Source organism: Halorhodospira sp. 9628, assembly GCF_022228075.1.
GTDB lineage: Bacteria > Pseudomonadota > Gammaproteobacteria > Nitrococcales > Halorhodospiraceae > Halorhodospira > Halorhodospira halophila_A.
Genome location: NZ_JAJNRF010000006.1, coordinates 1 through 113,272 on the forward strand (window position 1 = coordinate 1; position 113,272 = coordinate 113,272).

At 69.3% G+C, this 113,272-nt stretch carries 109 protein-coding genes, 2 tRNA genes and 1 pseudogene (1 of these 112 cut by a window edge); 42 read left to right on the forward strand and 70 right to left on the reverse strand.

Translation table 11 applies throughout. From position 1 onward, the window contains the following. Window positions 1-72: 72 nt before the first annotated feature. The 4 genes from LRG10_RS07475 to LRG10_RS07490 all read right to left on the reverse strand — a co-directional run bounded on the left by LRG10_RS07475 (window position 73) and on the right by LRG10_RS07490 (window position 3,077). Complete coding sequence (locus LRG10_RS07475) at window positions 73-807, reverse strand: cytochrome c1 (RefSeq protein ID WP_201172604.1); 735 nt, start codon at window positions 805-807, stop codon at window positions 73-75. 1 nt (window position 808) lies between these two features. Continuing rightward, window positions 809-2,041: a cytochrome bc complex cytochrome b subunit gene (locus LRG10_RS07480; protein WP_238635061.1), complete on the reverse strand. Its 1,233-nt coding sequence runs from the start codon at window positions 2,039-2,041 to the stop codon at window positions 809-811. After that, window positions 2,041-2,229, reverse strand: coding sequence for a hypothetical protein (locus LRG10_RS07485; protein ID WP_201172609.1), 189 nt, complete (start codon window positions 2,227-2,229; stop codon window positions 2,041-2,043). Before LRG10_RS07485 ends, LRG10_RS07480 begins: the two co-directional genes overlap by 1 nt. 89 nt (window positions 2,230-2,318) lie before the next feature. Further along, window positions 2,319-3,077, reverse strand: a complete 759-nt coding sequence (locus LRG10_RS07490) for a Nif3-like dinuclear metal center hexameric protein (protein ID WP_201172616.1) — start codon at window positions 3,075-3,077, stop codon at window positions 2,319-2,321. Between the two features lie 29 nt (window positions 3,078-3,106). On the opposite strand from LRG10_RS07490, the gene LRG10_RS07495 reads away from it, so the two are divergent. After that, window positions 3,107-4,363 carry a trypsin-like peptidase domain-containing protein gene (locus tag LRG10_RS07495; RefSeq protein ID WP_238635062.1) on the forward strand — a complete coding sequence of 419 codons (1,257 nt, stop codon included), beginning with the start codon at window positions 3,107-3,109 and terminating at the stop codon, window positions 4,361-4,363. 45 nt (window positions 4,364-4,408) lie between these two features. Here LRG10_RS07495 and hisC read toward each other — a convergent pair whose 3' ends face one another. From hisC to LRG10_RS07545, 10 genes are all read right to left on the reverse strand, one after another. Next, window positions 4,409-5,506 (reverse strand): histidinol-phosphate transaminase, encoded by a 1,098-nt coding sequence (gene hisC / locus LRG10_RS07500; RefSeq protein ID WP_238633537.1) that lies wholly within the window; start codon window positions 5,504-5,506, stop codon window positions 4,409-4,411. After that, window positions 5,499-6,818: a histidinol dehydrogenase gene (hisD, locus tag LRG10_RS07505; protein WP_238635063.1), complete on the reverse strand. Its 1,320-nt coding sequence runs from the start codon at window positions 6,816-6,818 to the stop codon at window positions 5,499-5,501. Before hisD ends, hisC begins: the two co-directional genes overlap by 8 nt. Window positions 6,819-6,838: 20 nt before the next feature. Continuing rightward, complete coding sequence (gene hisG, locus LRG10_RS07510) at window positions 6,839-7,483, reverse strand: ATP phosphoribosyltransferase (protein ID WP_201172634.1); 645 nt, start codon at window positions 7,481-7,483, stop codon at window positions 6,839-6,841. Window positions 7,484-7,505: 22 nt separating this feature from the next. Continuing rightward, entirely contained in the window at window positions 7,506-8,762 is a 1,257-nt protein-coding gene (gene murA / locus LRG10_RS07515; RefSeq protein ID WP_201172646.1) for a UDP-N-acetylglucosamine 1-carboxyvinyltransferase, read from the reverse strand. Between the two features lie 4 nt (window positions 8,763-8,766). Beyond that, window positions 8,767-9,018 (reverse strand): BolA family protein, encoded by a 252-nt coding sequence (locus LRG10_RS07520; RefSeq protein ID WP_201172648.1) that lies wholly within the window; start codon window positions 9,016-9,018, stop codon window positions 8,767-8,769. Window positions 9,019-9,080: 62 nt separating this feature from the next. Continuing rightward, entirely contained in the window at window positions 9,081-9,395 is a 315-nt protein-coding gene (locus LRG10_RS07525; protein WP_201172651.1) for a lipid asymmetry maintenance protein MlaB, read from the reverse strand. Continuing rightward, entirely contained in the window at window positions 9,392-10,018 is a 627-nt protein-coding gene (locus LRG10_RS07530) for a phospholipid-binding protein MlaC (protein ID WP_201172654.1), read from the reverse strand. Before LRG10_RS07530 ends, LRG10_RS07525 begins: the two co-directional genes overlap by 4 nt. A 29-nt stretch (window positions 10,019-10,047) precedes the next feature. Further along, window positions 10,048-10,503 (reverse strand): outer membrane lipid asymmetry maintenance protein MlaD, encoded by a 456-nt coding sequence (gene mlaD / locus LRG10_RS07535; RefSeq protein WP_201172657.1) that lies wholly within the window; start codon window positions 10,501-10,503, stop codon window positions 10,048-10,050. A 12-nt stretch (window positions 10,504-10,515) separates the two neighbouring features. Further along, window positions 10,516-11,292 (reverse strand): lipid asymmetry maintenance ABC transporter permease subunit MlaE, encoded by a 777-nt coding sequence (mlaE, locus tag LRG10_RS07540; RefSeq protein WP_201172660.1) that lies wholly within the window; start codon window positions 11,290-11,292, stop codon window positions 10,516-10,518. Next, entirely contained in the window at window positions 11,289-12,113 is an 825-nt protein-coding gene (locus LRG10_RS07545; RefSeq protein WP_201172663.1) for an ABC transporter ATP-binding protein, read from the reverse strand. Before LRG10_RS07545 ends, mlaE begins: the two co-directional genes overlap by 4 nt. A 112-nt stretch (window positions 12,114-12,225) precedes the next feature. Between LRG10_RS07545 and LRG10_RS07550 the strand changes: the two genes are divergently transcribed. The 12 genes from LRG10_RS07550 to LRG10_RS07605 are packed head-to-tail and all read left to right on the forward strand — an operon-like array spanning window position 12,226 to window position 20,045. Further along, window positions 12,226-13,245 (forward strand): KpsF/GutQ family sugar-phosphate isomerase, encoded by a 1,020-nt coding sequence (locus LRG10_RS07550; RefSeq protein ID WP_238633531.1) that lies wholly within the window; start codon window positions 12,226-12,228, stop codon window positions 13,243-13,245. Beyond that, window positions 13,242-13,805: an HAD family hydrolase gene (locus tag LRG10_RS07555; RefSeq protein ID WP_238633530.1), complete on the forward strand. Its 564-nt coding sequence runs from the start codon at window positions 13,242-13,244 to the stop codon at window positions 13,803-13,805. Before LRG10_RS07550 ends, LRG10_RS07555 begins: the two co-directional genes overlap by 4 nt. Before the next feature lie 3 nt (window positions 13,806-13,808). After that, window positions 13,809-14,372: an LPS export ABC transporter periplasmic protein LptC gene (gene lptC / locus LRG10_RS07560; RefSeq protein ID WP_201172666.1), complete on the forward strand. Its 564-nt coding sequence runs from the start codon at window positions 13,809-13,811 to the stop codon at window positions 14,370-14,372. Further along, window positions 14,359-14,886: a lipopolysaccharide transport periplasmic protein LptA gene (gene lptA, locus LRG10_RS07565; protein ID WP_201172681.1), complete on the forward strand. Its 528-nt coding sequence runs from the start codon at window positions 14,359-14,361 to the stop codon at window positions 14,884-14,886. Before lptC ends, lptA begins: the two co-directional genes overlap by 14 nt. Window positions 14,887-14,890: 4 nt before the next feature. After that, the gene (gene lptB, locus LRG10_RS07570) at window positions 14,891-15,616 is read left to right on the forward strand and encodes an LPS export ABC transporter ATP-binding protein (RefSeq protein ID WP_201172693.1); all 726 of its coding nucleotides are present in this window, start codon (window positions 14,891-14,893) and stop codon (window positions 15,614-15,616) included. A gap of 40 nt (window positions 15,617-15,656) precedes the next feature. Then, window positions 15,657-17,111, forward strand: coding sequence for an RNA polymerase factor sigma-54 (locus LRG10_RS07575; protein ID WP_201172695.1), 1,455 nt, complete (start codon window positions 15,657-15,659; stop codon window positions 17,109-17,111). Window positions 17,112-17,153: 42 nt separating this feature from the next. Beyond that, window positions 17,154-17,480 carry a ribosome hibernation-promoting factor, HPF/YfiA family gene (hpf, locus tag LRG10_RS07580; RefSeq protein WP_201172697.1) on the forward strand — a complete coding sequence of 109 codons (327 nt, stop codon included), beginning with the start codon at window positions 17,154-17,156 and terminating at the stop codon, window positions 17,478-17,480. Between the two features lie 43 nt (window positions 17,481-17,523). Continuing rightward, window positions 17,524-17,994 (forward strand): PTS sugar transporter subunit IIA, encoded by a 471-nt coding sequence (locus tag LRG10_RS07585; protein ID WP_201172700.1) that lies wholly within the window; start codon window positions 17,524-17,526, stop codon window positions 17,992-17,994. Continuing rightward, on the forward strand, window positions 17,967-18,512 hold the full coding sequence (locus tag LRG10_RS07590) for an HPr kinase/phosphorylase (RefSeq protein WP_238635064.1): 546 nt from the start codon (window positions 17,967-17,969) through the stop codon (window positions 18,510-18,512). Before LRG10_RS07585 ends, LRG10_RS07590 begins: the two co-directional genes overlap by 28 nt. Continuing rightward, window positions 18,509-19,372, forward strand: a complete 864-nt coding sequence (gene rapZ / locus LRG10_RS07595) for an RNase adapter RapZ (protein ID WP_201172705.1) — start codon at window positions 18,509-18,511, stop codon at window positions 19,370-19,372. Before LRG10_RS07590 ends, rapZ begins: the two co-directional genes overlap by 4 nt. Continuing rightward, window positions 19,369-19,773 (forward strand): PTS sugar transporter subunit IIA, encoded by a 405-nt coding sequence (locus tag LRG10_RS07600; protein WP_238633526.1) that lies wholly within the window; start codon window positions 19,369-19,371, stop codon window positions 19,771-19,773. The genes rapZ and LRG10_RS07600 overlap by 4 nt, the downstream gene beginning before the upstream one ends. Then, complete coding sequence (locus LRG10_RS07605; protein WP_201172710.1) at window positions 19,770-20,045, forward strand: HPr family phosphocarrier protein; 276 nt, start codon at window positions 19,770-19,772, stop codon at window positions 20,043-20,045. Before LRG10_RS07600 ends, LRG10_RS07605 begins: the two co-directional genes overlap by 4 nt. Window positions 20,046-20,066: 21 nt before the next feature. Here the strand turns inward: LRG10_RS07605 and pmbA are convergent, their stop codons facing one another. Genes pmbA through leuS form a run of 13 tightly spaced genes read right to left on the reverse strand, consistent with a single transcriptional unit; the run spans window position 20,067 to window position 36,094 of the window. After that, window positions 20,067-21,410, reverse strand: a complete 1,344-nt coding sequence (pmbA, locus tag LRG10_RS07610; RefSeq protein ID WP_201172712.1) for a metalloprotease PmbA — start codon at window positions 21,408-21,410, stop codon at window positions 20,067-20,069. A gap of 52 nt (window positions 21,411-21,462) precedes the next feature. Then, window positions 21,463-22,935: a metalloprotease TldD gene (gene tldD, locus LRG10_RS07615; protein ID WP_238635065.1), complete on the reverse strand. Its 1,473-nt coding sequence runs from the start codon at window positions 22,933-22,935 to the stop codon at window positions 21,463-21,465. Between the two features lie 8 nt (window positions 22,936-22,943). Next, complete coding sequence (locus LRG10_RS07620) at window positions 22,944-23,804, reverse strand: carbon-nitrogen hydrolase family protein (protein WP_201172726.1); 861 nt, start codon at window positions 23,802-23,804, stop codon at window positions 22,944-22,946. After that, a complete protein-coding gene (locus LRG10_RS07625) occupies window positions 23,788-27,201 on the reverse strand; it encodes a YhdP family protein (RefSeq protein WP_238635066.1) in 3,414 nt (1,137 codons plus the stop codon). Before LRG10_RS07625 ends, LRG10_RS07620 begins: the two co-directional genes overlap by 17 nt. A 21-nt stretch (window positions 27,202-27,222) precedes the next feature. Next, entirely contained in the window at window positions 27,223-28,671 is a 1,449-nt protein-coding gene (gene rng, locus LRG10_RS07630) for a ribonuclease G (RefSeq protein ID WP_201172738.1), read from the reverse strand. Between the two features lie 7 nt (window positions 28,672-28,678). Beyond that, window positions 28,679-29,260, reverse strand: a complete 582-nt coding sequence (locus LRG10_RS07635) for a nucleoside triphosphate pyrophosphatase (protein WP_201172741.1) — start codon at window positions 29,258-29,260, stop codon at window positions 28,679-28,681. Window positions 29,261-29,285: 25 nt separating this feature from the next. Further along, on the reverse strand, window positions 29,286-29,750 hold the full coding sequence (gene rlmH, locus LRG10_RS07640) for a 23S rRNA (pseudouridine(1915)-N(3))-methyltransferase RlmH (protein WP_201172744.1): 465 nt from the start codon (window positions 29,748-29,750) through the stop codon (window positions 29,286-29,288). Then, window positions 29,726-30,079, reverse strand: a complete 354-nt coding sequence (gene rsfS / locus LRG10_RS07645; protein ID WP_201172753.1) for a ribosome silencing factor — start codon at window positions 30,077-30,079, stop codon at window positions 29,726-29,728. The genes rlmH and rsfS overlap by 25 nt, the downstream gene beginning before the upstream one ends. A gap of 9 nt (window positions 30,080-30,088) precedes the next feature. Continuing rightward, window positions 30,089-30,745 carry a nicotinate-nucleotide adenylyltransferase gene (gene nadD / locus LRG10_RS07650; protein ID WP_201172755.1) on the reverse strand — a complete coding sequence of 219 codons (657 nt, stop codon included), beginning with the start codon at window positions 30,743-30,745 and terminating at the stop codon, window positions 30,089-30,091. Window positions 30,746-30,764: 19 nt separating this feature from the next. Next, window positions 30,765-32,039, reverse strand: coding sequence for a glutamate-5-semialdehyde dehydrogenase (locus tag LRG10_RS07655; protein ID WP_238635067.1), 1,275 nt, complete (start codon window positions 32,037-32,039; stop codon window positions 30,765-30,767). A gap of 49 nt (window positions 32,040-32,088) precedes the next feature. Then, window positions 32,089-33,093, reverse strand: a complete 1,005-nt coding sequence (gene holA / locus LRG10_RS07660) for a DNA polymerase III subunit delta (RefSeq protein ID WP_201172759.1) — start codon at window positions 33,091-33,093, stop codon at window positions 32,089-32,091. Further along, window positions 33,093-33,614: an LPS assembly lipoprotein LptE gene (gene lptE / locus LRG10_RS07665; protein WP_238635068.1), complete on the reverse strand. Its 522-nt coding sequence runs from the start codon at window positions 33,612-33,614 to the stop codon at window positions 33,093-33,095. The genes holA and lptE overlap by 1 nt, the downstream gene beginning before the upstream one ends. A gap of 26 nt (window positions 33,615-33,640) precedes the next feature. Then, window positions 33,641-36,094, reverse strand: a complete 2,454-nt coding sequence (gene leuS, locus LRG10_RS07670; RefSeq protein WP_201172772.1) for a leucine--tRNA ligase — start codon at window positions 36,092-36,094, stop codon at window positions 33,641-33,643. Window positions 36,095-36,288: 194 nt separating this feature from the next. On the opposite strand from leuS, the gene LRG10_RS07675 reads away from it, so the two are divergent. Then, window positions 36,289-36,828: a zinc ribbon-containing protein gene (locus tag LRG10_RS07675; RefSeq protein WP_201172774.1), complete on the forward strand. Its 540-nt coding sequence runs from the start codon at window positions 36,289-36,291 to the stop codon at window positions 36,826-36,828. A 110-nt stretch (window positions 36,829-36,938) separates the two neighbouring features. On the opposite strand, the gene LRG10_RS07680 is transcribed toward LRG10_RS07675, so the two are convergent. Next, a tRNA-Gly gene (locus LRG10_RS07680) sits at window positions 36,939-37,013 on the reverse strand. Between the two features lie 214 nt (window positions 37,014-37,227). Between LRG10_RS07680 and LRG10_RS07685 the strand changes: the two genes are divergently transcribed. Next, window positions 37,228-39,264 carry an ATP-binding protein gene (locus LRG10_RS07685; protein ID WP_238635069.1) on the forward strand — a complete coding sequence of 679 codons (2,037 nt, stop codon included), beginning with the start codon at window positions 37,228-37,230 and terminating at the stop codon, window positions 39,262-39,264. 222 nt (window positions 39,265-39,486) lie between these two features. Continuing rightward, window positions 39,487-41,157, forward strand: a complete 1,671-nt coding sequence (ettA, locus tag LRG10_RS07690; RefSeq protein ID WP_238635070.1) for an energy-dependent translational throttle protein EttA — start codon at window positions 39,487-39,489, stop codon at window positions 41,155-41,157. Window positions 41,158-41,266: 109 nt separating this feature from the next. Here the strand turns inward: ettA and LRG10_RS07695 are convergent, their stop codons facing one another. Next, window positions 41,267-42,535, reverse strand: a complete 1,269-nt coding sequence (locus tag LRG10_RS07695) for an aminotransferase class I/II-fold pyridoxal phosphate-dependent enzyme (RefSeq protein ID WP_238633515.1) — start codon at window positions 42,533-42,535, stop codon at window positions 41,267-41,269. Window positions 42,536-42,900: 365 nt separating this feature from the next. Here LRG10_RS07695 and metH point away from each other — a divergent pair, with 365 nt between their 5' ends. Next, window positions 42,901-46,587, forward strand: coding sequence for a methionine synthase (gene metH / locus LRG10_RS07700; RefSeq protein ID WP_238635071.1), 3,687 nt, complete (start codon window positions 42,901-42,903; stop codon window positions 46,585-46,587). Window positions 46,588-46,740: 153 nt separating this feature from the next. On the opposite strand, the gene LRG10_RS07705 is transcribed toward metH, so the two are convergent. From LRG10_RS07705 to LRG10_RS07835, 27 genes and pseudogenes are all read right to left on the reverse strand, one after another. Beyond that, window positions 46,741-47,343 carry a superoxide dismutase gene (locus tag LRG10_RS07705; RefSeq protein WP_201172804.1) on the reverse strand — a complete coding sequence of 201 codons (603 nt, stop codon included), beginning with the start codon at window positions 47,341-47,343 and terminating at the stop codon, window positions 46,741-46,743. 213 nt (window positions 47,344-47,556) lie between these two features. After that, on the reverse strand, window positions 47,557-48,240 hold the full coding sequence (locus LRG10_RS07710; RefSeq protein ID WP_201172806.1) for a TVP38/TMEM64 family protein: 684 nt from the start codon (window positions 48,238-48,240) through the stop codon (window positions 47,557-47,559). A gap of 14 nt (window positions 48,241-48,254) precedes the next feature. Further along, window positions 48,255-49,988 (reverse strand): fused response regulator/phosphatase, encoded by a 1,734-nt coding sequence (locus tag LRG10_RS07715; protein WP_238635072.1) that lies wholly within the window; start codon window positions 49,986-49,988, stop codon window positions 48,255-48,257. Between the two features lie 41 nt (window positions 49,989-50,029). Then, a complete protein-coding gene (locus LRG10_RS07720; protein WP_201172810.1) occupies window positions 50,030-50,335 on the reverse strand; it encodes an STAS domain-containing protein in 306 nt (101 codons plus the stop codon). Window positions 50,336-50,387: 52 nt separating this feature from the next. Next, window positions 50,388-51,632, reverse strand: a complete 1,245-nt coding sequence (locus tag LRG10_RS07725; RefSeq protein WP_201172813.1) for a methyl-accepting chemotaxis protein — start codon at window positions 51,630-51,632, stop codon at window positions 50,388-50,390. Between the two features lie 2 nt (window positions 51,633-51,634). Then, window positions 51,635-52,681 (reverse strand): chemotaxis response regulator protein-glutamate methylesterase, encoded by a 1,047-nt coding sequence (locus LRG10_RS07730; RefSeq protein WP_201242334.1) that lies wholly within the window; start codon window positions 52,679-52,681, stop codon window positions 51,635-51,637. Between the two features lie 12 nt (window positions 52,682-52,693). Then, a complete protein-coding gene (gene cheD / locus LRG10_RS07735; RefSeq protein WP_201172818.1) occupies window positions 52,694-53,377 on the reverse strand; it encodes a chemoreceptor glutamine deamidase CheD in 684 nt (227 codons plus the stop codon). Then, window positions 53,346-54,164 carry a CheR family methyltransferase gene (locus LRG10_RS07740; RefSeq protein WP_201172820.1) on the reverse strand — a complete coding sequence of 273 codons (819 nt, stop codon included), beginning with the start codon at window positions 54,162-54,164 and terminating at the stop codon, window positions 53,346-53,348. The genes cheD and LRG10_RS07740 overlap by 32 nt, the downstream gene beginning before the upstream one ends. Before the next feature lie 297 nt (window positions 54,165-54,461). Next, window positions 54,462-55,436, reverse strand: a pseudogene (locus LRG10_RS13095) (methyl-accepting chemotaxis protein); the annotation flags it as partial. 778 nt (window positions 55,437-56,214) lie between these two features. Further along, a complete protein-coding gene (locus LRG10_RS07750) occupies window positions 56,215-56,997 on the reverse strand; it encodes a ParA family protein (protein WP_238635073.1) in 783 nt (260 codons plus the stop codon). Further along, on the reverse strand, window positions 56,994-58,406 hold the full coding sequence (locus LRG10_RS07755; RefSeq protein WP_238635074.1) for a methyl-accepting chemotaxis protein: 1,413 nt from the start codon (window positions 58,404-58,406) through the stop codon (window positions 56,994-56,996). Before LRG10_RS07755 ends, LRG10_RS07750 begins: the two co-directional genes overlap by 4 nt. Beyond that, complete coding sequence (locus tag LRG10_RS07760) at window positions 58,393-58,932, reverse strand: chemotaxis protein CheW (RefSeq protein ID WP_201172849.1); 540 nt, start codon at window positions 58,930-58,932, stop codon at window positions 58,393-58,395. The genes LRG10_RS07755 and LRG10_RS07760 overlap by 14 nt, the downstream gene beginning before the upstream one ends. A gap of 129 nt (window positions 58,933-59,061) precedes the next feature. Next, window positions 59,062-61,188 (reverse strand): chemotaxis protein CheA, encoded by a 2,127-nt coding sequence (locus tag LRG10_RS07765; RefSeq protein ID WP_238635075.1) that lies wholly within the window; start codon window positions 61,186-61,188, stop codon window positions 59,062-59,064. A gap of 37 nt (window positions 61,189-61,225) precedes the next feature. Next, window positions 61,226-61,588, reverse strand: a complete 363-nt coding sequence (locus tag LRG10_RS07770; protein ID WP_201172831.1) for a response regulator — start codon at window positions 61,586-61,588, stop codon at window positions 61,226-61,228. A 26-nt stretch (window positions 61,589-61,614) separates the two neighbouring features. Further along, window positions 61,615-61,908 carry an STAS domain-containing protein gene (locus tag LRG10_RS07775; RefSeq protein ID WP_201172833.1) on the reverse strand — a complete coding sequence of 98 codons (294 nt, stop codon included), beginning with the start codon at window positions 61,906-61,908 and terminating at the stop codon, window positions 61,615-61,617. A 117-nt stretch (window positions 61,909-62,025) separates the two neighbouring features. After that, window positions 62,026-62,379, reverse strand: a complete 354-nt coding sequence (locus LRG10_RS07780; protein WP_201172835.1) for an Hpt domain-containing protein — start codon at window positions 62,377-62,379, stop codon at window positions 62,026-62,028. Window positions 62,380-62,396: 17 nt separating this feature from the next. After that, complete coding sequence (locus LRG10_RS07785) at window positions 62,397-62,966, reverse strand: isochorismatase family protein (protein ID WP_201172837.1); 570 nt, start codon at window positions 62,964-62,966, stop codon at window positions 62,397-62,399. After that, on the reverse strand, window positions 62,963-63,574 hold the full coding sequence (locus LRG10_RS07790; protein ID WP_255772141.1) for a Slp family lipoprotein: 612 nt from the start codon (window positions 63,572-63,574) through the stop codon (window positions 62,963-62,965). The genes LRG10_RS07785 and LRG10_RS07790 overlap by 4 nt, the downstream gene beginning before the upstream one ends. Next, window positions 63,504-64,076 (reverse strand): Slp family lipoprotein, encoded by a 573-nt coding sequence (locus LRG10_RS07795; protein ID WP_238635077.1) that lies wholly within the window; start codon window positions 64,074-64,076, stop codon window positions 63,504-63,506. Before LRG10_RS07795 ends, LRG10_RS07790 begins: the two co-directional genes overlap by 71 nt. A 51-nt stretch (window positions 64,077-64,127) precedes the next feature. Further along, entirely contained in the window at window positions 64,128-65,048 is a 921-nt protein-coding gene (locus tag LRG10_RS07800) for a metal ABC transporter permease (RefSeq protein WP_238635078.1), read from the reverse strand. Then, on the reverse strand, window positions 65,048-65,866 hold the full coding sequence (locus LRG10_RS07805) for a metal ABC transporter ATP-binding protein (RefSeq protein WP_201242327.1): 819 nt from the start codon (window positions 65,864-65,866) through the stop codon (window positions 65,048-65,050). The genes LRG10_RS07800 and LRG10_RS07805 overlap by 1 nt, the downstream gene beginning before the upstream one ends. 11 nt (window positions 65,867-65,877) lie before the next feature. Beyond that, window positions 65,878-66,840: a metal ABC transporter solute-binding protein, Zn/Mn family gene (locus LRG10_RS07810; RefSeq protein WP_201172869.1), complete on the reverse strand. Its 963-nt coding sequence runs from the start codon at window positions 66,838-66,840 to the stop codon at window positions 65,878-65,880. Between the two features lie 217 nt (window positions 66,841-67,057). Beyond that, window positions 67,058-68,653: a glucose-6-phosphate isomerase gene (gene pgi / locus LRG10_RS07815; protein ID WP_238635079.1), complete on the reverse strand. Its 1,596-nt coding sequence runs from the start codon at window positions 68,651-68,653 to the stop codon at window positions 67,058-67,060. Window positions 68,654-68,735: 82 nt separating this feature from the next. Next, window positions 68,736-70,079 carry a UDP-glucose/GDP-mannose dehydrogenase family protein gene (locus LRG10_RS07820; RefSeq protein WP_201172875.1) on the reverse strand — a complete coding sequence of 448 codons (1,344 nt, stop codon included), beginning with the start codon at window positions 70,077-70,079 and terminating at the stop codon, window positions 68,736-68,738. Between the two features lie 30 nt (window positions 70,080-70,109). Next, a complete protein-coding gene (locus LRG10_RS07825; RefSeq protein ID WP_201242323.1) occupies window positions 70,110-71,120 on the reverse strand; it encodes an NAD-dependent epimerase in 1,011 nt (336 codons plus the stop codon). 86 nt (window positions 71,121-71,206) lie between these two features. Further along, on the reverse strand, window positions 71,207-71,827 hold the full coding sequence (locus tag LRG10_RS07830; RefSeq protein WP_201172999.1) for a class I SAM-dependent methyltransferase: 621 nt from the start codon (window positions 71,825-71,827) through the stop codon (window positions 71,207-71,209). An 89-nt stretch (window positions 71,828-71,916) separates the two neighbouring features. After that, entirely contained in the window at window positions 71,917-72,369 is a 453-nt protein-coding gene (locus LRG10_RS07835; RefSeq protein WP_238635080.1) for a hypothetical protein, read from the reverse strand. Between the two features lie 185 nt (window positions 72,370-72,554). Here LRG10_RS07835 and LRG10_RS07840 point away from each other — a divergent pair, with 185 nt between their 5' ends. Further along, window positions 72,555-73,079 (forward strand): hypothetical protein, encoded by a 525-nt coding sequence (locus tag LRG10_RS07840; protein ID WP_238635081.1) that lies wholly within the window; start codon window positions 72,555-72,557, stop codon window positions 73,077-73,079. A gap of 169 nt (window positions 73,080-73,248) precedes the next feature. Here the strand turns inward: LRG10_RS07840 and ssb are convergent, their stop codons facing one another. After that, the gene (ssb, locus tag LRG10_RS07845; protein WP_201172894.1) at window positions 73,249-73,731 is read right to left on the reverse strand and encodes a single-stranded DNA-binding protein; all 483 of its coding nucleotides are present in this window, start codon (window positions 73,729-73,731) and stop codon (window positions 73,249-73,251) included. Between the two features lie 230 nt (window positions 73,732-73,961). Here ssb and uvrA point away from each other — a divergent pair, with 230 nt between their 5' ends. After that, window positions 73,962-76,784: an excinuclease ABC subunit UvrA gene (uvrA, locus tag LRG10_RS07850; RefSeq protein ID WP_201172904.1), complete on the forward strand. Its 2,823-nt coding sequence runs from the start codon at window positions 73,962-73,964 to the stop codon at window positions 76,782-76,784. 10 nt (window positions 76,785-76,794) lie between these two features. On the opposite strand, the gene LRG10_RS07855 is transcribed toward uvrA, so the two are convergent. Genes LRG10_RS07855 through LRG10_RS07865 form a run of 3 tightly spaced genes read right to left on the reverse strand, consistent with a single transcriptional unit; the run spans window position 76,795 to window position 80,176 of the window. After that, entirely contained in the window at window positions 76,795-79,068 is a 2,274-nt protein-coding gene (locus tag LRG10_RS07855; protein ID WP_238635082.1) for a cation-translocating P-type ATPase, read from the reverse strand. 30 nt (window positions 79,069-79,098) lie between these two features. After that, window positions 79,099-79,311: a heavy-metal-associated domain-containing protein gene (locus LRG10_RS07860; RefSeq protein WP_011814972.1), complete on the reverse strand. Its 213-nt coding sequence runs from the start codon at window positions 79,309-79,311 to the stop codon at window positions 79,099-79,101. Beyond that, window positions 79,286-80,176, reverse strand: a complete 891-nt coding sequence (locus LRG10_RS07865; RefSeq protein WP_238633495.1) for an ion transporter — start codon at window positions 80,174-80,176, stop codon at window positions 79,286-79,288. Before LRG10_RS07865 ends, LRG10_RS07860 begins: the two co-directional genes overlap by 26 nt. Before the next feature lie 95 nt (window positions 80,177-80,271). Here LRG10_RS07865 and LRG10_RS07870 point away from each other — a divergent pair, with 95 nt between their 5' ends. Then, a complete protein-coding gene (locus LRG10_RS07870; RefSeq protein ID WP_201172908.1) occupies window positions 80,272-80,742 on the forward strand; it encodes an Hsp20/alpha crystallin family protein in 471 nt (156 codons plus the stop codon). Window positions 80,743-80,867: 125 nt separating this feature from the next. After that, the gene (locus tag LRG10_RS07875; protein WP_201242319.1) at window positions 80,868-81,233 is read left to right on the forward strand and encodes a hypothetical protein; all 366 of its coding nucleotides are present in this window, start codon (window positions 80,868-80,870) and stop codon (window positions 81,231-81,233) included. A 22-nt stretch (window positions 81,234-81,255) separates the two neighbouring features. Here the strand turns inward: LRG10_RS07875 and LRG10_RS07880 are convergent, their stop codons facing one another. Further along, the gene (locus tag LRG10_RS07880) at window positions 81,256-81,702 is read right to left on the reverse strand and encodes a universal stress protein (RefSeq protein WP_201172912.1); all 447 of its coding nucleotides are present in this window, start codon (window positions 81,700-81,702) and stop codon (window positions 81,256-81,258) included. Between the two features lie 95 nt (window positions 81,703-81,797). Between LRG10_RS07880 and LRG10_RS07885 the strand changes: the two genes are divergently transcribed. From LRG10_RS07885 to LRG10_RS07895, 3 genes are read left to right on the forward strand one after another with little or no spacing between them, the layout of a single operon-like run. Next, window positions 81,798-83,573 (forward strand): carbon starvation protein A, encoded by a 1,776-nt coding sequence (locus LRG10_RS07885; RefSeq protein ID WP_238635083.1) that lies wholly within the window; start codon window positions 81,798-81,800, stop codon window positions 83,571-83,573. Further along, the gene (locus tag LRG10_RS07890; RefSeq protein WP_201172916.1) at window positions 83,570-83,848 is read left to right on the forward strand and encodes a cory-CC-star protein; all 279 of its coding nucleotides are present in this window, start codon (window positions 83,570-83,572) and stop codon (window positions 83,846-83,848) included. Before LRG10_RS07885 ends, LRG10_RS07890 begins: the two co-directional genes overlap by 4 nt. A 25-nt stretch (window positions 83,849-83,873) precedes the next feature. Beyond that, a complete protein-coding gene (locus LRG10_RS07895) occupies window positions 83,874-84,812 on the forward strand; it encodes an ArsA family ATPase (RefSeq protein ID WP_238633491.1) in 939 nt (312 codons plus the stop codon). Between the two features lie 239 nt (window positions 84,813-85,051). Here LRG10_RS07895 and LRG10_RS07900 read toward each other — a convergent pair whose 3' ends face one another. The 5 genes from LRG10_RS07900 to dapA all read right to left on the reverse strand — a co-directional run bounded on the left by LRG10_RS07900 (window position 85,052) and on the right by dapA (window position 92,452). After that, window positions 85,052-86,041, reverse strand: coding sequence for a quinone oxidoreductase (locus LRG10_RS07900; RefSeq protein WP_238635084.1), 990 nt, complete (start codon window positions 86,039-86,041; stop codon window positions 85,052-85,054). 32 nt (window positions 86,042-86,073) lie between these two features. Further along, window positions 86,074-86,967: a UTP--glucose-1-phosphate uridylyltransferase GalU gene (gene galU, locus LRG10_RS07905; RefSeq protein ID WP_201172918.1), complete on the reverse strand. Its 894-nt coding sequence runs from the start codon at window positions 86,965-86,967 to the stop codon at window positions 86,074-86,076. Window positions 86,968-87,066: 99 nt separating this feature from the next. Continuing rightward, window positions 87,067-90,966 (reverse strand): phosphoribosylformylglycinamidine synthase, encoded by a 3,900-nt coding sequence (gene purL / locus LRG10_RS07910; RefSeq protein ID WP_238635085.1) that lies wholly within the window; start codon window positions 90,964-90,966, stop codon window positions 87,067-87,069. Window positions 90,967-90,968: 2 nt separating this feature from the next. Further along, complete coding sequence (gene bamC / locus LRG10_RS07915; RefSeq protein ID WP_201172920.1) at window positions 90,969-91,544, reverse strand: outer membrane protein assembly factor BamC; 576 nt, start codon at window positions 91,542-91,544, stop codon at window positions 90,969-90,971. Between the two features lie 20 nt (window positions 91,545-91,564). Further along, complete coding sequence (gene dapA / locus LRG10_RS07920) at window positions 91,565-92,452, reverse strand: 4-hydroxy-tetrahydrodipicolinate synthase (RefSeq protein WP_201172922.1); 888 nt, start codon at window positions 92,450-92,452, stop codon at window positions 91,565-91,567. 160 nt (window positions 92,453-92,612) lie between these two features. Between dapA and LRG10_RS07925 the strand changes: the two genes are divergently transcribed. Further along, window positions 92,613-93,140, forward strand: a complete 528-nt coding sequence (locus LRG10_RS07925; protein ID WP_201172925.1) for a glycine cleavage system protein R — start codon at window positions 92,613-92,615, stop codon at window positions 93,138-93,140. Window positions 93,141-93,185: 45 nt separating this feature from the next. Further along, window positions 93,186-94,520, forward strand: a complete 1,335-nt coding sequence (locus tag LRG10_RS07930) for a PhoH family protein (protein WP_201172927.1) — start codon at window positions 93,186-93,188, stop codon at window positions 94,518-94,520. Between the two features lie 30 nt (window positions 94,521-94,550). On the opposite strand, the gene LRG10_RS07935 is transcribed toward LRG10_RS07930, so the two are convergent. Next, complete coding sequence (locus LRG10_RS07935; RefSeq protein ID WP_201172930.1) at window positions 94,551-95,648, reverse strand: AI-2E family transporter; 1,098 nt, start codon at window positions 95,646-95,648, stop codon at window positions 94,551-94,553. Between the two features lie 103 nt (window positions 95,649-95,751). Between LRG10_RS07935 and LRG10_RS07940 the strand changes: the two genes are divergently transcribed. The 3 genes from LRG10_RS07940 to LRG10_RS07950 are packed head-to-tail and all read left to right on the forward strand — an operon-like array spanning window position 95,752 to window position 99,090. After that, window positions 95,752-97,212, forward strand: coding sequence for a M48 family metalloprotease (locus LRG10_RS07940; protein WP_201172936.1), 1,461 nt, complete (start codon window positions 95,752-95,754; stop codon window positions 97,210-97,212). A gap of 52 nt (window positions 97,213-97,264) precedes the next feature. Further along, window positions 97,265-98,050: a poly(R)-hydroxyalkanoic acid synthase subunit PhaE gene (locus tag LRG10_RS07945; RefSeq protein WP_238635086.1), complete on the forward strand. Its 786-nt coding sequence runs from the start codon at window positions 97,265-97,267 to the stop codon at window positions 98,048-98,050. Beyond that, window positions 98,050-99,090 carry an alpha/beta fold hydrolase gene (locus LRG10_RS07950; protein ID WP_238634036.1) on the forward strand — a complete coding sequence of 347 codons (1,041 nt, stop codon included), beginning with the start codon at window positions 98,050-98,052 and terminating at the stop codon, window positions 99,088-99,090. The genes LRG10_RS07945 and LRG10_RS07950 overlap by 1 nt, the downstream gene beginning before the upstream one ends. Before the next feature lie 367 nt (window positions 99,091-99,457). Here the strand turns inward: LRG10_RS07950 and phbB are convergent, their stop codons facing one another. Both phbB and phaR read right to left on the reverse strand, forming a co-directional pair. Further along, the gene (phbB, locus tag LRG10_RS07955) at window positions 99,458-100,204 is read right to left on the reverse strand and encodes an acetoacetyl-CoA reductase (RefSeq protein ID WP_201172951.1); all 747 of its coding nucleotides are present in this window, start codon (window positions 100,202-100,204) and stop codon (window positions 99,458-99,460) included. A 263-nt stretch (window positions 100,205-100,467) separates the two neighbouring features. Then, window positions 100,468-100,998, reverse strand: coding sequence for a polyhydroxyalkanoate synthesis repressor PhaR (gene phaR, locus LRG10_RS07960; protein ID WP_201172965.1), 531 nt, complete (start codon window positions 100,996-100,998; stop codon window positions 100,468-100,470). A gap of 142 nt (window positions 100,999-101,140) precedes the next feature. On the opposite strand from phaR, the gene LRG10_RS07965 reads away from it, so the two are divergent. Then, window positions 101,141-101,986, forward strand: a complete 846-nt coding sequence (locus LRG10_RS07965; RefSeq protein ID WP_201172968.1) for an HDOD domain-containing protein — start codon at window positions 101,141-101,143, stop codon at window positions 101,984-101,986. Here the strand turns inward: LRG10_RS07965 and pabB are convergent. Beyond that, window positions 101,970-103,298 (reverse strand): aminodeoxychorismate synthase component I, encoded by a 1,329-nt coding sequence (gene pabB / locus LRG10_RS07970; protein ID WP_238635087.1) that lies wholly within the window; start codon window positions 103,296-103,298, stop codon window positions 101,970-101,972. The genes LRG10_RS07965 and pabB overlap by 17 nt on opposite strands. Before the next feature lie 134 nt (window positions 103,299-103,432). Here pabB and LRG10_RS07975 point away from each other — a divergent pair, with 134 nt between their 5' ends. From LRG10_RS07975 to LRG10_RS08030, 12 genes are all read left to right on the forward strand, one after another. Continuing rightward, window positions 103,433-105,166 (forward strand): AMP-binding protein, encoded by a 1,734-nt coding sequence (locus tag LRG10_RS07975; protein WP_201172974.1) that lies wholly within the window; start codon window positions 103,433-103,435, stop codon window positions 105,164-105,166. Between the two features lie 83 nt (window positions 105,167-105,249). Beyond that, the gene (locus tag LRG10_RS07980) at window positions 105,250-105,993 is read left to right on the forward strand and encodes a YebC/PmpR family DNA-binding transcriptional regulator (RefSeq protein WP_238635088.1); all 744 of its coding nucleotides are present in this window, start codon (window positions 105,250-105,252) and stop codon (window positions 105,991-105,993) included. 3 nt (window positions 105,994-105,996) lie between these two features. Then, a complete protein-coding gene (ruvC, locus tag LRG10_RS07985; RefSeq protein WP_201172980.1) occupies window positions 105,997-106,500 on the forward strand; it encodes a crossover junction endodeoxyribonuclease RuvC in 504 nt (167 codons plus the stop codon). Further along, window positions 106,497-107,111, forward strand: coding sequence for a Holliday junction branch migration protein RuvA (gene ruvA / locus LRG10_RS07990; RefSeq protein ID WP_201243146.1), 615 nt, complete (start codon window positions 106,497-106,499; stop codon window positions 107,109-107,111). Before ruvC ends, ruvA begins: the two co-directional genes overlap by 4 nt. 2 nt (window positions 107,112-107,113) lie before the next feature. Next, the gene (gene ruvB / locus LRG10_RS07995) at window positions 107,114-108,154 is read left to right on the forward strand and encodes a Holliday junction branch migration DNA helicase RuvB (protein ID WP_201172985.1); all 1,041 of its coding nucleotides are present in this window, start codon (window positions 107,114-107,116) and stop codon (window positions 108,152-108,154) included. A 120-nt stretch (window positions 108,155-108,274) separates the two neighbouring features. Then, a complete protein-coding gene (gene tolQ / locus LRG10_RS08000; RefSeq protein WP_201172987.1) occupies window positions 108,275-108,973 on the forward strand; it encodes a protein TolQ in 699 nt (232 codons plus the stop codon). A 59-nt stretch (window positions 108,974-109,032) separates the two neighbouring features. Then, the gene (tolR, locus tag LRG10_RS08005; RefSeq protein ID WP_201172989.1) at window positions 109,033-109,449 is read left to right on the forward strand and encodes a protein TolR; all 417 of its coding nucleotides are present in this window, start codon (window positions 109,033-109,035) and stop codon (window positions 109,447-109,449) included. A 10-nt stretch (window positions 109,450-109,459) separates the two neighbouring features. Next, a complete protein-coding gene (locus LRG10_RS08010) occupies window positions 109,460-110,494 on the forward strand; it encodes a TonB family protein (protein WP_238635089.1) in 1,035 nt (344 codons plus the stop codon). A 3-nt stretch (window positions 110,495-110,497) separates the two neighbouring features. Continuing rightward, window positions 110,498-111,805 carry a Tol-Pal system beta propeller repeat protein TolB gene (gene tolB, locus LRG10_RS08015; protein ID WP_201172991.1) on the forward strand — a complete coding sequence of 436 codons (1,308 nt, stop codon included), beginning with the start codon at window positions 110,498-110,500 and terminating at the stop codon, window positions 111,803-111,805. A 23-nt stretch (window positions 111,806-111,828) separates the two neighbouring features. After that, window positions 111,829-112,446: a peptidoglycan-associated lipoprotein Pal gene (pal, locus tag LRG10_RS08020; protein WP_201172994.1), complete on the forward strand. Its 618-nt coding sequence runs from the start codon at window positions 111,829-111,831 to the stop codon at window positions 112,444-112,446. 15 nt (window positions 112,447-112,461) lie between these two features. After that, window positions 112,462-113,202, forward strand: a complete 741-nt coding sequence (gene ybgF / locus LRG10_RS08025; protein WP_238635090.1) for a tol-pal system protein YbgF — start codon at window positions 112,462-112,464, stop codon at window positions 113,200-113,202. Window positions 113,203-113,254: 52 nt separating this feature from the next. Next, window positions 113,255-113,272 (forward strand) — tRNA-Lys (locus LRG10_RS08030) (it continues 58 nt past the right edge of the window).

Consider the following 113,272-nt stretch of genomic DNA (forward strand, 5'->3'; position numbering starts at 1 on the left):
GGGGGGGGGGGGGGCGCGCCCCCCCCCCCCCCCCGGGGGGGGGGGCCCCCCCCCCCCCCCCCCCGCCGGCGGTCACTTCTTGATATCTCGCCAGAACTCCTTGTACAGGAGATAGAAGACACCGGTCATGACGATCAGGAAGAGGATCACCCAGACCCCCATCCGCTCGCGGTCCGCCCGGATGGGCTCACCGGCGTAGGACAGGAACGCCGTCAGCTGCGCGGTGACCTCGCGGTACTCCTCTTCGCTCAGCTTGCCCTCGGCACCCTCGATGATCTCGAAGTCGACGATGTTGCCATCGTCGTCCCTGACCGCTTTCTGATCACCCTGCAGGGCGAACAGGATGTGCGGCATGGAGGTGCCTTCCTGGACGTAGTTGTTGTAACCCACCTCGGCGTCTTCATCGACGTAGAAGGTGTTGAGGTAGGTGTAGATCCAGTCATCGCCCTCCACCCGGGAGGTCAGGGAGAGATCCGGCGGCGTCAGCCCGAACCAGTTCTCGCCGTCCTCGGGATCCATGGGCGAGATGATCGGCTCGTGCAACTCGAAGTTGCCGCGCATGATCTTCTCTTCGACCCAGTCCTCGTCCTGGCCGACGTCATCGGCCAGCCGCTGGTAGCGCAGGTACTCCACCGAGTGGCAGCCGACGCAGTAGTCGGCGAAGAGTTCGGCGCCCTTGCGGATGGACTCCCGGTCGTGATGGCTGATGTTCGGCTCCATCATCCCCACCTCGGCCTTCACCGCGCCGGTGAAGGCCAGGGTGAGGAATGCGCCCAGTGCGATTCCGCTCTTCTTTTTCATGCTCATGTCAGACGGTCACCCTTTCCGGAACAGGCTTCGTCTTCTCGAACCCGTAGTAGGTGTAGACCCAGAGGAAGACGAAGAACCCGAAGTAGATCACGGTCGAGATCTGGCTCAGCAGGATCGGCAGGCCCGTGGGCGCTTCCATCCCGGCCCAGGTCAGCACCAGGAAGGACACCGTGAAGGCGGTCAGCGCGATCTTGAAGCCGAGACCGCGATAGCGGATGGACTTCACCGGGCTGCGGTCGATCCAGGGCAGGAAGAGCAGGATGCCAGGCGCCGCCAGCATGACGATCACACCCAGGGCCTCGCTCGGGATCGACTGCAGCATGGCGTACCACGCCGTGAAGTACCAGATCGGATGGATCACCTCGGGCGTCTGCAGCGGGTTGGCCTCCTGGAAGTTCGGCGCCTCGATGAAATAGCCGCCGAAGGTCGGAGCGAAGAACATCACCGCGCAGAACAGGATCAGGAAGATGCCCCAGCCGAACATGTCCTTGACCGTGACATACGGGTGGAACCCGACACCGTCGATCGGCTTGCCGTTCTCGTCCTTGTTCTGCTTGATCTCGACGCCGTCGGGGCTGCTGGAGCCGACATGGTGCAGGGCGACGATGTGGACGAAGACCAGCGCGATCAGGACCAGCGGCAGTGCCACCACATGGAGGGCGAAGAGCCGGCCCAGCGTCGCCTCGTTGACGACGAAGCCGCCCTGCAACCAGACCACCAGCTCGTCACCGACCACCGGGATGACACCCGCCAGGGCGATGATCACCTGCGCCGCCCAGTACGACATCTGCCCCCAGGGCAGCACGTAGCCCATGAACGCCTCGGTCATCAAGACGAGGTAGATGAGCACGCCGGTGATCCAGAGGAGTTCGCGCGGCTTCTTATAGGAGCCGTAGAGCAGCCCCCGGAACATGTGCAGGTACACGACCAGGAAGAACGCCGATGCGCCCGTCGTGTGCATGTAGCGCATCAACCAGCCCCAGTCCACGTCGCGCATGATGAACTCCACTGAGGAGAATGCGCGCTCGACGGAGGGCTGGTAGTAGAACATCAGCCAGATGCCGGACACGATCTGGATCACAAGGACCAGGATCGAGAGCGATCCGAACAGGTACCACCAGTTGACGTTCTTGGGGACGTAGTACTCGGTCATGTGGTACCGCCAAGTACTCGTCATGGGATAGCGGTCATCCATCCACTGCTGCAGACCGCTGAGATTGAGACGGTTCATCACGCCGCGCCCTCCTCTTCGTCTTCGGTATCCTCGCCGATGACGAGCTTAGTGTCCTCCGGGAGCCGGTCCTGCGGCACCGACAGCTCCCCGGTCCTGGTCCCCCGCACCCGACACGCCCGCCCGTCGCGGCTCCCTGCCGTGTCCGGGGATACGGGGTATACAAGCAGCGCGTAAGCTTCGTACATCGCATCGCCGGGCGTCAAGGCAGCGACTGGCCGCCCGGACACCCCCGGGTTTGCCGATAGGCTATTACATTGACCGTGATACGTCATGTCTAGGCCGGGTTATCGATCTCCACGTAGTGGTGGTCCAGGCCGAGGGCTTCGGCCAGATGCGACCCCAGCGCCTGCACGCCGCTGCGCTCGGTGGCATGGTGCCCGGCGGCCAGATAATGGAGCCCCCGCTCCCGGGCGACGTGGGTGGTAGGCTCCGAGAGCTCGCCGGAGATAAAGGCGTCCACGCCGAGATCCGCCGCCTGGTCGATCAAGCCGTCGGCCCCGCCACTGCACCAGGCGACCCGGCGGATGGCCGCCGGCCCCCCGTCGACGTGAAGCGGCGCCCGACCCAGCGCCTGCTCGAGCCGCGCGGCGAAGGCCACCGGGGTTTCCGCCCCGGGCAGCGCCCCGGACCAGAGCAACCCGGGCACCCCCTTGGCAGCGTGCCGGCCGTCGGTCTGCAGCCCCAGCAGGCGCGCCAACCCGGCGTTGTTGCCCAGCTCGGGGTGCACGTCCAGGGGCAGATGGTAAGCGAAGAGGTTGACCCCCGCCCCGATAAGCCGCCGCAGACGGCGGGCCTTCATGCCCACCACCCGCGGATCCTCGCCCTTCCAGAAGTAGCCGTGGTGGACGATCAAGGCGTCGGCGTCGAGATCGCACGCCGCTTCCACCAGGGCGGCACTGGCGGTCACCCCGGTGACCACCGTGGCGATCTCCTCGCACCCTTCCACCTGCAGGCCATTGGGCGCGTAGTCGGTGTACTCAGCCGGGGTGAGCAGCTCGTTCAGGTATGCTTCAAGGCGGTTTCGATGCACCATGATCCCGATTCTCAATGCAGGCGTTCTTCATGAGGCTAGCAGGACGATCCGGGTGGCGGCCATTGGGCCTGCAGGGGCCCGAGTGGATCCGCTTTCTTGTCGGCTACACCGGGCTGGGCCTGGTCTTGGCACTGGTCATCGTGTGGGTCAACCCCGACCTACTCGGGCCGCTGACGCCGCGCGTCGAGATCACCGCGGACGACGACCGCGAGACCCCGCCGCCGGGGCGACCAAATGACGCACCCGAGGCCACCCCCACCGGGCAGGGCCCGGTTTCCTATGCCGACGCCGTCGAGCGGGCCGCGCCCGCGGTGGTGAACATCTTCACCGTCAAGCAGGTCACCGAGCAGCTGGTACCGCCCGGGTTCGATGATCCGCTGTTCCGGCGCTTCTTCGGCGAGCCGCCCACCCGCGAGCGCCAGCGCACCGAAACCAGCCTCGGCTCCGGGGTCATCGTCGCCGAGGACGGTTACGTCGTCACCAATCACCACGTCATCGACGAGGCCGATCAGATCCAGGTACTGCTCGCCGACGGGCGCCAGAAGGCGGCCACGGTGGTCGGCCGGGACCCGGAGACCGACCTGGCGGTACTGCGCATCGAGGCCGAGCGGCTGCCGGTGATCACCTTCGCCCGGGACGAGCGGGTGCGCGTCGGCGATGTCGTGCTGGCCATCGGCAACCCCTTCGGCGTCGGGCAGACCGTGACCCACGGGATCATCAGCGCCACCGGACGCGACCAACTGGGGCTGTCGACCTTCGAGAACTTCCTGCAGACCGATGCCGCGATCAACCCGGGCAACTCCGGCGGCGCGCTGGTCGACGCCGAAGGCCGGCTGGTGGGGATCAACACCGCGATCTTCAGCGGCAGCGGCGGCTCCCAGGGCATCGGTTTTGCCATTCCAGCGGGGATCGCCCAGGCGGTGATGGCCGACCTGATCCAGTACGGCCGCGTGGTACGCGGCTGGCTCGGGGTGCAGGCGCAGCGACTGACGCCGGCGCTCGCCGAATCCTTCGGGCACCCGCCGGATACCGAGGGCGTGGCGATCACCCACGTCCTGCCCCGGGGCCCGGCGGATCAGGCCGGCCTGCAGGCCGGCGATATCATCATCCAACTCGGCGAACAGCGCATCCGCGACGTCCAGGACCTGCTGCAGGCCGCCAGCGAGGCGGCACCCGGTACCGAGATGGAGGTCGCCGGCTACCGCGACCAAGAGCCGTTCTCGACCTCCGTCACACTGGGCGAACGCCCCGACATGCAGCAGCCCAGCCGACCCGGCCGGCGCTGAGGGGCCCCGCCCGCCGCCCCCGAAGACGGGCGCGGCGGGCGCCCCTTACACCGCGACGGCAAGCGTCTCGGCCAGCGCCTCGAGGAAGCGGTTGTTCTCCTCCGGCCGGCCAACGGTCACGCGCAGGCAGTCTTCCAGGCGCGGATGGCTGCCATGCAGGCGCTTGATCAGCACCCCTCGATCCAGCAGCCCGCGGTGAACGGCGTCGGCACTGCCCTGAGGAACGCGGAAGGTGAGGAAGTTGGTCTCGGTCGGGGCCACGTACTCCACCCCGGGCACCGCCGGCAGCTCCTCGACCAGACGAGCCCGCTCGGCGAGGACATGGGCCACGGCGCGGTCCAGTGCCTCCTGGTGCTCGACGGCGAAGGCGGCACTGGCCTGCGCCAGGCTGCCCAGATTGTAGGGCAGACGGCCTTTCTCCAGCTGCTCGATCCAGGCCGGATGACCGATCAGTACCCCGACCCGCAACCCGGCCAGGCCGACCTTGGAGAGGGTGCGTAGCACCATACAGTTGGGGAACTCGAGCACCCGCGGGAGGAAGCTGCTGTCGGCGTAGGGTGCGTAGGCCTCGTCGACCACCACCAGCCCGTCGCTCTGCGCCACCAGCTCGGCCACGGCATCGAGGTCCAGGCCGTTGCCGGTGGGATTGTTGGGGTGGGCCAGGTAGGTGACCGCGGGACAATGCACCGAAGCGGTCTCCAGGGTGGCCGGGAGGTCGAGCCCGAACTCCGGCCCCAGGGGCACTTCCACGTACTCGGCCCCGGTGAGGTTGGCGATGATCCGGTACATGGCAAAGCTCGGCCCCGGCGCCATGACGGTGCGCCCGCTGCCGGCCACTGCCAGATCGATGAGCTGGATGAGTTCGTCGGAGCCATTGCCGAGCAGCAAATCGGCACCCTTCGGCACGCCCAGGCTCTCGCGCAACAGCGCCTTCAGCTGCCGCGCTGCCGGATCCGGGTAGCGGTTTACCGCCACCGAGCGCATCCGCTCGAGCCAGGCCTCCTCCAGGGCCCCGGGCCAGGCCCAGGGGCTCTCCATGGCGTCGAGCTTGATCGCCCTGCCCGGCTCGGCGACCTGATAGGCCTCCAGCGCCTGCACCTGCGGCCGCACCCAGCGGGCGACCCGCGCCTCGACCTCAGTCACCGTTGCTCTCCTCCGCCTGACCACGATACTCCGCCGACCGGGCATGAGCGGTCAGCCCCTCGCCGCGGGCCATCACTGCGGCGGTTCCGGCCAGCGCCGCGGCGCCGGCGGGGGAGCAAGCCAGGGTGGTGGAACGCTTCTGGAAGTCATAAACCCCCAGGGGCGAAGCGAAGCGCGCTGTCCGCGAGGTCGGCAGCGTATGGTTGGGGCCGGCGCAGTAATCACCCAACGACTCGGCGCTGTAGTGCCCCAGGAAGATCGCCCCGGCGTGGCGGATCCCCTCGGCCAACCGGTCGGGCTCGGTAACGGACAGCTCTAGGTGCTCGGGGGCCACATAGTTGGCCACCCGCTGCGCCTCCTCAAGATCGCGGACGCAGATCAGCGCCCCGCGCTCGGCCAGCGAGGTGCGGATGATCTCGGAGCGTTCCATGTCCGGCAGCAGGCGCTCCATGGCCGCCTGCACCTGGTCGAGGAAGACGAAATCGGGGCAGACCAGCAGGGCCTGGGCCTCCTCATCGTGCTCGGCCTGGGAGAACAGGTCCATGGCGATCCACTCGGGGTCGGCCTGACCGTCGCTGATGATCAGCACCTCGGAGGGGCCGGCGATCATGTCGATGCCCACCACCCCGTAGACCCGTCGCTTGGCCTCGGCCACGTAAGCATTGCCGGGACCGACGACCTTGTCCACGGCGGGCAAGGTCTCGGTGCCGTAAGCCAGCGCCGCCACCGCCTGCGCCCCGCCCAGGGTGAAGATGCGGTCGACCCCGGCGACGTGGGCAGCGGCCAGCACAAGCGGCGACAGCTCACCCCCCGGGGCCGGAACAGTCATGACGATCTCCTGCACCCCGGCCACCCGGGCGGGGACGGCATTCATCAGCACCGACGAGGGGTAGGCGGCCTTGCCACCGGGGACGTAGACGCCGACCCGGTCGAGGGCCGTCACCTGCTGGCCGAGGCGATTGCCGTCGGCATCCTCGTAGACCCAGGACTCCAGGCGCTGGCGCCCGGCGTAGTCGCGAATCCGCGCGGCGGCCTGTTCCAGCGCCTCGCGCATCTCGGGGGCCACCTGCTCGTGGGCCGCCGCCACCTCCTCGGCTGGAATCTCCAGGGCCGCCATCGAGTCCACCTCCCGACCATCGAACCGCCGGGTATAGTCCAGCACGGCTGCGTCACCGCCGGTGCGCACGCCCTCGACCACCTCGGCGACCCGCTGCTCGATGGAAGCGCCCGGATGACTGCCCCAGCTCGTCAGGGCATCGAGGCTGTCCCAGAAGTCGGGTTGCGTGGTGCTCAGCCGCTTGATGTCGACCATGGTTCCCCCTCGCGATAAAGCTAACTGGTGTCCTTGGCGCGCGCCGCCGCAGCCAGATCGTCGATCAGCGTCCCCAGCCTGCGCGGGCTGGTCTTCAGCGACGCCTTGTTGACGACCAACCGCGAGCTGATCGGCATGATCTCCTCGAGCGGCGCCAGCCCATTGGCGCGCAGGGTGTTCCCGGTGTCGACCAGGTCCACGATGAGATCGGCCATGCCAACCAACGGCGCCAGCTCCATGGAGCCGTAGAGTTTGATGATCTCGGCCTGGCGGCCCTGCGCAGCGAAGTGCTGGCGCGCCAGATGGACGAACTTGGTGGCCACGCGCGGACGACGCCCGGGGGGCGGACCGTCCGGCGGCCCGGCCACCATCAGCCGGCACCGGGCGATGCCCAGATCCACCGGGTCGTAGAGGCCGTCACCACCGTGCTCGAGGAGCACGTCCCGCCCGGCCACGCCGAGGTCGGCGCCGCCGTGCTCGACGTAGGTCGGCACGTCCGAGGCGCGCACCACGAGCAGCCGCACATCCTCGCGGTTGGTCCCGATGATCAGCTTGCGGCTGGCGTCCGGATCCTCGGCGGGCTCGATCCCGCAGCGGGCGAGCAGCGGCAGGGTCTCTTCCAGGATGCGTCCCTTGGACAGGGCCAGGGTCAGGATTCGGCTCATGGTATTCGGTCGGTCTCCGTCGTCAGTCGGGGACACGCTGGATATCGGCGCCGAGCTGCGCCAGCTTCTCCTCGATACACTCGTAGCCCCGGTCGATGTGGTAGATCCGGTCCACCCGCGTCTCTCCCTCGGCCACCAGCCCGGCCAGCACCAGGCTTGCCGAGGCGCGCAGGTCGGTGGCGATCACCGGTGCTGCGGTCAGCTGCTCGACGCCGCGGATGCGCGCCCGGGGGCCTTCGATCTGGATGTCGGCACCCATGCGTTGCATCTCCAGGCAGTGCATGAAGCGATTCTCGAAGACGGTCTCGGTCACCGTCCCGACCCCGGTGGAGATCGCGTTCAGCGCGCAGAACTGCGCCTGCATGTCGGTGGGGAACCCGGGGTACGGAGCGGTCTCCAGGTTCACGGCGCGGGGGCGACCATCCATGCGCAGCGTCACCCAGTCGCGCCCGGTGGCCACCTCCGCTCCGCTCTCGCGGAGCTTGCCCAGGACCGACTCCACGAGCTCCGGTGCGGTATCCTTGAGCCGCACCTCACCACCGGTCATGGCCGCGGCCACCAGGTAAGTGCCGGTCTCGATGCGATCCGGCAGCACCCGGTGGTGCACCCCGCGCAGGGTCTCAACCCCTTCGATGGTCAGGGTCGACGTGCCCGCCCCCTGGACGTGCCCGCCCATGGCGTTGATGCAGTCCGCCAGATTGATCACCTCGGGCTCGCGGGCGGCGTTCTCCAGCACCGTGGTACCACGGGCCAGGGCGGCCGCCATCATCAGATTCTCCGTGCCGGTGACCGTCGAGACATCCATGCGGATGTGCGCCCCCCGGAGTCGGTCGGCGTGCCCCTTGATGTAGCCATCGCGCACCTCGATCTCGGCGCCCATGGCGCGCAGCCCATCCACGTGGATGTTGACCGGACGCGAGCCGATGGCGCAGCCGCCGGGCAGCGACACCTCGGCCCGGCCGAAACGCGCCAGCAACGGCCCGAGCACCAGGATCGAGGCACGCATCGTCTTGACCAGCTCGTAGGGGGCCCGAAAGCTGTCGATGGTCGCGGTGTTGACCTCGACCTCCATCCCCTCGTGCACGGTCAGCTCCACGCCCATGCGCCCGAGCAGCTCCATGGTGGTGGTGACGTCGTGCAGGTGCGGGATGTTACCGACGGTGGTCGGCCCGTCGGCCAGCAGGGTCGCCGCCATGACCGGCAGGGCCGCATTCTTCGCTCCGGAGATACGGATGTCGCCGCGCAGGGGGTTGCCGCCGCGGATGAGCAGTCGCTCCATCGGCCTACCCCGCCTTCTGCTGTTGCTCGTGCTCCGGGGGCGTCAGGGTCCGCATGGAGATGGCGTGCAGGGTATCGTCATCGATGTGGGCGCGCAGGGCGCGATTGACCAGGCGGTGGCGCTGGATGCGCGACAGCCCCTGGAAGTCGGGGCTGACGATGAAGGCACGGAAGTGGCGACCGTCACCACTGACCTCCACCCGAACATCGCTGAGCTGTTCCTGGATCAGGCGTTCGATCTCTTCTGGCTGCATCATGGGGCGATCCCCTCCGGAAACGGACCGCGGGCTCCCCGCGAAGGCGGACGATTATAGCGGATTCAGGCCGGGACGTCGGCGATTTCCAGCACCGACCCGGCCCCACTGGCCCGGACAATGGCCAGCATCTGCTCGGGAACATGGCAAAGGCGCAGCCGCCCGCCCCGCCCCCGGGCTTGCCGGGTCCAGTCGATCAGGAGCGCAACACCGGCGCTGTCGGTCCGCTCCACCTCGGCCAGATCGATCTCGCAGGCCCCGCCCTCAACGGCGAACCGCTCCATGCCCTGCGCCCACAGCTCCCCCACGGTATCGAGCTCCAGGCGCCCTGTAACCCGCCAGCGCCCGTCGGCACCGTTGACGAGGGCCGCGCGGGTCATTCGAAACCGATGTCCCGGTTGCGCTGTGCCATCTCCTCGATCACGGTCTCAAGATCCTTGTCCCGCAGGCGCGACCGGAAGTCCTCGCGGTAGTTGTGGATGAGGCTGACGCCCTCGGCGGTGACATCCACCAGCTTCCAGGCCTCCTCCCGCTCCTCCAGTCGATAGAGGATGCGCGCACGGCTGTCGCCGGAACCGACCTCCATGCCCACCTGGACACCGCCGTCGCGCTGCCGGCTGCCCAGGATGCGCACGTCGACGCCCGTGTAATCCTCCATGCTGGAGGCGTAAGTCCTCAGCAGGCTGCGCTGGAACTCGGTGACGAAGCGCTCGCGGGTCTGCGCGTCGGCGTCCCGCCAGTGCGGCCCGAGAATGCGCGCACCGATCCGGTCGTAATCGATGTGTGGTTCGACCACCGGGGCCAGCTTCTCGTAGAGGGCCACCGGATCGCCAACGATTTCCTCGCCGTGCTCATCGAGCACCCGCATCACCTCGTCGGTCACCTCCTGCACCACCTGCCGCGGGTCCGGCTTGGCCACCGCCTGCCCGGCAGCGAGCGCCAGCACCAGCACCAGCCCCGAGGCCAGTGCCAGATCCCGGGTCCACCGATTCGCCTTGAACATCGCTCCTGCCTCCATCGCGCTTGGCGAACTCAGTCCTGCATGCCGGTAACGAACTGGCCGATGATCCGCTCGAGAACCACGGCCGACTGGGTCTCGGTGATCCGGTCACCATCGGCCAGGGGCTCGGTCTCCCACCCCGGCTCCAGCCCCACGTACTGCTCGCCGAGCAGACCGGAGGTGTAGATGGCCGCCGCACTGTCCGCCGGGATGGCACCGAAGCGTTCGTTGATGCGCATCTTGACCTCGGCCTGGTGGCTGTCCGGATCGAGCCGAATCGCCTCGACCCGCCCCACCCGAACCCCGGCCATGCTCACCGGCGCCTTCTCGCGCAGGCCGCCGACATTGTCGAACTTGGCCGTAACGTGGTAGCCGGGCGGCTGGCGCAGCTCGGTCAGGCCGCTGACCTGCAGGGCCAGGACCATCATCGCCGCCAGGCCGATGGCCACGAACACCCCGACCCAGATCTCCACGAGCCGCTGACTCATACCCTTGCTCCGTCAGTCGAACATCAGTGCGGTGAGCAGGAAGTCGAGCCCGAGCACCGCCAGCGAGGCGTGCACCACACCGAGGGTCGTCGCCCGGCTGACGCCACTGGAGGTCGGCACCGCCATGTACCCCTTGTGCAGAGCGATCCAACCGACCAGAAAGCCGAAGACGACGCTCTTGATCACGCCGTTCAAGATATCATCCTGAATGGTGACGGCGTTCTGCATGTTGGACCAGAATGCCCCGCCATCCACTCCAACCATGCCCACCGCCACCAGATAGCCGCCGAAAACGCCCACGGCACTGAACACGGCGGCAAGCAGCGGCACCGCCAGCAGGGCGGCGAAAAAGCGCGGCGCCAGGATGCGTCGCTCCGGGTCCACCGCCATCATCTCCATGCTCGAGAGCTGCTCGGTGGCCTTCATCAGCCCCACTTCGGCGGTCAGCGACGAGCCGGCCCGCCCGGCGAAGAGAAGCGCAGTGACCACCGGGCCAAGCTCGCGGACCAGCGACAGGGCGACCATCGTGCCCACCGCCTCGGTGGCCCCAAAGTCCGACAGGGTGTAGTACCCCTGCAGGCCGAGCACCATGCCGACGAACAGCGCCGAGACCAGGATGATCACCAGCGACAACACGCCCACGGCGTAGATCTGTTCGACGAGCAACCGCGGACGCACCACCACCTCGGGAGCGGCCCGCAGGATCCGCCCCATCAGCAGCACCGCCTCACCCAGGCCACGCAGCCCGTTCAGGGTCCGCTGCCCCAACGCCTGGAACAGACCGGTCATCGCCGCCCCCCGCCGATCAGCTCGTCGGCCAGCCCGGGCGCCGGATAGTGGAACGGCACCGGCCCGTCCGGCCGGGCATCAATGAACTGGCGCAGCGACTCCGACTGCGCCTCCTGCAGGGCCGCCGGGGTGCCCTCGGCGATGACCGCCCCGTCGGCCAGTACGTAGACGTAATCCGCGATGGCCAGGGTCTCCTGGACGTCGTGGGAAACCACCACCGAGGTCAGGCCGAGGACATCGTTGAGCCGCCGAATCAGGTCCACCAGCACCCCCATGGTGATCGGGTCCTGGCCGGCGAAGGGCTCGTCGTACATCACCATCGCCGGATCCATGGCGATGGCCCGGGCCAGGGCCACCCGCCGGGCCATGCCGCCGGAGAGCTCCGCCGGCATCAGCTCCCGGGCGCCACGCAGCCCCACCGCCTCGAGCTTGAGCAGAACCAGGGTCTCGAGCAGGGATTCGGGGAGCCGGGTGTGCTCACGCAGCGGGAAAGCCACATTCTCGAAGACTGACAGGTGGGTGAACAGCGCCCCGCTCTGGAACAGCACCCCCATGCGCCGACGCAGGCGATAAAGCGCCTGGCGACCGAGGCGGGGCACCTCCTCGCCCATGACCTCCACCGAGCCGGCCCCGGGCCGGAGCTGACCGCCCAGCACGCGCAGGAGGGTGGTTTTGCCCGTGCCACTCGGGCCCATGATGGCGGTCACCCGACCCCGCCGGATGTCGAGGTCCACGCCATCGAAGATCGCCCGGCCGCCGCGCTCGACCCGCAGGCCACGCACCCGCGCCAAGATCTCGTCGCCGGTGTCTGCGACGCCCATCAGCCTACTCGGTTCTGGAAAAGGGACCGGCAGTATCCATCCCCGCGCCGGGGTGGTCAATTCTGCCCCGGGGGTTGTCCGATCCGGCGAACAGATGTCGTAGAATGGACGGATGACGCCCATGCGCACCCTGATCGAACGGCACCAAGGCGCCCCGGAAGAAGGCGACGAGCGACTCCGAGCCCTCGGTCGCGCCGTCCTGCAGCTCGAGGCCGATGCCGTCGCTGCCCTCGGCGAGCGCATCGACCAGCCTTTCAGCGAAGCGTGCCGGCACATGCTCGCCTGCCGTGGACGGGTGATCGTCACCGGGATGGGCAAGTCCGGGCACATCGGCTCGAAGATGGCCGCCACCCTGGCGAGCACCGGGACACCGGCATTCTTTGTCCACCCCGGCGAGGCCAGCCACGGCGACCTGGGCATGGTCACCCCCGACGATGTGGTCATCGCGCTGTCGAACTCCGGCGAGACCGACGAGCTCACCGCCATCCTGCCGCTGATCAAGCGCCTCGGGGTGCCGCTGATCGCCCTCACCGGACGTCCGGAGTCGACCCTGGCCCGGGCTGCCTCGGTCCACCTGAACGTCGGCGTCGAACAGGAGGCCTGCCCTCTCGGGCTGGCGCCCACGGCAAGCACGACGGCCACCCTGGCCATGGGCGACGCCCTCGCCGTCGCACTGCTCGATGCGCGCGGCTTCACCGCCGAGGACTTTGCCCGTTCGCACCCCGGCGGCAAACTCGGACGCCGGCTGCTGCTCCATATCGAGGACATCATGCAGACCGGCGAGCGCATCCCCCGCGTCGCCCCCGGAACTGCTCTCCGTGACGCCCTGCTGGAGATCAGCCGCAAGGGGTTGGGCATGACCGCCATCGTCGACGAGGAGCAGCGGGTGCTGGGCATCTTCACCGACGGCGACCTGCGCCGGACCCTGGACCGCGGGGCCGACATCCACCAGACCCCCATCGAGGCGGTGATGAGCCTGAGCCCGCAGACCGCGTCACCGGATCTGCTCGCCGCCGAGGCCGCCGAGCGCATGGAGCGCCACCGCATCAATGCCCTGCTGGTCACCGACGCCGAGGACCGGCTGGTGGGCGCCCTGAACATGCACGACCTGCTGCGCGCCGGAGTCGTATGAGCACCACCCCGCCCCGCCCCTACTGCGACGCACCCACGCCGGACGTCCTGCGCCGGGCCGAGCCGGTGCGCCTCGCCCTGTTCGACGTCGATGGCGTCCTTACCGACGGGACCGTCTTCGTCGGCGGCAGCGGTGAGCCGCTGCAGGCGTTCCACATCCACGACGGGAAGGGGCTGCGCATGCTCCAGGACGCCGGTATCGAGGTGGGCTGGATCACCGCCCGCGGGGGGCACTCGGTCATGCGCCGGGCCGAGGAGCTCGGGGTCCGCCACGTCCTGCGTGGCCGCTCGGACAAGGGCGACGCCCTGACCGAGGTGGCCGAGCGCCTCGGGCTCGCCCCGGAGGCGTGCGCCTACACCGGTGACGACCTGATCGACCTGCCGGCGATCCGCCGGGCCGGTTTCGGGGTCGCCGTGGCCGACGGCCACCCCCAGCTGCACGCCCAGGCCGACTGGGTCACTGCACGCCCCGGGGGGCGCGGCGCCGTGCGCGAGGTGGCCGAGCTGATCCTGCACGCCCAGGGCCACCTTGAACCGATGCTGCGCCGGGCGGAAGGCTGAGCCATGCGCCGCGGCTCCCTCTACCCCCTAGCAGCCCTCGCCCTGACCGTCCTCCTCGGTCTGCTGCTTACCCGCGACCCGGCGCCGCCGGCCCCGGAGACCGCTGCCCCTCCCGAAGAGCGCCCGGACTTCTTCCTCGAGGGGTTTACCATGGTTGATTTCGACGAGCAGGGGCAGCGCCGTGCGGCCCTTTCCGGGCGCACCGGCGAGCACTTCCCCGGCCGCGGCGAGCTCGAGATCATCGACCCCGACCTACGCATGCGCTCTCGCGACGGCGTCCTCTGGGAGGCCCGCGCCCCCTTCGGCATCGCCGAACGCGAGGGCGGGGAAGTCCGCCTGTTCGAAGAGGTGGACATCCGTCGTCCGGCCCAGCAGGCGCGTCCGCCGCTGGATATCAACACCCACAACCTGCTGGTGGACCTGCGCGCCGGCGAGGCGCGCACCGTCGAGGCGGTCACCGCTCGCGAGCCGGCCGGCACCCTGCACGGAACCGGGATGACCCTGGATTACCGCGCGGATCGCCTGCGCCTGCACGCCGACGTCCGGGGGTCGTATGGAGCGTACTGACGTCGCCAGCCGTATCCGCGTGGGACTGCTCGTCGCCGCGACCCTGCTCGCCGCTGCCCTGCCGGCAACGGCCGTGGGCCAGCGCGACGAGGCACCGATCGAACTGGAGGCCGACCGGGTGGATGTCGACGCGGTCGCCGGAGTCAGCGTCTACGAGGGCGACGCCGTGCTCACGCGGGGCGAGATGCGCATCACCGGGGATCGCATGGAGGTCTACACCGACGAGGACGGCGACCTGAGCCACGTCTACGTCGACGGCACGCCGGCCACCTACCGCGACCACCCCGAGAACCAGCCTCGCCCCGTGCATGCCGAGGCGAAACGCATGGAGTACTACTCCCGCGGTCCCGAACGTGCCCATTTCCAGGGCGATGCACATCTCTGGCAGGGGGATGATCAAGTCACCGCCGAGACCATCGACGTCGACCTGGAGGGGCAGGTCATGAAGGCCCGCGGCGCCGAGGGGCAGCGGGCGCGGACCATCCTGTATCCGGCACGGCGCGAGGAGGAATGACCCGTTGGTGACGCTGCGCGCGGAGGGGCTGAGCAAGCGCTATCGCGGCCGCACCGTGGTCAACGGCGCGGGGCTGGAGGTCGCCGACGGTGAGATCGTCGGCCTGCTCGGCCCCAACGGGGCCGGCAAGACCACGTGCTTTTACATGGTCGTCGGCCTGGTGCAGGCCGACGAGGGGCGAATCACCCTGGAAGGCGACGACCTCACCCGGTTGCCCATTCACGCCCGGGCCCGATTGGGCATCGGCTACCTCCCCCAGGAACCCTCGGTCTTTCGTAAACTGAGCGTTGCGGATAACGTACGGGCCATCCTGCAGCTGCGCGACGACCTGGACGGCACTGAGCGCGAGCAGGAGCTGGATCGCCTGCTCGAGGAGTTCGGCGTGACCCACGTGCGCGACTCCCCGGGGATCGCCCTGTCCGGGGGCGAGCGCCGGCGCGTGGAGATCGCCCGCGCCCTCGCGGCGAATCCGCGGTTCATACTGCTTGATGAGCCATTCGCCGGGGTCGACCCCATCTCGGTGGGCGAGATCCAGCGGATCGTCCGCCAGCTGGCGCAACGGGGTATCGGCGTGCTGATCACCGACCATAACGTGCGCGAGACGCTGGGCATCGTGCAACGCGCCTACATCCTCAGTGACGGCGAGGTGCTGGCCGCCGGGGACGCCGAGAGCGTGCTGGCCAACCCGCGGGTACGCGAGGTGTACCTGGGCGAGGACTTCCGCCTGTGAGTGACGGACTACGGATGCTTCAAGCACAACGGACACGGCCATGAAGCAGTCGCTTCAGCTACGCATCGGTCAGCAGCTGACCATGACCCCGCAGCTGCAGCAGGCCATCCGGCTGCTGCAGCTCTCCAGCCTGGAGCTGCGCACCGAGATCCAGCAGGCCCTGGAGTCGAACTTCATGCTCGAGCTCGATGAGGAGGCCGAGCCCGGGCAGGAGCAGGAGCAGCAGGAAACGGAACCCCACGAGGACGAGGCACCGGCCAGCGAACCCGCCGGCGAGGACATCCCCGAAGACCTGCCCCTGGACACCTCCTGGGACGACATCTACGACGGCAGCACGGCACTGAGCGCCCCCGGCGACGAGGGTGCGCAGCGCGACACCCTCGACAACCGGCCGGCCGCCTCCGACAGCCTCCAGCAGCACCTGCACGCGCAGATCGAGCTCGAGGCCTTCTCCGCCCGGGAGCGCTCCATCGCCGAGGTCATCGTCGACGCCGTCGGCGACGACGGCTACCTGACCCAGAGCACCGAGGATCTGCTGGCCGGCTGTCCGGCCGACGAGCAAGTCAGCGCCGAGGAGCTAGAGGCGGTCCTGCAGCGTGTCCAGCGGCTCGACCCGACCGGCGTTGCCGCCCGCGACCCTCAGGAAGCGCTGTGCGTCCAGCTCGAGCAGCTTCCCGAGGACACGCCCTGGCGTGCGGAGGCGCAGCACGCCCTCCTCCACCACCTGGAGCTCATCGCCGAACGCCGCCATGACGACCTGGGCCGCGCCCTGGGGGTCGGCGAAGATGCCCTCGGCGGCATCCTCGGTCTGATCCAGAGCCTCGATCCACGCCCGGGCTCGCAGATCAGCGACACAACCCCGGACTACATCATCCCCGATGTCCTCGTCGTGCGCCGCGACGGCGTCTGGCAGGTGGAACTCAACGGCGAGACCGCCCCCCGCTTGCGCGTCAACGCGTATTACGCCAGCCTGATCCGCAGAGCGGACCGCAGCGCGGACAACCACTGCCTCCGCAACCATCTCCAAGAGGCGCGCTGGCTGATCAAGAGCCTGCGCAGCAGGAACGAGACCTTGCTGAAAGTGGCCAGCGCCATCGTAGAGCGGCAACAGGGGTTCCTCGACCACGGCGAGGAGGCGATGCAACCACTGGTTCTGCGCGAGATCGCCGAGGCGGTGGAGATGCACGAGTCCACCATCTCCCGCATCACCACCAACAAGTACATGCACACCCCGCGGGGCACCTTCGAGTTCAAGTACTTTTTCTCGAGCCACGTGCAGACCAGCGACGGCGGAGAGGCTTCGGCGACGGCGATCCGGGCGCGGATCCGCCGGCTGATCGCCGAGGAGGATCGGGCAAAACCGCTGAGTGACAGCGCGATTGCGCGTATCCTTCATGAGGAGGGGATCCAGGTGGCGCGTCGGACGGTCGCCAAGTACCGGGAGTCCCTGTCCATCGCATCGTCGGCGGAGCGCAGGGAGGCCCGGGGGCGCTGAGGCCCCCGGCTCCGCCGGCGGCAAAGGGGTTCAGGAGGCGGTATGCAGATCAAGCTCAGTGGGCATCATGTCGAGATCACCCCGGCCCTCCGGGCGCATGTGAACGAGAAGATGCAACGCATCCAGCGCCACTTCGACCACGTCATCGATACCGAGGTGATCCTCACGGTGGAGAAGAAGCAGCAGAAGGCCGAGTCGGTCATCCACATCGGGGGTGGCGGCGGGCGCGTTTTTGCCGATGCCATCGAGGAGGATCTCTATGCAGCCATTGACGTGCTCGTGGACAAGCTTGACCGTCAGGTCCTGAAACACAAAGAGAAGGCCGTCGATCAGCGACGGCAGGGCGCGTCCCTCAAGGCCAGCCTTTAAGGCGGCGGGACGCGGTTCAGCGGGCCAGCCGATCGGACACTCCATGGACATCGAGCAACTCATCACGCCGGAACGTGTTCGCTGCGAGAGCGGCATCGAGGACAAGGAGCAGGTGCTCCTGCGCATAGGCGAGCTGATCGGGGCCAGCGGCGACGGCCTCGACGCCCGGGAGATCAGCAACCGGTTGCTGGCCCGTGAGCGACTGGGCAGCACGGGCCTGGGGCACGGCGTCGCCGTGCCCCACGCCCGCATCGACGGGATCGACCGCGCCATCGGGGCCCTCATCCGCCTGGACCGGGGCATCGATTTCGACGCCTTCGACAAGGCACCGGTGGACCTGCTCTTCGCCCTCGTCGTACCCGAGCACTTCACCGACGAGCACCTGCAGATCCTCGCCAGCCTTGCCGAGATGTTCAGCGACAGCAGCCTGTGCGAGCGGCTGCGCCGCTCCTCGGACGGGGACGAGCTGCAGATGGCCCTGCGCGAATGGCAGTCGCACGCCGACCCATCGTGAACGCGGCCGGGAACCGGCCGGTCATCCCCGGCCTGCTGATGGCGGTCCACGGCCACGGAATCCTGCTGGAGGGCCCCAGCGGCGTGGGCAAGAGCGACGCCGCCCTGGCGCTGCTCGACCGTGGTCACGCCCTGGTGGCCGACGACGCCGTACAGCTGCGCCGCGACGGTGACCGCCTGCTCGGCGCCGGTCCGCAGCAGGGGCGGGGGCTGCTCTACCTGCGCGACCTCGGCCTGGTGGACATCACCGAACTCTACGGCCCCGCGGCGCTGCGCAGCGAGACCGCCGTGGCTCTGTGCATCCAGCTCCAGCGCGCTCCCGGCCCCACCGAAGCCGAGGCCGCCCTGCACGGCCGGCGCGATCACCGCGAACTGCTCGGCCTGGCCCTACCCCGGGTGACCCTGACCGACAGCGAACGCCGGCCGCTGGCGCCGCTGATCGAGGCCGCCGCCGGCCGCCTCGTCGCGGAGGTCGCAACACACCAGCGCAGCGGCCGGAACCACGGGGTGCCGGCATGAGCGAACTGCGCCTGATCGTGGTCAGCGGCCTGTCGGGCTCGGGCAAGAGCGTCGCCCTGCACACCCTGGAAGACGCCGGTTACTACTGCATCGATAACCTGCCAGTGAGCCTGATCGGCGAGCTGGCCCGCTACGCGCAGAATCGCGACGCACCCACCGGCGAGCGCTTCGCGGTGGGGCTGGACGCCCGCAACCCGCCCCGCGACCTGCAGCGCCTGCCCGAGACGCTGACTGCGCTGCGCGAGCAGGGCATCGCCACCGAGGTGCTGTTCCTCTACGCCGAAGACGCCATCCTCATGCGCCGCTACAGCGAGACCCGGCGGCGCCACCCCCTCGCCGAGGGCGATCAGCCGCTGGCCGACGCCCTGCGCGCCGAGCGCGCCCTGCTCGAACCGCTGCGCGAGGTGGCCGACTGGAGTATCGACACCTCGCGGACCACGGTCCACGACCTGCGCGGGCTGATCTCCGAGCGGGTCGCGGGCGAGCGCAGCGGCGTGTCGGTGCTGGTCCAGTCCTTCGGCTTTAAGCACGGCATCCCCACGGACGCCGACTACGTCTTCGACGCCCGCTGCCTGCCCAATCCACACTGGGAGCCTCGGCTGCGCGCCTACACCGGCCGCGATGACAGCGTCCGCGCCTTCCTGGAGGCGCAGCCCGAAACCGAGACCCTGTTCGACCAGATCGACACGATGATTCGCCACTGGCTGCCGGTCCATCAGCAGTCAGGGCGCAGCTACCTGACCGTGGCCATCGGCTGCACCGGCGGGCAGCACCGTTCGGTCTACCTCGCCGAGCGGCTGGCCGCAGCACTGCAGGCTGACTGCAGCCACGTGACCCTGCGCCACCGGGAGCTGTCATGAGGGTCGGACTGCTCATCGTCGCCCACCGACACATCGGCTCGGAGATCCTGGCCACGGCCTCGCGCACGCTCGGCATCTGCCCGCTGCAGACCGAGTCGCTGGAGGTCTTCAACGAGGACGAGCGCAACGAGCTACTCGAACGCGCCGGCTCCCTGATTACCCGACTCGACCAGGGGGCCGGGGTCCTCATCCTCTCCGACGCCTACGGCTCCACCCCCTCCAACGTCGCCGTGGCGGCCGGCACCGACCGCCACTGCCGGGTGGTCACCGGCCTGAACCTGCCGATGCTCCTGCGCGTCTTCAACTACCCCGGGCGATCCCTCGACGAACTGGCCGAATCCGCCGCTGCCGGCGGCCGAGCCGGCATCATCGCGGTCGGTGAAGGAGCCCCGCCGTCATGATCGAGCAACAAGCCACCATCACCAACCGCCTCGGACTCCACGCCCGGGCCGCCGCCCGTTTCGTGACCATCGCCAGCGAGTACGAGAGCGAGATCCACGTCCGCTACGGGGACAAGCGCGTCAACGGCAAGAGCATCATGGGACTGATGATGCTCGCCGCCGGCCATCAGGCCACGATCACCATTGAGGCCGAGGGCGCGGACGCCGAGGCCGCCCTCGAGGCCCTAACCCGTCTGGTGGCCGAGGGCTTCGGCGAGACCGAGCACGGTTGACCCGCGCCCGGCACCGGACGCTCACTGCCCGGCGACGGTCATCTCCTCGACCAGGATCGAGCCACAGCGGATGTTGCCGCGCCGGTCCACGTCGCCGCCCACCGCCTGGATGCCGGCAAAAAGATCGCGCAGATGGCCGGCGATGGTGATCTCCTGGACCGGGCGGTCGATGGCCCCGTTCTCCACCCAGAAACCGGCGGCACCACGGGAGTAGTCGCCGGTGACCAGGTTGACCCCCTGGCCCATCAGCTCAGTGACCACCAACCCGCGGCCCATGCGCCGGAGCAGGGCGTCGAAGTCCTCATCGCCGCCGCTGACCTCCAGGTTGTGGACGCCGCCGGCGTTGGCTGTGGTCTCCAGGCCCAGACGGCGGGCGGAGTAGCTGTCCAGCACATAGCGCTGCAGCACCCCGTCCTGCACCAGCGCCGACTCGGTGGTGGCCACCCCTTCCGCATCGAACGCCGTGCTGCCCAGCGCCCGGCAAATGTGCGGCCGCTCGACCATATGCAGCCAGGCGGGGAAGAGCTGCTCGCCGGCGCTGTCGACCAGGAACGAAGCCTGCCGGTACAGGGCACTGCCCCGGACCGCCGAGACCAGATGGCCCACCAGCCCGCGGGCCACGGGAGCACGGAAGAGCACCGGTACCCGTTCGGTGTTGAGACTCTCGGCGCCAAGCCGGGCCACGGCGTGCTCGGCCGCCTGGCGCCCCACAGCCCGGGCCTCCTCCAGAGCCGCGGGGTCGCGGGCCACGCTGTACCAGTGGTCGCGCTGCATGGCCTCGCCGCGTCCGGCCACCGCCACGCAGTGGATACCGTGGCGCGACTCCGGCAGCACCGAAAAGAAACCGTGGCTGTTGCCGTAGGCGTGCAGGCCGCGGTGGATGCTGACCCCGGCACCCTCGGTGTTCTCGATACGCCGATCGGCCTCCACCGCCGCCGCCTCGCAGTCGCGGGCGAGCTCCACGGCGTCGTCCGCCGACAGGGGCCAGGGGTGATCGAGGTCGAGGTCCGGCGGGTCCACCGCCATGCGCTCGGCCGGTGCCAGACCGTTCGCAGGGTCCTCGGAGGTGTAGCGGGCGATGTCGCAGGCCGCCTGCACGGCTTCGCGCACCGCCTGCTCGGACAGCTCCCCGGCCGAGGCACTGCCCTTGCGGCCACCGAAGTACACGGTGACCCCCATATCCCGGCCACGGTGGTGCTCCAGGGTATCGATCTCACCCTTGCGAACGTTCACCGAAAGGCCGATGTCGCCGGAGCAGGCCGCCTCGGCAGCATCGGCCCCGTGCCCGCGGGCCTCGTCGAGGGCCTGCTGCACCAGACCTTCCAGCGCTGCCGGGGCGGGTAGTTCGTTGCGGGGATCCGGCATGGATTCGCCTTCTCCGTTGTCAGTTGGGTTTCCAGGCGACGGCGCGGGGCGATCAGGCCTGGGTGCCGCCGACGGTCATGCCGTCGACCCTGAGCGTTGGTTGGCCGACCCCCACGGGGACGCTTTGCCCCTCCTTGCCGCAGACCCCGATACCGCCGTCGAGCTTCAGGTCGTTGCCCACCATACTCACCCGTGTGAGCACATCCGGCCCGTTGCCGATGAGGGTCGCGCCCTTGACCGGGTGCTGGATACGCCCGTTCTCGATCCAGTAGGCCTCGCTGGCCGAGAAGACGAACTTGCCCGAGGTGATGTCCACCTGGCCGCCGCCGAAGTTCACCGCGTACAGCCCCCGGTCCACCGAGGCGATGATCTCGTCGGGGCCGTGGGGACCGGCGAGCATGTAGGTATTGGTCATCCGCGGCATGGGCAGGTGGGCGTAGGACTCCCGGCGGGCATTACCGGTGCGCGCCATGCCCATCAGTCCGGCATTCTGCCGGTCCTGCATGTAGCCGGTGAGCACCCCGTCCTCGATCAGGGTGTTGCACTGGCTGGGGTGGCCCTCGTCATCGATGTTCAGCGACCCCCGCCGATGGGCGATGGTACCGTCGTCGACGACGGTGCACAGCGGAGAGGCCACCCGCTCGCCAATGCGGTCGGTGAATGCCGAGGTCCCCTTGCGGTTGAAATCCCCCTCCAGGCCATGGCCGACGGCCTCGTGCAGGAGCACCCCGGGCCACCCGGGACCGAGGACCACGGGCAGATTCCCCGCCGGCGCCTCTTCGGCCTCGAGGTTGACCAGCGCCTGACGGGCCGCCTCGCGGGCATAGGCCTCGACACGCTCCGGCTCGACGAAACGCGTGTAGTCGTAACGCCCGCCCCCACCGGAAGCCCCGCTCTCGCGGCGCTCGCCGGCGGCCGCCAGCACCGAGACGTTGAGCCGGACCAGCGGGCGGATATCCCCGGCCCAGCCGCCCTCGGAGTTCGCCACCAGGATGGTGTCGTGGGCACCGGCCAGGCTCACCACCACGTGGACGATGCGCGGGTCGACGGCACGCGCCGCGGCCTCGGCACGGTGCAGCAGGGCCACTTTGTCGTCCGCGCTGAGGCTCGCCAGCGGATCATCGCCGTGGTAGAGCCCGCCCACGGCACCGCTGCGGAAGGCGGCCAGGCTGCGGCTCTGTCCGCTGCGCGCCACCGCACCAGCAGCCGAGGAGGCATCCAGCAACGCCTCCAGACCAATCTCGTCGCAGTAGGCGAACCCGGTCTTCTCGCCGCTGACGGCACGTACACCCACACCGCGGTCGATGCTATGGCTGCCCTCGCGGACGATGCCGTCCTCAAGCACCCAGGCCTCGCGCCGGGCGGCCTGGAAATAGAGATCGGCGAAGTCCACGCCTGGGCGCAGCAGGCGGCTGAACACCTGACCGAGGCGCGCCTCGTCGAGTGCGGCCGGCGCCAGCAACCGCTCCTCGGCTTGACGAAGCGGGTCCGGGGTCGCAGTAGCGGCTTCGGCGTGGTTCATCATTCGGTCACCTACAACTTGCGGTGAAGGAGGGCCGGGAAACGCTCCCGGATCTCGTGCAGGCGGCTCAGGCTCACCTCCACGGTGATCACCCCGGCGCCGCGTTCCAGGCTCTTCATGACGCGCCCCCACGGGTCGACGATCATGCTCTCACCGTGGGTCTCACGGCCATTGACGTGGTAGCCGCCCTGATCCGACGCCACCACGTAGCAGAGATTCTCGATGGCCCGGGCACGGACCAGCACGCTCCAGTGCGCCTCGCCGGTCACGGCGGTGAAGGCCGATGGAACCGCTAGGATCTCTGCCCCCTGGGCGGCCAGCTCGCGGAATAGCTCCGGGAAGCGCAGGTCGTAGCAGACTGCCACGCCGAGCCGCCCGAGCGGCGTCTCCACCACCAACGGGGTCTCCCCGGGCTGCTGGGTGTTCGATTCCCGATAGGCCTCGCCTGGAGCCACCTCTACATCGAATAGATGAATCTTATCGTAGCAGGCCAGGCGGCTGCCATCGGGACCGTAGACCGTCGCCGCCGGCCGGATGCGCTCAGGAGTCGCGCCCTGCAGCGGGATGGTGCCGCCGACCAGCACGATTCGGTGGCGACGGGCCTGCTCGGCTAGGAACGCCTGGATGGGACCGTTGCCCTCGGCCTCGGCGTGCTTGAGCTTGTCGGTGTCCTGGTAGCCCATGATGGCGAAGTTCTCGGGCAGGACCACCAGCTCGGCCCCGGCCTCGGCGGCCTCGCCGATGAGCCGTTCGGCCTCCTGGAGGTTGGCCTCGACGTGGGGGCCCGAGGCCATCTGCACCGCCGCCAGGTTGTGACGCCGGGACTGGCCGTTCTCGGAGAGCCCTCGGGCTCGATTAGCGCTGTGTTGCATCCTCGACTCCAAGCCTGATGACGCGGGGCTCGTGCCACGGCCCCGCCACGCGATAGCGCACCGCCGCTGCCCGGTCCACCCCCTCGCCCAGCAGTTGATCGGCCAGGAAACCGCCGGCAGCCCCCACCCCGCCGCCGAGCAGCGCCCCGAGTAGCGGCAACGTCGCCCCGAGGCGCGGCTCGACAACGACATGATTATCGTAGACACGCTGCGCCAGATTCATGTTCCCCGATATGGTAACGCGCGCCGCCGGTCCGGCGATGCGCAGATCATCGACGTGGGCGTAGCCACCGGCAGCGGTCACCCGGCCGCTGATGCGATCGAAGGCAAAACCCTGCCCGGAGAGGTCGGCGAAGTCGAGCAGGATCCGCCTCGGCAGCATACGCAGCCCCAGCAGCCCCACCACGCGCCCGGCGCCCGGATCCACGTCGGTGATGCGCCCGTCGTTCATGCGCACCCGCACCGCGCCCACCAGATCGGCCAGCTCCACCCCCCACGGAGCCTGGGGCCAGCCGAGCTCGGCGGAGATGTCGACGTCCGCCACCGTCACCGCCCGCGGTGCCTGCAGCAATCCGAGCAGATCCCCCACATCGCCGCTGCGCAGCCGGCCCCGCAGTGCCGTTCCGGTGGGCCGCCACTCCCCGCTGGTCACCAGGTGCAGCGTGGGCCCGCGGATACTGGCTTCATCCATGTACAGCACCTCGCCGCGGGGGCGCAGCCGGACTCGACCGGCACCGGCCACGCGGCCGGCGAGACGCACACTGGCCACGTCGATATCCACCTCGGGCCAAGCCGCCGCGCCGGGCCCGGCCATGCGGGGACGGGGGTCAGCCAGGTCCGGCCCGGCATCCGGGGCAGCCTGCGGCACCGGCAGATCCAGGTGATCCAGGTCGGCCCGGACCCGCCGCAACGCCTCGTCCCAGGTGACCTGACCGCTGATCAGATCGCCGCGCAGGGCCAGCTGCCCGGGCTGATCGGCATACCACTCCGCCGCCAGCGTCTGGTCGCCGTACCCCCGTGCGCCGACGGTCAGATCGCCGACGCGCAAGTGGCCACGCAGCGGCAGCGGCGGCCGCCAGGCCGCGCCCTGCGCACCCAGACCGGACAGACCGTCGCCGGCCTGCCCGATCAGCCAGCGCCGCCAGGCATCGAGGTCCAGCTCGTCGATCCGGCCCTCGACGACACTCCCGCGGGTCGGCAACCTCAACGCACCGGGGCCGAAGCGCAGGGCCAGCGACCGCGGCAGGCCGTCTTCGCCCGCCGCCGCCCCGGCGCGCATCAGCTCCTCACCGTAGCTCAGCCAGTACGACTCGAGCCCCCCGGCCGAGAAGCCCAAGTCCGCCTGCACGTGGCGGCGCTCGTCGCGCTCGACCCCGAACGGTGCCGGCAGGGCCATCTGCGTGCCTGCGAGGCTCGAGCGCACCCGCAGGCTCATCTCCGGCCTCTGGAGGTGCGGCTGGAAGGCTGGCAGGCGGGCACGGACCGACCACGGGGCGGCACCGCTCAGCCAGGCCGGATCCTCGGCCAGCCCCTCGAGGAGGCTCGCTGGCGTGCCATGACCGGCGGCGTCGAGGAGGATGCGCGACCGCCCTTCCACGGTGGCGGTACGCACCCCAATCGACAGCGGTTCGCCGCCCCAGCGGCCGGTCAGCTCCCCGGCGCTGCGTATGCCGGCGGCATCGAAGCTCAGGGCACCGGTCAGTGCCTGGGCATGCACCCAGCGATCGATGCCCGCATCGACCCCGTGGAGCTGCACCCGGCCGTCGAGCAGGACCGTCTCGGGGTGAACCATCTCCAGGGGCACGGCCAGATCCAGGTCGAGGGCCATCGGGCCGCTGGCGTACAGCGGCACCGGATCGCCGAGCCACTCGCGCCCCAGCGGAGAGCCGGCGAGGAAGCCCAGACCACCACCGGCATCGCCCTCGCCTCGACCGCGCACGGTGAGGATGGGCTCGCGCAGATCGTGGATACCCACCGCCACGTCGCGCAGTTCCACCCCGTTGGTGTACCCGCGACCGGTGATGGCCATGCTGGCGTTATGGAAGCGCAGGTCGGCGTGGATGCCGGTCAGCCGCGGCCAACCGCGGTCGTAACGCAACTGGCCACCGCGCACCCCGGCACGGACGTCGAAGACACCGTCACCGGCGTCGAAGGGGAAGCGGTCGGGACGGCCGAAGAAGAGCAGCTCGGCACCGTGGGCGGTGCCGCCGAGCAGGCCGTCCTCCAGCCACTCGACCACCTCCGGTGGCGTGACCCCGGCCGGCACGTAGGCGGGCACCCGCTCGATGGGGATTTCATCGGCGCTGGCGCGCAGGAACAACCGCGGGGTGTCACCATCGCCGCCGGTGAGCGACCCGCGCCCGCTGGCGCGGGTATCGGCGTTCTCGACAAACACCCGCGGCAGCTCGACGGACCAGCGCCCGTCGGGCTGCCAGCTACCGCCGAGCACTGCCCGGGCCCGGCCCACGGCGACATCCTCCCGGAACAACCAGGGCAGCTCGAGCGCCGTCTCGGCCGCGGCCAGTTCAGCGGTCCAGTCCCGCCCGGCAAAGCGCGCCTCGGCGGCCAGGTTGTCGACTCCCGGCGCCGGCCGCCGCGGCTCCATGCCCAGGTCACGACCGCGCAGATTGCCGTGGAGAGCATCGGCCCGGCCGTCGGCCAGCTCCAGCCAGAGCCGACCGTCGAGGATCCCGGAGGCACGCGTATCGGTCAGGACGGCTGCCCAGGGAGCCACGGCGACCCCGTCAAACGCCGCATAAACGGTCGCCGCGGCGGGCGCCTGCAAGGGCAACCGGGCGGCCAGCTGCAGCCCCCGGCCCGGCCCAGCCTCGTCCCCGGCGCTGCGCAGGCCGAACTCCAGCGCCTCGGCGTCGCGGCGTCCGGCCAGCTCGAAACGGACACGCTCCCCGGCCGTACCCCGGCGGGGGATCAGCTCCACGGCGGCATCGCGCAACGCCACACGCCGCGGGACCGCCCGCAGGTCCAGCGCCGCCGCCCCTTGCTGCACCCCGTCCCCCAGCCCCGGCACGGACCAGCCATGCCGGTCCGCCTCCACGGTGACGCGCAACCCCGCCGCCGACACGGCGGCCCACCGGAGCGCGCCGGCACGCAGGCTCTCCAGCGGCGCAGGGGTCAGCGTGGTCCGCTCCAGGGTGATCGGCGCCTCGTCCCCGACCCGCACACCGGTCAGCTCGATCCCCGGCCACAGGCCGCGCCAGACCAGATCAGCACTGTCCACGGCCACCGGCGCCCCGAGGGCCTCGGCAGCCAACCGTTCCACCGGCGCGTTCAAGTTGGGGGCCAGCCAGACGGCCAGACGCAGTGCTGCAGCGCCGAACAGCGCCGCCAGCAGCACCAGGCGCAGGCCGCGCAGCACGCGCGGGCCGAAGCGGCGCATCAGGGCAACCATAACGACGGATTATACGGGAATGACGTCGTACTGGTCGGCCACGTAGAGGGACTCGACCTGCAGCTCGATGGGTCGCTCGATGAACTCCTCAAGCTGCGCCAGGCTGGTGGATTCCTCGTCGAGTAGCACCTCAACGACCGACGGCGCGGCCAGCACGATCACCCGCTGCGACTCGAACTGGCGCACCTCGCGCAGGATCTCGCGGAAGATCTCGTAGACCACCGTTTCGGCGCTCTTCACCGTACCCCGGCCACCGCAGGTCGGACACGGCTCGCAGGTCACCTGCTCGAGGCTCTCCCGCGTCCGCTTGCGGGTCATCTCCACCAGCCCCAGCGAGGAGACGGCACCGATCTGCGTCTTGGCGTGATCCCGCTCGAGGGCCTTTTCCAGGGCACGCAGAACCTGGCGGCGGTGCTCGGCGTCGGTCATGTCGATGAAATCGACGATGATGATGCCGCCGAGGTTGCGCAGGCGCAGCTGCCGGGCGATGGCCTGGGCGGCCTCCAGGTTGGTCTTGAAGATGGTCTCATCGACGTTGCGATTGCCGACGAAACCACCGGTGTTCACATCGATGGTGGTCATCGCCTCGGTCTGATCGATGATCAGATGCCCGCCGGACTTGAGATCCACACGGCGCGACAGAGCGCGCTCGATCTCCTCTTCAACCCCGTAGAGATCGAAGATCGGCCGCTCGCCGGCGTAAAGCTCCACCCGCTCGGCAACATGGGGCAGCAGGTCCTTGCAGAAGTCACGCAGGCGAAGGTAACCCTCGCGGGAGTCCACCCGAACCCGCTCCAAGTCCCGGGTGGCCAGATCCCGCAGGGCACGCAGCAGCAGGGGCAGATCCTCGTGGACCAGGGTCCCGGGCTGCGCCTCGCCGGCGCGCCGGCGGATGCTCTCCCAGAGCCGCACGAGGAAGTCGTGGTCGGCACTCAACGCCTCGTCCGCGGCCCCCTCCGCCGCGGTGCGGAAGATCAGCCCGGCCTCCCCGCGCTCGGCGTCGAACCCCTGAGCCACCGCACGCAGCCGCTCGCGCTCGGCCTCCTCCTCGATCCGCGCCGAAATGCCCACGCCCGCGGAGTGCGGGGTCAGGACCAGGTAGCGCGAGGGCACGGTGATCTGCGTGGTGAGCCGGGCCCCCTTGTTGCCGATCGGGTCCTTGATGACCTGCACCAGCAGCGCCTGTTGCTCGCGCAGCAGCCGGTCGATGGGGGGCGGGGGTCCGCCGGATTCGCGCTGCAGATCCGAGACGTGCAGGAAGGCGGTGCGCTCCAGCCCGGCATCCACGAAGGCTGCCTGCATACCGGGCAGCACGCGGCGCACCTGGCCCAGGTAGATGTTGCCCACCAGCCCGCGGCGGCGGGCCCGCTCCAGGTGGACCTCCTGAAGGACGCCGTTCTCGACCAGGGCCACCCGCGTCTCGCGGGGGGTGAGGTTGATGAGGATCTCCTGGCTCACGCGCCCCCTACCAGCGCTCGCGCCAGGGGATCTCGAGCTTGTCGAGCAGCAGCGTGGTCTCGTAGAGCGGCAGCCCCATGACCCCGGTGTAACTACCCTCCAGGTGTTCGACGAAGACCCCGCCCCGGCCCTGGATGGCGTAGGCCCCAGCCTTGTCCACCGGCTCGCCGCTGGCCCAGTAGCGGGCCCGCTCCTCGGCGGTGATCTCGCGCAGGGTCACCTGGCTGACCGACAGCCGGGTGGCCTCGCGATCGTCGACCAGCGCCACCCCGGTCACCACCCGGTGGGTCTGCCCCGACAGGCGCTCGAGCATACCGTGGGCGTCGGCCTCGCTGGCGGGCTTGCCAAGGATCTCACCGTCGAGGACCACCGCGGTATCCGCGCCGAGCGCCGGCGCCTTTTGCTCAGCAGCGGCGTAGCCGCGCCGGGCCTTCTCCAGGGCCATGCGCAGGACGAACATCTCGGCGCCCTCACCGGGCTCCGGGGTTTCGTCGACGGCGACCGGCAGCGTGTGATACCCGATACCAATGCGCTCGAGCAATTCGCGCCGGCGGGGCGACCCGGATGCGAGGATGATGTAAGGCTCCATTTCCCTAGACCTTGTGGCGGTGCGCTCAGGTTCGATGATACGGATGCCCGCTGAGCAGCGTCCAGGCGCGGTAGACCTGCTCGGCGACCAGCACCCGCACCAGCATGTGCGGAAGGGTCAGCGGCGACAGCGACCAACAGGCATCGGCGCGCTCGCGGACCGCCTCACTCAGCCCGTCGGCGCCGCCGATGACGAAGGCTGCCTCGCCACCCTCGTGGCTCCAGCGCTCCAGGCTGCGCGCCCACTGCCGGGTGTCGCGGGGCTTGCCGGCCTCGTCCAGGGCCACGCAGACCGCCCGCGACGGCAGCGCCCGGAGCAGCCGCTCGCCCTCGCGCTCGCGGGCGTGGGGGTCGTCGTTGCCGCGCCCGCCGGCACTGACCTCGTGCAGTTCCAGACGCCACCCCCTGCCCAGGCGCCGGGCGTAGTCCTCGAAACCGTCCCGCACCCAGCGCGGCGGCTTCTGGCCTACTGCGACGAGGTGGAGGCGCACGCCTCGTCCATCTCCCACATGCGCTCAAGCCGGTAGAAATCGCGGCTCTCCCGGGTCATGACGTGGACCACGGCATCACCCAGGTCGATCAGCACCCACTCCGAGTTCGGCTCGTCGCCCTCCACGCCCAGCGGCGTCAGCCCGCTGGCCTTGGCGTCGTCGACCAGGCTGCGCGCCACCGCGTGCACGTGGCGACGGGAGGTGCCAGTGGTGACCACGATCAGGTCGGTCACCGGCGTGCGCCCGCGGACATCAATGGCCACCGTGTCCAGGGCCTTGATCCCGTCGAGGGACTCGCGGATCCGTTGCTCCAGCTCTTCCACCACCATGACGACCTCTTACAACTGCGGATAGCCGTACCAGCCCGCCTCGACCACCCGCTGCCGCACCGCCTCGGGCAGCAGATAGCGCACGGACCGACCCACGGCCAGGGAACGGCGGATCCCCGTGGCGGAGATATCCACCGGTGTCACCGCCTGGAACAGGATGCGCCCGGCCGGGCTATGACGCAGGCCCGCCGGCTCTTCGGTGACGCGGTCGGCCACTTCCTCGGCAAGTGCTTCGGGCAGCGCGCCGCGCACGCCGGGCCGCTCAGTGACCACGACGTGGGCACGCTCGAACAGCAGCCGCCAGCGCGACCAGCCCGGCAGGCCCAGGAACGTGTCGTAGCCAAGGATCAGACAAAGCGAGACCCCGCCCAGCTCGGCTCGGAGCTCGGCCAGCGTGTCGACGGTGTAGGAGGGGCCGTCGCGATGGAGCTCGCGCTCATCGACACAGGCGCTGGGATTGCCCGCCACGGCCCGGCGCACCAGCTCCGCCCGCTGCTCCGGCCCGACCCGCGGGCGAGCGCGGTGGGGCGGGATGCGCGCCGGGATCAGGCGCAGCTCGGAGAGTTGTACCGCCTCGCGGACCTCCTCAGCCGGGCGCAGGTGACCGTAGTGGATCGGGTCGAACGTGCCACCAAGCAGGCCAATGGTGCGCAGCGGTTGTCTCACGCGGCGACTCACCTCGCTGTCAGCTGCGGACGTGGCCGTCACCAAGGACGATCCACTTCTCGGTGGTCAGCCCTTCCAGCCCCACCGGGCCGCGGGCGTGGAGCTTGTCGGTGCTGATCCCGATCTCGGCACCGAGGCCGTACTCCTGACCGTCGGCGAAACGGGTCGAGGCATTGACCATCACCGAGCTGGAATCCACCTCGCGGAGGAAGCGCTGGGCCAGCGGATAACTCTCGGTGACGATGGCCTCGGTATGCCCGGAGCTATAGCGCTCGATGTGCGCCACGGCCTCTTCGAAACCGTCCACCACTCGCACCGAGAGGGTCGGCCCCAGGTGTTCGGTAGCCCAGTCCGCTTCCGTGGCAGGTACAGCCTCGGCGAGCCGGTCCCGGGTGCGCTGGCAGCCGCGCACCTCGATCCCGGCCTCGCGCAACTGGCGGCCGATCTCCGGGAGGACGCGCCCGGCGGCGGCCTCGTCCACCAGCAGCGTCTCCATCGTGTTGCAGGTGCCCATGCGCTGCGTCTTGGCATTGACGGCGATGGCCACTGCCTTGTCGGTATCGGCCGCCCCGTCGATGTAGACGTGGCAGACCCCGTCGAGGTGCTTGATCACCGGCACCCGCGCCTCGCGCGCGATGCGCTCGACCAGGCCCTTGCCGCCGCGCGGAACGATCACGTCCACCGACTCGGGCATCTGGATCAGGGCGCCGACGGCATCCCGATCCGTGGTCGCGACCACCTGGACGCCGTCGCCGGGCAGCCCGGCATCTTCCAGCCCGGCGCGGATCTGCTCAGCGATGGCCCGATTGGAACGGATCGCCTCGGAGCCGCCGCGCAGGATGGTGGCGTTGCCCGACTTGATGCACAGCCCGGCGGCATCGGCGGTGACGTTGGGACGAGACTCGTAGATGATGCCGATCACCCCGATGGGCATGCGCATGCGGCCGACCTGGATCCCCGAGGGCCGCGCGGAGAGTTCGCGCACCGCGCCAACCGGGTCCGGCAGCCCGGCGATCTCGCGCAACCCGTCGGCCATACCCTGGATGCGCCCCGGGGTCAGCTCCATGCGGTCGATCAGGGCCGGATCGAGCCCGGCCTCGCGGGCAGCGTCCAGGTCCGCGGCGTTGGCCGCGGCGATGGCCTCGGCACCCGCCTCGATGCGGGCGGCAATGGCTGCCAGGGCGCTGTTACGCGCCCCGGTGCCGGAACGTGCCAGGGCACGCCCGGCCGCCCGGGCCTGCTGCCCGACCCGCCGGATGGTCTCGGTGATGTCGCTCGACTGCTCTGCACTCATCGGGTTTGCTCAAATGGCCTCGATCAGGAACAGGGTGTACCTTCCGGCACTATTTTGCCATGGCACGCGCCAGGCGAGAGACCAGGGCCCGCAGCTGCTCCCACGGCTCCCCCGGCGGGAGCCCCTTGATCGCCCGATCCACCCGGTGGCAGCGCTGCAGCAACTGCCGCCAGGTGGCCACCGGGCGCCGGCGGGCGGCATTGCGCAACCGCGCGGCCCGCCGCTTCCAGATCCGCTCGCGCTGCAGCACGCCCTCGTCGGCGCCGGCCGCCAGCCGTGCCGCCACACGGATATCCCGGGCCAGGGCCCAGAGGATCAGCGGAGGCTGCACGCCCTCCTCCTCCAGCGCGGCCAGAACGCGCAGCGCCCGCGTCCACTCCCCGTCCAGGGCAGCGTCGGCCAGATCGTCCACGGTATAGCGGGCGCTGTCGGCCAGGGCCCCGGCGGCCGTCTCGACATCCACACCGCCCCCGCTGCCGACGAGCAGGCGCAGCTTCTCCACCGCCTGGTCCGCAGCCAGCAGGTTGCCCTCGGAGCGCTCGGCGATGAGCGCCGCCGCCTCGGGGTCCGCCTGCAGCCCGGCGCGGCGCAGCCGCTCGGCCACCCAGCGCGGCATGTCGCGGCCCGGCACCGGCCAGCAGTAGACAAAGATGCCGGCCCCGGCCAGCGCCCGCGCCCACGCCGCCTCCCGGGCCGAACGCTCCAGGCGGCCACTGGTCACCAGCAAGACGGTGTCCTCCGGGGCGTCGCGGCAGTAGGACTTGAGGGCCTCGGCCCCGTCGCGCCCGGGCTTGCCGCCGGGCATGCGCACCTCCAGGAGGCGGCGATCGCCGAACAGCGACAGGCTGCCCGCAGCCTCGGTCAGCCGCCCCCAGTCGAACCCGGCATCGACATCGAGCACCTCGCGCTCGGCGTGCCCGGCCTCGCGGGCCGCACGGCGCACGGCGTCGGCGGCTTCGCGCTGGAGCAGCGGCTCCTCCCCGGCGATGAAGCAGACCCGGGGCAGCACCCCGCGCTCGAGCTGGCGATGCAGGGTCTCCGGCCGCTCGGCCATCAGCGCAGAGCCTGGAGCCGCAGCATCAGCAAGCGCACGGCGTCGGCTCGCAGCTCCTCCTCCAACTCCGCCTCGCGGGCCCGGCGCTCGTCGGCCCCGCCGTCCGGATCGGCAAAGGTGCGCTGGGCATCCAACGAGGTGCGCTGGATTCGCGTCTCGCCCTCGGCATCGACCACGCTGTAGTCGATGGTGTAGATCAGCCGGTAGTCGAGCACATCACCGCCGGCCCCGACCGAGGCGGTGTCGCGGCTGCTGCCCCGACCGTGCAGGGTCAGCACCCACTCGGCACCGGCGGCGCTCTCGGTGTACTGCCCGCCGCCCCCCTCGATGGCGCGGCGCACCTCGCGGCGCAGCTCGCTGCTACCCGCCTCGTCCACCACCTGAATGACCCGGTCGTCCAGCGAGATCCCGCCCGGGGCGCCACGCAGCTGCCAGCCGCAGGCGCTCAGCGCCAGGGCCAGTACTGCCACGCCCAGCAGCCCGACCACCCCCTGGGACCGGTTCCGCCACGATAATCGCATCCGCACCCCCTGGCGGCGGAAGGCCGCTACTTGGCCACCACGTTGATGAGCTTGCCGGGGACGAAGACCACCTTCCTGATCTCCTTGTCGGCCACGAAGCGCTGCACGTTGTGCTCGGCCAGCGCCGCCTCCCGGGCCTGCTGCTCATCGGCGTCGGCGGGCAGGGTGACGTGGCCGCGAAGCTTGCCGTTAACCTGGACCACCAGCTCCACCTCGTCACGGACCAGCGCCTGCTCGTCCGCCTCGGGCCAGGCGGCCTCGACCACCGGGGCCGTATGGCCGAGCTCGAACCACAGGTGGTGGCAAAGGTGCGGGGTGATCGGCGCCAGGATCAGCACGGCTGCCTCCAGCCCCTCCTGCATCACCGCACGGCCAGCGTCGCTGTCGTCCCCGGCCTTGCCCAAGGCGTTGCACAGCTCCATCACCGCCGCGATGGCGGTATTGAAGGTGAAGCGCTTGCCGATGTCATCGGAGGCCTTGGCGATGGTCTCGTGAACCTTGCGCCGCAAATCGCGCTGGGGGTCGCTGAGCGCCTGCGGATCCAGCGCCGGCGCCGAACCGCGTGCGACGTGATCGCGCACCAGGCCATGGAGGCGGCGCAGGAAGCGGTAAGCGCCCTCGACCCCGGAATCCGACCACTCCAGGGACTGATCCGGCGGCGCCGCGAACATGGTGAACAGGCGCACGGTATCGGCGCCGAAACGTTCGACGAGCTCTTGGGGGTCGACGGTATTGCCCTTGGACTTGGACATCTTGGTCCCGTCCTTGAGCACCATGCCCTGGGTGAGCAGCCGGGTGAACGGCTCATCGGAGCTGACCAGCCCCTCGTCGCGCAGCACCTTGTGGTAGAAACGCGCGTAAAGCAGATGCAGAACGGCGTGCTCGATCCCACCGATGTACTGATCCACCGGGGCCCAGTGGTCCGCCCGCTCGTCGAGCATGGCGCTGTCCTGATCGGCGCAGGCGAAGCGGGCGAAGTACCAGGACGACTCCATGAAGGTGTCGAAGGTGTCCGTCTCACGCTGCGCCGCACCGCCACACTCGGGGCAGGTGGTCTCGTAGAACGACGGCATGGACTTGATCGGCGAGCCGCTACCGCTGATCGCCACGTCCTCGGGCAGCGTCACCGGCAGCTGATCGTCGGGAACGGGGACCGGGCCACAGTCGGCACAGTGGATCATGGGGATCGGGGCGCCCCAGTAGCGCTGCCGCGACACACCCCAGTCGCGCAGGCGGTACTGCACCCGACGCTGGCCCCGCCCCTCGCCCTCGAGGCGCTCGGCGATGGCCACGAAGGCGCGATCAGAGGGCATGCCGCTGAACGGGCCGGAGTCGGCCAACACGCCGTAGTCGCTGAAGGCACCGGCGGAGATGTCCAGCTCGCTGCCGTCGGCCGGGTGCACGACGGGCCGGATGGGCAGCCCATAGGCGCTGGCGAACTCCCAGTCACGCTGATCGTGGGCGGGCACCGCCATGACCGCGCCGGACCCGTACTCCATGAGCACGAAGTTGGCAACCCAGACCGGGATCCGCTCACCGGTGAGCGGATGCACGGCCTCGAGCCCGGTGTCGGCGCCGCGCTTCTCGCGGGTGGCCAGATCGGCCTCCGCCGTGCCGCCCGAGCGGGCTTCGTCAACCAGCTCGGCGATGGCCGGGTTGCCCTCGGACAGCTCCAGGCTGATCGGATGCTCCGGCGCCAGGCCCATATAGGTGACCCCGTAGAGGGTGTCCGGGCGCGTGGTAAAGACGGTCAGCTGCTCGTCGCGACCGGCCAGATCGAAACTCAGCTCGACGCCCTCGGAACGGCCAATCCAGTTGCGCTGCATATTGCGCACCTGCTCGGGCCACCCTTCGAGCTCATCGAGCGCCTCGAGCAGCTCGTCGGCGTAGTCGGTGATACGCAGGAACCACTGCGGGATCTCGCGCCGCTCGACCAGGGCCCCGGAGCGCCAGCCCCGCCCCTCGATCACCTGCTCGTTGGCGAGCACGGTCTGATCCACCGGGTCCCAGTTCACCGCCGCGGTATCGCGGTAGACCAGCCCCTTGCGGTAGAGCCGCGTGAACAGCCACTGCTCCCAGCGGTAGTAGTCGGGATCGCAAGTGGCCAGCTCGCGGGACCAGTCGTACCCAAAGCCGAGCCCCTTGAGCTGCTCGCGCATGGCGGCGATGTTCTCGCGGGTCCACGCTGCCGGTGGCACCCCGCGCTCCATGGCGGCGTTCTCGGCGGGCAGTCCGAAGGCGTCCCAGCCCATGGGCTGGAGGACGTTGTAGCCCTGCATGCGCTTATACCGGCTGACCACGTCGCCGATGGTGTAGTTGCGTACGTGGCCCATGTGCAGCCGTCCGCTGGGGTACGGGAACATCGACAGGCAGTAGTACTTGGGGCGTCCGGTGTCCTCGCGCGCCCTGAAGGTCTGCTGCTGCTCCCAGTAGGCCTGGGCCTCGGCTTCGATCTCTTTCGGTCGGTACTGGTTGTCCATCGGTGTCTGTCGCTTTCCCGGGCAGGTGAGCCGTGCAGGATAACGGAGCCACGTCCCGGGGTTCTAGTTGCGCGGCCCCCGGATCCGCCGGGCAGGCTCGCATCCGGCAAGCAATCTGCACATCGGCCGGCGTTGCTAGTACCTTGGTACCCAGTACCCGAGGTGCGATGGCATCGACCCGACACGGAGGCCGCATGAGCAAAAAGTCCGACCCGGAACACCAGGCGGGCCACCTGCCCACCAGCTACGAGCGCATGCTCACCCGCCTGCGCGAGCGCTTCGCCAGCTGCGAGGATGGCGGCCCGCGCCTGGCCCAAGCCCTGGAGGAGGTCAAGCGAGCCATGGTCGCCGACGGCGAACTGCCCCGCGCCGACGCCGACCGGGTGGGCGACGCCCTGCAGCGCGACCTGGAGGAGGCGGGCGCCTGGCTGGCCGACCGCAGCCACGACCACCCGCTGCGCGACTGGCTGCGCATGGACCTACAGATGCTGGAGAGCTGGCTGTGGGACGCCTTTTCCTCGGTGGCCGACCGCACCAGCATGGAACTGCGCGGATTCGTAACCACCGGCGAGCCCAGCCTCTACCACACCGACGAGATCGCCGGCCCCGGCGAACTGGCGTGCATCGCCTGCGGGCGCACCATCACGCTGCAGCGCCCCGGCCACATCCCGCCGTGCCCGGGCTGCGAGCACACCGAGTTTGTACGCACGGCACACCGCGACGCAGAGCGGTAATGTGTTGACGGACAAGACGCGGAGGTGGCCCGTGGCGAGGGACGGGCCACTCGGACTCGGCGCGATTCACTGCGCCATGAAGCAGGAAACAACGGAAAAGGGAGGGGAGATGGAGCGGGTGATGGGATTCGAACCCACGACCCCAACCTTGGCAAGGTTGTGCTCTACCACTGAGCTACACCCGCTGTGTCGTTACGGGTGCGCATTCTACAGGCATCGCCGCCGGCGTCAACCCCCTTGTTTCTGCAGGCAATGGCGAGGGCCGGGGCTCGCGTGCCACGGCCACTTGAAACCCCGCCCCGAAGCGGGTAATGCTGAGCAGAACTGGACCCGGGGCCTGGAAGCCGTATCGGCCCGTGCAACCCGTCCAAGCCGAACCGGCCGCCCCAGGGAGGCGCCATGAAGTCCGCCCCGATTCCCGATGACGAACACATCCGGCTGGCGGCACTGTACAGCTACCGCATCCTCGACACCGAGGCCGAGGCGGCCTTCGATCGCTGTGTCCGCACCCTCTGCCGAATCTACGACGTACCCATCGCCGCGGTCTCCTTCGTCGACCGCGACCGGCAGTGGTTCAAGTCGGCCCGCGGCCTGGAAGACTGCGAAACCCCCCGCTCCATCTCGTTCTGCGGTCACGTCATCGCGGAAGGGGGGCTGCTGGTGGTCGAGGACGCGCGCACCGATCCGCGCTTCCACGACAATCCGCTCGTCACCGGCCCTCCCGGCATCCGCTTCTACGCGGGTGCCCCACTGGTCACGCCCGCCGGGCAACCCGTCGGGGTCCTCTGCATCCAGGACCGCGAACCGCGCACGATCAGCAAGGAGGAGCTGATCCCGCTGGAGGATCTGGCCGATCTGCTCATCGCGCAGCTCGAGCTGCGTCACCGCGAGAACGAGCAGCGGCTGCGCCGGCAGCTGGAGCACCGGCAGCGCGAGCTCGAAGCCATCTTCCAGGCGGCCACCTCGGTCAGCCTGATCAAGACGGACCTGGAGGGGATCATCGAGGAGACGAGCACCGGCACCGAGGCGCTCTTCGGGTATGCCCGCCACGAGTTGGTCGGCCGGCCGGTCTCGCTGGTCCACCTCCCCGAGGACCGCTTCCACCCGGAGGCCATCATCGAGCACCTCCGCCACGATTCCACCCCGGTGCGCCGCGAGATGGAGCTGCTGCGCAGCGACGGCACCACCTTCCCGGCGGTCTTCTCGGTCCACCCGATCACCGATAGCGACAACAACCTCATCGCCACCCTGAGCGTGACCTTCGACATCAGCGATCAGAAGTGGGTGGAGCAGCAGCTGGAGCAGGCCCTGCGCGCCAAGAGCGACTTCCTGAACGCCATCAGCCACGATCTGCGCACCCCGCTGAATGCGCTGATGGGGTTCTCCCAGCTGCTCGCCGAGACGGACCTCACGGCGGAGGAACGCAGGCGCTACGCCGAATACTGCCAGCGCGGCGGCGAACGACTGCACGGGCTGATCGACTCGCTGCTGGAGCTCAGCCAGCTGCAGAGTGGCCGCCTACAGGCGCATACCGAACCGCTGGACCTCCCCTCGCTGATCGAGGGGCAATGCGCCCTCTATCGGCCGACCGCGCGAGCGAAGGGCATCGATCTGATCTGCCGAGTCGATGCCGGGCTCCCGCGCTGGGTGCGGGGCGACCGGACGCGACTGGAACAGGCGCTCTCCAACCTCATCGATAACGCCGTCAAGTACACCACGGCCGGCGGGGTCACCGTGACGGCCCGCCCCGAGGGCGAACAGCTGGCCTTTGCCATCGAGGACACCGGCCCCGGCATTCCCGCGGCGACGCGAGACCAAGTTTTCGCGGCCTTCGATCGGGGCGACTACGAAGGCGAGCAACCGGGGCACGGGCTCGGGCTGGCCATTACCCGGGAAGTCGCGCAGATGATCGGCGGCGACCTCCACCTGCACAGCGTCGAAGGCCGGGGATCGACCTTCACCCTGACCACCCCGCTGGAGGCGCTGGACGACCGGCGCGCCTCCCGGGCGCAGCGCCCGCCGACAGAGACGACGGAGCGCCCCCCGCCCGGTCTACGCATCCTGGTCGCCGAGGACGAACCGACCAACGCCATGCTGGCGCAGACCCTTCTGGAACGGATGGAGGCCCGGGTCACCGTAGTCGAGGACGGCGCGAGCGCGCTGCGCACCTGGCGCCAACACCCCTTCGACCTCCTCCTGCTCGACCTGCAGATGCCCGGTCTCGACGGCCTGCGGCTGACGCGGGCAATCCGCGACGAGGAGGCCGAGGGCCGGGACGCGCCCCCGGTCCCGATCGCCCTTTTCACGGCCCACGCGCGCAGCGAGGTGGAGCAGCAGGGCTTCGAGGCCGGTTGCGACGAATTCCTCACCAAGCCGGCCCGCCGGTCCGATCTCGAGGCACTGCTGGTGCGCCTGGCGCCCCGGGACCCTCCCTGACCGGCTGCATGCCCGCACCGGAGCACCGCTGGCGGCCCCGCCAGGCACGGCCGCCAGCGGCAGACCCTCGGCGTCGAGCCTGGTCTCCCCCCCGCACGGACCGAGGAGCCAGGCCCAGGGATGGTCAACGGATGCCCACCCGCCCATCACGCGGTAGAATCAGGGGTATCGCGACCGTAACCCTACGGATCATCCACCCCTGTTCGTTAACGCGGCGGAGCTATGGCCCAGTACGTCTTTACCATGAACCGGGTATCCAAGGTGGTACCCCCCAAACGACAGATCCTCAAGGACATCTCGCTGTCCTTCTTCCCGGGCGCCAAGATCGGCGTTCTCGGGCTCAACGGGGCGGGCAAGTCGAGCCTGCTGCGCATCATGGCCGGCGAGGACCAGGAGTTCGACGGCGAGGCGCGGCCGCAGCCTGGCATCAAGATCGGCTACCTGCCCCAGGAACCGAGGCTCAATGACGACAAGGACGTGCGCGGCAACGTCGAGGAAGGCGTAGCCGAGACCAAGGCCCTGGTGGATCGCTTCAACGAGGTCTCCGCGCAGTTCGCCGATCCGGAAGCCGACTTCGACGCCCTGATCGCCGAGCAATCCAAGCTGCAGGACCAGATCGAGGCCGCCGGCGCCTGGGACCTGGACCGCAAGCTGGAGCAGGCGGCCGACGCCCTGCGCCTGCCGCCTTGGGACGCCTCCGTGGCCAATCTCTCCGGTGGCGAGCGCCGCCGGGTGGCCCTGTGCAAGCTGCTGCTCTCGGCGCCGGACATGCTTCTGCTCGATGAGCCCACCAACCACTTGGACGCCGAGAGCGTGGCGTGGCTGGAGCGCTTCCTCCACGAGTTCCCCGGCACCGTGGTTGCGGTGACCCACGACCGCTACTTCCTGGACAACGTGGCCGGCTGGATCCTCGAGCTCGACCGCGGCGAGGGCATCCCCTTTCAGGGCAACTACTCCGCGTGGCTCGAGTACAAGGAGAAGCGGTTACAGCAGGAGGCCCGCGAGGAGCAGGCCCAGCGCAAGGCGATCCAGCAGGAGCGCGAGTGGGTCCAGCAGAACCCCAAGGGCCGCCAGGCCAAGAACAAGGCGCGCATCAAGCAGTTCGAGGAGCTGCAGTCCCAGGAGTTCCAGAAGCGCAACGAGACCCAGCAGCTCTACATCCCGCCGGGGCCGCGCCTGGGCGACAAGGTGATCATCGCCGACGGGGTGCAGAAGGCCTTCCGCGGCGAGCTGCTTTACGAGGACCTGAGCTGCATCATCCCGCCGGGGGCCATCGTCGGCCTGGTCGGGCCCAACGGCGCCGGCAAGTCCACGCTCTTTCGCATGATCATCGGCCAGGAGGCGCCCGACGCCGGCACCATCGAGGTCGGCGATACGGTGGAGCTGGCCTACGTGGACCAGAGCCGGGATGCCCTGAACCCGGAGAACTCGGTCTGGGAGGAGATCTCCGGCGGCCACGACTACATCCGGGTCGGCAACTTCGAGACCCCGTCGCGGGCCTACGTGGGCAAGTTCAACTTCCGCGGCTCCGAGCAGCAAAAGCGCGTCGGCGACCTCTCCGGCGGCGAGCGCAACCGGGTGCACCTGGCCAAGCTGCTTCAGAGCGGCGGCAACACCCTACTCCTCGACGAGCCGACCAACGATCTGGACGTGGAGACCCTGCGGGCCCTCGAGGATGCGCTGCTCACCTTCCCCGGCTGCGCCCTGGTGATCTCCCACGACCGCTGGTTCCTGGACCGGATCGCTACCCACATCCTGGCCTTCGAGGGTGAGAGCCGGACGGTCTTCATCGAGGGCAATTACCAGGACTACGAGGCGGACCGCAAGAAGCGCCTCGGCGAGGAGGCCGCCCAGCCCCACCGCATCAAGTACAAGCGTCTGGGTACGGGCTGAGGGATCTGGCGACAGGCTGGTGGCGGCGGGCCTCGCTGCCGCCAGCCCCGCTACAACCAGGAGCCTGCCCCTGAAACCCTCCTTCTGAGCCCGACCCGCTGAACGCTGACTACTGTTTCAAGGCCTGATCGATGTCGGCGAGGATGTCGTCGACGTGCTCCAGGCCGATGGACAGCCGGACCAGATCCCGCGACACCCCGGCGCTCTCCAGCTCCTCCTCATTGAGCTGGCGATGGGTGGTACTGGCCGGATGGCAGGCCAGGGACTTGGCATCGCCGATGTTCACCAGCCGCGTGATCAGCTGCAGCGCATCGATGAACTGTGCGCCCGCCTCGAAGCCGCCCTTCACCCCGAAGCTCAGGATGCTGGCCGCCCGTCCGCCCATGTAGCGATCGGCCAGCGGCTTGTACGGGCTGTCCTCCAGGCCGGCGAACTTCACCCAGCTCACCCGCGGATGGGACTGCAGGTACTCGGCCACGCGCTGGGCATTTTCGCAGTGCCGGTCCATGCGCACCGGCAGGGTCTCGATCCCCTGCAGCAGCTGGAAGGCGTTGAACGGCGACAGCGCCGCACCCATATTGCGCAGCGGCACCACCCGGCAGCGGGTGATGTAAGCCGCCTCGCCCATGTCCTCGGTGTAGACGACGCCGTGGTAGGAGGGGTCCGGCTCGACCATCATCGGGAACCGGTCGCCGTGCTTAGCCCAGGGGAAGCGGCCGGAGTCGACGATCACCCCGCCCACCGTAGTGCCGTGACCGCCCATGTACTTGGTCAGGGAGTGGATGACGATATCCGCCCCGTTATCGATGGGCCGCCACAGGTAGGGCGTCGGCACGGTATTGTCGACCATCAGCGGGATGCCGTGGCGGTGGGCGATCTCGGCCAGCCGCTCGACATCGACCACTTCACCGGAGGGGTTGCCGACGCTCTCGCAGAACAGCGCCTTCGTCCGCTCGTCGATCTGCGCCTCCATCCGCTCGTAATCGTCCTGGGCGGCGAAGCGCACCTCGATGCCGTGGATGGGCAACGAGTGGGCGAAGAGGTTGTACGTACCGCCGTAGAGCCGCGAGGTGGAGACGATGTTATCGCCGGCGCGGGTAATCGCCTGGATGGCGTAGGTGATCGCCGCCATGCCGGAGGCCACCGCCAGGCCGCCGATGCCCCCTTCCATAGCCGCCACCCGCTGCTCGAGCACGGCGTTGGTCGGATTCATGATCCGCGTGTAGATGTTCCCTTCCACCTTCAGGTCGAAGAGATCCGCCCCGTGCTGCGTGTCATCGAAGGCGTAGGAGGTGGTCTGGTAGATGGGCACCGCCACCGCCCGGGTGGTCGGATCGGGGGTGTAGCCGGCATGGACGGCCTGGGTCTCAAGTTTCACCGCGGATGACTCCTTTGCCACGTTCCGGATCGGGCGCCCCCGCCGTTACCGGCTCGCGGGCGCGCGTGCGCTCATTAAAAGTGGCATCGCCATTGCGGGGAATCAAGCAACCGGCGGCGCTAAGCTTATGCCTCGGCGCCCTGGCGGACGGCCTCCGCCGCGGCGACGTTGAAATCCGCGGCGGCGGTTGAGATACTGGCGTGATAACGATTATCCAACCAGGCACCCATCCCCGCGCCGGGCCGCGCGAGTGCGCGCCCTCTTCTCCGTCTTCCCACGCAAGCCGTATCCGGGCTGCAGCCTCGCGGCGGCATAGCGCGCGGGCGCCTGAAGAACCCGTGAGCCACAGAGCGAACCGTTAGACCATGACCGATCGTAGCCAACAGCTTCGCGACCAGCTCGCCCAGCGCATCCTGATCCTCGACTGCGGGATGGGCACCGAGATCCAGAAGTACCCGCTCGAGGAGGCCGACTTCCGCGGCGAGCGTTTCACTGATCACCCCTCGGAACTCAAGGGCAACAACGACCTGCTGGTCCTCACCCGGCCCGATATCATCCGCGACATCACGCGGCAGAACCTCGACGCCGGTGTGGACATCGTCGAGACCAACACGTTCAACTCCCAGGTTCTCTCCCAGGCCGACTACGGCGCCGAGCATCTGGTCGACGAGCTGAACATCGAGGCGGCCCGGCTCGCCCGCGCCGTCTGCGACGAAGTCGAGCAGGAGACCGGCATCCCGCGTTTCGTCGCCGGCACCATGGGCCCGACCGGCAAGACGGCCTCCATCTCCCCGGACGTCAACAATCCCGGCTATCGCGACATCACCTTCGACCAGCTGTTCGAAGCCTACGCGCAGCAGGCCCGGGGCCTCCTCGAAGGCGGCGCCGATCTGATCCTGATCGAGACAGTCTTCGACACCCTCAACGCCAAGGCGGCCATCTACGCCCTCGAGGAGGTCTTTGAGGAATCGGGCCGGCGCCTGCCGGTGATGATCTCCGGCACCATTACCGACGCTTCCGGCCGGACCCTGTCGGGCCAGACCGCGGCGGCCTTCTGGAACTCGGTGCGCCACGCCCGGCCGATCTCCGTCGGCCTGAACTGCGCCCTCGGCGCCGAGGACCTGCGCCCGCACCTGCAGGAACTGTCGAAGATCGCCGACACGCACATCTCGACGCACCCCAACGCGGGCCTGCCCAACGAGTTCGGCGAGTACGACCAAAGCCCCGAGGAGATGGCGAAGATCGTGCGCACCTTCGCCGAGGAGGGGCTGATCAACATCATCGGCGGCTGCTGCGGCACATCGCCGGCGCACATCGCCGCCATCCGCGAGCAGGTCAAGGATTTCGCCCCGCGTCAGGTACCGGAAGCGGCGCCCGACGTCATGCGCCTGTCCGGGCTCGAGCCGTGCAACATCGGCAACGACTCGCTGTTCGTGAACATCGGCGAGCGCGCCAACGTCACCGGCTCGGCCCGCTTCCGCCGCCTGATCAAGGAGGGCGACTACGAGACCGCCCTGGAGGTGGCCAAGGAGCAGGTGGAGAACGGCGCCCAGATCATCGACATCAACATGGACGAGGGCATGCTCGACTCCAAGGATGCGATGATCGACTTCCTCAACCTGGTCGGGTCCGAACCGGACATCTCCCGGGTGCCGATCATGATCGACTCCTCGAAGTGGGACATCATGGAGGAGGGACTCAAGCGCATCCAGGGCAAGGGCCTGGTCAACTCCATTTCCCTCAAGGAGGGCGAGGAAGCCTTCCTGCAGCAGGCCCGCAAGCTCAAGCGCTACGGCGCCGCCGCCGTGGTCATGTGCTTCGACGAGAAGGGGCAGGCCGACACCTACGAGCGGCGCCTGGAGATCGCCGAGCGGGCGTACAACACGCTGGTCAATGACGGCTTCGAGCCCGCGGACATCGTCTTCGACCTGAACATCTTCGCCGTGGCCACCGGCATCGAGGAGCACAACAACTACGCCGTCGACTTCATCGAGGCGACCCGCTGGGTCAAGGAGAACCTGCCCCACGCCAAGATCTCCGGCGGCCTGTCCAACCTCTCCTTCTCGTTCCGCGGCAACGAGCCGGTCCGCGAGGCCATGCACTCGGTCTTCCTCTACCACGCCATCAAGGCGGGACTGGACATGGCCATCGTCAACGCCGGCCAGATCGAGGTCTACGACGAGATCGACAAGGAGCTGCGCGAGCTCTGCGAGGACGTCATCCTCAACCGCCGCGACGACGCCACGGACCGCCTGCTGGAGCTGGCCGACCGCTACAAGGGCCAGGGCGGCAAGAAGAAGGAGGAGGACCTCTCCTGGCGCGAGGAGCCGGTGGAGAAGCGCCTCGAGCACGCCCTGATCAAGGGCATCACCGACTACATCGACGTGGACGTCGAGGAGGCGCGGCAGCGGCACGAGCGCCCGATCCAGGTGATCGAGGGACCGCTGATGGACGGTATGAACACCGTCGGCGACCTCTTCGGCGAGGGCAAGATGTTCCTGCCCCAGGTGGTCAAGTCCGCCCGCGTGATGAAGCAGGCGGTGAGCCACCTCCTTCCCTACATCGAGGCCGAGAAGTCCGGTGACGATGAGCCCGCCGGCCGGGTGCTGATCGCCACCGTCAAGGGCGACGTCCACGACATCGGCAAGAACATCGTGGCGGTGGTCCTGCAGTGCAACAACTTCGAGGTCCACGACATCGGCGTCATGGTCCCCACGGAGACCATCCTGCAGAAGGCCAAGGAGGTCAACGCCGACATCATCGGCCTCTCCGGGCTGATCACGCCGTCGCTCGACGAGATGATCGGCGTGGCCCAGGAGATGGAGCGCCAGGGCTTCACCTGCCCGCTGCTCATCGGCGGTGCCACCACCTCACGGGTGCACACCGCCGTGAAGATCGCGCCCAACTACTCGGCGCCCAGCATCTACGTCAAGGACGCCTCGCGCGCCGTTGGCGTGGCCTCCAAGCTGGTCAGCGAAACCCAGGCCGAGCCGTACAAGCAGGAGCTGGCCGCTGAGTATCAACAGGTGCGCGAACAGCACGAGGCCCGGCAGCAGAAGACCAAGTGGGTCTCCTTCGAGCAGGCCAAGAAGAACGCCACGCCCATCGACTGGTCGACCCACCGGCCTCAGGAGCCCGAGAGGCCGGGAGTCCAGGTACTGGACGACTACCCGCTGGAGGATCTGGTCGAGCGGATCGACTGGACGCCGTTCTTCGCCGCCTGGCAGATGCGGGGCCAGTATCCGAAGATCCTCGATGACGAGAAGCAGGGCGAGGAGGCGCGCAAGCTCTTCGACGACGCCCAGGCGATGCTGCGGCGGATCATCGACGAGAAGTGGCTGACCGCCCGCGCTGTGTTCGGCCTCTTCCCGGCGAACAGCACTGGCGAGGATACCGAGGTTTACGCCGACGAGGCACGCAGCGAGGTGCTGGCCACGCTGTGTCATCTGCGCCAGCAAACCGAGAAGGGTGAGGGCAAGCCGCACCAGTCCCTGGCCGACTTCATCGCGCCCAAGGAAAGCGGCGTGCCGGACTGGATGGGCGCCTTCGCGGTCACCGCCGGGATCGGCATCGACGAGCACATCCAGCGCTTCGAGGCCGCCGGTGACGACTACAGCGCCATCATGCTCAAGGCCCTGGCCGACCGCCTGGCCGAGGCGTTCGCTGAGCGCCTGCACGAGCGGGTGCGCAAGGAGTTCTGGGGCTACGCCGCCGACGAGAACCTGTCCAACGAGGACATGATCAAGGAGCGGTACCAGGGCATCCGCCCGGCACCGGGCTACCCGGCCTGCCCCGACCACACCGAGAAGGACCGCCTCTGGGAGATCCTTAACGTCGAGGAGAACATCGGCCTGAGCCTGACCGAGTCCAAGGCCATGGTCCCCACCGCTGCCGTGTCCGGTTGGTACTTCGGCCACCCGGAGGCCAAGTACTTCGGCGTCGGGAAGATCTTCCAGGACCAGGTGGAGGATTACGCCAAGCGTAAGGGGATGTCCCGCAAGGAGGCGGAACGCTGGCTGGGGCCGAACCTCGGCTACGACCCCGAGGACTGAGGGGAACCGCCCGTCAAGACCCCTCGCCCGCCGAGACGGGCGAGGGGGCCTGCCCACTGCAAGCTCTGGGAATCAGGGACGGGGTCCCGGGGCATCACGCACCGCCTGGCAGGCCGCGAACGCTACCCCCTACCCCTGCCCCGCTCAAGAGCATTACGTCGCCTGGAACCGCGAGGCGACCTCATCCCAGTTCACGACATCCCACCACGCCTCGACGTAGTCGGGCCGCCGGTTCTGGTAGCGCAGGTAGTAGGCGTGCTCCCAGACATCCAGGCCGAGCAGCGGCGTACCCTGTTTGGGCGCCACGTCCATGAGCGGGTTGTCCTGATTGGGGGTATCGGTGATCTCCAGCCCTCGCGAGGTCTGGATCAGCCACGCCCAGCCGGAGCCGAAACGCCCCAGCGCGGCTTGCGTGAACTGCTCGCGGAACTGATCGAAGGAGCCGAAGGCCGAGTCGATGGCCGTGGCCAGATCCCCCGACGGCTTGCCGCCGCCGTTGGGCGACATCACCCGCCAGAACAGGTCGTGGTTCCAGTGTCCGCCCCCGTTGTTGCGGATCGCCAGAGGCAGGCTCGAGACGCGCGCAAGCAGATCCTCCAGCCGCTGCCCCTCGTGCTCCGTCCCCGAGACGGCATCGTTGAGCTTGGTAACGTAGGTGTTGTGGTGCTTGGTGTGGTGGATTTCCATCGTCTGGGCGTCGATGGAGCGCTCCAGATCGCCGTAGTCGTAGGGCAGATCGGGGAGTTGATAGGCCATCAGGATCTCTCCTTTCCTTCGCGCGGTCGTGACGTCCCTGCGCTTTGTGCCAGGGCGTACAAATCCATCATGGGGGGCCGAGGGGCACGGCATCAATCCCGCGGATTCTGGGTTGTCTCCGCCCGCCGCTCTCGGGAGCCCGCCCGGGGGACACTATAGCCGTTATGGCCGCTCGGGCATCGAGCAGTCTGATCAACCCGCGGCGCCGCGTATTCAGGCGTCCTTCCCGCGCCCGGTCAGGCGTCGCCGCAGGAAGGCCCCCGCGACGAACAGCACGGCCACCCCGAGCAGGACCACCACGGCCCGGGTATCGATCTCCCCGCCCCGGGCGGCTGCCTCGACCGCGCTGTAGATCGCCAGCGAGAAGACCCCCCACTTGATCCCCAGCCCAACCACCGTGGCGACGACGAAGGTCTTCAACGGCAACCCCAGCCAGCCGGCCCCGTAGTTCAGCGGCGGGTGCGGAAAGCCGGGCAGGGCCCGGATGGCGCACTGGCTGAGGAAATCGCTGTTGCCCCGGAGCACCCGGATCCAGCGGCTGTCCGCCGGCACCGCATCACGGCCCAGCAACCACGCCACCCCGTACGCCCCCAGGGCGCCCAGGGTACTGCCCGCCACCAGCGTGAGCGTGGACATCCAAGGCGGGTAGAACGGGGCGACGACCCAGAGGAAGAGGCTGCCCGGCAACGCCAGGGTGAACAGCGCCGCCTGCAGCACGACGACCACCAGCAGCAACCAGGGACGTTCGACCAGGAGCTCGCCCCAGGCGACAACGTCCTCGGCATCCCAGGGCCCCCACACGGCCACCGCCAGGCCGCTGAGCAGCAGCAGCGCGAGCAGGAAGGGGCGATACCCCGGCCACCAGCGCACCGAGGGTTGGGGAAGACGCAAGCGCATGGCGCCCGATGCTACTACGAATCGGGCCGCGAGGGGCGCGGGCGCCCCCCCGGCGTATACCGCACCCGCACCCGGTTGCCGGGCGGGAAGTAGCTCAGTTCGTCACACAGTGAGCGCACCAGCAGGATGCCCCGGCCCGCACCGATGGGCGCCCCGTGGCCGCCGCCGCCTTCCAGAATGCGCCGGTAGTCGAACCCCTCGCCGGAATCCTCCACCTCGATCTCGATCCCGTATCCGCTGCCGTCGGCGGCGTCGCACTGCACGCGCAGGCGGATCTCGCCCTCTTCCAGCGCCTCCAGCGCCCTGGCGCGCTGCTGGTAATAGGCCTCGAAGCCATCCGGGTCTCTCTTGAGCGCCGAGTCGAGCCCGAGCACGCCGTGCTCCAGGGCGTTGGTGAAGAGCTCGGCGATGACCACGTAGAGGCTCTGCCGGTCCTCCTCCAGCGCCCCGAGTTCGGCGAGCAGATTCATGATCGGCGGCACCGGATTGACGTGGGCCAGGGTCGCGGCGTCCAGGACCAACTCGCTGTACCAGTTCTCGGCGGCGGCCGCCCCGTAGCCGCCCACCGCCCCCTCGGCCAGCAGCCGGTCCAAGTCCACGGAGACCAGGGTGGTATCGTCGCCCTGCTCGTCCCCGGCCCGGAAGGCTCCGACAGCCTCCAGCAAGGCGTCGAATCCGGCAGCGGGATCCCCACTGCAAAGCGCTGCCTCGATGCGCTCGTTGCCGAAGAGCCGCCCGCCGGCATCGGTGGCCTCAACGATGCCGTCCGAGCAGGCGTAGGCGTGGAGCCCGGAGGTCAGTTCCAGGTAGGCCAGCTGCCGGCGCCCCGGCGCGGTATCGCGGATCACCCCCAGGGGCAGGTCCACCGACGGGAAGCGCTGCACCACCTCACCGCCGCGCAGGACCCAAACCGGCGGCATGCCGGCGTTCCACACGCCGAGCCGGCGATTGTGGCAGTCCACCTCCAGCATCGCCGCGGTGAGGAACATATCCGCCGGCAGGCTCCGGAAGAGCTTCTCGTTGACGTCGTCGAGCAACTCGGCGGGGTGTGCCCCCCGCCCGACCCGGTCGTAGAAGACCGCCGCCAGCCCGGGCACACCGACCGCCGCCCCGATCCCGTGGCCGGTGAAGTCCCCGATAAGGATCAGCAGATTGCCGTTGGGCCGGCGGGCGGCCAGCAGGATATCGCCACTGAGGATAGCCGCCGGCTGATAGTGGTAGCGCACCCCCGGCGCCTGAAGGTCACTGGAGGCCGTAGCCCGGGCGACGATGCGCTCGGCGGTCTCCTGCTCGCGCTCGAGCCGCTCCTGGTGGCTGCGCAGCGCGTCGCGCTGGGTGACGACAGTGTGGTAGAGGGCCCGGGTGCGCAGCCAGGAGTCGATCTTGGCGTTGAGCTGCACCCGGCTGATGGGCTTGGTGACGAAGTCATCGCCGCCGGCCTCGACACATTGCGCCAGCCGCTGCTCATCGGTCAGGGCGGTAACGAAGAGCACCGGGATGAACCCCCCGGTATCCATGGCCTTGATCTGCCGGGTGGCCTGATAGCCGTCCATCCGCGGCATCATGATGTCCATGAGGATCATGTCCACCGGCTGCTCGCGGAAGCGGGCCACCGCCTCCTCGCCATCGGCCGCCGTAATCACGTGAAAACCCCGCGCCCCGAGGATCGCCTCGAGGAGCATGGTGTTCACCGGCTCGTCATCAACCACCAGAAAAGTGGGCAGCGCCTGTTCGGCCAGCCTGTCCATGGTGCCCCCCGTTTCCCCGCCCCCGGCGCCGTCCACGCGGCCTACTCCTGGATGGTGAACAGGCGCTGGAAGTTGGCGATCTCGAGGATCTTGCGCACCTCGCGGGAGCAGTTGCGCAGCACCACCTCGGCGCCCTGATCGCTGGCCGACTCCCGCAGCAGCAGCAACATGCCGAGGGCGGAGCTGTCCATGTATTCGGTCTCAGAGAGGTCGATCACGTAGCGACGGACGCCCTCCTCCCCCTTGTAGGCCTGGCGAAAGTCCTTGTGCAGGCTGAAGTCGAAGAAACCCTGGATCGCCATGACGAGGGTTTGCCCCTCGTCCTCGCGCTCGGTTCGGATGCCCATCGTTACGCTCCTGCTTTGCTGTCGGTGTCGAATTCGCGGGGCGCCGCGGGGCTCAGAAGAGCTCCACGTCGCCGTGATCCATGGACTGCTGCTCGACCTTGCGCTGGTTCGCCCGCGCCGCCTCACGCTCCTGGCGCTGCTGGGCCAGCCGTTCGCGGGCCTCCCGAAGGCGTGCTGCGTACTGGCTGCCGTGGACGTCGTCGGCAGCGATGGCCTGAAGGACATTGCGTACCCCGTCGAGGTAGTCATCCAGCCCCTCGACGCCGGCGCGCGAGCCATCCACCAGCTGCGTCACAATATCCTCGAACTGCAGCGCGCGAACGGCGTCGGCCACATGCTGATCGATCTGCCCGCTGACCTGGGAAATGCGCGTGACCTGCTGCTCCACCTGCTGATCCACATCCTGCAGGCTCTTCATCATCTCCGAGATCTGGTCCTTGGTGGAGAGGGTCACATTCATGTCGTTGGAGGCCATCTCGCCGACCTCGGTGCGGGCTTCCTCCACCAGCTTGGTGATCGTCTTGACCTCCTCGCCGATCTGCTCGTTGAACTGATTCGCCTTCTCGGAGAGCTTGCGCACCTCCTCGGCGACCACCGCGAAGCCGCGACCGGACTCCCCGGCCCGGGCCGCCTCGATGCTGGCATTGAGGGCGAGCAGGTCGGTCTGGCTGGCGATCCCTTTGAGGTCGGCAAGCAGCTCGTGGATCCGCCCCATCTGCGCGACCATGTCGTCGATGCGCTCGACGGTCTTCACGCTGCGCCGGCTCATGTCGACGATCATGTCGACGTAGTTGTTCAGGAAGCTCTCGGTCTCGCGGACAAACTCGGAGATACCGAACTGCTCCACCGCGGAGTCCCCGCCGGTCTGCTCGATCACGGCCCGGGCAAGGCGCTCCTGCTCATCGGTGGCCTGATCCATGCCGTTGAAGCTCTGGTTCAGCGACTGCACGGCATCGCCGACCAGCCCGCGGATCTGCTCCAGGTCGCTGTTCACCGTCCGGAACTCGGCGTTGAGGCTGTCGTCGATGTCGTAGAGCAGATCGCGCAGGGCGTCCTCCAGATCCTCCACGGTATCCGTCGCCTCGTTCCAGCCCGTCTCGCGTCGGCGCAGGTAGCCGACCACGGCCCAACCGCTGGCGCCGAGCAGCACCGCCAGCGGCCCCGTGGCCGGCCAGGCGTAGGCGATCGCCATGGCTGCCACGGTTAGCGCGGAGGGCGCACCGTAGTGGCGCAGCCACGCCGTCTTCGGGTGGTAGACGATGGACTCGCCGTCGCGATCCTCGGCAACCTCGACCATAGTCACCTCTCCTGGGTGGGGTGGGAGGGCGGCGCCACCGCCGCTAGGATCGCCTCGGCGATCCGCTCCAGCGGCAGGACCTGATCCGCGTGGCCGGCCTTGACGGCGGCGCCCGGCATCCCCCAGACGACACTGCTCGCCTCATCCTGGGCGATGGTAACGGCCCCGGCGGCCTGCATGCGCCCCAGTCCGGCGGCCCCGTCACTGCCCATGCCGGTGAGCAGCACGCCCACGGCGTTGCTCCGGGCCGCCCGGGCCACCGAGTCGAACAGAACGTCCACCGAGGGCCGGTGACGATTGACCAGTTCGTCCTCGGTGATCCGGCAGATGTACTTGCTGCCGTCGCGGTGGAGTTCAAGGTGGTAGCCACCGGGGGCGATGTAGGTGTGCCCCGGGAGCACACGCTGGCCGTCTCGCGCCTCGTGGACCGAGACGGCGCAGATGTGATCGAGCCGTTCGGCAAAGGCCGCCGAGAAGCCGGGCGGCATGTGCTGGGTAATCACGGTGGCCGGGGCGTTGGGCGGCATCACCTCGAGCAGCCGCTGCACCGCCAGCGTACCACCGGTGGAGGCACCGATCGCCACCACCTTGTCCGTGGTGCGCTGATGCGGCTGCGGCGCGGCACCCCGGGGCTGGCTGTGCCCCGGCCGCACCCGGGCCCGCGCGGCGGTACGCACCTTGGCAATGATCTCCTCGGCATACGCGTCCAAGGTGTGGCTGACATCGGTGCGCGGCTTGGTTACGAAGTCGACGGCGCCGAGTGCCAGCGCCTCAAGGGTCTCCTCGGCGCCCTCCTCGGTCAGCGAAGAGACCATGACCACCGGCATCGGGCGCAACCGCATCAGGTTGCGCAGGAAGGTGATGCCGTCCATGCGCGGCATCTCGACATCCAGGGTCAGGACGTCGGGGTTGAGCTGCTTGATCTTCTCGCGGGCGTCGTAGGGATCCCGCGCCGTGCCCACCACCTCGATGTCGTCGACACCGGCGAACAGCTCGGTGAGCATCCGGCGGATGAGGGCGGAGTCATCAACAATCAGTACCCGGATCATGCGCCCCCCCCGTTAGAACAGATCCACGTCGCCGGACACGGGGCGCTCGTCGATCTCGTGGAGGTAGTGCTCCTCGCGCCGGACCACGGTATCGTTGCGCGTGCTCATCAGCTTCTTGGAACGGGCCCGACCACTCTCGGGATAGTACTGCACCTTGCGCGGGTACTCCCCGCCGAGATCCTGCGCGATCACGCGGAGCTGCTCGGTACGGACGTATTCCAGGGCGAACTCGATGTTCCGCTGGCCGACGTCGGTCATCCCCGCCATGACCCGGCCGCCGCCGAAGAGCTTGACCTCCAGCTCATCGCGACTGCCCCCGGCGGCGAGGATGCGATTGATCAGCTGCTCCATGGCGTGGTTGCCGTAGCGCGTGGCGGTGCTCAGTGGATCACCCTCCCAGTGGTGCGGGTCGCCACCTCGGATCGGCAGCATGAAATGGTTCATCCCGCCGATGCCCCGGCGGCGATCGCGGATACACGCCGAGACGCAGGAGCCGAGCACGGTGACCACCATCTCCGGGCCCCGGGTCACGTAGAACTCGCCGGGCAGGATCTTGGCCGCAAAGGCTTCATGCTGCGGATCCCAGTACCGGTTGATGTGCTCGAAACCGGGCAGGCACTCGGGCAGCTCCACGCCGCGGTTGCGCCAGGAAGCACGGCGCAGTTCAGTCCTGCTTGCGGTAGATGGTGCGGCCATGGGATTCGAATCGCTCGCTGACCCGCCACAGGGTCTCGGAATGCCCGATGTAGAGCCAGCCCCGGGGGGCCATGGCTCGGTCCATGCGGTCGAACAGCCGGCGCTGGATCTCCTTGTTAAAGTAGATGATCACGTTGCGACAGAAGACGATGTCGAACGGCTCCCGGAACGGCCACTCATGCAGAAGGTTCAGCTGCTGGAACTCGACCAGCCGGCACACCTCCGGGCGGACGCGGACCATGCCCTCCTTGCTGCCCTTGCCGCGCAGAAAGTGCCTGCGCAGGCGCTCCCGGCTCAGCCCGTCGACGCGCTTCTGATCGTAGACCGCGCGGCGTCCGCGTTCGAGTACGTTGCTGTCGAGATCCGTGCCAAGGATCTGGACCCGATCAGCAGCCCGATCGCCGAAGACCTCCCGGGCCACGATGGCCGCCGAGTAGACCTCCTCGCCGGTTGAGCAGCCCGCCGACCAGATGCGAACGGTGCCGGAGGACGCCTCGAGCACCCCGGCCAGGTGCTCGAAGTGGTGCGCCTCGCGGAAGAACGCCGTGAGGTTGGTGGTCAGGGCATTGACGAAGTGCGCCATCTCCTGGCGCTCGGGGTCGTCGAGCAGCAGCTTGCGGTAGCTCGCGAAATCCCGCAGCCCGAGGGCCCGGAGGCGGCGCGCCAGGCGCGAGTAGACCATGTCGCTCTTGGCGTCGCTGAGCTGGATCCCGGTCTCGCGTCCCACGGTCTCGCGGATCCACTCGAAGTCCTCTCGCGTAAAACGGAACTCACGCTCACCACTCACCGACGCCCTCCTGGCTGCCCGTCACAATCGCCCTCCCACCGCGCCTCAGAACTCTTCCCACTCGCCGTCGTTCACCTCGGTGCTCGCGGTGCGCCGGCCCCCGCCGTTGCCGGCCGTGCTGCGGCGTTGCTGACTCGTGCCGCTGGTGCGCTGCTGCCCGCCGGAACCGCTGGTGCGCTGTCCGCCGGCACCGGTGCCGGTACGCGAGCCACTCTGCCCGGCCCGGGCGCCGCCGCCCGCCTGGCCCTTGGCCTGGCCCGTCGCCTGCCCGCTCTTCTGGCCAGCGTGGCCGGAGCGGTTCGTCTTGGCGCCACCGCCTTTCGGGGTCTCCTCGCCGCCGCCGAAGAAGGACATCAATTCCACAAGGTTGTCCGACTGCTCGTCCAGGGACTCGGCCGCGGAGGCGGCCTCCTCCACCAGGGCGGCGTTCTGCTGGGTGACCTCGTCGAGCTGGCTGACCGCCTTGTTGATCTCGTCGATGCCCGAGGACTGCTCCTCGCTGGCCGCGGAGATCTCGGCGACCTTGTCGGTCACCGTCTGCACCGCCTCGAGGATCTCCTTGAGGGTCTCGTTGGACTCGTTGACCAGGCGGGTGCCGTCCTCAACCTTCTCACCGCTGTCGTTGATCAGCTTCTTGATGTCCTTGGCCGCGGTGGCACTGCGCTGGGCCAGGTTGCGCACCTCGGCGGCCACCACCCCGAAGCCGCGCCCGTGCTCGCCGGCGCGGGCCGCCTCCACGGCGGCGTTGAGGGCGAGCAGGTTGGTCTGAAAGGCGATCTCGTCGATGACCGTGATGATGTCCGAGATCTCGCGGCTCGATTGCTTGATCGCCCCCATGGCCTCGACCACTTGGCCGGAGATGTCCTGTCCGCGCTCGGCCCGCTCACGGGCCGAGGTGGCGAGCTGATTGGACTCGCGGGCGTTGTCGGCGGTCTGCTTGACCGTCGAGGTGAGCTCCTCGATGCTCGAGGCGGTTTCCTCCAGGGAGCTGGCCTGCTCTTCGGTCCGCTGGGAGAGATCCTGGTTGCCCTGGGCGATTTCCGAGGAGGCGCTGGCGATGCCGTTGGCGGTCTCGCGCACGCTGTCCACGGTCCGGCGCAACACATCGATGGTCGAGTTGACCCAGTCCTGGAGCTGGCCGAAGTCGCCCTTGAACTCGCCCTGCATCTGCTGGGTCAGGTCCCCCTTGGAGACCAGTTCCATGACCCGGATGACCTCCCGCACCGGGGCCTGCGTAACGTCGAGGACCATGTTGATGTCCTCGCTGAGGGTCCGGATGAACCCCTCGGACATCTCCGAGGTCTCCACCCGGTGACTGAGCTCACCGGCCTGGATCCGCTCGATCAGCGCCTCGACGTCGCGCTGCGCCTTCTTCTCGTTGTCGCGCCGGTGCCAGTCCTCGGTGATGTCGAACCACTCCAGCGTATTGCCGAGGAAGTTGCCCTCCTCGTCGTCCTCGCCGGTGATGTAGACGTTGAAACGCAGCTCGCCGACGTGCAGCTCTTGGTGCAGGGCGTCGTCGCGGATCCGCTGCATCTGCCCGGCCACCGAGCGCAGCTGCGGGAACAGGTCGAAGAGCGAGAGCCGATCCTCCAGATCCCGCGAGGTGAAACCGGGGTTGACCGCAACGATCTGCGCCTCGTGCCGCGCAAGCATGGCCTGCATCGGCTCGTTGACGTAGTGGATCGTGCCGTCCGGGTTGGTCATCAGGAAGGCCGTGGTCGCGGTGTGCATGGCCTTCTTGGCCCGGTAGTACTCGATGTACTCCTCCCGGTCGACGGTGATCGTTCTTTTCTGGTCGCTGCTCGCCATGGTGCTCTCCCCGCTGTCTGACTGCGTCTGCGCTACCTGCTGGTGCGCCGGCGCCGCGGCCGGCTCCTCGCCCTGTGCCTCCGTCGGCGCTCCGGCGGCTGACGCCTCCTCGGGTGCCGACGGCTGTTCCGTGTCGTCCTTCATCCATGCCAGGGGATCGCGACCGAGCTTCTTCTCGCCGCCACTTTTCCTGTCGCCGCCGCTCGATCCGCTGCTTTTCGCCACGGCTGCTCCTCCTCTACGCTTCGGCCGCCGGCTCAAAGACCCGGTGTTGCTCCAGGTCCTCGGCCAACGCCCGGTAATCCTTCGCCCCGTTGCTCTCGGGGCGGTACTCGAAGATCGTCTGCCCGAACCCGGGTGCCTCGGCCAGGGCGACGTTGTCGCGCACCGCCGTCTTCAGGACCTGGCCCGGGAAGTACTCCTTGAGCTTGCCGAGTACCTCCTTGGGCAGGCGGCGCTGACCGTTGTAGCGGGTCACCAGGACGTACTTGCGGGTGTGGATACCCAACCCCCGCTCGACCCGCATCAGGGTGCGCATGAGCCCAGCCAACCCCTCCAGGGCCAGGTAGTCGCAGGAGACCGGCATCACCACCTCGTCGGTAGCGAGCAGCGCGTTGATCGCCAGCAGTCCCGACGAGGGCGGGCAGTCGATGACCACGTAGTCCGGGAACGGGTCGAGCCCCGCCACGGCCCGCTGCAGCAGCCAGCCGCGCTCGCGCCCACCGACCATCTGCTCCACCTCGGGCAGACGCGGCCCCGGCGGCACCAGACGGACCCTCTCCCGGGCGGGCTGCAGGCGCTCGGCCAGCGGCACCTGATCGAAGAGGACGTCATCGAGCCCCGGATCGAGGCCCTCAAGCCCCAGGCTGGCGGCGAAGTGGCCCTGGGGGTCGAGGTCGATACCCACCACATCGCGCCCGGCCCGGGCCAGGGCGTGGGCGACGTTCACCGAGGAGGTGGTCTTGCCCACCCCGCCCTTCTGGTTCAGAAAGCAGGTAACGCGCGATCCGGCTGCGCTCATTCCCGCTCCCCACGCGCCCGGTCCATCTCATCGGCGAGCTGCTCGAGCAGACCCACGACCTGGCGAGAGTTGTCGGCCAGCTGCTCCAGCTCACCGGCCGCGGCGTCCACCTCGCCCTGGCTGTAGAGCTTGGCGGCCTGCTTGCCGTGCTCGTGGACCGCCCGGTGCGGCGTCTCGATCTCGACGAAGGCGGGCAGCTTGCGGATCCACGGCTCCTCCACCAAGTCGTACCACTTGCCCAGGCGACAAGCGTGGTGGTCGGTGAGCTCGCGGTGATCGACATCCTCACGCCCGGCGAGCATCGCCGCGATGCGCCGCTTCCACATCACGTGGTCGAACTTGCTGCGCTCGATGAAGTAGCGCGGCAGATTGAGCTCCTCCTGACGCCCGATCTGCTCGGTGAGGATGGCGTTGGACTTGCCGAGGGCCTCCAGCGTGTGCTCCACGTCCGTGACGTTGCGCTCGGTCCGGTCCGTGACCGCGCTGATCGACTCGGCCACGTCGGTCACCGCGCCCTTCTGCTCGTTGATCACCGAGGAGACGTTGTGGATGTGCTCGGTGACCCCGCGCATGCGCTCGGCCACCTGCTGCATGGTCTCCCGCGTCTCTCCCGTGGCCGAGCGGCCCCGCTCGACGGCACCGCCCATCTCCTCGACGGAGGCGGAGATGGCCTCGGTTTCGTCACGAAGAGTCCGGATGCGCTGGGCGATGTCCACCGTGGCGCTCTTGGTCTGGTCCGCGAGCCGCCGCACCTCCTGGGCGACCACCGAGAAGCCGGCGCCGGCCTGCCCGGCCCGCGCCGCCTCCACCGAGGCGTTGAGGGCGAGCATATTGGTCTGGAAAGCGATCTCCTCGATCAGCTCGATGATCGAGCCGATCTCGTTGGAGGCCTGGTTCAGCTGCTTGACCCGCTGCGAGGCAGTCTCGGCCAGGCCGGCGATCTCCTGAACGGTCTGGTCCGTCTGCTGCGAGGCCTTGTCGCCGGAATCCACCAGCTCCTGCACGCGCTCAGTCTCGGTCGCCACCGCAGCGCTGTTGTCCGCGATGGTGTCCACACTGGCCGCCAGCTCCTCGGCGGTGGAGGCGATGGTCTGGCTACGCTCGCTGGTCTCGCGGATGGTCATGCGCATCCCGGATGCCGCAACCAGGCTCTCGGCCGCCTCGCCGGCCAACTCCACGGTCTCGCAGAGCTGACGGGTATCCCGGTCGAGGAGCTGCTCGGCGAGACGGCGCAACGCCTCGGAGACCGGACACTGCCCCGGGGGCACGCTGGCGTAATCGCCCTCCGCGATCTGCTCCACGATCCCGACCAGCTCCTCGACGCGCTCCGGAGGCAGCCAGCCGGCCTGCTCGAGGGCGTCGCGATCGGTCTCCAGCGGCGCCCCGGCACCCATTTCAGTCGTTGCCATGCTCCGTGCCTCCTTCGCTGTCCGCGCGAACCACCGCGGCGATCCGGCTCTGATCGTCGGCGATGGCCAGATCCTCGTCGCTGAGCAGCTCGTCGACATCGAGGATGATGACCATCTTGTTGTCGTCCACCGTGGCCAGCCCGCGGAGGAAATTGGTGCGCAGCGCTGCGCCGAACTCCGGGGCCGGCCGGATCTGCTCGGACTGGAACGTGTAGACCTCGGAGAGGGCGTCCACCACCAGCCCCATGATCCGCTCACGACCGCCCGCCGAAACCACGCGGACCATCACCACCACGGTGAACTTCGAGTACTCCTGGGCGGACATGCCGAAGCGTTCGCGCAGGTCGATGACCGGGACGATGGTGCCGCGCAGGTTGATCACGCCCTTGACGTAGTGCGGCGTGTTGGGGATGGGAGTGACACGCTGCCAGCCCTTGATCTCCTGCACCCGCAGGATGTCCACACCGTACTCCTCCTCCCCGAGCGTGAAGGTCAGGTACTGGTCCCCGTCGGCCGCCGCCTGCATGGCATCGACGGTATCCGCCCCGCTGCCGAGCGCGGCGGCCTTGCGGTCGTCTCCGAGGGTTCCGTGCTCGCTGTCCTGAGTCATGACTGCTCTCCGCTTGGAAACTGGGGGATCCCGGACACGAAGGGCTCAGGCGGCCTCATCGCTGTCCTCCCGGTCGGGGATGTAGGGCTGACGCCGGCCACCGCGGCTCATCTCGATCAGTCCGGCGATATCGAGGATCAGCGCCACGGTGCCGTCGCCGAGGATGGTCGCCCCGGCGATGCCGGGCACCTGCAGGTAATTGGCCTCCAGGCTCTTGATCACCACCTGCTGCTGATCGAGCAGGTCGTCGACGAAGACACCGAGGTAGGTGTCCTCGTCCTCAACGATCACCATCAGCCCGCCTCCGAGTTCACGACGCACCGGCTCGGTGTCGAAGAGCTCGTGCAGCCGGACGATAGGCACGTAGCCCTCGCGCCAGTGGTAGACCTCGCCGCGGCTGGTCACGCGGCTGACCTTGCTGGCGTCCACCTGCAGCGACTCGATGACCGAGACCAGCGGGATGATGTAGGTCTGATCCCCCACCCGGAAGAGCTGCCCATCGAGGATGGAGAGCGTCAGCGGCAGGGAGATGGTGATCGTCGTCCCCTGGCCGTGGGTGGAGCGCACATGGATGTTGCCGGAAAGGGAGCGGACGTTGCGCTTGACCACGTCCATACCCACGCCGCGGCCGGAGTACTCGGTGGCCTGGTCGTGGGTGGAAAGCCCAGGGTGGAAGATCAGGTCGTAGATCTGCTCGTCGGCCAGCTCGCTGCCATCTTCCACCAGGCCGGCGGCACGGGCCTTGCCAAGCAGCTTGTCGCGGTTGATACCGCGACCGTCGTCGGCGATCTCGATGATGATGTTGCCGCCCTTGTGGTACGCCTCGATGGTGATGGTGCCGGTCTCCGGCTTGCCCGCGGCGGCGCGCTCCTCCGGTAGCTCGATGCCGTGGTCGACGCTGTTGCGAACCAAGTGGACCAGGGGATCGATGATCTTCTCCATCACCGTCTTGTCCAGCTCGGTCTGCTCGCCCTCCATCTGGAAATCGACGGCCTTACCCAGGGCACGGCTGGTGTCGTGGACGATGCGCGGCAACCGCGAGTAGGCGAAGCTGATCGGCACCATGCGGATGCGCATGACGTTCTCCTGCAGCTCGCGGGTGTTGCGCTCGAGCTGCGCGAGGCCGTCCTGGAGTTCTTCCAGACGCTCGGCGGTGAACTCCTTGCCGATCTGGCTGAGCATCGATTGGGTGATCACCAGCTCGCCGACCATGTCGATGAGCGCGTCGATCTTCTCGGTGTCGACACGGATGGAGCTGCTGCTCCCGCCCCCACCCGCGCCGCCCCGGCGTGCGGCCGACTTGCGACCCTCGCCACCGGCCGGCGCCGCGGCCTCTGCGCCGGCGGCCGGCTCGGCGGCGACAGCCGCGGCCGCGCCGCCCTCGGCCGCCGCGGCGGGTTCCGTCCCGGCAGCCTCAAGGGGACGGATCTCGAGGCGGGCATCGTCCTCGACCCACTCGAAGACCTCGCGCACCACCGCCTCGGTCACGTCGGCGTAGAGGCGCAGCGTCCAGGCCAGCTGACAGGTTTCCGGGTCGAGCTGCTCGAAGGGCGGCAACCCCGAGGTGTCGCACTCGACCTCGAGCTCGCCGAGATCCTGCAGCGCCAGAAACAGGCGCCGCGGGTCGTTGCCGGTAGCGAAAAGGTGCGGCTGCGGCTCGAAGCGGATCCACCACCCGCCACCGCCGGACGGCGGGGTCGCGTCTCCGCCGCCGCCCGCGCTGCCACGATCACCACCCGTATCCCCGGCGGGGCCGGAAGCCCCGGATGCCGTACCAGTGGGGGTCTGACCCAGCTGCTCATCGAGCTGACGCTGCGCGGTGCTGATCGCATCGGCGTCCAGCGCCTGATCGCTCTGGATCGCCGCGAGCATGCTGCGCAGGCAATCGACTGCATTGAGCAGCACGTTCACGGCGTCCGGTGTGACCGCCTGCTGACCGTCGCGCAGGCGGTCGAGCAATGTCTCCATGCGGTGGGTGAAGTCGGAGACGGCGGTCAGGCCGAAGGTCCCGGCACCCCCCTTGATCGAGTGCGCGGCACGAAAGACGTTGTTGAGGGTCTCCGGATCCGGACGCTCCGGGTCGAGTTCCAACAGGCCCGACTCCATGGTGTCCAGCCCCTCGAAGCTCTCCTCGAAGAAGGTCTGCAGGAACTGGCTCAGATCTACGCTCATCGCTCGCCCCCCCGTCGGGCGCTCCGGGCGCCTTCCGTCAGCGCACCACCTTCTTGATCGTGTTCACCAGCTGGTCCGGATCGAAGGGCTTGACCAGCCAGCCGGTGGCTCCGGCCGCTTTGCCCTCCTGCTTCTTTTCCGGTGCCGACTCGGTGGTCAGCAGCAGGATCGGCGTAAACTTGAAGGTAGGCAGCCCGCGGAGTTCACGGACCAGTGTGATGCCGTCCATCTTCGGCATGTTCACGTCCGTGATCACCAGGTCGAAGCCGCCCGCCTTGGCCTTGGTCAATGCGTCCGTGCCGTCCACCGCTTCGGTGACCTCGTAGCCCTGCTGCTTGAGGGTGTAGGTCACCATCTGCCGCATGGAGGCGGAATCATCGACCGCCAGGATCTTCGCCATCGTCTCGTTCCCTTAGTCTGTCGGGGTTAGCGGGCTGCGCCGCCGGGCCCGAGTTCATCGGTCAGGCCGAGATCGGCGGCAGCCTCGGTGACCGGGGCCGGCGCCCCCCCGCCCTGCCACGACCAGCCGGCGCGGCTCGCCGCCGCCCGTGCGAAGGCAGCGAGCAGCTGGACGCCGGCGGCGTCAACCTGCTGCAGCCGTGCACCATCCAGTGCCACGGGCTGCCCGGAGGACAGCGCGTCGGCCAGGGTCTCTTTGAGGGTCGCCGCCACGGTGATATCGAGCTGTTCGCCCAGATCGATGTGCTGGTGGGCCGCCATGATGTCCCTACGCGTTTGCCGGTTGTCCGTTGAGATTGCCCGTCATCATCGCTAACGGCAAGAGGCGGCATTAACTTGAGTGGCATACCTCACCGCCACAGCGCCACACGCGGGGGATCAGGAGGTGCGCGCGCGCCGCGCGTCGATGGCGGCCTCGAGCCGCTCGGCGGCCCGCTCGAGTTCGGGCAGACAGCCCCAGGCCGTTTGCAGATCGCCGGTGCGGGCAGCATCGTCGAGGCGACGGGCGCACTCCCGTGCCTCGACGGCGCGCACACTGGCCAGAGCCCCCTTGACGGGGTGAGAGATCGCGTGGACCGCCTGCGGATCACCCTGCTCCAGGGCTTCGCGCAGGGCCGCCAGGCGAGACGGAAGGTCTTCCTGCATGCGCTCGAGCAGCATGTCCGCCAGCTGCTCATCGCGACCGAGATTGTCGAGCAACTCTTCCAGGTCGATGACGGGGTGATCGGACATGGGCCGGCTCCTCTGCTTCAAGATCGGGCGGCGGGCTGCCAGCCTTCGCGCAGCCGCGGTAACAGCCGCCGGAATGCCTCGGTGCCGGCGCATTGCAGCCACTCGAAGGCCACCATCTCAGCCCCCGCCACCACCACACCGGCCTGGCGCATGCGGGCCAGGGCGAGCTCGCGATCCGCGGGCCGGCGCGAGCCGACCGCCTCGGCGACGGCGAAGACCTGGTGACCGGATTTTTGCAAACCCAGTGCCGTCTGCAGGACGCAGACGTGGGCCTCCGTGCCGGCGATGACCACCTGCTCCGGCAGGCGGATACCGGCGGCTTCGGGGTCGCGGGTCCAGGCGAAGTGCATCTTGGTATGACGCCGGGACGCCGGCACCGAGCGGGCGAGCGCCGCAACGGTCGGGCCGAGGCGTTCCGGATACTGCTCGGTCGCGTGGACGGGCTGGCCGAGCTCGTGGGCGACCCCCGCCAGCCAGTCCGCGGCGGCGACCACCTGCTCGCCGCCATCGATGGCCGGCAGCAAACGCTCCTGGAGATCGATCAGCAACAGAGCGCTGCGCGCCGGGTCGATCAGCGTATCCGTCATCGCGAGAACATCACTCCCACACCAAAGCGAACCTGCGGCTGGCTCCTGGTGGCCGTCGCCGGTGGCCAGAGGTGGACGTCCTCGGTGGCGACCACCGGATAGGTCAACGCCTGCTCACCCACCCGTCCGGTGCGTAGGGCATCCACCGCACCGCGCACCGTGATCAACCGCCCGGGGCGGTAGTCGGCGCTCTCCAGGAAGCCCGGGTAATCCACTAGGAAACGCCCCTCGGGCGAGGCCGCCGTGCGGGGTCGCTGGGCGCGATCCAGCGGGTACCCCACCACCTCGAGCCGGGTCGTCTCTTCCAAGTGTTCCACCTGGAGGATACGCCCTGCCCAGAGGACCTGGCTACCGATGACTGCCTCGCCGGCGGCAGCGGCCTCGCGCGCGGTCAGATCGGCCATCAGGTCATCATTACGCTCGAAGGGCGCCCCGGTGGCGCAGCCAAAAAGGGCTACGCCTGCCACCGCCGCCAGCAGGAGCCAGCGCGCCGCGCGGGGGCAGGGGACCGTCCCAGGGACAGCGCCACGGCAACCATCACCAGTACGGCCGCCGATAGGGCCCGTAGTAGTAGGGATACCCCGGATGGCGGTACCAGGGATCGCCATACCAGGGGTCGTACCACGGATCGTAGCGATAGGAGCGCGGCGTGGTGCGCTTGGGATCGGCCGGCTCCTGCCAGAGGTGATGGGCTTGGACCGCTACCACCGGGTAGGTGTAAGCGTACTCCCCGATGGCCCCCTTCACGGTCCCATCCAGGGAACCGGAGACGGTGAACTGCCGGCCGGGCGCGTAGAGGGTCGGCTCAAGAAAGCCGTCCACCCGCGCCAGGAACCGCCCCTCGGTGCGGTCGGCATCGCGCGGCTCGCCGCCGCGGCGCAGGGGACGCTCGACGATCTCCAGCCAGGTGGCGTCGGCCTCGTTGCGCACCTCGACGATCTCCCCGCCCCAGCGCACCCGCTCGCCGTCGTGGGCGCTGGCGCCATCCGCACGCACCTGGGCTAGGGAGGGGGCTTCGTCCGGAGCAGTGCGTACCGGGTCGGGCACGGTGCCCGCACACCCTAGCAACAGCCCGGCCGCCACCACCGGCAAAAGGATTCGGATGGACACCACGGCCACCTCCCTGGGAACGGGCTTGTCCCCCCTTAGTATACAAAGCCGCTAGCCGGCAGCCAGCGCCCGCCAGCGGCGCACCCACCGCGGCAGCAGGCCGTGACGGGGGGCAACCAGCAGCGCCACCAGGAACAGCGTTGCGGAAACCAGCACCATCGCCCCGCCCGAGGCGACGTCGAAGTGGTAGGCCAGATAGAGCCCCACGACCGCGGCAGTGACACCACAGAAGGCGGCCAGGACGATCATGCGGGTCAGCCGGTCGGTGAGCAGGTAGGCGGTCGCCCCCGGCGTGATGAGCATGGCCACCACGAGGATGATGCCCACCGTCTCCAGGCTGGCGACGATGGTCAGGGTCAGGAGCAGGATCAGGCCGTAGTGGATCACGGCCGTATTCATGCCCAACGCCCGGGCGTGGATCTCGTCGAAGGTGTAGGCGAACAGCGCCTTGTAACCCAAGGCCACGGCCAGCAGCGCGATCACACCGGCGCCCAGGGTGAGCAGCAGCGCCGCGCGGTCCACACCCAGCACGTTGCCGAAGAGCACGTGCATCAGGTGGGTGGAGGTGGCCACCTGGCTGATGATCACCACCCCCAAGGCAAACGCCGCCGTGAACATGATGCCGATGGCGGTATCGGACTTCAGGCGGGTGGTCCGCTCGATGAAGCCGATCCCCAGCGAGGTCAGCGCGCCAGCCAGGAAGGCGCCGATGAAGAACGGCCAGCCGAGCAGGTAGGCGATGGCCACCCCGGGCAGCACCGCATGGGAGATGGCATCCCCGAGCAGGGCCCAGCGCTTGAGGACCACGAAGCAGGAGAGCACCCCGCAGACCAGCCCGACGGCGACGGCGGTGAGCAGGGCGCGCTGCATGAACTGATAGCTGAACGGCTCGGCCAGCGGCTCGGGCAGCAGACCCACAACGGCCATCAGTCCAGCCAGCAGGAAGTCGATCACGGCCTCCGCCCACGCCATCAGTCCGCCTCCTGAAGCCCACGGGCGAAGAGCGGATCGGCGGCACGCAGAAGCGAGCGCTCGTCGGTCATGACCTCTTCCGGAGGCCCCGAGGCAATCACCGAACGATTGAACAGCACCAGCCGATCGGCGTGGCGCCGCGCCCCGGCGATGTCGTGGGTAACCAGTACCACGGTTCGACCGGCGGCACGCAGATCGCGCAGCACCTCGAAGATCAGTGCCTCGCTGGAACGGTCGACCCCAACCAGCGGCTCATCGAGGAGCAACAGCCGCGCCTGCTGCGCCAGGGCACGCGCGAGCAGCACGCGCTTCTTCTGCCCCCCGGAGAGTTCGCTGATGTGCCGGTCGGCCAGCTCCGCCATGGCCGTCGCCGACAGCGCCTCGGCCACCGCCTCGTGGTGCTCCGCCCCAAGCAACCGCCGCGGCAACCAGCGCTGCACGCCGGAGCGGCGCAGACTCGGGTAGCGGGCCGAGAAGATCACGTCACGCACCGAAGCGGGGAAGTCCCAGTCGAGGGTCTCGTGCTGCGGCATGTAGGCCACGTCCCCGGCACCGCGCGCCTGACCGGGCGCCCGACCGCCGATGCGGATGCGCCCGCAGCGCGGCCGGATCAGGCCCATGATCAGCTTGAGCAGCGTGGACTTGCCGGCACCGTTGGGGCCAACGAGGGCCACCAGCTCACCGGCGGGAATGCGCAGATGGGCATCCGCCACTGCATCCACGCCGTGATAACCGGCACAAAGCCCCTCGGCCTCGATGGCCGCGACGCCTTCACCACGCCCCGCCCCCGCCGCTGGTCTACCCGCGTGATCCGCCAAACCGCCCCGCCCTACTCCGTCAGCGCGCGGACGATGGTCGTCGCGTTGTGGCGCATCAGCTGCAGGTAGCTGGCGGCCGGACCATCCGGTCCGCTGAGCGAATCGACGTAGAGGGGACCAGCGATCTCGGTGCCGGTCTCGTCGGCCACCGATCGGACGTGGCGATCCGAGATGGTGCTCTCCCAGAACACCGCTGCCGGCTGCCACTCGCGGACCCGGTCGATGACCCGCATGATCTGCCGGGGCGACCCCTCCTGCTCGGCGTTGGTGCCCCAGATCCCATCGTGCTCGAAGCCAAAGGCGTCGGCGAAATACGGGAAGGCCGCCTCGCTGGTGACCAGGAAGCGCCGCCCCTCGGGGACGGCCTCGAGGCGCTCCTTGAGCTCCTCGTAGAGCGCCTCCAGCTCGTCCCGGTAAGCGGCCGCATTGTCGCGGTAGACGTTCTTGCCCTCGGGGTCGAGCTCGATCAGGGCGTCGCGGATGGCATCCACATAGCCCTCGACGGCGCGCGGATCCATCCACAGATGCGGATCCGGATCGCCCTCAAAGTCGCCGGTACGGATCGGCAGGGTCGCATGACCAGAGCGCTCGGCCACGGCAATAACCGGCACGCCATCCCCGGCAGTGGCACGCACCTGGCGCATCCACTGCTCCAAGTCGTAGCCGTTGTAGAAGACCAAGTCGGCCCGCTCAAGATCCCGGAAGTTGCTCGGCTGCAGCTCCCACTCATGAACCTCGGCGTCCACCGGGGTGAGGCTGCTGACCGTCACCCGCTCCCCACCGACCTGCTCAACCAGGTCCGCCAGAATGGTGAAGGTGGCAGCCACACGCAGCTGCTCCGCGGCCGCGGCGCTCCATGGGATCAGCACCAAAGCGGCAGCTAGCCCCAGCAACCCGTGCCTAGCGCGGGCCACCCGCCAGCCACGCCTGCCCCCAGGCGTAACCGGCCCCTTCGGCTTGTCGATGTCTTTCATGCTGGTCAGTTTCCCTGCTGCGATCGCCCACGTCCAGCCACCCGCGCCGACGCCCGTGGCAGCCACAGCACGACTGATTGGCCGCCGGGCGGCGCGCACTGCGGGCGATCCGGCTACGGAGCGCGGTTGCGGGCTTCATGGCTACACCTTTGAACGCTTCTAATCTTTGATTCTTACTTTAGAAGCGCTCAAAAGAGATGTCAACACGCCCGCAGGGCTACGCCCCGGTACCCGGCGACCCGGCCCAGCGCAGCGCAAGACGGGTGGCGGCATCCGCCTCCGCAGGCGGTGGCGCCTCGCCGCGGGCAGCCGGTGCCAACTCCTTGGCCACACGCTTACCGAGTTCGACCCCCCACTGGTCGAACGGGTTGATCCCCCAGACGCTCGCCTGGACAAAGACCCGGTGCTCGTGCAGCGCGAGCAACCGCCCCAGCGTAAAGGCATCGAGCCGACGGAAGAGGACCAGCGTGACCGGTCGATTGCCCTCATAGCGGTGATGTTCGGCCTCCGGCCCTTCTCCCCGAGGGGCCTGCCCCTGGCACAGCGCCTGGACTTGCCCCAGGGCACTGGCCAGGTTCAGCCCGGCGTGGCGCCCGGGCAGCCCGCTCTCCTCCACCGGGACCAGAAACTCGGCGATCACCCGGCCGGTGCCCTGGTGCAGCCACTGGAAGAAGGAGTGCTGCCCGTTGATGCCCACCTCGCCCCAGCAACTCGTGCCGGTGGGGTAATCGACCGGCTGCCCGTCCCGCGTGACCGACTTGCCGAGGCTTTCCATATCCAGCTGCTGTAAATAGGCGGGCAACCGGCGCAGCCCCGGATGGTAGGGCAGCACCACATGCCCGGTGGCGCCGCGCAGGCTGATCTGCCAGACCCCGAGGAGCCCCAACAGCAGCGGGATGTTCCGCGCCGCCGGCGCACTGCGAAAGTGCTCGTCCATGGCGCGCATGCCGCGGCGCAACTCGTTGAAGCGTTCCATGCCGATGACCGCCGCCAGTGGCAACCCCATGGCCGACGGTAGCGAGTAGCGCCCGCCGACCCACTCCCAGATCCGGAAACGGCGCTCGGCGGGGATGCCGAACTCGGCCATGGCGGTATCGCTGGCCGAGATGCCGACGAACTGCTCAGGCACCGGACGCCCGGCCTCGGCTTCCAGCCACGCCCAGGCGGTCCGGGCGTTGGTCAGTGTCTCCAGGGTGGAGAAAGACTTGGAAGCGACACAGAAGAGGGTCTCAGCCGGATCGATACGCTCCCAGACAGCCGCCAGCTCGCGGCCATCGACCCCGGAGACGGTATGCAGCCGCAGCGGCTCGTCGCCATCGGCCAGGGCCTGGTGGGCCATGGTCACTCCGGCCTCGGAACCGCCGATCCCGATATTCACCACATGGCGCAGCGGCCGGCCGTCGTAGCCACAGATCCCGCCCCCGCGCAGCGCCTCAACGAAGGCGCCCATGCGCCTCAGCTCCTCGTGGACCGCCGGGATCACGTCCTCGCCGTCCACCCTCACGCAGGCGTCGGGACTGCTGCGCAGCGCCGTGTGCAGGGCCGGCCGACCCTCCGACTCGTTGACCGTCTCTCCCGAGAACAGCGCCTCGATGCGCTGGGGCAGCCAGCGCTCCTCGGCCAGGCGCAGCAGCCGCTCCCAGGTGGCATCGGTGAGCGGGTGGCGCGAAAGGTCCACGCGCAGATCGTCGTGGTCCAAGCAGTACCGCTCGGCGCGTCCCGGATCGGTCTCAAGGAGCGCACCGGCGTGCCCGGCATCATCCTGGTCAAGCAACTCTTGCCAGACCGGAGAGTGCGTCAGCGCGGTCGTCATGCACGGTCCATCCTCTATCGCCTCACACACCCTCGGTCATCGAGGCAGCCGCCGCCGGTTTCAAGCCCCGCGGCACCCCCGCCTAGAGGGGGCGGCGGATGCTCTCGCCCCGCCCCATACCGTAGTAGGTAAAGCCGAGGGCCTCCATCATCGATGGCGGGTAGACGTTACGCCCGTCGAACACCACCGGTTGGCGCAGGGCATCGCGGATACGTTCGAAATCAGGGCTGCGGAAGACCTGCCACTCGGTGCAGACGATCAGCGCATCGGCGTCCTCCACGGCATCGTAGAGGTTGTCGCAGAGTTCCAGGTCCTGGCGGTTGCCGTAGACGCGCTCGGCCTCATCCATCGCTTCGGGGTCGTAGGCCTGCACCCGCGCGCCGGCTTCCCAGAGCGCCTCCATGACCACACGGCTGGGGGCCTCGCGCATGTCGTCGGTATTCGGCTTGAATGCCAGCCCCCAGAGACCGAAGGTACGCCCGGCAAGATCTTCCCCGAAGTGGGCGTGCAGCCGACGCACCAGCAACCGCTTCTGCCGGTCGTTGACGTTCTCCACCGCCTCAAGCAGCTCGGGCCGGTAGTCGTACTCGTGGGCGGTGTGTGTCAGTGCCTTGACATCCTTGGGGAAACAGGAGCCGCCGTAGCCACACCCCGGGTAGATGAAGTGGTAGCCGATCCGCGGATCGGAGCCCATCCCCACCCGAACCTGCTCGATGTCGGCCCCCAGGCGCTCGGCCAGGCTAGAGAGCTCGTTCATGAAGCTGATCTTGGTCGCCAACATCGCGTTGGAGGCGTACTTGGTCAGCTCCGCGGCGCGCACATCCATGGTCAGCAGCCGGTCGTGGTTGCGGTTGAACGGGGCGTAGAGGGCCTTCATCAACTCGCCGGTGCGCGGATTGTCGGTGCCCACGATGATGCGGTCCGGCTTGACGAAGTCGTCGATGGCCGCCCCCTCTTTGAGGAACTCCGGGTTGGAGACGACGTCGTACTCGAGCTGCTCCCCACGGGCGGCGAGCTCCTCGCCCAGGGCGGCGCGCACCCGGTCCGCCGTGCCCACCGGCACGGTGGATTTGTTGACCACCACGCGGTAGTCGTTCATGTGCTGACCGATGCTGCGGGCCACGGCGAGCACATGCTGCAGATCCGCCGAGCCGTCCTCGTCCGGCGGTGTGCCCACGGCGATAAACTGGAACAGCCCGTGGTGAACCCCTTCGGCGGCGTCGGTGGTAAAGCGCAACCGGCCCTCCTCCTGGTTGAAGGAGAGCATCTCGTCGAGTCCCGGCTCATAGATGGGAACCTCGCCGCTCCGAAGCTGCGCCACCCGTTCCGCGTCGATATCAACACAGACGACATCGTTGCCGGCATCGGCGAAACAGGTCCCGGTAACCAGACCCACGTAGCCGCTGCCGAAGATCGTGACCTTCATGATTCACTCCACTCCATGAGGGGCCTGCTCTCAGACCCCGTAAAACGCTCGATACCAGGCCACAAACCGCGGCAGCCCCTGCTCAAGTTCCGTGCGGGGCTGCCACCCCGTGGCGGCGGTCAGATCGTCGATCTCAGCACACGTCGCGGCCACGTCCCCCGGCTGCATGGGCAGCTCCCGGCGCTCCGCCCGGCACCCGCAGGCCTGCTCGAGCACCGCGATGAAATCCTCAAGGGCCACCGGCCGGTGATTGCCGATATTGTAGACCCGGTAGGGGGCATTGCTGCGCGCCGGGTCCGGAGCATCGGTGGAGAATGCCGGGTCCGGCTCCGGCAGGGTGTCCATCACGCGCAGGACGCCGTCGACAATGTCGTCGATGTAGGTAAAGTCACGGCGCATGCGCCCGTAGTTGTAGACCTCAATAGGCTCCCCGGCGAGGATCGCCCGTGTGAACTTGAAGGGCGCCATGTCCGGGCGCCCCCAAGGGCCGTAGACGGTGAAGAAGCGCAGGCCGGTCACCGGCAGGCGATAGAGGTGCGCATACGTGTGCGCCATCAGCTCGTTGGACTTCTTCGTGGCCGCATAGAGCGAAACTGGATGGTCCACGTTGTCGTGGACCGAGAACGGCATGCGCGTATTGGCGCCGTAAACCGAACTCGACGAGGCGTAGACCAGGTGCCCGGCGTCGTGGTGGCGACAGCCCTCGAGGATGTTGCCGAAGCCCACCAGGTTGCTGTCCAGATAGGCGCGCGGATTGTCCAGCGAGTAGCGCACCCCGGCCTGAGCGGCCAGATGGATGACGCGATCGAAACGCCCCTCGCGGAAGAGCGCGTCGATACCCGCGGCATCGGCGAGATCGACGCGGGCGAAGTAGAAGTCCCCGCCGCAGCGGCGCAGCTCGTCGAGGCGCGCCTGCTTGAGGGTGACGTCGTAGTAGTCGCAGAGGTTGTCGATGCCGACGACCTGATGGCCCGCCTCGATCAGCTGCCGGGCCACATGCATGCCGATGAAACCGGCCACGCCGGTGACGAGGATTCGCACGGGTATCCTTCCTCTCGCGCAGATGGACCGGGGATCAAACGGGCTCTAGCGTACCCGACGCCCCATGCGCCGTACAGGGCGGTGGCTCAGGTACCCGACGCGTCGCCCCCCGGCCGGGCCAGCACCAAACAGGAGGCGCGCCCGCCGTGCTCGGCGAGGGTTTCGAAGCGCTCCAGCTCGAGGCCAGCGGCCCGGAGCTGGGCCCGGAACGGCTCCTCATAAGTCACGCGCCCGAAATCGATGCTGGTCAGGCGCCTGAGCATGGGCTTGAGGCGCTCGAGCCACGGAGCACGCCGCCGCTGGATGGTCTGGGTGAACACCAGGCGTCCTCCCGGACGCAGGAGCTTGCAGCCGTGGCGCAGGGCCCGCTCCGGCTCCGGCAGGAGCATGAAGCTGGCCGAGAAGTAGACCGCGTCGTAGGGCCCGCCATGATGGTCGTAGACGGACTCGTGGCGAAGCGTGACCCGATCGGCCACCGCGGAGGCGGCAACCCGGCGGCGGGCCCGCTCGATGTAGTCGCCGTCGATATCGACCCCGGTCACCCGCAAATCCCGCTCGCGCAACTGCCCGGCGTTGGCCAGCAAGGCGCCTGCCGTCCCGACGCCGACATCCAACACATGCGCCCCCGCCGGCAGCTGCTCAAGCACCGCCGCGTACCAGCGGGCGGTAAGCCGGAGGATCAAGGCGTCGTAAACGGCACTGCGGATGCCTCGCATGGGGGGCCTCACGGGTGGCGGCTGACTGCTGCGGGCCGGCGAGCGCCCGTACCGGACCGCCGCGCCGACCGCCCGGGATCCTACCAGATCCGCCACTCGCCCTGATCCGTCCGCACCACTTCCAGCTCGTCCTTGTGCTCCATGGTGCTGCCCGGCTCCACCTGGCCGGCCTGGCGCAGGGCGAACCCCCACAGCGAGAGGACCATCTCCAGGCTGTCCAGCGGCGTATCGGTACTGAAGGCCCGGTCGCCGAAGGCCCCGGGATCGCGCAACAACTCGACACCATCCTCGGTGATGGCCACCTCCTTGCGCACGCGGATCAGGTAGGAGCCGTCGTCGCGCTCGTGGGTGGAGACCAGCTCGAAGTCCACCAACTCGAAGACCTTCACGTCGCCGAGGTAGAGCTCGGAGTCGTCCTCGAACAGCAGCTCGCGAACCTCCTGCTCGGTGGGGCCGGACTGGCCGCGCTCGCAACCGGCGGCCAGCAGCGCCAGGACCAGGATCAAAACGGACCAGCGAATGCACCGCTTCATGCTCATCTCCTCCAGAGGAACCCAAACCCGTACCGATGCGTGATCGCCCAGGATCGCACCGGCGACGCGCATCCGACAGCCGAGCCAAAGGCGCACGGCTCGCCGCCACCCCCTAGCGTAGTGGCATACTGGCCCGGCCCGCGGGACGGAACCCCGCCGGCCAACCCGAGCCGCCAGGAGCGAGGATGGAACACCTGCACCCCGAGGAGCTGATCCGGACCGGTTCGCGCATCGTGGAGCGGCTGCGCCAGCGTAGCGTCTGCGTCCCCATCCCGGAGCGGGCCATGGCGCGCACGGTCACCGGGGTCCGGGACCCCAGCCTACGCCACCTGGCCCTGCGCATCCGCGAAGGTGGGCGCATCGTGGTCAGCGGCGAGAAAAGGAAGGGGGTGTGGATCCCCTTCTCGGTGACCTTCATCGCCGTGGCGCCACCGCCGGGGACCGCCGGTCCCTGCGTAGAGCTGCACCTCGAGCGCACCACGCCCTTCTTCGCTGCCCCCTTCGTCCTGAAGGCGCTCGGCCGCATGCCCGAGATGGAGATCATCGGCACCCGGGCCCGCGTGCACATCCACCGGTGGCTCGATCAGCAGGAGTGGTCCGGCCCGCTGCCCACAGGCGTCTTCAACCGGGTCTGTGTCACGGAGGTACGCACGGACGCCGCGAAGCGCCAGCTGCTGGTCACCTTGTCCCTGACGGAATCCGGCCAGTAAGCGGGGCCTGCACCGCACGCCCGGCAACGCGGGCGAGAGAACCCGGGGCTATCAACCAAGACCGTTGTTGACGCTCGAAAGCGGGGTAGGCAGAGGCTGAGCGCCCGCGCTACGCGGACGCCCCAGCCTAGAGATCCCAAGAATCTTTACGAGTCTTGGCGCATGTCCTTCAAAACGGGATGTCGTCGTCGAAATCCGCCGGCGCCTCCTGCATGCCGCCGCCGCTACCGCCGCTGCCGCCGCCGGCATCCCCCGCTGGGGCCTGGGCCGGGCGCTGCTCGCCGCCGCCCATCGGGGCACCACCACCGCCGCTTCGGCTGTCGAGCATCTGCATCTCGTTGGCGACGATCTCCGTGGTGTAGCGGTCCTGGCCATTCTGATCCTGCCACTTGCGCGTCTGCAGGCGCCCCTCGATATAGACCTTGCTGCCCTTGCGCAGATACTCGCCGGCGATCTCGCCAAGCCGGTTGAACATGACCACGCGATGCCACTCGGTGCGCTCCTGCTGCTCACCGGTCTGACGGTCGCGCCAGGTATCCGAGGTTGCCAGGGCGAGATTGGCCACCGCGCTACCCGACGCGGTATATCGAACCTCGGGGTCCCTCCCCAGGTTGCCGATCAAGATGACCTTGTTGACACCTCTGCTGGCCATGGCCGTGCTCCTCCAAAAAAAAAATGCTTCACTGAACAGTGGGATCGAGAACCGCTGGGCGGTCGGGCGAGCAGGGTGCACACCCTCCCTGTGCGTCACCCCGCAGGTGGCCTCAATGTAAAGGTTTTGCCGGCACGGCGAAACCGACCCCCTTGGCACCGGCAACCTGACAGGATGCCGGCGGCGCGATACCGTAGAGGGTTCGCCCGCTATCCCGCGTCGAGAGCAGCATGGACCATATCCGCATCCGCGGCGCCCGCACCCACAACCTCGATAACCTGGATATCGACATCCCGCGCAACCGCCTGGTGGTGATCACCGGGCCCTCGGGTTCCGGGAAGTCGTCGCTGGCCTTCGACACCCTGTACGCCGAAGGGCAACGGCGCTACGTCGAGTCCCTCTCGGCCTATGCACGGCAGTTCCTGTCGATGATGGACAAGCCCGACGTGGACCACATCGAGGGTCTCTCCCCGGCGATCTCCGTGGAGCAGAAGTCGGCGTCCCACAACCCCCGTTCCACGGTGGGCACCGTCACCGAGATCCACGACTACCTGCGCCTGCTCTTCGCCCGCGCCGGCACCCCCTACTGCCCCGAGCACCAGGTGGCGCTGGAGGCGAGCAGCGTCTCGGAGATGGTCGATCGCATCCTCGCCGAGCCCGCGGGCACCAAGATGATGCTGCTCGCCCCGGCAGCCGACTGGCACCCGGACGAACAGCAGCGCACGCTGGAACAGCTGCGCAGCCAGGGCTACATCCGCGTGCGGATCGACGGCCGGGTCGTCGAGCTCGACCCGCTACCCCAGCTCGATGGGGACTGCAAGCACGACATCGAGGCGGTGATCGACCGCTTCCGCGTGCGCGACGACCTGGCCGGGCGGCTGGCCGACTCCATCGAGACGGCGCTTCGCATCGGCGAAGGCGTCGTACGGGCCGCCTGGATGGACGCGCCCGAGCGCGAGCCGCTGGCCTTCTCCGCGCAGCCGGCCTGCCCGCAGTGCGGCCACGCGGTGGAGCCGCTGGAGCCGCGCATGTTCTCGTTCAACAACCCGGAAGGCGCCTGCCCGACCTGCGACGGCCTGGGGACACAGCACTTCTTCGACCCGGAGCGGGTGGTCAGCCGCCCCCAGCTCACGCCCGCCGAAGGAGCGATCCGCGGGTGGGACCGGCGCAACCTCTACTACTTCGCCATCCTGGAGGGGCTGGCCGCGCACTACGGATTCAGCCTCGAGACCCCGTGGGCCGAACTGCCGGAGCCGACCCGCGACTGCATCCTCTACGGCTCGGGGGACGAGCCGATCACCTTCCGCTACCCCGGCCGCAACGGTCACACGGAGCGGGTCCACCCCTTCGAAGGTGTCATCCCCAACCTGGAGCGACGCTTCCGCGAGGCCGACTCCGCCACGGTGCGAGAAGAGCTGGGCCGCTTCATGGCGCAACGCACCTGCCCGGAGTGCCGCGGCGGACGGCTCAACAAGCGCGCCCGGAACGTGCGGGTGGAGGGCTACAACCTGCCAGAGATCGCGGCGCTGCCGATCCATGTTGCCCGCGAGCGTGCGCGGGCCCTGGAGCCGGAGGGCGCCCGCGGGGCCATCGCCCGGCCAATCCTCGAGGAGATCCGGCAGCGTCTCGGGTTCCTGGAGGATGTGGGGCTGGGCTACCTGACCCTCGACCGGGCGGCGGAAACGCTATCCGGCGGGGAGGCCCAGCGCATCCGCTTGGCCAGCCAGATCGGCGCCGGCCTGGTGGGAGTGCTCTACGTCCTCGACGAACCCTCCATCGGGCTCCACCCCCGTGACCACGGCAGGCTACTCGACACCCTGCGCCGGCTCCGCGATCTGGGCAACAGCGTCATCGTGGTCGAGCACGAGCAGGATGCCATGCGCGCCGCCGATCACATCATCGACATGGGGCCCGGAGCGGGCGTCCACGGTGGCACGGTCGTGGCCGCGGGCCCGCCACAGGCGGTCGCCGAGCACCCGGATTCGGTCACCGGTGCCTTCCTCAGCGGCCGGCGCAGCATCCCGCTGCCGCAGCGCCGGCGACCGCCGGAGGACGAACGCTGGGTGCGGATCACCGGCGCCCGCGGCCACAACCTGCAGGACGTGAGCGCCGAAATCCCCGTGGGCCTGCTGACCTGCGTAACCGGGGTGTCCGGTTCCGGCAAGTCGACGCTGATCAACGACACCCTCTACCGCAGCGCCGCCCGCGATCTCAACGGCGCCCAGACCAGCCCTGCGGAGCACGACGGCCTCCAAGGGCTTGAGCACTTCGAGAAGGTGGTGGATATCGACCAGAGCCCCATCGGCCGGACGCCGCGCTCCAATCCGGCGACCTACACCGGGGTCTTCGGCCCGGTGCGCGAGCTCTTCGCGGCCACGCCCGAGGCACGGGCCCGTGGCTACAAGCCGGGGCGCTTCTCGTTCAACGTCCAGGGCGGGCGCTGCGAGGCGTGCCAGGGTGAGGGCGTGGTGCGCGTCGAGATGCACCTGCTGCCGGATCTCTACGTAGCCTGCGATAGTTGCCACGGCACCCGCTTCAATCGCGAGACCCTGGAGATCCGCTACCGCGGCTACACCATCCACGAGGTCCTGGAGATGACCGTGGACCAGGCCCACGACTTCTTCGAGGCGGTCCCCGGCATCCGGCGCAAGCTTGAAACCCTGCGCGAGGTGGGCCTGGGCTACCTGCGCCTGGGGCAGAGCGCGACGACCCTCTCCGGCGGCGAGGCGCAGCGCGTGAAGCTGGCCCGGGAGCTCTCCCGGCGCGAGCACGGCCGCAACCTCTACATCCTCGACGAGCCGACCACCGGGCTGCACTTCGCCGACGTGGAGCAGCTGCTGGCGGTGCTCCAGCGCCTTTGCGACCACGGCAACACAGTGGTGGTGGTCGAGCACGATCTGGACATCATGCGCTGCGCGGACTGGATCATCGACCTCGGCCCGGAGGGGGGCGACGGCGGCGGGCAGGTCTTGGCGGCCGGCCCGCCGGAGACCGTCGCCACCGCAGAGGCATCCCACACCGCCGCCTACCTGGGCCCGCTGCTCGGCGGCTGAGCGGCCCGGCTCAGCGCCCCGGCGCCGGCGCCGGCTCCAGCCCTCCGCCGGGCAGCACCGTCCGGCGCAACCGCAGACTGTTGGTCACCACCAGCAGGCTCGAGAGGCTCATCGCCCCGGCGGCCATCATCGGCGAGAGGAGCACACCGAAGAACGGGTACAGCGCCCCCGCGGCCACCGGCATCAGGGTCACGTTGTAGACGAAAGCCCAAAACAGGTTCTGCCGGATGGTCCGGAAGGTCTGACGGGCCAGCCCCAGACCGCGCGCAACGCTGCGCGGATCGCCGGCCATGATCACCACGTCGCCGGCCTCGATGGCCACGTCGGTGCCCGTGCCCACGGCCACCCCCACGTCCGCCCGCGCCAGGGCCGGCGCGTCGTTGATGCCGTCACCGACGAAGGCCACGTGCCGCCCCTCGGCCTGTAGATCCCGGATCGCCGTCTCCTTGTCCGCTGGCAGCACCTCGGCGCGCACCTCGCGGATGCCCAGCTCGGCGGCCACCGCCTCGGCGGTGGCGCGGTCATCGCCGGTGAGCATCACCGTGCGCAGCCCCAGCCCCTGCAGGGCCGCCACAGCGTCCACCGCGCCATCTTTGATCGGGTCGGAGACCGCCACCAGACCGGCGACGCGACGGTCGACGGCGACGTACATCGGCGTCCGCCCACGCCGGGCCAGGGCGTCGGCCTCCGCCGCCTGATCCGGCTCGATGTCCGCGCCCAGCTGCTCCATATAGCGCCGCGCGCCGACGGCCACATCGGTGCCGGCGACCCGACCGCGGATACCGAAGCCGGCCACGGCCTCGACCTGCTCGGCGGCCGGTACCGCCAGCCCCCGCTCCTGCGCGGCCGCCACCACGGCCACACCCAACGGGTGCTCGCTGTGCGCCTCCACGGCAGCGGCCTGCGCCAGGACCTCGTCGTACTGCCAGTCGCCGCCGGGCACCAGCTCCGTCAGGGCGGGACGCCCCTCGGTCAGGGTCCCGGTCTTGTCCAGGACCACGGTGTCGACCCCCGCCGAGGCCTGGAAGGCAGCCCCCCGGCGGAAGAGGATGCCCTGCTCGGCCCCCCGCCCGGTGCCCACCATGATGGCCATGGGCGTGGCCAGACCCATGGCGCAGGGGCAGGCGATCAGCAGGACCGCCGCGGCCACGACCAGGGCGTGATCGATACCGAACCCCAGCATGGTCCACAGCACCACCGCGCCCAGTGCCAGGAAGATGGCCCCCCAGACGACCACCCCGGCCACCCGGTCCACCAGGGACTGGATGGGCGGCTTGGAGGCCTGGGCCCCCTCGACCATGCGCACGATCTGGCCAAGGACGGTGTCGCCCCCGACCCGGGTGGCCCGGAAGGCAAATGCGCCGCTGCCGTTGATGGTGCCACCGATGACCTCGTCCCCGGCGCCCCGGGCCGTCGGCACCGGCTCGCCGGTGACCATGGACTCGTCGACGTAACTCGAGCCCTCGATGACCTCGCCGTCCACCGGCACCCGTTCGCCGGGGCGCACCAGCACCCGCTCGCCGGGCTGCACCTCCTCCACCGGGACCTCGCGAACCGCGCCATCGCGCTCCACCCGGGCCGTCGGGGCCTGCAGGGCCATCAACCGCTGAATAGCCTGGGAGGCCCGCCCGCGGCTCTTGAGTTCGAGGTAGCGCCCGACGAGAACCAGCGTGATGATCACGCCGATCGCCTCGAAATAGACGCCGCGGGCCTCCTCGGGAAACAGCCCGGGGGCAACCAACACCGCGGTGGAGTAGCACCACGCCGCCGAGGTACCGAGCATCACCAGGGTATTCATCTCGGGGGCCAGCCGGCGCAGTGCGGGCAAGCCGTGGCTGAAGAAACGCCGCCCCGCCCAGGCCAACACCGGCGTGGCCAGCGCCCACTCGACCCACAGCCAGGCCCGATCCGGCGCCAGTGCCGCCATGGCATCCGCCAGGGCCGGCCAAAGCATCGGGCCCATGGCCACCAGGACCAGCGGGACGGTCAGTGCAGCGGCCAAAACCAGATCACGCCACAGACCGCTCAGCTCCCGATCGCGACCCGCAGCGGCGGCCTCGTCACTCTTCCGCGGCGAGGCCCGAAACCCACCCCGGGTCAGGGCCTCAGCGATCGTAGCGGGACTCACACGGGCCGGATCGTAGGCGATGCTGGCCCGTTCGGTGGCAAGGCTGACGGAGGCTTCGCTGACCCCCGGCAGACGCTGGGCAATGCGCTCCACCCGCGCCACGCACGAGGCGCAGGACATGCCCTCAACGCTCAGTTCAACGCGCGCCTCGGCCAATCAGCCTCCTCGCGCCCGAATATCGGGACGCTAATCGTCGGTCACCATACCGGTAAAGCCCAGCTCTTCCAGGCGCTGGGCGACCATCGCCGGATCGGGACGCCCTTCCACGGCGGCCTCGTCGTCCTCAGCGCTGACGCTGACCACCCGCTCGACCCCGGGCAGGCTCTCCAGAGCCTCGCGCACCGAGGCCTCGCAATGGGCACAACTCATGCCCTCAATCCGGATTCTGACCGTTTCCATGACTCGCTCCGTCTGCTTGGACCCGTTGCTCCAGCCTATCGACTTTCGCGTGCAACTCGCGCAGGTGGCGGAGCATCTCCTCGCGCTCGTCGTGCGCTTTCTGCTCCGTGGCCACCCGTTTCTCTTCCTCTTCTTCCCAGTGCAGGGACTGCATGCTATTGACGATGATACCGATGAAAAGGTTCAGAACGGTAAACGCTGAAACCAAGATGAAGGTCACGAAGTAGAACCAGGCCCCGGTGTGCTCCTCCATGACGGGCCGCGCGATGGCCTCCGACCAGCTTTCCAGCGTCATCACCTGGAACAGCGTGTACATGCTCGCGCCGATGCTGCCGAACCAGTCCGGGAAGGTGTCGCCGTAGAGTTCGGTACCCATCACGGCGAAGACGTAGTAAACCAGCCCGAGCAGCGCACCGATCCAGCCGATGCCCGGCAGCGCGCGCAGCAGCGATTCGACGATCACCCGCAGCCGCGATACCTGAGAGAGCAGGCGCAGCAGGCGCAGGATGCGCAGCGCGCGGAGCACCGTGTAGGCGCCGGCGTCGGGCACCAGAGAGATGGCCACGATACCGAAATCGAACAGGTTCCAGGGCCCGCGGAAGAAGCGCGGCCCCCAGGCGACGACCCGCAGCGTGATCTCCACGACGAAGAAGGCGAGGATGATCTCGTTGATCAGCGGGATGGCGCCGCGGCTCCAGGCCACCAGGTCGTCGGAGGTCTCCAGCCCCAGAGTGACACCGTTGATGCAGATCACGGCAATGACCGTGTTCTGGAAAAGCGGCGCCTCGACCAGCGCCTGCAGGCGCGCGTGCCATTTCCGGAGCGGGGAGCGCGCCCCCGGCTCGCGGCCACTTGAAAAAGCCAAACCCGCCTCCATCCTTACTGTTACGGACGGGGACGCCGCCCACCGGGCCCCGCTCCGAAGAACCCCCCAGTATAACCAGACAGGAGGTGATGCGTATGGCCATCATGCGTTACGACCCCTGGAGCACGCTGCGCGACCTGCAGAGCGACCTGGACCGGATCTTTGCACCGGGCTCGGCTCGCCCAGGCGCCATGGCGCAAGCCGGCGACGACAACGGCGAGACCGCCAGCAACTGGCTGCCGGCCGTGGATATCCACGAGGATGAGCAGAACTACGTGGTCCACGTGGACCTGCCCGGCGTCTCCCCCGAGGAGATCGAGGTAGCCATGGACAACGGCATGCTGACCATCAAGGGCCAGCGCGAGTCCGAGGAGAGGGAGAGCGGCGCCAACTGGAAGCGCATGGAGCGGGTCCGCGGCACCTTCTTCCGCCGCTTCACGCTGCCCGACAACGTGGACGCGGAAGGGATTCAGGCCCGCGCCCGCAACGGCGTCCTGGAGGTGACGGTCCCCAAGCGCCAGGAAGAGCCCGCCAAGCGCATCCAGGTCCAAGCCGACGACGGGTAACCTCCGGCGCGCCGACCACTCCACCGGCCGCGGCCCCGCCGCGGCTTTTTTCGTGCGGGACCGCGCCCATCGACGACGTCGGGCGGGGGTTCCCCGACGGCGTGGCGCATCGCATACTGCCAAGGATGAAGGATCGAAGCTGGACAACGGCGATCGGCCTCGGATCCCTGCTGCTCGCCGCCCTGATGGCGGGCGGCTGCACCGGCTACGGGCAACCACCCGCCGCGGAGCAGGCCGAGCCGCGGCCGGATTACAGCGATCCCCGCCAGTGGCCCGGCGGATATCAGATGGACCCGGACGCCGGCGACCGCCAGGCCCGGGAGGAGATGCGTGCGACGGGCACCGAGATGCGCAACCTGGGCCGCGACGCTGAACTCGAGGCCGGCTTCCACGAACTCCAGCAGGGCATCCGCCAAGAGCAGTCGGAGATCCTCGGCACCTTCCCGGAGATCTACGGCCGCGACGCCTGGCGGCGCTTCCCGCAGCGCTAGGCCCGGGGCGCTGCGAACCTTCTTAGGCGTCACGCCCGTGGGGGACCACCACCACCGGGCAGGTCGCGTGCTGAAGCACCTGGTGGCTCACCGAGCCGAGCAGCAGCCCGGCAAAGCCGCCGTGGCCCCGACTGCCCACCACGAACAGCTCGGCATCCTGCCCCGCCTGGTCGAGCAGCGTGCCGACGATCCCATGGCGCTCGGCGTGCACCACCTCCTTACGGATCTCGACGCCCTCGGGGAGCTCGCCGACCCCGTTGACCGCCCGATCGAGGATCGCCTGCGCTTCCGCCTCCAACTCCGAGGCGGCGGGGGCAACCAGAACGCCGAGATCGGAATCCAGGTAGCGCCGGTCGATGACGTAGACCGCGCGTACCGGGCACCGGCGCAGCGCCGCCTCATTGACGGCCCAGTTCAGGGCACGCTGCGCGCCTGTGGAGCCGTCCATGCCAACCACTATCGAACTCATAAGTCCCCCTTGGGTCGTGCAGGCTGTTTTTCGGCGTACCGTGTGAATTATAGTCCGTTAACCACCGGCACAGACTACGGGGAAAGGAAGGCGAAATGAATGCCATCTGGCTTGCGGTTGCCGTTGTCGCCCTCTACATCTTCGGTTGGCTCTGGTACTCGCGATTCCTGGCGGAGCGGATTTACCGCCTGGATCCGCGTTTCACCACCCCCGCCCACCGCTACCGGGACGGCGTCGACTTCGTCCCCACCAACAAGTGGGTGCTCTGGGGGCACCACTTCACCTCGGTCGCTGGCGCCGCGCCCATCGTCGGGCCGGCCATCGCCATGTACTGGGGCTGGGGACCAGCGCTGGCCTGGGTGGCCCTGGGGACCGTCTTCGCCGCCGGCGTGCACGACTTCGGCGCCCTGGTGCTGTCCAACCGCCACCGCGGTCAGTCGGTGGGCACCATGGCCAACCGCCTTATCGGCCGCCGCGCCAAGCTCCTGTTCCTGTTCATCATCCTGATCCTCATCCTGATGGTGAACGCGGTCTTCGCCTGGGTGATCGCCAACCTGTTCATCAGCAACCCGGCGGCCGTCCTGCCCGTGGTCCTGCAGGTGCCGGTGGCGATCTGGATCGGCTACATGGTCCTGCGCCGCGGCGGCAGCCTGCTGGTGCCGTCGCTGATCGCACTGGTGATCATGTACGGAACGGCGATCCTCACCACGCACTACGAGTTCCTGCAGCTCGACCTGGTGCGCTGGTTCGGCGGCGAGGGCGAGACCACAGCCCTGTTCGGGCTGGAGGCCACACCGGCGAGCTTCCTGGTGTGGATCCTGGTCCTGCTGGCCTACGTCTACTTCGCCAGCACCCTGCCGGTGTGGAAGCTCCTGCAGCCGCGGGACTACATCAACGCTCAGCAGCTGGTCGTCGGCCTGGGCATCCTCTACCTCGGCCTGTTCGTGATGCAGCCCGAGGTCACGGCCCCGGCCTACAACACCGAGGCGACCACCTCCTGGTTCCCGCTGCTGTTCATCACCATCGCCTGCGGCGCCATCTCCGGCTTCCACGGCCTGGTGGCCTCGGGGACGTCCTCGAAGCAGCTGGACAAGGAGACCGACGCCCGCACGGTGGGCTACCTGGGGGCGCTCGGCGAAGGCACCCTGGCGCTGATCACCATCATCGCCGTAGCCACGCTGTTCGCCAGCACCGCCGAGTTCACCGACAGCTACTCGAGCTTCGCCGCCGCCGGCCAGGCCGGTGTCGGCAACTTCGTCGAGGGGGCTTCGCAACTGGCCGGCGGCATCGGCATCCCCTCCGACGTGGCCGCCACCATCGTCGCCCTGATCATCGTCTGCTTCGCCGCCACCACGCTGGACTCGGCGGTGCGCCTGCTGCGCTATATCATCGGCGAGCTGGGCACCGAGTACCGCATCCCCAACCTCACCCGCCGCCACGTGGCCACCTCGCTGGCCGTGGGCCTGACCGCTTTCCTGGTGCTGGTCCCCGACGGCGGCGAGGGGCTCGGCTCCGGCGGCTATCTGCTCTGGCCGCTGTTCGGCACCTCCAACCAGCTGCTGGCCGGGATCACCCTGATGCTGATCTCGCTGTGGCTTTACCGGAAGGGCCGCAGCCCCATCCCGACGCTGATCCCGATGGTCTTCCTGCTGGCGATGACCATCTGGGCGATGACCGAGCAGGTGGTCCTCGAGTGGTCCGGCCTGCGCGAAGCCGACGCCGAGTGGCTGCTCTTCGGCCTGGGCGCGGTGATCCTCGGCTTCGCCATCTGGATCCTGCTCGAGGCGGTGCGGCTGTTCCGCAGCCGTGACGAACTCGAGGCGCTGCGGGACCCGGCCGACGAAGAGCCGGAGCGCGAGGGGCGGTCATGAGCGCCACGGACGGCTCCTGGTGGGAACGGCTTCAGCAGCTGCTGCGCGGCTACGATCAGTCGCTGCGCCTCGGCCACGACGCCGAGGTCAAGCGGGAGCTGCAGGACCAGGAGGACCTGATCCTGCTGATGCTCTTCGGGGAGGCCATGGGCCTCCCCAACCCGGCCTCCTACTACACCCTGGAGCTCTACCCGGCACTGATCGAGTCTTACCATGAGTGGCACCAGCGCATGGGGATGGATCACTCGCCGCTGGACCACATCCGGTGCTGCTGAACGACGAACCGCGGGAGGCCAAGCGGTGATCAGCGAACCGATCCTGTTCTTCTCCGGCAAGGGCGGCGTGGGCAAGACCACCACGGCAGCCGCCCATGCACTGGCCGCGGCGGACAGCGGGCAACGGGTCCTGCTGGTCTCCACCGACCCGGCCCACAACCTGGGCGACGCCTTCGGCCGCCCCCTCGGCGGGGAGCCCACCCGCGTGGCCGGGAACCTCGATGCCATCGAGATCGACCCGGATGCCGAGTGCGCCCGCTACATCGAGCAGGTCAAGCAGAACATCCGGGCCACGGTCCGCTCGACCATGATCGAGGAGGCGGAACGGCAGATCGACATGGCCGGCCGCGCCCCCGGGGCGTACGAGGCGGCCCTGTTCGACCGCATGGTGGGGATCCTGCTGGACGAGGCGCACCCGGGCGAGGCGCAGGGCTACGATCAGGTGGTCTTCGACACCGCACCCACGGGGCACACCATCCGGCTACTGACCCTGCCGGAGCTCATGGGCGCCTGGGTAGACGGCCTGCTGCGCCGGCGCACGGAGCACAACCGCGAGCGCTCGCAGTGGCTCGGCGATGGCGAGGTGCCCGAGGATCCGCTCTACGATCTACTCAGCGAGCGGCGCCGGCGGATCGCGGCGGTCCGCGATCTGATGCTGGATCCGGCCATGACGGCCTTCGTCTTCGTCCTCACCCCGGAACACCTGCCGGTGGAGGAGACGCGGCGCGCGCTGGCGGAACTCGACAGCCACCGCTTGCGGGTGGGGGCGCTGGTGATCAACAAGGTGCTGCCGGAGGAGGCCGACGGCACCTTCGTCGCCCGCCGCCGCGAGGCCGAGGCGGAGCACCTGGCGGCGATCGAGCAGCACTTTGCCGATCGGCGGCGCTACTACGTGCCGCTTCGCGCCGCCGACGTGCGCGACCTGGACGACCTCCGTGCCGTTGCCGGGCATCTGCGGGACTGACCCCGGCGCGGGGGAGGCCCCCTGGTCCGCCGGCGTCATTGAGCGCGCCGAGCAGCGCAGCCGGCGCGGGGGCCAGAGCGAACCTTTGCGGGTTCGCGCTGGTCAGCGAGGTTTTGTCCGAGCGGCGCGGCAGCGCCGCGAGTTAAGCGAGCGGCCCCGCGCCGGTGAGCAGCGCAGGGAACCCCGCAGGGGCGCGCTCGTTCGACGCCGGCGGACCCGGGGCATCCCCCGCGCCGGGGTCAACCCGCTGCGCCGAGATCGAGCACCGTGGCCCCGCTGGTCGCCCGGGCCTCCAGATCCGTGTGGGCCTGCGCCGCCTTCTCCAGCGGGTAGCGCCGCCCCACCCGGGGCTCGATCACGCCCTGGGTGAGCGCATCGAAATACGCCGAGGCGCCGGCCAGCAACTCGTGGCGATCGGCGATGTAGTGGAACAGCACCGGACGGGTCAGGAACAGCGACCCCTTCTGCGCCAGCAACCCCGGCTCAATCGCCGGCGGCGCCCCAGAGGCATTCCCGTAGCTGACCATCAGACCCAGCGGGCGCAGGCAGTCCAGCGACCCCTCAAAGGTGGCCGCCCCCACGGAGTCGTAGACCACGTCCACACCCCGGCCACCGGTGATCGCCTCGACCTTCTCGCGGAAGTCGTCCCGGGTGTAGACAATCGGATGGTGGCAGCCGTGCTCCGCAGCCACCTGCGCCTTCTCCTCATCGCCCACGGTGCCGATCACGGTGGCCCCGAGGGCGTCGGCCCACTGGCAGAGGATCTGCCCCACGCCGCCGGCGGCGGCATGGACCAGCAACGTGTGCCCACGGCGGACCGTGAACGTGCGGTGCAGCAGCAGCCAGGCGGTCAGGCCGCGCAGGGTGGTGCCGCCGGCCACCGCATCGTCGATCTCGTCGGGGACCGGAATCAGCCGTTCCGCCGGCAGGATGCGGGCCTCGGCGTAGGCCCCCGGCGGCGGCGCGGCGTAGGCCACGCGCTCGCCCACCTGCACCTCGCGGACCCCCTCGCCAACCGCCTCGACCACGCCGCTGGCCTCCACGCCGATGCCGTGCGGCAGTCGCGGCAGCGGATACAGCCCGCTGCGGTGGTAGCAGTCGATGAAGTTGACCCCGCAGGCAGTCTGGCGGAGCAGCACCTCGCCGGCGCCCGGGGCGGGCACCTCAACCTCTTCGACCTGCAACTGCTCGGGGCCACCCGTTTGCTGGATGCGGACGGCGCGGGCCATGGCGTCCTCCTGTTGGCCGGGGCGGGAGCCGCTCAGGCGTCGTCCCCCAACCCTCTGACATAGTCCCGGAAATCCGGGCCGAGCTCCGGGTGCTCGAGCCCGTAGGCCACGGTAGCCTGCAGGTAGCCGAACTTGCTGCCGCAGTCGTAGCGCTCGCCGGCGTACTCGTAAGCGTACACCGGCTCCTCGGCCATCAGCGAGACGATGGCGTCGGTCAGCTGGATCTCGCCGCGGTGATCGGGGCGGGTCCGATCCAGGTGGTGGAAGATGTTGCGCGAGAGGATATAGCGCCCGACCACCGCCAGGTTGGACGGCGCCTCGGCGGGGCTGGGCTTCTCGACCATGGCGCTGACGGCGGTGACACCGTCGCCGACGGTCTCGCCCTCGACGACGCCGTACTTGTCCGTCTCGGCCTGCGGGACGCGCTCGACGCCGAGCACCGAGCCGCCTCGCCAGGCCGCCACTCCGGCCATTTGGGCCAGGGCCGGGGCGTCGTCGCCGGCATTGATCAGATCGTCGGCGAGGATGACGCCGAACGGCTCGCGACGACCGACCGCCGGCCGGGCACAGGCCACGGCGTGACCGAGCCCCAGGGCTTCGCCCTGGCGGATGTAGATGCAGCTCACCCCCTTAGGCACAGTATCCTTGACCAGCTGGAGGAGCTTCTCCTTGCCCTTGGCCTCGAGCTCCCGCTCAAGCTCGGTGGCGGTGTCAAAGTGATCCTCGATGGCGCGCTTGGTGCGGCCGGTCACAAAGACGAGGTACTCGGCCCCGGCGGCCACCGCCTCCTCCACCGCGTACTGGATCAGCGGCTTGTCGACCACCGGCAGCATCTCCTTGGGACTGGCCTTGGTGGCCGGCAGGAAGCGGGTGCCGAGCCCGGCAACCGGGAAGACAACAGTTCGGATCGGGTAGTTGGCGCTCAAGATTCGACCTCCTGACGTTGTTCGGTCTTTCCCTGTCCGGCGGCCGGCCGGCCCCTGCGCTCCGGCCGGCGGCGCTACCGGATAAGGTACGGGCCGATCTCAGCCAACCCAAGCCCGCGCGTTGCGGAACATGCGCAGCCAGGGGCCGTCCTCGCCCCACTCGGGCGGATGCCAGGAGTACTGCACGCTCCGGAACACCCGCTCGGGGTGCGGCATCAGGATCGTCGCGCGGCCGTCGTCGCTGGTGAAACCGGTCATCCCCCCGGCCGAGCCGTTGGGATTGGCCGGATAGGCATTCGCCGGCCGGCCGTCGCCGTCGATGTAGCGCAGCACCGGCCGGGCCGCCGCCGCGTCGCCGGCGCTGAAGTCCACCCGACCCTCGCCGTGGGCCACCGCCAGCGGGAGGCGCGAGCCGGCCATGCCGCGCAGCAGCACCGAGGGCGAGTCCACCACCTCGACCAGGGCCAGACGCGCCTCGAACTGCTCCGAGCGGTTGCGCACGAAACGCGGCCAGGCCCCGGCGCCGGGGATGAGATCGCGCAGATGGGCGAGCATCTGGCAGCCGTTGCACACGCCCAGGGTGAAGGTATCCGGACGGTGGAAGAAGGCCTGGAAGGCCTCCCGGGCGCCGTCGTGGAAGCGGATGCTCTTGGCCCAGCCGCCCCCTGCACCGAGGACGTCGCCGAAGGAGAAGCCGCCGCAGGCGGCCAACCCGTGGTAGCCGGTCAGGTCGTCGCTGCCGCCGAGGATATCGCTCATGTGGACGTCTACGGCCTCGAACCCGGCGGCATGGAAGGCCGCAGCCATCTCCACGTGGCCATTGACGCCCTGCTCGCGGAGCACCGCCACGCGAGGCCGCGCTCCGCTGGCGATGTACGGGGCCGCCACATCCTCGGCCGGATCGAAAACCGCCTGCGTAGCGGTCAGGCCGGGATCGTCGCTGTCCGGGATGGCGTCGAAGGCCTCGGCGGCGCACTCGGGGTCGTCGCGCAGGGCCTGCATGCGGTAGCTGGTCTCGGCCCAGATCCGCTGCAGCTCCCGCCGGGGCCGATCCAGCAGCGCGCCCCCCGCGCCGTGGACCACCACTCGATCGTCCGCACGCGGCTGCCCCAGCCGGCGCACCCGGACGCCCTCCGGAGCATCGGCGGCGGCGGATTCCAGGGCATTGGCCTCGGCAGCGGTCAGCTGCAGGACCAGGCCGGGCTCCTCGCTGAAGGCGGCAGACAGGAGCCCGTCCGGGCCCTCGCCGGAAACGGCGTCCAGATCCACCTCGAAACCGCACCGCCCGGCGAAGGCCATCTCGCAGAGGGTGACCAGCAGGCCGCCGTCGGAGCGATCGTGACAGGCCAGGATGCGCCCCTCGGCGAGTAGGTCCTGTACGTGGTCGAAGGCCCAGCGCAGCGCCGCCGGGCTGTCCAGATCCGCCGGGCGTTCGCCGATGCGACGGTAGACCTGCGCCAGGGCGGAGCCGCCGAGACGATGCCGCTCGCCGCTGAGTTCCAGCGCCACCAGAACGGTGTCCGGCTGCGGCTGCAGCTGCGGCGTGACCGCCCGGCGCACGTCGGCAACCGGGGCGAAGGCAGAGACCACCAACGAGACCGGCGCCGTTACCGAGCGCTGCCCGCCGGCTTCCTCCCAGACCGTGCGCATGGACAGCGAATCCTTCCCCACCGGGATGGCCACCCCCAACTCCGGGCAGAGATCCCGACCCACGGCGGCCACCGTGTCATACAGCGCGGCGTCCTCGCCGTCGTGGCCGCAGGCAGCCATCCAGTTGGCGGAGAGGTTCACCGCAGCAAGCCGCCCCACCCCGGCAGTGGCCAGGTTGGTCAGGGCCTCGGCCACGGCCAGCCGACCGGAGGCCGGGGCGTCGAGGATGGCCACCGTGGGCCGCTCGCCCACCGCCATGGCCTCGCCGGCATAGCCGCGATAGTCCGAGACGGTGACCGCGCAATCGGCCACCGGCACCTGCCAAGGGCCGACCATCTGATCCCGCACCACCTGCCCAGTGACGGTCCGATCGCCGATGGTAATCAGGAACTCCTTGGACGCGACGGCGGGCAGCTGCAGCACCCGCTCCAGCGCCTCGACCACGGTCACCCCGCCCAGATCCAGCGGCGCTCCGGCCACAGCCCGGCGGCGGACATCGCGCAACATCTTGGGTGGTTTGCCCAGGAGCAGCTCCATGGGCAGGTCCACCGGCGTGTTGTCGAAGTAGCCGTCGCCGACGACCAGCTCGCGGGCATCGGTGGTCTCACCCACCACGGCGTAGGGGCAGCGCTCGCGGGCGCACAGCGCCTCGAACTCGGCCAGCCGCTCGGGGTCCACAGCCAGGACGTAGCGCTCCTGGGACTCGTTGCACCAGATCTCCAGCGGCGACATGCCCGGGTCGTCGATGGGGATCGTACGCAGCTCGACGCGCCCGCCGCGGTCGGCATCGTCGAGGATCTCGGGGATGGCGTTGGACAGGCCGCCGGCGCCCACGTCGTGGATGGAATGGATCGGATTGCCGTCGCCGCGGGCCGTGCAGGCGTCCAGCACCCCTTGCGCGCGCCGCTGCATCTCGGGGTTGTCGCGCTGCACCGAGGCGAGATCCAACGCCTCGTCGCCGCTGCCGCTGGCCACCGACGAGGCCGCCCCGCCGCCCAGCCCAATGAGCAGGGCCGGTCCGCCCAGCACCACCACCGGCGTCCCCGCAGGCAGATGGCGCTTATGGACGTGATCGTCGCGGATGTTGCCCATGCCGCCGGCGATCATGATCGGTTTGTGGTAGCCACGCACCTGCTCGCCGCCGCCGACCGCCGGCGCGGCGAGCTCCAGCGTGCGGAAGTAGCCGCTCAGCGCCGGCCGCCCGAACTCGTTGTTGTAGCCGGCTGCCCCCAGGGGGCCATCGAGCATGATCGCCAGCGGCGAGGCGATCCGCCGCGGCCGGGCTTCCGGGCCTTCCCACGGCTGCTGAAAGCCGGGGATGCGCAGATTGGACACCGAAAAGCCGGTCAGCCCCGCCTTGGTGCGACCACCGACGCCGGTGGCCGCCTCGTCACGGATCTCGCCGCCGGCACCGGTGGCGGCACCGGCGAACGGCTCGATCGCGGTCGGGTGGTTGTGGGTCTCGACCTTCATCACCAGGTGAGCCGGCTCAGGGTGTTCGCGGTAGCATCCGTCGGCCCCGGCGTGCAGGCGCCGGGCCTCGAAACCGGCGGCCACGGCGGCATTGTCGCTGTACGCCGAGAGCACGCCACCGGGGCTGGCCTCGTGGCTGCGGCGGATCATGGCGAACAGCGACCGCGGCTGCGCCTCACCGTCGATGACCCAGTCGGCGTTGAAGATCTTGTGCCGGCAGTGCTCCGAGTTCGCCTGGGCGAACATCATCAACTCGACGTCGGTGGGGTTGCGCCCCAGGCCGTCGTAGCTCTCGAGCAAGTAGTCGATCTCGTCCTCGGCCAGCGCCAGACCCAGCTCGGCATCCGCCCGGGTCAGCGCCTCGCGCCCGCCGCCAAGGACGTCGATCTCGGCCACCGGGCGCGGCTGGCTGTCCCGGAACAGCGCCTCGGCCTCCTCCGGGCCGTCGAGCACGGCATCGGTCAGCGGGTCGTGGATCGCCGCAACAACGGCCTGACGCCCAGCTCCGGTCAGGGGGCCGTCGCTGATGATGCGAAACAGTGTGCCACGCTCGATACGCTCGACATCGCTGAGCCCACAGTTGCGGGCGATGTCCGTAGCCTTGCTCGACCACGGCGAAACGGTGCCGGGGCGCGGCACCACCAGAAGCGTGGTCACCTCGCCGTCGGCACCGGCCGGCGCCGGGTAGTCGGCCCCGTAGTCGAGCAGCTGCAGCAGAACCTCGTGCTGCGCTTCGGAAAGGGGCCGTTCAGTGGCCACGAAGTGGCAGTGCATGGCGTCGACGGCGTGCACCGCCGCACAGGCGGTGCGCAGCTCGTCACGCAGCTTGTCGAGGCGGAAGGGGGAGAGGGCGCGTTTTCCGGGAATCTGCAACATGGTCAGTAGAGCTGGCGATCGAGCAGGGTCAGCAGCCGTTCGGCGACCGCTTGTGCGGCCGGCTCGCCGTCCTCGTCGAGGACCCTGGCCACCACCTGCCCGTCCTCACGGGCGATCTGGATACGGAAGCGCTGCGGCGCGGTGTCGATGCGCTCGGCCCCGCCGAACCAGCGCGCGAACAGGCCGGGCTGCTCGATCTCCTCGTCCGCCCGCGGCTCGTAGCGGATCAGGTAGTAGAGCTCGTCGCGCTGGCGCTCGAGCACGGTGAAATCCAGACGATTGAGCGCGGCGCCGGTACCGGTCCAGGCCTGATTGATCCCCATCCCCAAGGCGAGCCGCGGATCGCCGTCGACCTCGGTGAGCCGCGAGGGGATGGTGCGCTCGACGTCCACCGGCAGCTCCTCGTCGGCGTCCGGCTCCGCGGCCGGCGGCTCCGCTGCGGCGGGGTCCGGCTCACCGACCAGATCCGGCGGGATGACCAGGTGGTCGGGGTACTCGGCCTCGTCGCGGGTCAGCGGGTCGGTGGCACAGGCGCCAAGCAGCCCGGCGGCGAGCAGCGCCACCGGGAGCCAGCGCACGCCCCTGGCGGTCGCTCCCCTCACAGCAGACCGGCGTCGATCATCGCCTGCCGGACCCGCGCCTGACCGGCGTCGGTCAAGCGGGTCATGGGCAGCCGCATACCCGAGTCGGCCATGCCGAGCTGCTCCACCGCCCACTTGACCGGCACCGGGTTCGGCTCGCAGAACATCGCCTGGTGCAGCGGCGTCAACCGCTCGTTGATGGCCTCGGCGCTCTCCATGTCGCCACTCAGCGCGGCGGCGCAGAGCTCGCGCATCTGCCGCGGCGCCACGTTGGCGCTCACCGAGATGACCCCCTTGCCGCCGACGCGCATCATGCCCAGCGCGTTGAAGTCGTCACCGGCGAAGACATCCAGCCGATCGCCGCAGAGCCGGATCACCTCCTCGGCGCGCTCGACCGTACCCTGCGCCTCCTTGAGGCCGACCACGTTGGGCAGATCGGCCAGGCGGGCGACGGTCTCGGGGAGCATGTCGCAGCCGGTGCGCCCGGGCACGTTGTAGAGGATCTGCGGGATCGGCACCGCCTCGGCGATGGCCGTGAAGTGCTGGACCAGCCCCTCCTGGGTGGGCTTGTTGTAGTAGGGCACCACCAGCAGCGCCGCGTCACAGCCGGCTTCCATCGCGCTGCGGGTCAGCTCGATGGCCTCCCAGGTCGAGTTGGCGCCGGTGCCACCGATGACCGGGATCCGGCCCGCAGCGGCCTCCACCGTGGCGCGGATGACGTCCCGGTGCTCTTCGTAATCGAGGGTGGCCGACTCGCCGGTGGTGCCGACGGCCACGATGGCGTCGCTGCCCTGCTCGACGTGGAATTCGACGAGCTGCTTGAGCGCCTTCTCGTCCACGGCGTCCCGAATTCCATCCTGCGCCTTCATCGGGGTGACCATCGCCACCATGCTGCCGCGGAACATCACCACCTCCGTCATCGGTCTCGAGTCAGATCGGCAAGGGACTCATGGTACTAAGCGGGGTGCGCGGCGCCAAGCAAGGATGACGCCGGGCGGCGCGCCCCATCCAGGCCAAGTTCCGTGCTAGACTGCCGCCGCACACCCAAGCAGGGCGAGCAGTGCGATGCACAACCTGATGGTCATCACCGCCCTCGGGCACGACCGCCCGGGCATCGTGCGCGAGTTGGCCGGCGCGGTTACCGAAACCGGCTGCAACATCGCCGACAGCCGCATGAGCGTGCTCGGCGGCGAGTTCGCCATGATCCTCATGGTTTCCGGGCGCTGGAACGAGTTGGCCAAGCTCGAGACGAGCCTGCCCCACTCGGCGCGGCGTATGGGCCTGGAGATCCATATCCAGCGCACCGAGCCGGCTAGCACCGGTGAGCAGCTGCTGCCTTACTCGGTGGAGGTCGTCGCCCTCGATCACCCGGGGATCGTCGCCGAGCTCGCCAACTTCTTCGCCACGCGCGAGATCAACATCCGCGACATGAACACCGCCAGCTACGCGGCGGCGCACACGGGCACTCCGATGTTCTCGGTCTACCTGACCGTGGACGTCCCGGCCGGCGTACACATCGCCAGCCTGCGCGACGAGTTCATGGACTTCTGCGACCAGTTCAATCTGGACGCCATCATGGAGCCGGCCAAGTAGCCGTCGCCCCGGAACAAGCAACCCCGGCACGGGGATGAAACCGCCATGAACCAGCCGCTCGCCGAACGCATCTACGTGCTCGACACGTCGGTCCTGGTGCACGACCCGACCGCACTGTTCCACTTCGAGGAGCACGACGTCTGCCTGCCCTCGGCGGTGCTCGAGGAACTCGACGCCGCCAAAGAGGGGCTCTCCGAGGTGGCGCGCAACGCCCGCCAGGTCAGCCGCTTCCTCGACGACCTGCTCGCCGGCCACACCCCCGGCTCTCTGCACGACGGCGTCGCCCTGGGCAGCGGCGCCCCGGGCGAGCCGTCCGGGCGGCTGTTCTTCGAGACCGAGGGCCACGGCCGCGGCGACTCGGCCATCCTCGCCGCCGCCGGACGTTTGCGCGAGGGCCGGGCGCAGACCCCGGTCCTAGTCTCCAAGGACATCAACCTGCGCATCCGCGCCCAGGTGGCCGGCATCGCCGCCGAGGACTACGAGAGCGACCGGGTCATCGACGACGTCGATCTGCTGCCGACGGGCGTCGAGGCCATCCCGGCGGACGTGTGGCAACGGGCCCGCGCCCACGAGCGCGGCTACCGGGTACCGGTGCCCGAGGACACCGTGTGGCGGGTCAACCAGTGCCTCTACGCCGAGGACGGCTTCGAGGGTGTGGTGCGCGGCTTCGAGGACCGGCACGCCGTGCTCGCGCCGGTGGCCGATTTCCGCGAACGCAACGCGGTCTGGGGTGTCCGGGCCCGCAACCGCGAGCAGAACTTTGCCCTGCACCTGCTCATGGACCCGGAGATCGACCTGGTCTCGCTGCTAGGCGCCGCCGGCACCGGCAAAACCCTGCTCACCCTGGCCGCCGGACTGGCGCAGACCATGGACCAGGGCCGCTACCGCGAGGTGATCGCCACCCGGGCCACCGTGGCCATCGGCGAGGAGATCGGCTACCTCCCGGGCACCGAAGAGGAGAAGATGACCCCCTGGATGGGGGCGCTGATGGACAACCTGGAGGTGCTCAGCGCGCCGGACAGCGGGCTTGGCGGCGACTGGGCGCGGGCGGCCACCGCCGACCTGCTCCACTCCCGGGTGCGCATCCGCTCGATGAGCTTCATGCGCGGGCGGACCTTCCTGGAGAAGTTCGTCATCCTCGACGAGGCGCAGAACCTCACCGCCAAACAGATGAAAACCCTGATCACCCGGGCCGGCCCGGGCACCAAGGTGATCTGCCTCGGCAACATCGGCCAGATCGACACCCCCTACCTGACCGAGAGCACCTCGGGGCTGACCTACGTGGTCGACCGCCTCAAGGACTGGCCCCACAGCGGCCACGTGACCCTGCGTCGGGGCGAGCGCTCGCGGCTGGCCGATTACGCCTCGGACGTCCTCTGACCCGCCGCGGCCACGGGGAACCCGCCCGGCTCAGGGCACCAGCTCCTCCTCAACCCCCGCGGACTCTTCATCCGGCGGTTTGCGCCGTCGCACCCAGGCCTTGATGATCGCCTGGATGAAGGTGGCCAGCGGGATGGCGAAGAAGATCCCCCAGAACCCCCAGATCCCGCCGAAGACCAGGATGGAGACGATGATCGCCACCGGGTGGAGGTTGACCACCTCGGAGAAGAGCAGCGGCACCAGCACATTGCCGTCGAGGACCTGAATGATCGTGTAGGCCACCAGGACGTAGACCAACTCCTGACTGACCCCGAAGTGGAAGTAGGCGATCAGCGCCACCGGCACGGTCATCACGAAGGCGCCGATATAAGGGATGATCACCGACAACCCGGTGGCCACCGCCAACAGCATGGCGAACGGCAGACCGAGGACCGAGAACGTGATGTAGGTCACCGCCCAAACGATCACGATCTCGATGAACTTGCCGCGGACGTAGTTGCCGATCTGCTGATCGACGTCGAGCCAGACCTCCGAGGCGAAGGCGCGGTGGCGCGGCATATGGTTGCTGACCCACTGCAGCAATAGCCGCTTGTCCTTGAGCAGGAAGAAGACCAGGAAGGGGACCAGCACGGCATAGATGACCAGGGTGCCGAGGATCATCAGCGACTGCACGGTCACCGAGGCCACCACCCGCTGCCCCAGATCGGTGATCTCGCGCCGGGCGGTATCCAGCATCTCGCGGATCTGAGCCTCGGAGAAGAGCTGCGGGTAGTGTTCGGGCAGCTGCAGGAGCAGCATCTGCCCTTGGGCGAGGATCGCCGGCAACTGATCGACCAGCTGCCCCACCTGGCGGTAGAGCAGCGGGATCAGCGCGAATAGCACCAGGATCAGGAAGGTGGTGAGGAAGAGGATCACGATCACCACCGCCAGCATCCGGGGCACCCCAAAGCGCTCGAACGCCCGCACCACGCCCTCGAGCAGATAGGCGATGACCACGGCGGCGATCACCGGCGCAAGGATGCTGCCAAGCATCAGCAGCGCCCCTAGGCCGACCACCATGAGGATGATGAAGGCAGCGATCTGAGGATCGTTGAATGTGCGGCGCAGCCAGCTACGTATCAGCTCCAAGGGCGCATCTCCTTCGCGGATCGCGCATTGATGATAACGTAGCGGGATCATCCTTGCGCCCGCGGGAACTCGCATCCGCGGCGACCGGTCTCATCATATAACCATGCTCGATCGCCTCCTCCGAACGGCCTCGGCCCTGCTGCTGGCTGCGCTACTGCTCACCGCCCCGGCCCTGCAGCCGGCCCAGGCGGACGGCGTCCAGCTGCCGCAGCTCGGCGTACCCGGCGCCGAAGCCCTGCCCGTACACAAGGAACGCGAACTCGGCACCGAAATCATGCGCCAGGTCCGGCAGCACCTGCCGCTGCACGAGGACCCGGAGACCAACGAGTACCTGCAGAACCTCGGGCAGCGCCTGGCGGCGCACAGCAACGAGCCGGGGTTCGGCTACAGCTTCTTCCTGGTCGAGGACGACCAGATCAACGCCTTCGCCCTGCCCGGTGGGTTCATCGGGCTGCATACCGGGCTGATCCGCGAAACCCGCACCGAGAGCGAACTCGCCGGCGTGCTCGCCCACGAGATCGCCCACGTCACACAGCGCCACATCGCCCGGCAGTACGCCCAGTCGCAGCAGCTCAATCTGCAGACCGCCGCCGCGGTCCTGGCCGCCATTCTGGTCGGCTCGCAGAACCCTCAGGCAGGCAGCGCCGCCGCCATGGCCGGCATCGCCGCCCCCATCCAGCAGCAGCTGAGCCACTCCCGCGCCCACGAGCAGGAGGCCGACCGGGTCGGCCTGCACAATCTGGTCGCGGCGGGTCTCGACCCGCACGGCATGCCCGGATTCTTCGAGCGTCTGGCCGAGGCCTCCCGCTTCGCCGAGGATCCGCCGGAGTATCTCAGCACTCACCCGCTGACCGAGCGGCGCCTCAACGAGGCGCAGCGCCTGGCCGAACGCCTCGAGGGTGGCGCCATCTATGAGAGCGGCCACCACGCCTTCATCCGCGCCCGGCAGCAGGTCTTCACCCACGAGGACCGCAGCACCAGCGCGGTGGCGTTCATGCAGGACCAGCTGCGGCGCAGTGCCGACAACCCGACCGCGCGGGCCGCCGCCCTCTACGGCCTGGCCCTGGCACTCTCCCGCGAGTCGGGCCAGCACGCCCAGGCCCTGGCACTGCTCGACAGCCTCAGCGCCATTGAGGGCGAGCGGCTCTACGTGCTCCTCGGCCGCGCCGAGATCCTGCGCGCCGCCGGCGACACCGAGCAGGCGCTGGCCACCTACCGTGAGGCCCGCTCCCTCTACCCGGGCAGCTGGGCCACCACCTACCGCCTGGCCGAGACCCTGCTGGCGACCGACGACGCCGAACAGGCCCGCCGGGTGCTGGCCCGCGCCGCCCGCGGGTCCGGCGGATCGCCGCAGCTGCTCCGCCTGCTCGCCGACGCCGCCCACGCCTCCGGGCGCGAGGCCGAGGGCTACATCGCCCTGGCCGAGCACTATCGCGCCCGCGGCGAGCAGAACCTGGCCGTGGCTCAACTGAACAACGCCATTCGCCACGCCGGCGAGGATCGCTACCAGCGCGCCCGCGCCGAGGCGCTCAAGGAACGCTGGACGCAGCGCAGCGCGGACTAGCCAGTGGTTCCGCGGACTTAGTAGACTGCCGCGGCACCCTGGGAGCGCGCTAATGGCGTCCGGCGAAGCCTTCGACAGCGACTGGATCCTACGCATGAACGATGCCACGCCCGTCGGCGTGCTTTGGCGCGCGCTGGAGGCCGACGGTGGCACGCCGGGGCCGGCCTGCGCGGCCGCCTTCGGCAGCCTGCGCGCCCAGCTCGACACCACCCTGGCCGGCCTGAACACCGTGCCCGGCGCGGCCAGAACAGGCGACCCCCCCGAAGACGAACACCCCAATTGGCTGGCGCCGTGGCTGCAGACCCTCGCCCGGCTCGGCCCCTGGCAGCACGGCCTCGAGCGCACCCAGGGACTGCAGATCGCCCTGGACCGCTACCTGCACGCCCACGCCCAGTGCGCCCGGATCCTGCTCGAATCGGCCCGCACTGGGCTCGATACCCTGGAGCAGCACCTGCAGACAGCCGCACAGGACCCACAGCAGTCGCTGCCGGAGAGCTACCGGGCGCTTTACGAGTGGTGGCTGACCGACAGCGAGGCCTGCTACGAGCAGACCCTGGCCTCACAGCAGTGGGCCTCGGCCTTCGGCCGGCTGACCAACGCCACCACCGAGCTCGTCGGCCGCTACCAAGAGCAGCTCGACGCCGGGCTGCGCACCCTGGACCTGCCCAACCGGGATGACTTCCTCGATACCCAGCGCCGCCTGGTCGAGCTCGAGCGCGGCCAGCGCCGCACAGCGCAGGGCGACGAGCTGGCCGCCCTGCGCGAAGAGGTGGCACGCCTGCGCGAAGAGGTGAAGGCCCTGCGGGCCGAACGCACAGCAGGGCGACGGGAGCAGTGATGGCCGAGAGCCCACCCGGCAGCGGCCTGACCGACTGGCAGCGCCGCCTGATCGAGACCCTCGAGCAGGGGGCCGAGCTACCCGTGGACACCCGGGGCGCAACCCCCTTCACCCTCCACGCCGAACCGGGGCCGGGCATGCACCTGCGCCGCTACGCCCCGGCGCGCAGCACCGGCCAGCGGCCGGTGCTCATCGTCTACTCGCTGGTCAACCGCCCCTTCATCCTCGACCTCACCGAGCGCCGCTCGCTCATCGCCGCCCTGACCCGGGCCGGCCACCCGGTCTACCTCCTCGACTGGGGCTACCCGAAGGGCGCCGACCGCTTCCTGGGCCTGGCGGACTACATCGACGAGTTCCTTGCCGCGGCGGCCGCAGAGGTGGCCACCAGCGAGGGCGCCTCCCCCGACCTGCTCGGCGTCTGCCAGGGCGGCGTCTTCGCGCTGTGTCTGGCCGCGCTGCAGCCGCACCGCGTCCACCGGCTGGTGAACCTGGTGACCCCGGTGGACTTCCACACCCCCGGGGACAACCTCAGCCGCATGGCTCAGGAGGTCGACTTCGACCAGGCGACACAAACCCTCGGCAACATCTCGGCGGAGTGGCTCAACGGCGTGTTTGTCGCCCTCAAGCCCTACCGCCTGCTCGCCCAGCGCTACATGGACCTGCCCGAGCTGGCCGGCCACCCGGAGGCCCTCCACGACTTCCTGCGCCTGGAGCGCTGGATGTACGACAGCCCCGACCAGGCGGCCACCGCCTTCGCCGAATTCGGCCGCGAGTGCTACCAGCGCAACGGGCTGCTGCGTGGCACGCTGACCCTTAACGGCCGGCCGGTGCACCTGGGCAACATCGAGCACCCGACCCTCAATGTCTACGCCGAACAGGACCACCTGGTCCCGGCCGATGCCGCGCGCGCCTTGCGGGACCACATCGGCTCAACGGACTACGGCGAACTGGCCTTTCCCGGAGGGCACCTGGGCGTGTTCATCAGCCGCCGAGCCCACGCCGAACTCCTGCCACGGATCGTGGCCTGGCTGGCGGAGTAGACGCCGATGATGCAGCGCCGCATCGAGAATGCTTGCAGCCGACGCCCGGCGTCACCACAATCTCCAGCCCATACCGGGTGCGGTTGAGCCGGGGCTGCGCCCAAAAAAAACCCCCTCAGAGAGGGGGCAAGGAGTTGGCGACAATTGTCTCCGGGGAGGAGACGCCGCCAGGAGGAGACCGGCTAACAAAACTTTGGCTCCCTCAGGAGCCTCACCGCAGGCCCGCTTGGCGCCTGGCCGCCGGAGTCCGGCGCGCCGGGTGGGCCGCGGCATTGTTGCTACGCAACATGATAGCCCCGTCACATTGGGCTGTCAAATACTGCCCGCCCCTGAGCAATCGCTGATCACCGAGGCGGGCCAAACCGGCTCAGAAGCTGCAGAACTGACCACCGTTGACCGGCACATTGGCGCCGGTGATGTAGCCCGACTCGTCCGCTACCAGGAAGCCGATCACCCGCGCGATCTCACCGGGCTCGGCCATGCGGCCCGCCGGGATCTGCGAAACGATCTGCTCGCGCACGTTATCCGGGATCGCCGCCGTCATGCTCGTCGCCACGTACCCGGGTGAGACGGTGTTCACCGAGACACCCTTACGTGCGTTCTCCTTGGCCAGCGCCATGGTGAAGCCGTGCATGCCGGCCTTGGCCGCGGAGTAGTTCGCCTGACCGAACTGCCCGGTCTGACCGTTCACCGAGGCGACATTGACGATGCGCCCGAAGCCGCGATCCCGCATGCCGTTGAGGAACTGGCGCGTGACGTTGAACACGCTGTCCAGGTTGATGTCGATGACATCCTGCCAGTCCTGGTGCTCCATCTTGTGGCAAAAGGCGTCACGGGTGATGCCGGCGAGATTGACCAGCACCTCCACCTCGCCGTAGGCCTGCTTCATCTGTTCGGCCATGCGCTGGCAGGACTCGTAATCCGCCACGTTGCACTCAACGTAGCCGACCTCGTAGCCCTCCTCGCGCAGCTGCGCCTGCCAATCCTCAACGCGCTCCGCCTTGGCGTCCACGCAGGTGGTGACCACGCGATATCCCTGCGCGGCGAGTTCGCGACAGACAGCGGTGCCGATGCCACCGTTGCCTCCGGTTACCAGGGCCAAACGACCTGCCATATCGGTATTCCTCGCTTTTCTGCATTGGACTTGCACGCAGCGGGCGCACGGCCGGATGCCGCGCTGCACCACTTTTGTGCATCGCAGCATATGCTGCGCCTAAGAAGCTTATGCTGCGCCGCAGCGAGTGTCAACGCGGGCCGGCAAGCCCGGCCAACGACGGCGCAGGGCGGAATCTGGAGGGGTTACGGGAGACCTGCGAAATCACCCGGCACAGCGCACCCTGGAAAGCCGGAAAGCCTTGGCGGGGTCAGTTATTCGCTTTACTGATCCTGGCGGTGGCGACCGGGGCCCCGGTTGGAGGCGGGCGGATCCTCGAACCCGCCGCTGCCTTCCTCGTCACGGCTGCCTTCCTCGTCGCGGCTGCTGTCCATCCCGCTCATCTGGCGCCACAGGGCCAGGTTACGCTCGGCGAACTGGGTCATGATGTTCATGGGGTTATGGTCCATGAACTCGCGGGTACGCTGCTGGAAGACGCGCTGCTGATCCGCCCAGAGCTCCAGGCTCTTCTCCAGATAGCTGGTGAGCATGTTCTGCATGTTGCCGCCGTAGGCCCGGATCAACTGGGCCAGCAGCTGGCTGGAGAAGATCGGCTCGCCCTCCTCCTCCTCCTCGCTGATGATCTGGAGCAGGATGCTGCGGGTAATGTCCTCACGCGTCTTGGCGTCGACGACCTGGAAGTCGACACTCTCGAGCACCAGGCGCTTGACGTCGGCCAGGGTGATATAGCTCGAGATCGCCGTATCGTAGAGGCGGCGGTTGGGGTACTTCTTGATGATCCGGGTATCTGACATTCAGGGCCTCCGGCGCGGGCAACCGAACCCTATGCTGCGGTGCGTAGAGTGTCAAGCGAGTTGCTAACATGGGGGAGAACTTTCACGCGGCGCTGGCCCGACCCCCCAGGCTGGCCCCACCGAACCGCAACCGAGGTTTCTCATGGGCAACGCCGACCGGGTGGCCACACTGGAGCGGCTGGGTGATTCCGAGACCCTGCCCGCCCTGCCCTACGTCGCTCACGACATCCTTGTGGCCACCAGCCACAACGAGGTCAACATCAGTGATGTCGCCGAAACCCTGGCCCGCGAGCCGGGCCTGGCGGCGCGCATCGTGGCCATCGCCAATTACGCCTTCTTCTCCCGGCGCGAGACCGTCTACTCGCTCGAGCAGGCGATCATGCGCATCGGGCTCAACCGGGTACGCGTGCTCGCCACCTCGCTGCTGCTCAACGAACTCTTCCGGACCGCCCAGTGCCCACACTTCCAGCTGCAGCGCTATTGGCACGAGGCCCTGGGCACCGCCTTCTGTGCCGCCCGCCTCGCCCCCGATGCCGCGCCGCGCGAGAGCCGCGACGCCGCCTATCTGGGCGGCGTCCTGCACAGCATCGGCCTGCTCCTGCTGGTCCACATCTTCCCGCAGACCATGGATGAGATCCTCGCCGAACATGAGGCGGACCCGGAGCGCTCGCTGGCCGGACTGACCTACCAGGCGCTCGGCTGCGACTACGGCGAGGCCGGCGCACTGCTGTTGCGCGAGTGGTCGATCCCCGAGCCGATCGCCGTCGCCACCGAGAACGCCCACCGCGACCGCTACGAGGGCCCCCACGCGGACCTGGTGGCCACCATCCGGTTCGCCAACGAGTGGCTGCAACGGGGCTTCGATCCGGAGCAGTGCGCCGACGCCCCGCCCATCCCGCAGCGCAAACTCGAACGCGTGAGCACCGCCTGCCGCGAGGAGTACGAGGCCCTGGCAGCCTTCGCGCAGCTGCTCAGCGGCGACGACTGACCGCCGCCGCGGGCCCTCCGCCTTCGGCCAGTGACAGGAAGCCGGCGGCCTTGTCCTCCGTCTCCTGCAGCTCGGCCTCGGCGGTGGAGTCCGCTACCACGCCCCCGCCGGCCCAGTAGGTCATGGTCCCGCCGCGACAGGTGGCGGTCCGAATGGCGATGCTGGTGTCCATGCGCCCGTCCAGCCCCAGGTAGCCGATGGCCCCACAGTAAACACCGCGCGGCCCCGGCTCGAGCTCGGCGATGATCTCCATGGCCCGGCGCTTCGGCGCACCGGTGATGGAACCGCCGGGCAGGCAGTCACGCAGTAGATCGGTGGCACACCGCCCCGGCGCCAGGCGCCCGGTCACGGTGCTGACCAGATGGTGCACGCTGGCAAAGCGTTCCGCCCGGCACAGCGAGGGCACCCGCACGCTGCCCACCGCGCACCCCTTGCCCAGGTCGTTGCGCAGCAGGTCCACGATCATCACGTTCTCGGCCCGGTCCTTGGCACTGCCCAACAGATCACGCCGGGCCGCCGCATCCTCAGCCGGATCGGCCGCCCGCGGCCGGGTGCCCTTGATCGGCTCCGTGGTCACTCCCCCATCGCCATCGAGATGCAGGAAACGCTCCGGCGACAGGCTGAGCACATCGCCCCCGGGGAAGCGCAGCCACGCCGCGAACGGTGCCGACGAAGCGGCGCGCAGGGCGAGGTAGGCGGCCCGCGGATCGCCCCGGTAGGGCACCGAGAAGCGGCGGGCCAGATTTACCTGATAACAGTCGCCGGCGTGCAAATACGCCTGCACCCGCCGGAAGGCGGCGGCGTACCCGTCGGCCTCCGGTTCGCGCCGGAGCGCTCCGGCCGTGGACCACGGCTGCACGCTGCCACCCGCCTCCCGGCGCCGCGCCATATCGGCCAACCAGTCCTCATCGAGGCGCCGCCCCACCGCCATGCTGCAGCCGTGATGATGGTCGGTGATCACCGCCTGCTCGTAGATGCCCACCGCCATCTCGGGCATGCCGGGGTCCGGTTCCCCCACCCCCATCAGCCGCCGCCCCAGATCGTAGCCGAAATACCCCACTGCGCCGCCAGTGAACGGCCAGCGGCCATCGACCGGCAGCGGCCCGAGGGCATCGAGCTCGGCGGCCAGGTGCGCCAGCGGATCGCCGCCGCGGCGCTCCACTCGCCCGCCGCGGCGGATGGTGGTCTGCCCGCCGGCGGCGACCAGGGTAACCGTCGGCCGGGCGACGAGGATGTCGTAGCGCGCTCCGGCGCAGCCACCGTGGCCCGAATCGAGCCACGCCGACCACGCCTCGCCGCCAAGCGCGCGCATGGCCGCGGGTCCATCAGCGATGTACGGCAGGGTTCGGATTCGCAGGGGTGCAGACACAGTGATGGTGCTCCGGACAGATCAGATCGTTTAACCTCACAACGACAAAAAAAACCTACGGTCGACGGAGGAGAACCATGAGCGATCAAGGCGCCGCCGCATTCTACGATGCCCGCCCCTGGGAGCGCTGCTACGGCACCCGTCACGGCACCGACCCGACGCTGCAGGAACTGACCACGGTGGCGGACATCGCCCGGCGGCGGGCCGAGCAAACCCCGCGGCTGCCTGCCTACACCGCCTGCCTGGAGAACGGCCTGCATGCCAGCCTGGATTTCGCCACCGTCGACCGCCTGGCCGACTGCTTCGCCGCCTGGCTGATCGCCGAAGCCGGGATCCGCCCCGGCGACCGGGTGGCGCTCCAGATGCCCAACTCCCTCCCCTACCCGATCGCCGTCTTCGGCACTCTGCGCGCCGGCGCGGTGCTGGTGAACATCAACCCGCTCTTCACCCCGCGGGAGATGCAGCACCAGCTGAGCGACAGCGGCGCACGCGTGCTGGTCATCGTCGATCTCTTCGCCGACAAGCTCTCCGGCGCCCTGACCGGAACCGCGGTCGAGGAAGTGGTGCTGACCGGCATCGCCGACCTCTTCCCCTGGCTCAAACGCGGACTGGTCCACGGCGTGCTGCGGGCCAAGCGCGAGATCCCGGCAGCACCGCCGAACGCCCGCCGGCTCGGCGCGGTCCTGAGCCGCGGCGAACACCTGGGCCCGCAGCCCTGGCCCGAGCGCGGCGCCGACGACCTCGCCCTGCTGCAGTACACCGGCGGCACCACCGGGCTACCCAAGGGCGCAGAGCTGCGCAACCGCAACATCCTCGCCAACCTCGGCCAGATCAGCGCCATGGCCGGCGACGCCATCCGCCCGGGGCAGGACGTGGTCCTGACCGCGCTGCCGCTCTACCACATCTTTGCCTTCACCTTTAATCTGCTGACCTTCCACCACTACGGCTGCCGAAACATCCTCTGCCCCTCGCCGCGACCGGTGGACAAGCTGCGCAAGGCCTTCGAACAGTTCCCGGTCAGCAAGTTCTCGGCGGTCAACCTGCTCTTCCACGGCCTGCTGCAGGCGGAGTGGTTCCGCAACAACCCGCCAAGGCACCTGGATTTCGCCATCGCCGGCGGCACCGCCCTGCACCGCAGCACCGCCGAACAGTGGCGGTCGCTCCTTGGCCACACCCCACTCGAAGGCTACGGACTGACCGAGACCAGCCCGGTCCTGGCGGTGAACCCGCCCCACGGCGAGAACCGCCTGGGCAGTGTCGGGGTTCCACTGCCCGGCACGGATGTGCGCATCGTCGACGACAACGACCAGCCCGTCCCCCAGGGCCAGACCGGCGAGATCGTCGGCCGCGGCCCCCAGGTGTTCGAGGGCTACTGGCAACGCCCCGAGGAGAACCGCCTGGCATTGCGCGGAGGATGGTTCCACACCGGTGACATCGGCTACATGGACAGCGACGGCTACATCCACATCGTCGACCGCAAGAAGGACATGATCGACGTCTCCGGCTTCAACGTGTACCCCAATGAGGTCGAGGAGGCCCTCGCCGAGCACCCGGCCGTGGCCGAGGTCGCCGTAGTCGGCGCGCCGCGGGGCGAGGCGGGCGAAACGGTGGTCGCATTCGTGGTCACGCCCGGCGACGAGGAACTCACCGAGCCGGAGCTGATCGACTTCGCCCGGCAGCAGCTGACCAACTACAAGGTACCCCGGCGGGTGATCTTCCGCGACGCCCTACCCAAATCCGCCGTGGGTAAGCTACTGCGCCGCGACTTGCGCGAGGACGCCCGGGCCGTGATCGAGCCGGCCGCGGCGTAAGCGGCTCCTCGGAGCCAACCCGGCGGGCGTGGTATCCTGACGCGCTCGAGCGACCCCCCGACGAGCAAGCCTGTAGAGGATCCATGGCTGGACACAGCAAGTGGGCCAACATCAAGCGCCACAAGTGGGCGCAGGACGCCAAACGGTCCAAGATCTTCACCAAGCACATCCGCGAGATCACCGTCGCGGCGCGCCTTGGCGGGCCCGACCCGGAGATGAACGCGCGGCTGCGGCTGGCCCTGGATCGCGCCTTCGCGGTGAACCTGCCCAAGGACCGCGCCGACGCCGCCATCAAGAAGGGCGCCGGCCTGGAGGAGGCGGAGGCCTACGAGGAGATCCGCTACGAGGGCTACGGCCCCGGCGGCTCGGCGATCATGGTCGACTGCATGACCGACAACCGCAACCGCACCGTCTCCGAGGTTCGCCACGCCTTCAGCAAGCACGGCGGCAAGATGGGCACCGACAACTCGGTCGCCTATCTCTTTCAGGAGCGCGGTGTGCTGATCTTCGCCCCGGGCACGGACAGCGACCAAGTGCTCGAAGTCGCCCTGGAGGCCGGCGCCGATGACCTGGTAGAGAACGACGACGGCTCGCTGGAGGTGCTCACGACCCCGGAGGCCTACCGGGGCGTGCGCGATGCGCTGATCCACGCCGGGCTGGAGCCGGCCCAGGCGGACGTGACCCAGCGCCCGGACCTGACCGTACAGATCGAGGGCGAGAACGCCCGCAGCACCGCCAAGCTGATCGAGCGCCTGGAGGATCTGGACGACGTGCAGCACGTCTACACCAACGCCGACCTGCCGGCGGAGGCCTACGAAGAAGGCTAGGCGATGACCCGCATCCTCGGCATCGACCCCGGCTCGCGGGTCACCGGCTACGGGATCGTCGACGACGGCCGGCCCTGTCGCCTGGTGGCTGAGGGGACGCTGCGCCTGCCCCGGCAGTCTGGACTGGCCGAGCGACTGGGCCGCATCTTCGACGGCCTGGCCGGGCTGATCGCCGAGCACCACCCCGACGAGGTCGCCCTCGAGCAGGTCTTCGTCCACCGCAACGCCGACACCGCGCTCAAGCTCGGGCACGCCCGCGGCGCCGCGCTGACCGCCTGCGTCCACGCCGGACTGCCGGTGGCCGAGTACGCGCCGGCGCGGATCAAGCAGGCCGTCGCAGGCAGCGGCCGCGCCGACAAGGGCCAGGTGGGCTACATGGTCCGGGCGCTGCTGCGTCTGCGCACCAACCCGGCCGAGGACGCCGCCGACGCTCTGGCCGCCGCCCTCTGCCACGCCCATCACCGCAGCGCGCCGCTGGCGCAGGCCGCCTCCGGAGCCCCGCGATGATCGCCCGACTGCGCGGTACCCTGCTCGAGAAGCGCCCCCCCACCCTGGTGGTCGAGGTCAACGGGCTCGGCTACGAGGTCGAGGCACCGCTGTCCACCATCGAGGCCCTCCCCGAGACCGGCCAGGAGGTCATTCTGCATACCCACCTCAGCGTCCGCGAGGACGGGCAGACCCTGTTTGGCTTCCGCGCGCGCGCCGAGCGCGACCTGTTCCGGCGGCTGATCCGGGTCTCCGGGGTGGGGCCCAAGCTGGGCCTGGCCCTGCTCTCCGGTGTCGACGGCGAGGAGCTGGTCCGCTGCGTCCGCGACGACGACCCCAAACGGCTGACTCAGGTACCGGGAATCGGCCGCAAGACCGCCGAGCGACTCATCGTCGAACTGCGCGACCGACTCGAAGGCATCGCCTCCGGCGGCGCCGGCACCGCCACGCAGCAGGCCGACCAGCCCGCAGGCGGGGATGACCCGGTGGGCGAGGCCGTTGAGGGCCTCGTCGCTCTGGGCTACAAACCGCCCGAAGCCTCGCGCATGGCCCGCGGCGCGGCCGAGCCGGGCCTTGGCTGTGAAGCGATCATCCGGCGTGCGCTTCAGCGCGCCGTGCCGCGAGGGGGGTGATCATGAGCGACGAACACGGACCGCCCGAGCGCATCATCGACGCTGCCGGCAACGGCGAAGAGGCGGCGCTGGAGCGCGCCCTGCGCCCGGTGAGCCTGGACGAGTACGTCGGCCAGGCCGGGGTGCGCGAACAGCTGGAGATCTTCATTCACGCCGCCCGGGGGCGCAACGAACCGCTGGACCACACCCTGCTCTTCGGCCCGCCGGGGCTGGGCAAGACCACGCTGGCCAACATCATCGCCACCGAGATGGGCGCCAACCTCCGCCAGAGTTCCGGACCGGTCCTCGACCGCCCCGGTGACCTGGCGGCCATCCTGACCAACCTCGAGCCCGGCGACGTCCTGTTCATCGACGAGATCCACCGGCTCTCCTCGGTGGTCGAGGAGGTGCTCTACCCGGCCATGGAGGATTTCCGGATCGACATCGTCATCGGCGAGGGGCCGGCAGCGCGCTCGATCAAGCTCGACCTGCCGCCATTCACCCTGGTCGGGGCCACCACACGGGCCGGCCTGCTGACCTCGCCGCTGCGCGACCGCTTCGGCATCGTGCAGCGCCTCGCCTATTACCCGGTGGACGAGCTGACGCGCATCGTCGAGCGCTCGGCCGGCCGACTGGGGGTCAGCGCCGAGGCGCACGGCGCCGCTGAGATCGCCCGCCGAGCCCGCGGCACGCCCCGGGTGGCCAACCGCCTGCTGCGCCGGGTGCGCGACTTCGCCGAGGTGCGGGCCGACGGGCGGATTACGCAGCAGGTCGCCGCGGACGCCATGGAGCTGCTCGACGTCGATCGCAACGGCCTCGACGAACAGGACCGGCGCCTGCTCGAGGCGGTGGTCCACAAGTTCGGCGGGGGCCCGGTCGGGCTGGACAACCTCGCCACCGCCATCGGCGAGGAGCGCGGCACCCTGGAGGACGTGGTCGAGCCGTACCTGATCCAGGAGGGCTACCTGATGCGCACCCCGCGCGGCCGGGTGGCTACCGAGCACGCTTACACCCTGCTCGGTGTGCCCGGGCAACCAACCCGCTCCGGCGACCTGTTCGGGTAACTCGCCGGGAGCGCGGACCGGGCGACGACGCCCCGGCACTTGTCATTCCAGTGGAACTTGTTTCTGTAACTAGCTGTCGTTAAATTCGATCCTCCGGCCCTGCCAGCGCGAACGACAACCATGACCGCCGACGTCTCTGTCATCCGTCTCATCCTCGACGCCAGCCTGCTGGTGCAGGCCGTGATGCTGTCGCTGATCCTCGCCTCGATCACCTCGTGGGCGCTGATCCTCTACAAGCGCCTGATCCTCAAGCGCGCCGAGCAGACCGCCATCCGCTTCGAAGAGGAGTTCTGGGCCGGCGGCAACCTGGCCGAGATCTACCGCCGGCTCAGCGACGAGGGCCCCGGCGAGCACGCCGGCATGGAGCGTATCTTCCGCGCCGGCTTTCAGGAGTTCTCGCGCATGCGCAAGCAGAGCGGAGCCCCGCCGGCGGCAGTGGTCGAGGCCGCCCATCGCGCCATGCGCGTATCGGTCAGCCGCGAACTGGACAACGCCGAGCGCCACCTGCAGTTCCTGGCCACGGTCGGCTCGGTCAGCCCGTACGTGGGGCTGTTCGGGACCGTGTGGGGCATCATGAACTCGTTCCGCGCCCTGGCCGGGCAACAGCAGGCGACCCTGGCCACCGTGGCGCCGGGCATCGCCGAGGCCCTGATCGCCACCGCCCTGGGGCTGTTCGCGGCCATTCCGGCGGTCATCGCCTATAACCATTACGCCAACCGCGCCGAGCGGCTCGCCAACCGCTACGAGACCTTCGTCGAGGAGTTCACCAGCATCCTCGAGCGGCATACGCATGCGGCCGGCGCGGCGCCGGCCAGGTAGGAGGGCACGCCTTGGCACGGGTGACACCGACCGGGACACGCCGCAGCCGTCGGCGGCCAATGTCGGAGATCAACGTCGTCCCGTACATCGACGTCATGCTAGTGCTGCTGGTGATCTTCATGGTCACCGCACCGCTGCTCTACCACGGCGTCGACCTGGATCTGCCGCAGGTGAGCAGCTCGCCGCTGGACGAGGACGAAGCGGAGCCACTGATCGTCAGTGTCGACGCCGAAGGCCGGGTCTACCTCAACCTTGCCGACGACCCTGAGGAGCCCCTCTCCCGGGGAGAGCTCCTGGAGCAGGTCGGCGGGATCATGAGCGACGATCCGGAGCGACGCGTGCTACTGCGCGGCGACCAGCAAGTGGCCTACGGCGAGGTCGTGGCCCTGATGGCCGAACTCCAGGCAGCCGGGGTGCCGAGTGTGGGACTGATGAGTCAGCCACCGGACAACGGCCCGGCCCCCGACGCGGGATGAGGCCCTGCCCATGCGCTGGCTGAGAGTGCCAACCCCCAGACTGCCGCGCCGGCTGGCGAGCAGCCCGTCGCGTTTTGTGATCTACTCCACCCTGGGGCATGTGGCGGTATTCACGGTGGTGGGTGCGAACTTCGCAACCTGCACCCGCACCCCCGAAGCCCCCTCGTTCGACGGCCCGGTCATCGAGGCCACCGCGGTGGACAGCGCCGCCGTGGAGGCGGAGATGGAGCGGCGTCAGGAACCGGAGCCAGAACCGGAGCCGGAGCCCGAGCCGGAGCCGGAACCCGAGCCGGAGCCAGAACCGGAGCCGGAGCCGGAGCCGGAGCCAGAGCCGGAGCCCGAGCCGGAACCAGAGCCGGAGCCAGAGCCCGAGCCGGAGCCCGAGCCGGAACCGGAGCCGGAACCGGAACCGGAGCCCGAGCCAGAGCCCGAGCCCGAGCCCGAGCCCGAGCCGGAGCCAGAGCCAGAGCCGGAGCCAGAGCCAGAGCCGAAGCCCGAGCCGGAACCAGAGCCGGAGCCCGAGCCCGAGCCAGAGCCGGAGCCGGAGCCAGAGCCGGAGCCCGAGCCCGAACCGGAGCCGGAACCGGAGCCCGAGCCGGATCCAGCCGAGCAGCGGGCGGAAGAGCAGGAGCGGCTTCGCGAGGAGATCCGCCAGCGCATGGCGGAAGAGCGCGAGGCGCAGCGCCAGCAGGAACTCGAAGCCGAACGCCAGCGCCTGGAAGCGGCCCGCCAGGAGGCCGAGGAGCAACGCCGGCTGCAGGGGCAGCAGCAGCGCTACACCGCGGCGATCGCCGAGGCTGTCGAGCGCAACTGGCGACGCCCCACCGGCACGCCCGAGGGGCTCGAGGCGGTCATCCGGGTGTCGTTCTCGCGAAGCGGCGACGTGCGCCGGGTCGAGGTCGTCAGCGGCAGCGGTGACTCCGGCTTCGACCGTTCCGTCGAGCGCGCCGTCCAGGCCGCCTCGCCGGTGCCTTTCCCCGACGAGGCCGCGCTGCAGGAGCGCATGCAGACCATAACCTTCCGATTCGCACCGGACCGGAGTTAAGCCGTGACGCGACTGAACCGAGTATGGAGCACCGTGTACCTGGCAGCCCTGCTGATGCTGCCCGGGCAGGCCAGCGCCGATGACGTGGTGATCGACATCATCGGCGGCATCGAGGGCGCCACCCCCATCGCCGTCGTGCCGTTCCAGCGCGCCGATGGCGCCGACCCGGAGACCGGGATCGCCCCGATCATCACCGCCAACCTCGCCCGCACCGGCCGCTTCGACGTCCTGCCGGAGGACGACCTGGTGGCCACCCCGGGGCGCATGGAGGACGTGCGCTTCTCCACCTGGCGCGCCCAAGGCGTGGACCATCTGGTGGTCGGCGGCATCGATAATGCCACCGACGGCCGTTACGAGGTGCGCTTCGAACTCCTTGACGCCTTCCAGGGACAGCGGACCGACGGCCGGCGCTACCGCGCCGAAGAGCGCCACCTGCGCACCCTGGCCCACACCATCTCCGACCGCATCTACGAGGCGATCACCGACCGCCCGGGCACCTTCACCAAGCGGATCGCCTACGTCGCAGTCGAGCAGCGCGAGGACGGCGAGGGCCGGCAACATCGACTGGTGGTAGCCGATTCCGACGGACACCGGCCACAGACCATCCTGACCTCCGATGAGCCACTGCTCTCGCCCGCCTGGTCACCGTCGCGGGACCGCCTGGCTTACGTCTCCTTTGAAGGCCGCCGCTCGGAGGTTTTCGTCCAGGAGATCCGCACCGGAGAGCGCGAGCAGGTAGCCAGCTTCCGCGGGATCAACAGCGCCCCGGCCTGGTCACCGGACGGCGACCGGCTGGCGGTCACCCTGTCGCGCGACGGCGCCGCCAACATCTACCTGATCGACCTGGCCAGCGGTGAGGTCCGCCCCGTCACCGACCACTGGGCCATCGACACCGAGGCCACCTGGAGCCCCGACGGCGAGTGGATCTACTTCACCTCCGACCGGGGCGGACGGCCACAGATCTACCGCACCACGCCGGATGGCGGCGAGACGGAACGGGTTACCTATGAGGGGGCGTACAACGCCCGGCCGAGCATCTCACCCGACGGTGAGCGGATGGCCATGGTTCACCGCCACGACGGGCAGTACTATATCGCCCTGCAGGATCTGGAGACCGAGGCGGTGCAGATCATCAGCGACGGGCCGGCCGACGAATCGCCGAGCTTCGCCCCCAACGGTGACCTGGTCATCTACACCGCTGGCGGCACCGAGGGGCAGCGACTGGCCACAGCCTCGGTCATCGGCGGCGCGGTGGCCCCACTGGAGTCCACCGAACGACCGGATACCCGCGTACGCGAACCGGCCTGGTAAACCACCTGCGAGGACGAGACACCATGACCGCCAGAAGCCACCGAAACGTCGCGCTCCGCCCCCTGCGCACCCTGGGGCTGGCAGCCAGCCTGGCCCTGCTGGCCGGCTGCGCCCACTGGATCGAGGACCCGGAGACCGCACCCGGCGAAGAGACCGAACTGGAAACGGAAGACTTCGATCCGACCGAGGCCGAGGCCCTGGAAGACCCGAGCGATGCCGACGAAGAACGCCTGGAGCGGGCACGCGCCGAGGGGCTGGACCCCGACGACCCGCTGGACGCCGCCGTCCTGGATGAGCCCGACAGCCCGCTGGCGACCCGGCGCGTGCACTTCGCCTTCGACTCCAGCGACATCCGCGACGAGGACATACCGGTCCTCGAGGCCCATGCCGAGTTCCTGCGCGAACACCCCGACGAGCGGATGACCATCGAGGGCCATACCGACGAGCGCGGCTCGCGGGAGTACAATCTGGCCCTGGGCGAGCGGCGCGCCGAGGCGGTCGAACGGCTCCTGCGCGCCAACGGGGCCCGCTCGGACCAGCTCGAGGTGGTCAGCTACGGCGAGGAAGACCCGCTGATCGACGAATCCAACGAAGACGCGTGGGCGGAAAACCGCCGCGCGGAGCTGCTCTACGAGCGCTAACGCGGTACACCGGCTATGCGAAAGATCGCCACCATCACCGTACTTCTGGCCTTCGCCGCGCCTGCCGTGGCCGAGGACGTCGAGCAGCGCCTCGACCGCCTCGAGGACCTGCTCGACGGACGCGGACTGGCCGAACTGGTCCGCGACGTCGAGCGCATCAAGCAGGAAAACCGCGAGCTGCGGGGCGATATCGAGAGCCTCGACCGCCAGGTCCGCCGACTCCAGGAACGCCAGCGCGAACACTACGCCGACCTGGACGACCGGCTGCGCGAGCTTCAGGAGCGCGGGCTGGCCCAGGAGCAGGAGCAGGTCCCCATCCCCGACCTCGACGGCCCGGACAGCGAGGCCAGCGAAGAGGACGCCGACGCCGGGGAACTCTACCAGGCGGCCTTCCGCCAGCTCGGCGACGGCCTCTACGAGGACGCCCGCGAAGGCTTTCGTGACGTCCTCGACGCCGACCCGGACAGCGACTACGCCGCCAACGCCGTCTACTGGATCGCCGAGACGTACTACGCCGAGCGCGACTTCGAGGCCGCCGGCGAGCACTTCGAACGGGTGATCGACGACTACGGCGACAGCGACAAGGTGCCGGACGCCCGCCTGAAGCTCGGCTACATCGCCTTCGAGGAGGATCGACTGGAGGACGCCCGCGAGAAGCTCGAGGCGGTGCAGGCAGACCACCCGGATACCACTGCCGCCAACCTGGCTCAGCAGCGGGTCGCGGAGATTCGCCGTCTGATGTCCGACGACGAATAGCCGCCGGGCGCTTCCCTACCGCCGGCGGCTTGGTTAAAATGTGGGCTTCTCGGGGCCGTTAGCTCAGCTG

Coding starts and splice junctions, on each gene's coding strand:
- LRG10_RS07755 (WP_238635074.1), bottom strand. CDS start 58,406: ATGGCAACGACTGAAATGGGTGCCGGGGCGCCGCTGGAGACCGATCGC.
- LRG10_RS07590 (WP_238635064.1), top strand. CDS start 17,967: ATGGCAGTCGCACGCCGACCCATCGTGAACGCGGCCGGGAACCGGCCG.
- LRG10_RS07770 (WP_201172831.1), bottom strand. CDS start 61,588: ATGGCGAAGATCCTGGCGGTCGATGATTCCGCCTCCATGCGGCAGATG.
- LRG10_RS07885 (WP_238635083.1), top strand. CDS start 81,798: ATGAATGCCATCTGGCTTGCGGTTGCCGTTGTCGCCCTCTACATCTTC.
- LRG10_RS08010 (WP_238635089.1), top strand. CDS start 109,460: ATGCGCTGGCTGAGAGTGCCAACCCCCAGACTGCCGCGCCGGCTGGCG.
- LRG10_RS07880 (WP_201172912.1), bottom strand. CDS start 81,702: ATGAGTTCGATAGTGGTTGGCATGGACGGCTCCACAGGCGCGCAGCGT.
- holA (WP_201172759.1), bottom strand. CDS start 33,093: ATGGCCGAGCGGCCGGAGACCCTGCATCGCCAGCTCGAGCGCGGGGTG.
- LRG10_RS07810 (WP_201172869.1), bottom strand. CDS start 66,840: ATGAAAGACATCGACAAGCCGAAGGGGCCGGTTACGCCTGGGGGCAGG.
- LRG10_RS07730 (WP_201242334.1), bottom strand. CDS start 52,681: ATGATCCGGGTACTGATTGTTGATGACTCCGCCCTCATCCGCCGGATG.
- lptC (WP_201172666.1), top strand. CDS start 13,809: ATGCGCCGCGGCTCCCTCTACCCCCTAGCAGCCCTCGCCCTGACCGTC.
- LRG10_RS07965 (WP_201172968.1), top strand. CDS start 101,141: ATGGGCAACGCCGACCGGGTGGCCACACTGGAGCGGCTGGGTGATTCC.
- LRG10_RS07765 (WP_238635075.1), bottom strand. CDS start 61,188: ATGAGCGTAGATCTGAGCCAGTTCCTGCAGACCTTCTTCGAGGAGAGC.
- LRG10_RS07975 (WP_201172974.1), top strand. CDS start 103,433: ATGAGCGATCAAGGCGCCGCCGCATTCTACGATGCCCGCCCCTGGGAG.
- LRG10_RS07840 (WP_238635081.1), top strand. CDS start 72,555: ATGGAACACCTGCACCCCGAGGAGCTGATCCGGACCGGTTCGCGCATC.
- LRG10_RS07475 (WP_201172604.1), bottom strand. CDS start 807: ATGAGCATGAAAAAGAAGAGCGGAATCGCACTGGGCGCATTCCTCACC.
- lptE (WP_238635068.1), bottom strand. CDS start 33,614: ATGCGATTATCGTGGCGGAACCGGTCCCAGGGGGTGGTCGGGCTGCTG.
- phaR (WP_201172965.1), bottom strand. CDS start 100,998: ATGTCAGATACCCGGATCATCAAGAAGTACCCCAACCGCCGCCTCTAC.
- hisG (WP_201172634.1), bottom strand. CDS start 7,483: ATGAGCCGAATCCTGACCCTGGCCCTGTCCAAGGGACGCATCCTGGAA.
- LRG10_RS07545 (WP_201172663.1), bottom strand. CDS start 12,113: ATGGGCGTCGCAGACACCGGCGACGAGATCTTGGCGCGGGTGCGTGGC.
- LRG10_RS07605 (WP_201172710.1), top strand. CDS start 19,770: ATGATCGAGCAACAAGCCACCATCACCAACCGCCTCGGACTCCACGCC.
- mlaE (WP_201172660.1), bottom strand. CDS start 11,292: ATGACCGGTCTGTTCCAGGCGTTGGGGCAGCGGACCCTGAACGGGCTG.
- rsfS (WP_201172753.1), bottom strand. CDS start 30,079: ATGGTGGTGGAAGAGCTGGAGCAACGGATCCGCGAGTCCCTCGACGGG.
- metH (WP_238635071.1), top strand. CDS start 42,901: ATGACCGATCGTAGCCAACAGCTTCGCGACCAGCTCGCCCAGCGCATC.
- LRG10_RS07600 (WP_238633526.1), top strand. CDS start 19,369: ATGAGGGTCGGACTGCTCATCGTCGCCCACCGACACATCGGCTCGGAG.
- LRG10_RS07790 (WP_255772141.1), bottom strand. CDS start 63,574: ATGGCGATCCCTGGTACCGCCATCCGGGGTATCCCTACTACTACGGGC.
- LRG10_RS07890 (WP_201172916.1), top strand. CDS start 83,570: ATGAGCGCCACGGACGGCTCCTGGTGGGAACGGCTTCAGCAGCTGCTG.
- LRG10_RS07835 (WP_238635080.1), bottom strand. CDS start 72,369: ATGAAGCGGTGCATTCGCTGGTCCGTTTTGATCCTGGTCCTGGCGCTG.
- LRG10_RS07870 (WP_201172908.1), top strand. CDS start 80,272: ATGGCCATCATGCGTTACGACCCCTGGAGCACGCTGCGCGACCTGCAG.
- hisD (WP_238635063.1), bottom strand. CDS start 6,818: ATGGTCGACATCAAGCGGCTGAGCACCACGCAACCCGACTTCTGGGAC.
- LRG10_RS07820 (WP_201172875.1), bottom strand. CDS start 70,079: ATGAAGGTCACGATCTTCGGCAGCGGCTACGTGGGTCTGGTTACCGGG.
- LRG10_RS07900 (WP_238635084.1), bottom strand. CDS start 86,041: ATGGCCCGCGCCGTCCGCATCCAGCAAACGGGTGGCCCCGAGCAGTTG.
- LRG10_RS07550 (WP_238633531.1), top strand. CDS start 12,226: ATGACGCCCATGCGCACCCTGATCGAACGGCACCAAGGCGCCCCGGAA.
- LRG10_RS07980 (WP_238635088.1), top strand. CDS start 105,250: ATGGCTGGACACAGCAAGTGGGCCAACATCAAGCGCCACAAGTGGGCG.
- ruvA (WP_201243146.1), top strand. CDS start 106,497: ATGATCGCCCGACTGCGCGGTACCCTGCTCGAGAAGCGCCCCCCCACC.
- pgi (WP_238635079.1), bottom strand. CDS start 68,653: ATGACGACCGCGCTGACGCACTCTCCGGTCTGGCAAGAGTTGCTTGAC.
- uvrA (WP_201172904.1), top strand. CDS start 73,962: ATGGACCATATCCGCATCCGCGGCGCCCGCACCCACAACCTCGATAAC.
- murA (WP_201172646.1), bottom strand. CDS start 8,762: ATGGAGCGACTGCTCATCCGCGGCGGCAACCCCCTGCGCGGCGACATC.
- LRG10_RS07785 (WP_201172837.1), bottom strand. CDS start 62,966: ATGACGGATACGCTGATCGACCCGGCGCGCAGCGCTCTGTTGCTGATC.
- ettA (WP_238635070.1), top strand. CDS start 39,487: ATGGCCCAGTACGTCTTTACCATGAACCGGGTATCCAAGGTGGTACCC.
- LRG10_RS07725 (WP_201172813.1), bottom strand. CDS start 51,632: ATGGTCGAGGTTGCCGAGGATCGCGACGGCGAGTCCATCGTCTACCAC.
- LRG10_RS07495 (WP_238635062.1), top strand. CDS start 3,107: ATGAGGCTAGCAGGACGATCCGGGTGGCGGCCATTGGGCCTGCAGGGG.
- LRG10_RS07705 (WP_201172804.1), bottom strand. CDS start 47,343: ATGGCCTATCAACTCCCCGATCTGCCCTACGACTACGGCGATCTGGAG.
- ssb (WP_201172894.1), bottom strand. CDS start 73,731: ATGGCCAGCAGAGGTGTCAACAAGGTCATCTTGATCGGCAACCTGGGG.
- tldD (WP_238635065.1), bottom strand. CDS start 22,935: ATGATGAACCACGCCGAAGCCGCTACTGCGACCCCGGACCCGCTTCGT.
- LRG10_RS07710 (WP_201172806.1), bottom strand. CDS start 48,240: ATGCGCTTGCGTCTTCCCCAACCCTCGGTGCGCTGGTGGCCGGGGTAT.
- ybgF (WP_238635090.1), top strand. CDS start 112,462: ATGCGAAAGATCGCCACCATCACCGTACTTCTGGCCTTCGCCGCGCCT.
- purL (WP_238635085.1), bottom strand. CDS start 90,966: ATGTTGCAGATTCCCGGAAAACGCGCCCTCTCCCCCTTCCGCCTCGAC.
- LRG10_RS07780 (WP_201172835.1), bottom strand. CDS start 62,379: ATGTCCGATCACCCCGTCATCGACCTGGAAGAGTTGCTCGACAATCTC.
- rapZ (WP_201172705.1), top strand. CDS start 18,509: ATGAGCGAACTGCGCCTGATCGTGGTCAGCGGCCTGTCGGGCTCGGGC.
- LRG10_RS07525 (WP_201172651.1), bottom strand. CDS start 9,395: ATGACCCGCGCGGCCCTCGTCAACGGTGCCGACGGGCGCTGGCGGGTT.
- LRG10_RS07620 (WP_201172726.1), bottom strand. CDS start 23,804: ATGCAACACAGCGCTAATCGAGCCCGAGGGCTCTCCGAGAACGGCCAG.
- lptA (WP_201172681.1), top strand. CDS start 14,359: ATGGAGCGTACTGACGTCGCCAGCCGTATCCGCGTGGGACTGCTCGTC.
- LRG10_RS07575 (WP_201172695.1), top strand. CDS start 15,657: ATGAAGCAGTCGCTTCAGCTACGCATCGGTCAGCAGCTGACCATGACC.
- tolQ (WP_201172987.1), top strand. CDS start 108,275: ATGACCGCCGACGTCTCTGTCATCCGTCTCATCCTCGACGCCAGCCTG.
- LRG10_RS07775 (WP_201172833.1), bottom strand. CDS start 61,908: ATGGCGGCCCACCAGCACATCGATCTGGGCGAACAGCTCGATATCACC.
- LRG10_RS07930 (WP_201172927.1), top strand. CDS start 93,186: ATGAACCAGCCGCTCGCCGAACGCATCTACGTGCTCGACACGTCGGTC.
- leuS (WP_201172772.1), bottom strand. CDS start 36,094: ATGGACAACCAGTACCGACCGAAAGAGATCGAAGCCGAGGCCCAGGCC.
- LRG10_RS07490 (WP_201172616.1), bottom strand. CDS start 3,077: ATGGTGCATCGAAACCGCCTTGAAGCATACCTGAACGAGCTGCTCACC.
- LRG10_RS07585 (WP_201172700.1), top strand. CDS start 17,524: ATGGACATCGAGCAACTCATCACGCCGGAACGTGTTCGCTGCGAGAGC.
- pabB (WP_238635087.1), bottom strand. CDS start 103,298: ATGCGCGCGCTTGGCGGCGAGGCGTGGTCGGCGTGGCTCGATTCGGGC.
- LRG10_RS07480 (WP_238635061.1), bottom strand. CDS start 2,041: ATGAACCGTCTCAATCTCAGCGGTCTGCAGCAGTGGATGGATGACCGC.
- LRG10_RS07750 (WP_238635073.1), bottom strand. CDS start 56,997: ATGAGCGCAGCCGGATCGCGCGTTACCTGCTTTCTGAACCAGAAGGGC.
- LRG10_RS07950 (WP_238634036.1), top strand. CDS start 98,050: ATGGCCGAGAGCCCACCCGGCAGCGGCCTGACCGACTGGCAGCGCCGC.
- LRG10_RS07940 (WP_201172936.1), top strand. CDS start 95,752: ATGCTCGATCGCCTCCTCCGAACGGCCTCGGCCCTGCTGCTGGCTGCG.
- mlaD (WP_201172657.1), bottom strand. CDS start 10,503: ATGAGTCAGCGGCTCGTGGAGATCTGGGTCGGGGTGTTCGTGGCCATC.
- LRG10_RS07720 (WP_201172810.1), bottom strand. CDS start 50,335: ATGGGCATCCGAACCGAGCGCGAGGACGAGGGGCAAACCCTCGTCATG.
- LRG10_RS07685 (WP_238635069.1), top strand. CDS start 37,228: ATGAAGTCCGCCCCGATTCCCGATGACGAACACATCCGGCTGGCGGCA.
- LRG10_RS07520 (WP_201172648.1), bottom strand. CDS start 9,018: ATGATGCAGCCAGAAGAGATCGAACGCCTGATCCAGGAACAGCTCAGC.
- LRG10_RS07625 (WP_238635066.1), bottom strand. CDS start 27,201: ATGCGCCGCTTCGGCCCGCGCGTGCTGCGCGGCCTGCGCCTGGTGCTG.
- ruvC (WP_201172980.1), top strand. CDS start 105,997: ATGACCCGCATCCTCGGCATCGACCCCGGCTCGCGGGTCACCGGCTAC.
- LRG10_RS07675 (WP_201172774.1), top strand. CDS start 36,289: ATGAGCAAAAAGTCCGACCCGGAACACCAGGCGGGCCACCTGCCCACC.
- cheD (WP_201172818.1), bottom strand. CDS start 53,377: ATGGCCGCACCATCTACCGCAAGCAGGACTGAACTGCGCCGTGCTTCC.
- LRG10_RS07800 (WP_238635078.1), bottom strand. CDS start 65,048: ATGGCGTGGGCGGAGGCCGTGATCGACTTCCTGCTGGCTGGACTGATG.
- dapA (WP_201172922.1), bottom strand. CDS start 92,452: ATGTTCCGCGGCAGCATGGTGGCGATGGTCACCCCGATGAAGGCGCAG.
- pmbA (WP_201172712.1), bottom strand. CDS start 21,410: ATGCCGGATCCCCGCAACGAACTACCCGCCCCGGCAGCGCTGGAAGGT.
- tolR (WP_201172989.1), top strand. CDS start 109,033: ATGTCGGAGATCAACGTCGTCCCGTACATCGACGTCATGCTAGTGCTG.
- LRG10_RS07945 (WP_238635086.1), top strand. CDS start 97,265: ATGGCGTCCGGCGAAGCCTTCGACAGCGACTGGATCCTACGCATGAAC.
- LRG10_RS07760 (WP_201172849.1), bottom strand. CDS start 58,932: ATGCAGGCGGCGGCCGACGGGGACCAGTACCTGACCTTCACGCTCGGG.
- ruvB (WP_201172985.1), top strand. CDS start 107,114: ATGAGCGACGAACACGGACCGCCCGAGCGCATCATCGACGCTGCCGGC.
- LRG10_RS07715 (WP_238635072.1), bottom strand. CDS start 49,988: ATGGACAGGCTGGCCGAACAGGCGCTGCCCACTTTTCTGGTGGTTGAT.
- pal (WP_201172994.1), top strand. CDS start 111,829: ATGACCGCCAGAAGCCACCGAAACGTCGCGCTCCGCCCCCTGCGCACC.
- hpf (WP_201172697.1), top strand. CDS start 17,154: ATGCAGATCAAGCTCAGTGGGCATCATGTCGAGATCACCCCGGCCCTC.
- LRG10_RS07655 (WP_238635067.1), bottom strand. CDS start 32,039: ATGAGTGCAGAGCAGTCGAGCGACATCACCGAGACCATCCGGCGGGTC.
- LRG10_RS07860 (WP_011814972.1), bottom strand. CDS start 79,311: ATGGAAACGGTCAGAATCCGGATTGAGGGCATGAGTTGTGCCCATTGC.
- LRG10_RS07555 (WP_238633530.1), top strand. CDS start 13,242: ATGAGCACCACCCCGCCCCGCCCCTACTGCGACGCACCCACGCCGGAC.
- LRG10_RS07485 (WP_201172609.1), bottom strand. CDS start 2,229: ATGTACGAAGCTTACGCGCTGCTTGTATACCCCGTATCCCCGGACACG.
- LRG10_RS07530 (WP_201172654.1), bottom strand. CDS start 10,018: ATGTTCAAGGCGAATCGGTGGACCCGGGATCTGGCACTGGCCTCGGGG.
- LRG10_RS07925 (WP_201172925.1), top strand. CDS start 92,613: ATGCACAACCTGATGGTCATCACCGCCCTCGGGCACGACCGCCCGGGC.
- phbB (WP_201172951.1), bottom strand. CDS start 100,204: ATGGCAGGTCGTTTGGCCCTGGTAACCGGAGGCAACGGTGGCATCGGC.
- LRG10_RS07635 (WP_201172741.1), bottom strand. CDS start 29,260: ATGGAGCCTTACATCATCCTCGCATCCGGGTCGCCCCGCCGGCGCGAA.
- LRG10_RS07875 (WP_201242319.1), top strand. CDS start 80,868: ATGAAGGATCGAAGCTGGACAACGGCGATCGGCCTCGGATCCCTGCTG.